At 36.1% G+C, this 115343-nt stretch carries 102 protein-coding genes and 1 tRNA gene (2 of these 103 only partly in view); 77 read left to right on the top strand and 26 right to left on the bottom strand.

Annotation, left to right across the window (positions count from 1 at the left end):
• A protein-coding gene (locus H3Z82_RS04500; RefSeq protein ID WP_182202943.1) for a TolB family protein crosses the window boundary here: on the top strand, positions 1–572 show its 3' portion. Its footprint begins 535 nt before the window's first position; only the last 572 of its 1107 coding nucleotides appear in the window; its start codon lies off the left edge, out of view; the stop codon is at positions 570–572.
• 81 nt (positions 573–653) lie between these two features.
• On the opposite strand, the gene H3Z82_RS04495 is transcribed toward H3Z82_RS04500, so the two are convergent.
• From H3Z82_RS04495 to H3Z82_RS04485, 3 genes are all read right to left on the bottom strand, one after another.
• Positions 654–941, bottom strand: a complete 288-nt coding sequence (locus tag H3Z82_RS04495) for a type II toxin-antitoxin system RelE/ParE family toxin (protein WP_182202941.1) — start codon at positions 939–941, stop codon at positions 654–656.
• Positions 934–1155 carry a hypothetical protein gene (locus tag H3Z82_RS04490; RefSeq protein WP_182202938.1) on the bottom strand — a complete coding sequence of 74 codons (222 nt, stop codon included), beginning with the start codon at positions 1153–1155 and terminating at the stop codon, positions 934–936. Before H3Z82_RS04490 ends, H3Z82_RS04495 begins: the two co-directional genes overlap by 8 nt.
• Before the next feature lie 69 nt (positions 1156–1224).
• A complete protein-coding gene (locus tag H3Z82_RS04485) occupies positions 1225–3651 on the bottom strand; it encodes an outer membrane beta-barrel family protein (RefSeq protein WP_182202935.1) in 2427 nt (808 codons plus the stop codon).
• Between the two features lie 149 nt (positions 3652–3800).
• Between H3Z82_RS04485 and lepA the strand changes: the two genes are divergently transcribed.
• The 3 genes from lepA (at position 3801) to H3Z82_RS04470 (ending at position 8708) form a co-directional block, all read left to right on the top strand.
• Positions 3801–5597, top strand: coding sequence for a translation elongation factor 4 (gene lepA / locus H3Z82_RS04480; RefSeq protein WP_182202933.1), 1797 nt, complete (start codon positions 3801–3803; stop codon positions 5595–5597).
• A gap of 436 nt (positions 5598–6033) precedes the next feature.
• The gene (locus H3Z82_RS04475) at positions 6034–7437 is read left to right on the top strand and encodes a glycogen synthase (RefSeq protein ID WP_182202930.1); all 1404 of its coding nucleotides are present in this window, start codon (positions 6034–6036) and stop codon (positions 7435–7437) included.
• 2 nt (positions 7438–7439) lie between these two features.
• A complete protein-coding gene (locus H3Z82_RS04470) occupies positions 7440–8708 on the top strand; it encodes a glucose-1-phosphate adenylyltransferase (protein WP_182202927.1) in 1269 nt (422 codons plus the stop codon).
• A gap of 23 nt (positions 8709–8731) precedes the next feature.
• On the opposite strand, the gene H3Z82_RS04465 is transcribed toward H3Z82_RS04470, so the two are convergent.
• Both H3Z82_RS04465 and H3Z82_RS04460 read right to left on the bottom strand, forming a co-directional pair.
• Positions 8732–10621: a cation:proton antiporter gene (locus tag H3Z82_RS04465; RefSeq protein WP_182202925.1), complete on the bottom strand. Its 1890-nt coding sequence runs from the start codon at positions 10619–10621 to the stop codon at positions 8732–8734.
• A 135-nt stretch (positions 10622–10756) separates the two neighbouring features.
• Positions 10757–11110, bottom strand: coding sequence for a DUF202 domain-containing protein (locus H3Z82_RS04460; protein WP_220459123.1), 354 nt, complete (start codon positions 11108–11110; stop codon positions 10757–10759).
• Between the two features lie 162 nt (positions 11111–11272).
• On the opposite strand from H3Z82_RS04460, the gene H3Z82_RS04455 reads away from it, so the two are divergent.
• The 6 genes from H3Z82_RS04455 (at position 11273) to H3Z82_RS04430 (ending at position 18692) form a co-directional block, all read left to right on the top strand.
• Positions 11273–12136, top strand: coding sequence for an MBL fold metallo-hydrolase (locus H3Z82_RS04455; RefSeq protein ID WP_182202923.1), 864 nt, complete (start codon positions 11273–11275; stop codon positions 12134–12136).
• A gap of 12 nt (positions 12137–12148) precedes the next feature.
• Positions 12149–13765: a S8 family peptidase gene (locus H3Z82_RS04450; RefSeq protein ID WP_182202920.1), complete on the top strand. Its 1617-nt coding sequence runs from the start codon at positions 12149–12151 to the stop codon at positions 13763–13765.
• A 16-nt stretch (positions 13766–13781) separates the two neighbouring features.
• Positions 13782–15674, top strand: a complete 1893-nt coding sequence (locus H3Z82_RS04445) for a M1 family metallopeptidase (RefSeq protein WP_182202917.1) — start codon at positions 13782–13784, stop codon at positions 15672–15674.
• A gap of 76 nt (positions 15675–15750) precedes the next feature.
• Positions 15751–16134 (top strand): ribonuclease P protein component, encoded by a 384-nt coding sequence (rnpA, locus tag H3Z82_RS04440; RefSeq protein ID WP_182202915.1) that lies wholly within the window; start codon positions 15751–15753, stop codon positions 16132–16134.
• Between the two features lie 18 nt (positions 16135–16152).
• On the top strand, positions 16153–17787 hold the full coding sequence (locus H3Z82_RS04435; RefSeq protein WP_182202912.1) for a S41 family peptidase: 1635 nt from the start codon (positions 16153–16155) through the stop codon (positions 17785–17787).
• A gap of 71 nt (positions 17788–17858) precedes the next feature.
• The gene (locus tag H3Z82_RS04430) at positions 17859–18692 is read left to right on the top strand and encodes an OmpA family protein (protein WP_182202910.1); all 834 of its coding nucleotides are present in this window, start codon (positions 17859–17861) and stop codon (positions 18690–18692) included.
• On the opposite strand, the gene H3Z82_RS04425 is transcribed toward H3Z82_RS04430, so the two are convergent.
• Entirely contained in the window at positions 18689–19132 is a 444-nt protein-coding gene (locus H3Z82_RS04425) for a GNAT family N-acetyltransferase (RefSeq protein WP_182202908.1), read from the bottom strand. The genes H3Z82_RS04430 and H3Z82_RS04425 overlap by 4 nt on opposite strands.
• A gap of 115 nt (positions 19133–19247) precedes the next feature.
• Positions 19248–19682, bottom strand: coding sequence for a ribose 5-phosphate isomerase B (gene rpiB, locus H3Z82_RS04420; protein ID WP_182202905.1), 435 nt, complete (start codon positions 19680–19682; stop codon positions 19248–19250).
• Positions 19683–20742: 1060 nt separating this feature from the next.
• Here rpiB and rnr point away from each other — a divergent pair.
• From rnr to H3Z82_RS04400, 4 genes are all read left to right on the top strand, one after another.
• Entirely contained in the window at positions 20743–22977 is a 2235-nt protein-coding gene (gene rnr / locus H3Z82_RS04415) for a ribonuclease R (protein ID WP_182202903.1), read from the top strand.
• A 39-nt stretch (positions 22978–23016) separates the two neighbouring features.
• Positions 23017–23313 carry a YbjQ family protein gene (locus H3Z82_RS04410; RefSeq protein ID WP_182202901.1) on the top strand — a complete coding sequence of 99 codons (297 nt, stop codon included), beginning with the start codon at positions 23017–23019 and terminating at the stop codon, positions 23311–23313.
• Between the two features lie 53 nt (positions 23314–23366).
• Complete coding sequence (locus H3Z82_RS04405; protein WP_235982360.1) at positions 23367–24041, top strand: head GIN domain-containing protein; 675 nt, start codon at positions 23367–23369, stop codon at positions 24039–24041.
• A gap of 125 nt (positions 24042–24166) precedes the next feature.
• The gene (locus H3Z82_RS04400) at positions 24167–24844 is read left to right on the top strand and encodes a LysE family translocator (RefSeq protein ID WP_182202898.1); all 678 of its coding nucleotides are present in this window, start codon (positions 24167–24169) and stop codon (positions 24842–24844) included.
• A gap of 572 nt (positions 24845–25416) precedes the next feature.
• Here the strand turns inward: H3Z82_RS04400 and H3Z82_RS04395 are convergent.
• Together H3Z82_RS04395 and folB are read right to left on the bottom strand one after the other, a co-directional pair.
• Positions 25417–25487: transfer RNA gene (locus H3Z82_RS04395), tRNA-Cys, on the bottom strand.
• A gap of 53 nt (positions 25488–25540) precedes the next feature.
• Positions 25541–25903 (bottom strand): dihydroneopterin aldolase, encoded by a 363-nt coding sequence (folB, locus tag H3Z82_RS04390; protein ID WP_182202895.1) that lies wholly within the window; start codon positions 25901–25903, stop codon positions 25541–25543.
• Between the two features lie 121 nt (positions 25904–26024).
• Here folB and H3Z82_RS04385 point away from each other — a divergent pair, with 121 nt between their 5' ends.
• From H3Z82_RS04385 to H3Z82_RS04375, 3 genes are all read left to right on the top strand, one after another.
• Positions 26025–28034, top strand: a complete 2010-nt coding sequence (locus H3Z82_RS04385) for a glutamine--tRNA ligase/YqeY domain fusion protein (protein WP_182202892.1) — start codon at positions 26025–26027, stop codon at positions 28032–28034.
• Positions 28035–28045: 11 nt separating this feature from the next.
• Complete coding sequence (locus tag H3Z82_RS04380; protein ID WP_182202890.1) at positions 28046–29197, top strand: TPM domain-containing protein; 1152 nt, start codon at positions 28046–28048, stop codon at positions 29195–29197.
• Between the two features lie 413 nt (positions 29198–29610).
• On the top strand, positions 29611–29823 hold the full coding sequence (locus H3Z82_RS04375) for a hypothetical protein (RefSeq protein WP_182202888.1): 213 nt from the start codon (positions 29611–29613) through the stop codon (positions 29821–29823).
• Positions 29824–29971: 148 nt separating this feature from the next.
• Here the strand turns inward: H3Z82_RS04375 and H3Z82_RS04370 are convergent, their stop codons facing one another.
• Both H3Z82_RS04370 and gltX read right to left on the bottom strand, forming a co-directional pair.
• Positions 29972–30904, bottom strand: coding sequence for an SPFH domain-containing protein (locus tag H3Z82_RS04370; RefSeq protein WP_182202885.1), 933 nt, complete (start codon positions 30902–30904; stop codon positions 29972–29974).
• A 91-nt stretch (positions 30905–30995) separates the two neighbouring features.
• The gene (gene gltX / locus H3Z82_RS04365) at positions 30996–32507 is read right to left on the bottom strand and encodes a glutamate--tRNA ligase (RefSeq protein ID WP_182202883.1); all 1512 of its coding nucleotides are present in this window, start codon (positions 32505–32507) and stop codon (positions 30996–30998) included.
• Between the two features lie 582 nt (positions 32508–33089).
• Between gltX and H3Z82_RS04360 the strand changes: the two genes are divergently transcribed.
• The 5 genes from H3Z82_RS04360 to H3Z82_RS04340 all read left to right on the top strand — a co-directional run bounded on the left by H3Z82_RS04360 (position 33090) and on the right by H3Z82_RS04340 (position 40866).
• Positions 33090–36521, top strand: coding sequence for a DUF4175 family protein (locus H3Z82_RS04360; RefSeq protein ID WP_182202880.1), 3432 nt, complete (start codon positions 33090–33092; stop codon positions 36519–36521).
• Positions 36508–36918 (top strand): rRNA maturation RNase YbeY, encoded by a 411-nt coding sequence (gene ybeY, locus H3Z82_RS04355; RefSeq protein WP_182202877.1) that lies wholly within the window; start codon positions 36508–36510, stop codon positions 36916–36918. Before H3Z82_RS04360 ends, ybeY begins: the two co-directional genes overlap by 14 nt.
• A 136-nt stretch (positions 36919–37054) precedes the next feature.
• Positions 37055–38926, top strand: coding sequence for a tRNA uridine-5-carboxymethylaminomethyl(34) synthesis enzyme MnmG (gene mnmG, locus H3Z82_RS04350; protein WP_182202875.1), 1872 nt, complete (start codon positions 37055–37057; stop codon positions 38924–38926).
• A gap of 342 nt (positions 38927–39268) precedes the next feature.
• Positions 39269–40144 carry a class I SAM-dependent methyltransferase gene (locus H3Z82_RS04345; RefSeq protein ID WP_235982359.1) on the top strand — a complete coding sequence of 292 codons (876 nt, stop codon included), beginning with the start codon at positions 39269–39271 and terminating at the stop codon, positions 40142–40144.
• Between the two features lie 209 nt (positions 40145–40353).
• Positions 40354–40866 (top strand): OmpH family outer membrane protein, encoded by a 513-nt coding sequence (locus tag H3Z82_RS04340; protein WP_182202872.1) that lies wholly within the window; start codon positions 40354–40356, stop codon positions 40864–40866.
• A 40-nt stretch (positions 40867–40906) separates the two neighbouring features.
• On the opposite strand, the gene H3Z82_RS04335 is transcribed toward H3Z82_RS04340, so the two are convergent.
• Entirely contained in the window at positions 40907–42061 is a 1155-nt protein-coding gene (locus H3Z82_RS04335; RefSeq protein WP_182202869.1) for a DNA polymerase III subunit, read from the bottom strand.
• Between the two features lie 123 nt (positions 42062–42184).
• Here H3Z82_RS04335 and H3Z82_RS04330 point away from each other — a divergent pair, with 123 nt between their 5' ends.
• From H3Z82_RS04330 to H3Z82_RS04320, 3 genes are all read left to right on the top strand, one after another.
• The gene (locus tag H3Z82_RS04330) at positions 42185–43372 is read left to right on the top strand and encodes a phosphoglycerate kinase (protein ID WP_182202866.1); all 1188 of its coding nucleotides are present in this window, start codon (positions 42185–42187) and stop codon (positions 43370–43372) included.
• A 163-nt stretch (positions 43373–43535) separates the two neighbouring features.
• Positions 43536–45119 carry a lytic transglycosylase domain-containing protein gene (locus H3Z82_RS04325; RefSeq protein WP_182202864.1) on the top strand — a complete coding sequence of 528 codons (1584 nt, stop codon included), beginning with the start codon at positions 43536–43538 and terminating at the stop codon, positions 45117–45119.
• Between the two features lie 25 nt (positions 45120–45144).
• A complete protein-coding gene (locus H3Z82_RS04320; protein ID WP_182202861.1) occupies positions 45145–46116 on the top strand; it encodes a DUF4837 family protein in 972 nt (323 codons plus the stop codon).
• A 77-nt stretch (positions 46117–46193) separates the two neighbouring features.
• Here the strand turns inward: H3Z82_RS04320 and H3Z82_RS04315 are convergent, their stop codons facing one another.
• Complete coding sequence (locus tag H3Z82_RS04315) at positions 46194–46388, bottom strand: twin-arginine translocase TatA/TatE family subunit (protein ID WP_182202859.1); 195 nt, start codon at positions 46386–46388, stop codon at positions 46194–46196.
• A 113-nt stretch (positions 46389–46501) separates the two neighbouring features.
• On the opposite strand from H3Z82_RS04315, the gene H3Z82_RS04310 reads away from it, so the two are divergent.
• From H3Z82_RS04310 to H3Z82_RS04185, 26 genes are all read left to right on the top strand, one after another.
• Positions 46502–47368, top strand: coding sequence for a M23 family metallopeptidase (locus tag H3Z82_RS04310; protein WP_182202856.1), 867 nt, complete (start codon positions 46502–46504; stop codon positions 47366–47368).
• Positions 47368–48870 (top strand): GH3 auxin-responsive promoter family protein, encoded by a 1503-nt coding sequence (locus tag H3Z82_RS04305; protein ID WP_182202854.1) that lies wholly within the window; start codon positions 47368–47370, stop codon positions 48868–48870. Before H3Z82_RS04310 ends, H3Z82_RS04305 begins: the two co-directional genes overlap by 1 nt.
• 29 nt (positions 48871–48899) lie before the next feature.
• The gene (locus H3Z82_RS04300; RefSeq protein WP_182202851.1) at positions 48900–50585 is read left to right on the top strand and encodes a DUF6909 family protein; all 1686 of its coding nucleotides are present in this window, start codon (positions 48900–48902) and stop codon (positions 50583–50585) included.
• A gap of 9 nt (positions 50586–50594) precedes the next feature.
• Positions 50595–51656 (top strand): hypothetical protein, encoded by a 1062-nt coding sequence (locus H3Z82_RS04295; RefSeq protein WP_182202849.1) that lies wholly within the window; start codon positions 50595–50597, stop codon positions 51654–51656.
• Positions 51646–52701 carry a dTDP-glucose 4,6-dehydratase gene (gene rfbB, locus H3Z82_RS04290; RefSeq protein ID WP_182202846.1) on the top strand — a complete coding sequence of 352 codons (1056 nt, stop codon included), beginning with the start codon at positions 51646–51648 and terminating at the stop codon, positions 52699–52701. Before H3Z82_RS04295 ends, rfbB begins: the two co-directional genes overlap by 11 nt.
• Position 52702: 1 nt before the next feature.
• Entirely contained in the window at positions 52703–53560 is an 858-nt protein-coding gene (gene rfbA, locus H3Z82_RS04285) for a glucose-1-phosphate thymidylyltransferase RfbA (RefSeq protein ID WP_182202844.1), read from the top strand.
• Positions 53561–53567: 7 nt separating this feature from the next.
• Positions 53568–54113, top strand: coding sequence for a dTDP-4-dehydrorhamnose 3,5-epimerase (rfbC, locus tag H3Z82_RS04280; RefSeq protein ID WP_182202842.1), 546 nt, complete (start codon positions 53568–53570; stop codon positions 54111–54113).
• On the top strand, positions 54110–54973 hold the full coding sequence (rfbD, locus tag H3Z82_RS04275; RefSeq protein WP_182202840.1) for a dTDP-4-dehydrorhamnose reductase: 864 nt from the start codon (positions 54110–54112) through the stop codon (positions 54971–54973). The genes rfbC and rfbD overlap by 4 nt, the downstream gene beginning before the upstream one ends.
• 223 nt (positions 54974–55196) lie before the next feature.
• Positions 55197–56210: a UDP-N-acetylglucosamine 4,6-dehydratase (inverting) gene (pseB, locus tag H3Z82_RS04270; RefSeq protein WP_182202837.1), complete on the top strand. Its 1014-nt coding sequence runs from the start codon at positions 55197–55199 to the stop codon at positions 56208–56210.
• Positions 56211–56215: 5 nt separating this feature from the next.
• Positions 56216–57364, top strand: a complete 1149-nt coding sequence (pseC, locus tag H3Z82_RS04265; RefSeq protein WP_182202834.1) for a UDP-4-amino-4,6-dideoxy-N-acetyl-beta-L-altrosamine transaminase — start codon at positions 56216–56218, stop codon at positions 57362–57364.
• Positions 57357–58046, top strand: a complete 690-nt coding sequence (gene pseF, locus H3Z82_RS04260) for a pseudaminic acid cytidylyltransferase (RefSeq protein WP_182202832.1) — start codon at positions 57357–57359, stop codon at positions 58044–58046. Before pseC ends, pseF begins: the two co-directional genes overlap by 8 nt.
• Positions 58046–59056, top strand: a complete 1011-nt coding sequence (pseG, locus tag H3Z82_RS04255) for a UDP-2,4-diacetamido-2,4,6-trideoxy-beta-L-altropyranose hydrolase (protein ID WP_182202830.1) — start codon at positions 58046–58048, stop codon at positions 59054–59056. Before pseF ends, pseG begins: the two co-directional genes overlap by 1 nt.
• The gene (locus H3Z82_RS04250; RefSeq protein ID WP_182202828.1) at positions 59053–59922 is read left to right on the top strand and encodes a methionyl-tRNA formyltransferase; all 870 of its coding nucleotides are present in this window, start codon (positions 59053–59055) and stop codon (positions 59920–59922) included. Before pseG ends, H3Z82_RS04250 begins: the two co-directional genes overlap by 4 nt.
• Entirely contained in the window at positions 59919–60965 is a 1047-nt protein-coding gene (gene pseI, locus H3Z82_RS04245; protein ID WP_182202825.1) for a pseudaminic acid synthase, read from the top strand. The genes H3Z82_RS04250 and pseI overlap by 4 nt, the downstream gene beginning before the upstream one ends.
• Position 60966: 1 nt before the next feature.
• On the top strand, positions 60967–62298 hold the full coding sequence (locus H3Z82_RS04240) for a capsular polysaccharide export protein, LipB/KpsS family (protein WP_182202823.1): 1332 nt from the start codon (positions 60967–60969) through the stop codon (positions 62296–62298).
• Complete coding sequence (locus H3Z82_RS04235) at positions 62279–63772, top strand: tRNA lysidine(34) synthetase (RefSeq protein ID WP_182202821.1); 1494 nt, start codon at positions 62279–62281, stop codon at positions 63770–63772. The genes H3Z82_RS04240 and H3Z82_RS04235 overlap by 20 nt, the downstream gene beginning before the upstream one ends.
• 81 nt (positions 63773–63853) lie before the next feature.
• Entirely contained in the window at positions 63854–64591 is a 738-nt protein-coding gene (locus H3Z82_RS04230; RefSeq protein WP_182202819.1) for an acyltransferase, read from the top strand.
• Positions 64592–65923 (top strand): oligosaccharide repeat unit polymerase, encoded by a 1332-nt coding sequence (locus tag H3Z82_RS04225; protein ID WP_182202817.1) that lies wholly within the window; start codon positions 64592–64594, stop codon positions 65921–65923.
• Entirely contained in the window at positions 65920–66933 is a 1014-nt protein-coding gene (locus H3Z82_RS04220) for a hypothetical protein (protein ID WP_182202815.1), read from the top strand. Before H3Z82_RS04225 ends, H3Z82_RS04220 begins: the two co-directional genes overlap by 4 nt.
• A gap of 1 nt (position 66934) precedes the next feature.
• The gene (locus H3Z82_RS04215) at positions 66935–68152 is read left to right on the top strand and encodes an O-antigen ligase family protein (RefSeq protein WP_182202812.1); all 1218 of its coding nucleotides are present in this window, start codon (positions 66935–66937) and stop codon (positions 68150–68152) included.
• A 4-nt stretch (positions 68153–68156) separates the two neighbouring features.
• Positions 68157–69206 carry a hypothetical protein gene (locus tag H3Z82_RS04210; protein ID WP_182202810.1) on the top strand — a complete coding sequence of 350 codons (1050 nt, stop codon included), beginning with the start codon at positions 68157–68159 and terminating at the stop codon, positions 69204–69206.
• A gap of 107 nt (positions 69207–69313) precedes the next feature.
• On the top strand, positions 69314–70588 hold the full coding sequence (locus tag H3Z82_RS04205) for an MATE family efflux transporter (RefSeq protein WP_182202808.1): 1275 nt from the start codon (positions 69314–69316) through the stop codon (positions 70586–70588).
• Positions 70585–71850: an O-antigen polysaccharide polymerase Wzy gene (locus tag H3Z82_RS04200; RefSeq protein ID WP_182202806.1), complete on the top strand. Its 1266-nt coding sequence runs from the start codon at positions 70585–70587 to the stop codon at positions 71848–71850. Before H3Z82_RS04205 ends, H3Z82_RS04200 begins: the two co-directional genes overlap by 4 nt.
• Positions 71828–72946 carry a glycosyltransferase family 4 protein gene (locus H3Z82_RS04195; protein WP_182202804.1) on the top strand — a complete coding sequence of 373 codons (1119 nt, stop codon included), beginning with the start codon at positions 71828–71830 and terminating at the stop codon, positions 72944–72946. Before H3Z82_RS04200 ends, H3Z82_RS04195 begins: the two co-directional genes overlap by 23 nt.
• A gap of 130 nt (positions 72947–73076) precedes the next feature.
• Positions 73077–74066, top strand: a complete 990-nt coding sequence (locus H3Z82_RS04190; RefSeq protein WP_182202802.1) for a UDP-glucuronic acid decarboxylase family protein — start codon at positions 73077–73079, stop codon at positions 74064–74066.
• Position 74067: 1 nt separating this feature from the next.
• Complete coding sequence (locus H3Z82_RS04185) at positions 74068–75426, top strand: undecaprenyl-phosphate glucose phosphotransferase (protein WP_182202799.1); 1359 nt, start codon at positions 74068–74070, stop codon at positions 75424–75426.
• Here H3Z82_RS04185 and H3Z82_RS04180 read toward each other — a convergent pair.
• Genes H3Z82_RS04180 through H3Z82_RS04170 form a run of 3 tightly spaced genes read right to left on the bottom strand, consistent with a single transcriptional unit; the run spans position 75423 to position 78996 of the window.
• Positions 75423–76589, bottom strand: a complete 1167-nt coding sequence (locus tag H3Z82_RS04180; protein WP_182202797.1) for a glycosyltransferase family 4 protein — start codon at positions 76587–76589, stop codon at positions 75423–75425. The two genes, H3Z82_RS04185 and H3Z82_RS04180, sit on opposite strands and share 4 nt — an antisense overlap.
• Positions 76589–77683 carry a non-hydrolyzing UDP-N-acetylglucosamine 2-epimerase gene (wecB, locus tag H3Z82_RS04175; protein ID WP_182202794.1) on the bottom strand — a complete coding sequence of 365 codons (1095 nt, stop codon included), beginning with the start codon at positions 77681–77683 and terminating at the stop codon, positions 76589–76591. Before wecB ends, H3Z82_RS04180 begins: the two co-directional genes overlap by 1 nt.
• Positions 77680–78996, bottom strand: coding sequence for a phenylacetate--CoA ligase family protein (locus H3Z82_RS04170; protein WP_182202792.1), 1317 nt, complete (start codon positions 78994–78996; stop codon positions 77680–77682). Before H3Z82_RS04170 ends, wecB begins: the two co-directional genes overlap by 4 nt.
• A 377-nt stretch (positions 78997–79373) precedes the next feature.
• Here H3Z82_RS04170 and purD point away from each other — a divergent pair, with 377 nt between their 5' ends.
• Entirely contained in the window at positions 79374–80645 is a 1272-nt protein-coding gene (purD, locus tag H3Z82_RS04165; RefSeq protein WP_182202790.1) for a phosphoribosylamine--glycine ligase, read from the top strand.
• Here the strand turns inward: purD and H3Z82_RS04160 are convergent.
• Entirely contained in the window at positions 80640–80864 is a 225-nt protein-coding gene (locus H3Z82_RS04160) for a DUF6341 family protein (RefSeq protein WP_182202788.1), read from the bottom strand. The two genes, purD and H3Z82_RS04160, sit on opposite strands and share 6 nt — an antisense overlap.
• Positions 80865–80990: 126 nt before the next feature.
• Here H3Z82_RS04160 and H3Z82_RS04155 point away from each other — a divergent pair, with 126 nt between their 5' ends.
• Positions 80991–81914 carry a DUF6427 family protein gene (locus H3Z82_RS04155; RefSeq protein ID WP_182202786.1) on the top strand — a complete coding sequence of 308 codons (924 nt, stop codon included), beginning with the start codon at positions 80991–80993 and terminating at the stop codon, positions 81912–81914.
• Here the strand turns inward: H3Z82_RS04155 and upp are convergent.
• Positions 81903–82562 carry a uracil phosphoribosyltransferase gene (gene upp, locus H3Z82_RS04150; RefSeq protein WP_182202784.1) on the bottom strand — a complete coding sequence of 220 codons (660 nt, stop codon included), beginning with the start codon at positions 82560–82562 and terminating at the stop codon, positions 81903–81905. The genes H3Z82_RS04155 and upp overlap by 12 nt on opposite strands.
• A 73-nt stretch (positions 82563–82635) precedes the next feature.
• Between upp and H3Z82_RS04145 the strand changes: the two genes are divergently transcribed.
• Complete coding sequence (locus H3Z82_RS04145) at positions 82636–83244, top strand: DUF4254 domain-containing protein (RefSeq protein ID WP_182202781.1); 609 nt, start codon at positions 82636–82638, stop codon at positions 83242–83244.
• Positions 83245–83297: 53 nt separating this feature from the next.
• Positions 83298–84329: a glycosyltransferase family 9 protein gene (locus tag H3Z82_RS04140; protein WP_235982356.1), complete on the top strand. Its 1032-nt coding sequence runs from the start codon at positions 83298–83300 to the stop codon at positions 84327–84329.
• Between the two features lie 182 nt (positions 84330–84511).
• Here H3Z82_RS04140 and H3Z82_RS04135 read toward each other — a convergent pair whose 3' ends face one another.
• Positions 84512–85567, bottom strand: coding sequence for a ferredoxin--NADP reductase (locus tag H3Z82_RS04135; RefSeq protein ID WP_182202779.1), 1056 nt, complete (start codon positions 85565–85567; stop codon positions 84512–84514).
• A gap of 180 nt (positions 85568–85747) precedes the next feature.
• On the opposite strand from H3Z82_RS04135, the gene H3Z82_RS04130 reads away from it, so the two are divergent.
• The 12 genes from H3Z82_RS04130 (at position 85748) to atpG (ending at position 97244) form a co-directional block, all read left to right on the top strand.
• Positions 85748–87220 (top strand): DUF5687 family protein, encoded by a 1473-nt coding sequence (locus H3Z82_RS04130; protein ID WP_182202777.1) that lies wholly within the window; start codon positions 85748–85750, stop codon positions 87218–87220.
• A 2-nt stretch (positions 87221–87222) separates the two neighbouring features.
• Complete coding sequence (locus tag H3Z82_RS04125; protein ID WP_182202774.1) at positions 87223–87921, top strand: ABC transporter ATP-binding protein; 699 nt, start codon at positions 87223–87225, stop codon at positions 87919–87921.
• Between the two features lie 330 nt (positions 87922–88251).
• Positions 88252–90834, top strand: a complete 2583-nt coding sequence (porW, locus tag H3Z82_RS04120; protein ID WP_449528466.1) for a type IX secretion system periplasmic lipoprotein PorW/SprE — start codon at positions 88252–88254, stop codon at positions 90832–90834.
• A 13-nt stretch (positions 90835–90847) separates the two neighbouring features.
• On the top strand, positions 90848–91291 hold the full coding sequence (locus H3Z82_RS04115) for a bactofilin family protein (RefSeq protein WP_182202771.1): 444 nt from the start codon (positions 90848–90850) through the stop codon (positions 91289–91291).
• A complete protein-coding gene (locus tag H3Z82_RS04110; protein WP_182202769.1) occupies positions 91257–91490 on the top strand; it encodes an AtpZ/AtpI family protein in 234 nt (77 codons plus the stop codon). Before H3Z82_RS04115 ends, H3Z82_RS04110 begins: the two co-directional genes overlap by 35 nt.
• A 68-nt stretch (positions 91491–91558) precedes the next feature.
• A complete protein-coding gene (locus H3Z82_RS04105; RefSeq protein WP_182202766.1) occupies positions 91559–91960 on the top strand; it encodes a hypothetical protein in 402 nt (133 codons plus the stop codon).
• A gap of 100 nt (positions 91961–92060) precedes the next feature.
• Entirely contained in the window at positions 92061–93146 is a 1086-nt protein-coding gene (gene atpB, locus H3Z82_RS04100; protein ID WP_182202764.1) for a F0F1 ATP synthase subunit A, read from the top strand.
• A 19-nt stretch (positions 93147–93165) separates the two neighbouring features.
• On the top strand, positions 93166–93375 hold the full coding sequence (gene atpE, locus H3Z82_RS04095; RefSeq protein ID WP_182202761.1) for an ATP synthase F0 subunit C: 210 nt from the start codon (positions 93166–93168) through the stop codon (positions 93373–93375).
• Between the two features lie 120 nt (positions 93376–93495).
• The gene (locus H3Z82_RS04090) at positions 93496–93990 is read left to right on the top strand and encodes a F0F1 ATP synthase subunit B (protein WP_182202759.1); all 495 of its coding nucleotides are present in this window, start codon (positions 93496–93498) and stop codon (positions 93988–93990) included.
• Between the two features lie 32 nt (positions 93991–94022).
• The gene (atpH, locus tag H3Z82_RS04085; RefSeq protein WP_317172421.1) at positions 94023–94574 is read left to right on the top strand and encodes an ATP synthase F1 subunit delta; all 552 of its coding nucleotides are present in this window, start codon (positions 94023–94025) and stop codon (positions 94572–94574) included.
• A gap of 75 nt (positions 94575–94649) precedes the next feature.
• Positions 94650–96230: a F0F1 ATP synthase subunit alpha gene (gene atpA / locus H3Z82_RS04080; RefSeq protein ID WP_182202757.1), complete on the top strand. Its 1581-nt coding sequence runs from the start codon at positions 94650–94652 to the stop codon at positions 96228–96230.
• A gap of 153 nt (positions 96231–96383) precedes the next feature.
• Complete coding sequence (gene atpG, locus H3Z82_RS04075; protein WP_182202755.1) at positions 96384–97244, top strand: ATP synthase F1 subunit gamma; 861 nt, start codon at positions 96384–96386, stop codon at positions 97242–97244.
• A gap of 268 nt (positions 97245–97512) precedes the next feature.
• On the opposite strand, the gene H3Z82_RS19760 is transcribed toward atpG, so the two are convergent.
• The 4 genes from H3Z82_RS19760 to H3Z82_RS04055 form a co-directional block, all read right to left on the bottom strand.
• Positions 97513–97764: a hypothetical protein gene (locus H3Z82_RS19760; protein ID WP_317172420.1), complete on the bottom strand. Its 252-nt coding sequence runs from the start codon at positions 97762–97764 to the stop codon at positions 97513–97515.
• Positions 97765–98164: 400 nt separating this feature from the next.
• Entirely contained in the window at positions 98165–98827 is a 663-nt protein-coding gene (locus tag H3Z82_RS04065) for a CPBP family intramembrane glutamic endopeptidase (protein WP_182202753.1), read from the bottom strand.
• A 124-nt stretch (positions 98828–98951) separates the two neighbouring features.
• Positions 98952–99788 (bottom strand): LytR/AlgR family response regulator transcription factor, encoded by an 837-nt coding sequence (locus tag H3Z82_RS04060; RefSeq protein ID WP_182202750.1) that lies wholly within the window; start codon positions 99786–99788, stop codon positions 98952–98954.
• Positions 99789–100004: 216 nt separating this feature from the next.
• Positions 100005–101783 (bottom strand): ABC transporter ATP-binding protein, encoded by a 1779-nt coding sequence (locus tag H3Z82_RS04055; RefSeq protein WP_182202748.1) that lies wholly within the window; start codon positions 101781–101783, stop codon positions 100005–100007.
• Positions 101784–102007: 224 nt separating this feature from the next.
• Here H3Z82_RS04055 and H3Z82_RS04050 point away from each other — a divergent pair, with 224 nt between their 5' ends.
• The 8 genes from H3Z82_RS04050 (at position 102008) to H3Z82_RS04015 (ending at position 110463) form a co-directional block, all read left to right on the top strand.
• On the top strand, positions 102008–102970 hold the full coding sequence (locus H3Z82_RS04050) for a tRNA dihydrouridine synthase (protein WP_182202745.1): 963 nt from the start codon (positions 102008–102010) through the stop codon (positions 102968–102970).
• A 147-nt stretch (positions 102971–103117) separates the two neighbouring features.
• Entirely contained in the window at positions 103118–103609 is a 492-nt protein-coding gene (locus tag H3Z82_RS04045) for a hypothetical protein (RefSeq protein ID WP_182202742.1), read from the top strand.
• Between the two features lie 113 nt (positions 103610–103722).
• Positions 103723–105186 carry an oligosaccharide flippase family protein gene (locus H3Z82_RS04040; RefSeq protein ID WP_182202740.1) on the top strand — a complete coding sequence of 488 codons (1464 nt, stop codon included), beginning with the start codon at positions 103723–103725 and terminating at the stop codon, positions 105184–105186.
• A gap of 111 nt (positions 105187–105297) precedes the next feature.
• Positions 105298–105732, top strand: coding sequence for a dUTP diphosphatase (gene dut, locus H3Z82_RS04035; RefSeq protein WP_182202737.1), 435 nt, complete (start codon positions 105298–105300; stop codon positions 105730–105732).
• Between the two features lie 215 nt (positions 105733–105947).
• Positions 105948–106967, top strand: coding sequence for a sugar nucleotidyltransferase (locus H3Z82_RS04030; protein WP_182202734.1), 1020 nt, complete (start codon positions 105948–105950; stop codon positions 106965–106967).
• A 141-nt stretch (positions 106968–107108) separates the two neighbouring features.
• Complete coding sequence (locus H3Z82_RS04025; RefSeq protein ID WP_182202732.1) at positions 107109–108467, top strand: tetratricopeptide repeat protein; 1359 nt, start codon at positions 107109–107111, stop codon at positions 108465–108467.
• Positions 108467–109240: a DUF4292 domain-containing protein gene (locus H3Z82_RS04020; RefSeq protein ID WP_182202730.1), complete on the top strand. Its 774-nt coding sequence runs from the start codon at positions 108467–108469 to the stop codon at positions 109238–109240. The genes H3Z82_RS04025 and H3Z82_RS04020 overlap by 1 nt, the downstream gene beginning before the upstream one ends.
• A 59-nt stretch (positions 109241–109299) precedes the next feature.
• Entirely contained in the window at positions 109300–110463 is a 1164-nt protein-coding gene (locus tag H3Z82_RS04015; protein ID WP_235982352.1) for a murein hydrolase activator EnvC family protein, read from the top strand.
• A 111-nt stretch (positions 110464–110574) separates the two neighbouring features.
• Here H3Z82_RS04015 and H3Z82_RS04010 read toward each other — a convergent pair whose 3' ends face one another.
• Both H3Z82_RS04010 and H3Z82_RS04005 read right to left on the bottom strand, forming a co-directional pair.
• Positions 110575–111084: an acyl-CoA thioesterase gene (locus tag H3Z82_RS04010; protein WP_182202726.1), complete on the bottom strand. Its 510-nt coding sequence runs from the start codon at positions 111082–111084 to the stop codon at positions 110575–110577.
• Positions 111085–111378: 294 nt separating this feature from the next.
• Positions 111379–112326: an HU domain-containing protein gene (locus tag H3Z82_RS04005; protein ID WP_182202723.1), complete on the bottom strand. Its 948-nt coding sequence runs from the start codon at positions 112324–112326 to the stop codon at positions 111379–111381.
• 103 nt (positions 112327–112429) lie between these two features.
• Between H3Z82_RS04005 and dprA the strand changes: the two genes are divergently transcribed.
• Entirely contained in the window at positions 112430–113530 is a 1101-nt protein-coding gene (gene dprA, locus H3Z82_RS04000) for a DNA-processing protein DprA (protein ID WP_182202721.1), read from the top strand.
• Positions 113531–113691: 161 nt separating this feature from the next.
• Here dprA and trpS read toward each other — a convergent pair whose 3' ends face one another.
• Positions 113692–114660 carry a tryptophan--tRNA ligase gene (trpS, locus tag H3Z82_RS03995; protein WP_182202718.1) on the bottom strand — a complete coding sequence of 323 codons (969 nt, stop codon included), beginning with the start codon at positions 114658–114660 and terminating at the stop codon, positions 113692–113694.
• A gap of 346 nt (positions 114661–115006) precedes the next feature.
• Between trpS and H3Z82_RS03990 the strand changes: the two genes are divergently transcribed.
• On the top strand, positions 115007–115343 hold the beginning of the coding sequence (locus tag H3Z82_RS03990; protein ID WP_182202715.1) for a lysophospholipid acyltransferase family protein. Its footprint extends 407 nt past the window's final position; the window shows 337 of its 744 coding nt (coding positions 1–337); the start codon lies at positions 115007–115009; its stop codon lies beyond the right edge, outside the window.

Here is a 115343-nt window from a genome sequence, read left to right as displayed (position 1 = left end):
AAGCTACGGTCTCCCCACAAGGCGATAAAATTGTATTTACGTCCACCAGAAATGGCGATCTCGATCTCTACACGATGAATATTGATGGTTCAGATGTCAAACAAATCACTTTCGAATTGGGTTATGACGGTGGCGCCTTCTTCTCGCCTGACGGCACAAAACTCATCTTCCGTTCTTCACGTCCAAAAACTGATGAGGAAATTGCGGAATATAAAAGCTTGCTCAAAGAAGGTTTGGTACAGCCAACTGAGATGGAGCTGTATATCTGTAATGCCGATGGCAGCGATTTAAGACAGTTGACCAATTTAGGAAATGCCAATTGGAGTCCGTTTTTTCTACCAGATGGCGAACGTGTTCTCTTCTCTTCAAATTTTGAAGCAGAACGTGGATTTCCGTTCAATCTATATATTATCGGGATTGATGGCAAAGGTTTGGAGCGTGTGACCCATAGCGATACCTTTGATGCCTTCCCAGTGTTTTCAAACGACGGCAAAAAACTCATGTTCTCTTCCAATAGAAACAATGGTGGCGGACATGACACCAATTTATTTGTTGCAGAATGGCAAGACTGAAAGGATTGACATTCTGAAACAGAATTCTTCTGGATACGAACTTATTTGTTGCAAAATGGCAGGACTAAACCGATTGAGAAATCAGCGCTTTTTCCAAATCATGGGATCTCTGCTTGTATGAAGGATGGCTATAACTACTATTTTCTCTTCATACATTTTATAAAACACGCCGAATTTAAATTTTAGGAAAACCAATCTAATCTCTCCAAAACGTTTTTGAAAAGCTTCTGGTCTACTTTTAATGTGAAGTATTGAATCCTCTAGTTCGAGCAGAAAAGCATCTGCAAGTTTTGGGTTGATGAGATCATAGTAATCGATAATATTTTGAATATCGTCTTTGGCAAGTGGTCTAAATGAAAGCCTATGCATTTTTTCTTTGCAACTCAGCTTTTACCTCCTCCCAAGAATAACCATTATCAACTGCACTATCGGCTTCATTTTCTCTCTCTTTTAAGATTCTCGCATGGTCTTTACCAAGTTCAAAATCTTCTTGCATCAATATGAGTTCAGCTTGCACTTCTTCCCAAGAGTCAAAATTTGTCTTGGATAGTTTTCTGCCATTTTTAACAGTTATCGTTGTCATATTTAGCGATTTAAGTTTTAATAAAGATATAGAAAACAGGTTTGAAATTACGTAAAATTTGCAAAAGACTTAATTCTCCTTTTTCTCCAAACGCTCCGTTTCGGCTTCAATTACCTGACGTTGGTTGGTCTCTAAGTTTGTGTTTCCAAAATTGTATCGAAACCCTAACTTAATGGTCCGTGTATCTTGGTCAAAGAAGGTGGAATTATTCTGGTTCAAATAATGTGATCTGATATCAAAATCTTGCGTATTAAATAGATCTGTAGCTACTAATGAAATAGTGGCCTTATTCTTTAAAATCTTTTTCGAAATTGATAGATTGGACATTAATATATCCTTGACCTCTCTAAAGCCACTAATGCTTTTACTCAAATAAACTAAAGTGAAATTGGCATTCAAACTGCGGTCTTTTAAAAACGTAATATCGTTGCTCAAGACACTGTAATTTGACCATTGGTCCTTTTTAAACTCAGAACCATCAATTATACCTTGATCTTCAGCGTTATAGAACGACGTCACAAAATAGACCGACCAGCGATCAACAACGTTGAAAAAGGTGATAAAATCAAGGCCATACTCTACTGTTTTATCAAGATTTAAAGGTGTGTAGGTCACAATATTGTTGACATTATCCTGAAGTGGCAACTCAAAGATGTTATTATCATAGGTTTTATAATAAGCCTCAATCGTGTAAACACCTTGACCTAAGGAAGTCCCCAATACCACATTATTGACCACAACGGGCTGCAAGTTTGGATTTCCGGTAACAATAGTCACATCATTCAAATAAAATTGAAACGGATTCAAACTTTGATAATCGGGTCTTCCAATGCTTCTTTTATAGTTGGTATAAAGCGAAAAACTATCTGAAAACGCATAATTTAAACTCGCCGTTGGAAACCACTCTAAATAATCTTGTGTATTGGTAACATTATCAAAAGCCGAATGACCCTCAACCAATGTTTTTTCTGCTCGCAATCCCGCTGTCAGACTTAACTTTTCCCAATCTTTAGCATAATTGACATAACCGGCATAAATGGTTTCATCATAGTCAAAAGCGTTAGTATTATTGGGATCAATGGTTTCAGTTCCGTTGACAATATCAAATTGTGTGATGTCACTTGCACTTTGAATGTTGGATCCTTTGGCGCCAATCTCCAAAGAAGATGCTTCACCTATAGGCAGGTTATAATCAACTTTTGCAGTATAGATTTTAGTATCTTGATGGTTATCGGTTCTGTAAGCGGTACTTGTTAAAAAGCTATTATCGCTATCAAAATAGTTACTCTTTACGTTCTGATTCCGGTTGTAATTATAGGTTGTAAAATGAACATTTGCCGAAAGCTTCTCTCCTGCTTTTTCAAATTGATGCACAAAATCAAGATCAAAGCCTAAATTGTATTTATCATCATCTGATAGATTATTGGCATCAAAATAATAATCCAAATTTTGGCTGGCATCATAAACATCGGTGTTGTTTTTAATCTTGTATTCAAAATAAGGCAATACCAACATGTTCGAAGACAAACTCAAAGTATTTTTTTCGTTAATGCTATAATCAAAATTGAAGTTGAAATTATGCGTTCTTGACCAGGTGTTTCGGTTGGTTTCGGACTTAAATGTTTGGTCGATATTACCGGCACCGTCCAAATAATTAATCACATCCTCTTGACCTCTATTGATTTTATCATGAGAATAGGTGTAATTGGCAAAAAAGTCAATCTTTTCATTCTTGAAAAAGTGGCTCATGCCTCCATCGTATCTGGGAAAAACACCTTGAGTAAAATTCGCAAAAACATTGCCCCGGTATCCTGTGACCAAATTTTTACTCATCACAATATTGATCACGGCACCACTTTCAGCATCATATTTGGCCGATGGATTGGTAATGACTTCAACTGATTTAATAGAATTTGCCGATGAGCTCTCAAGCAACTGAACCAGCTCCTCATTACTCAAATGCACTTTTTTATCGTTAATATAGACCGTAGGCGAGGCATTTTTTACCTGAATGCTATTGTCCAGCACCAAGATACCTGGGGTGCTTTTTAGGACATCAAACATATTGCCCTCAATCAACGCTGTGTTTTCAACATTGAATATCAAACGGTCGACTTCTTTCTTAAGCGTTGGTTTTTTAACAATGATATTCACCTCATCAAGTTCTTCTGATGATTCATGGAGTACAATGACTCCCAAATCAAGCTCTTGATCCACCATAACTGATTTATAAACATCGTTAAATCCGATAAAACTAAATCTCATAAGGTAGGTGTCTGAAGCCAATTTATTAAGACGAAAATAACCCTTCTCATTAGTTGAAACGCCTTTAACAACGGTGGAGTCTACTGCTTTCATTAAAATGACATTCGCAAATGCAACAGGCCGTCCGTCTATATCACCTGTAATTCCAGAAATAGCATAATCCTGAGCAAAACCAATTGAGGATATAAGAATAAGGCATAATAGTAAGTAGGTATCAAAAAAGTCTTTCAAATTAAATTGGGTTTAGATACGCAATATATAAATTGTTTTAGAATTAAAATTACGGTATTCCCGTAGTTATGAATGTTTTTAGATAAATAAAAATCATCCAAAAGCATAATAAATCAGTTATATTTGCAGATTAGTTAGCTCATTTTTTTATGAAGAACATTAGAAATTTCTGTATTATAGCACATATTGACCATGGTAAGAGTACGCTTGCAGACCGCTTATTGGATTTTACGGGCTCCGTAACCGAACGTGAGAAGCAAAATCAATTACTTGATAGCATGGATTTGGAACGTGAGCGAGGGATAACCATAAAATCTCACGCCATACAAATGGATTATATCTATAAAGGTGAAAAATATATACTTAATCTGATTGATACCCCTGGACACGTTGATTTCTCCTATGAAGTCTCTCGATCTATTGCAGCCTGTGAAGGTGCTTTATTGATTGTTGATGCAGCACAGAGTATTCAGGCGCAAACTATTTCTAACTTGTATTTGGCTTTAGAGAATGATTTGGAAATTATTCCAATATTGAACAAAGTCGATTTACCAAGTGCCAATCCAGAAGAGGTCACAGATGACATTGTCGAGTTATTGGGTTGTAAACCAGAAGACGTCATTCATGCCAGCGGGAAAACAGGATTTGGTGTTGACAACATTTTGGCAGCAGTAATTGAACGCATTCCTGCCCCAAAAGGTGATGTTGATGCTCCGTTGCAAGCCCTGATCTTTGATTCTGTTTATAATACGTTTAGAGGTATCGAAACCTATTTTAGAGTATTTAATGGTGAAATCAAAAAAGGACAAAAAATTAAATTTATCGCTACAGATAAAGAATATTATGCGGATGAAGTGGGCACATTAAAACTCACACAAATCCCGAAACAAAGTGTTAAAGCTGGCGATGTTGGTTATTTAATTACAGGAATCAAAACCGCAAAAGAAGTAAAAGTAGGGGATACCATTACCGATTTTGCAAATCCAACTACTAATATTGTGGAGGGTTTTGAAGACGTAAAACCAATGGTATTTGCGGGAATTTATCCAGTAGATACGGATGATTTTGAAGAGCTCCGAAATTCGATGGAAAAACTACAGCTCAATGATGCTTCCTTGGTTTTTCTTCCAGAAAGTTCAGCGGCATTAGGTTTTGGATTCCGTTGTGGATTCTTGGGAATGCTTCACATGGAAATCATCCAGGAACGTTTGGAACGCGAATTTGATATGACGGTCATTACTACAGTACCCAACGTGTCTTACAAAGCTTATACCAATAAAAACCCCGAAGTTCCATTAATCGTCAACAACCCATCTGACTTACCGGATCCATCAACTATTAACAGAGTTGAAGAACCTTATATTAAAGCAACTATCATTACAAAATCTGATTTTGTGGGCAACGTCATGTCGCTTTGTATTGAAAAGAGAGGGCTTGTAGTTAACCAAACGTATTTGACTCCAGAGCGGGTGGAACTCACTTTCGAAATGCCTTTGGCGGAAATCGTTTTTGATTTCTACGACCGTTTGAAAACTGTTTCAAAAGGCTATGCTTCATTTGATTACCATCCAATCGGAATGAAAATTTCCAAATTGGTACGTTTGGACATTTTACTAAATGGTCAACCTGTAGATGCACTTTCAGCATTGATCCATTTTGATAATGCCCAAACTATTGGAAAGAAAATGTGCGAGAAACTGAGAGAATTGATCCCACGTCAACAGTTTGATATTCCTATTCAGGCTGCGGTTGGTGCCAAAATTATTTCGAGGGAAACCATCAAGGCACTTCGTAAGGATGTGACCGCAAAATGTTATGGTGGAGATATTTCTCGTAAACGTAAACTACTTGAAAAACAGAAAAAAGGTAAAAAACGGATGCGATTGGTAGGAAACGTTGAAATTCCACAGCAGGCGTTTATGGCTGTTTTGAAATTGAACGATTAACCTACCAGTTCCTGCGAAGGCAGGAACCTCATGATGAAAAGACAACACTTGTTTTGTTTGGCTCAAACCAATTTCTTTTCTTAAATAAAAGTATAAGATTCCTGCTTTCCGTTAATTATGGAGAAGGCAGGAATTTTGTATTTAAGACGCAATCTTTGTCTTCTAAAACACTAACTAACTTCAGGTTTTAAGTAAAAGGATTAGATTCCTGCCTACGCAGGAATATGGAGAAGAGAGGAAATTGGTTTGTCTACTTCAATTTATCCCTATAATCATCAATATTAGTGAATTAATTCACCAAATAACCTGATAATTGATGAATACATTCACCAATATTGATATTTGTGACAACAATCGTCTTAAAAATTTATTTTTTTTATAAGTATGTTAAATGCTCAAATATTTTGTAGATTTAAAGAACTTATAAAACTAACCAATGAATATATATCATATCAGTGCGGAATGCTATCCTATTGCCAAGGTCGGTGGTTTGGGCGATGTGGTTGGTGCGCTGCCAAAATATCAAAATAAATTGGGTGAGACCAGCAGTGTCATCATGCCTTTTTATAATAATAAATTTACCCAAACCCATACGTTCAAAAGAGTTTTTAACGGCCGTTTCAATTTAGGGAGGCCTTTTAATTTTGACATTCTTACATTGGAGGATAACACTTTGGGTTATGATCTTTATCTTGTTCATATTCCAGATTTGCTATACACGGAATATGTCTATTCCTCAAATGATACAGAGCGTTTTTTAGGCTTTCAAATTGCCGCATTGGATTGGTTGGTACAATTAAAGCAACAACCTGATATAGTCCATTGCCATGACCATCACACAGGCTTGATTCCATTTATGATGTCACAATCTTATGCCTATCATAAATTAAGAATGACGCCAACGGTTGTCACCATTCACAACGGGCAATACCAAGGCTGGTTCAGTCATAACAAAATTCACCTCATCCCACCCTTTGATTTTTCTAAAGCTGGATTATTAGATTGGAAGCATCTTATAAATCCGCTAGCATCAGCCATAAAATGCGCATGGAAAGTAACCACAGTATCTCCAAATTACATGGAAGAACTCAAATATGCTGCCAATGGTTTGGAAGATTTGTTACGCTACGAAAGCGGTAAATGTGTGGGCATTTTAAATGGTATTGACGATAAGGTTTGGGATCCGGCTACGGATGATAATCTTATTCAAAACTATTCGATTAAAACGGTTCTCTCTGGTAAAAAAGCCAATAAACAATGGTTGTGCAAAGAGTTCAATCTCAATCCGGAGCTTCCATTATTTGCGTTTATTGGGCGTTTGGTTGGAGAAAAAGGGGCCGACTTGTTACCAGAAATTTTCCATAACTCGCTTGTTCATAAAAATTTATCTATTATCATGTTGGGTTCTGGTGATTCTACCGTAGAACATCAATTGGACCAATTAAAATATCAACATCCAGGATATTACAATAACTATATTGGCTATAACGAACGCTTGGCACATATTGTTTACGCTGCGGCCGATTTTTTAGTTATGCCATCACGTGTAGAGCCCTGTGGTCTTAACCAAATGTATGCTTTACGCTACGGTACGGTTCCTATTGTCAATAAAGTGGGTGGTTTGAAAGATACTGTTCAAGATTTTGATGATAATGGTTTTGGTGTTTTACACGATGGGGCCACTGTTCATGAAGGTAGTTTTGCCATCTATCGGGCTATTAATTTTTATCAGGATAGTGAAAGATTCAAAAAAAATCGTAACTTAATCATGAAAATCGACCATTCTTGGGATTCTTCAGCTCAAGCTTACTTAAACCTTTATAATTCATTAATTCAATAACTATGTACCACGACTCAGTAATTTCTATCATTTTAGGTGGTGGACAAGGCTCTCGACTTTATCCACTTACTGCAACACGATCAAAACCGGCTGTTCCCATAGCGGGAAAATATAGGTTGGTGGATATCCCTATTTCCAACTGTATCAATTCGGAAATCAAACGCATGTTTGTATTGACGCAATTTAATTCGGCCTCCTTAAACAAACACATCAAAAATACATACCATTTCAGTTTCTTTAGTCAAGCATTTGTTGATGTTTTGGCAGCGGAACAAACTATGACCAGTACAAGTTGGTTTCAAGGTACCGCAGATGCTGTAAGACAGAATATGCATCATTTTCTAAAGCATGATTTTGAATATGCCTTGATATTATCTGGCGATCAATTATACCAAATGGATTTCAATAAGATGTTGGATGCGCATAAAGAAAGCAATGCCGAAATAACCATTGCCACTTTACCCGTGGTAGAAAAAGATGCCACTTCTTTTGGGATTTTAAAAACTGATGAGAATAGTATTATCACATCATTTATAGAAAAACCAGACGCCAGTTTGTTACCTGATTGGACCTCTGAAGTAAGCGACGGAATGAAAGCTCAAGGTCGAAATCATCTGGCTTCAATGGGTATCTATATCTTTAACAGACAGCTGCTTATTGATCTTATGAACAATCCTGATACTAATGATTTTGGCAAAGAAATCATCCCGCAATCTATTGACAAACATAAAACATTAAGCTATCCATTTGAAGGCTATTGGACGGATATTGGAAATGTTGATTCGTTCTTTGAGGCCAACTTGGGCCTTACGGATGAAATTCCCGAATTTGATCTGTTCAACAATAAAAAACGAATTTATACCAGAGCGCGAATGCTGCCAACCACAAAAATAAGTGGCACGACCTTAAATAAAGCAGTTATTGCAGAAGGCTGTATCATTAACGCGGCTAAAATAGAACATTCCGTTATTGGAATTCGGGCAAGAATAGGTAATGATTCCACTATTATCAATACCTATATGATGGGTAGTGATGTTTATCAAACCCTATCTGAAGTCACATCAACAACAGAAATTCCTATGGGTATTGGCAAACGATGCTTCATAAAAAATGCCATTATTGACAAAAATTGTTGTATCGGAAATGATGTAAGAATCAATGTGGACAAGAACTCCAAAGATGCAGAAACTGATACCTATGCCATTAAGGAGGGTATTATTGTCATCAAGAAAGGTGCAATTATTCCCCATGGAACGGTCATTAACACCTAAAATATTTTATCTTAGTATAGGGCTCAACTGGTTTCGGTTGGGCCTTTTTCTTTTTCTTTGGTTGCTACCTTTTCTTTTTGAATTTTTTCAACATCATACGGTTTTCCTAAATAAACCAATTGCCATCCCTCAGTAAATTTTTCGTCATCTTTATTTATCTCTGCAATAATGTGCAACACACCCTCTTCATCCTTCAAAAATAACGGAATAATATTATCATCTTGACCGCTTAACTCAATTAAACTTTCGTAATGTTCTTTATCTATTATATCAATTTCATGAATGGCAGGATGTTTTCTCGTGGTCTCGGTAAGAGAAATAAAATCATCCGTTTGCATAAATATATGCTCTTTAGGCACAAAATTTGGATCACTTAATTCATCAGAAGTAATCAGTCTAAAGACACCATTCTGACCAAATTCCTTACCAAATCTGGAGATTGCAAACTGATTAATATCAGAGTTCCCTGTTAAGGCTATGATATAGCCAATATCATTCAATTCAATATTATCCTCCAAAGAGGCCTCATAGATATTAGATATAATTCCTTCCAAACCTAATTCCTTTGCCTTTGCAATATTGTTTTGATTGTTATCAAGCATCACCACGCGTCTTCCATTCTTTTGTAAATAATTACCAATAAGTCGTGATGGTTTGGAGGCACCCACAATTAAAATAGCATTTGCCTTCTTAAGAAATACGCCTAATATTCTTGCCAGATATCTAGCTGTTGTAGCATTAAGGATCACTGTACCCAATACTACCATGAATACCAATGGCGTGATAAATTCAGCATCTTGAACCCCGTTTTTCGCCAATTTCAAACCAAATAATGATGCAATTCCTGCTGCTACAATACCTCGTGGGCCTACCCAACTTATAAAAATCTTTTCATTGAATTTAAGAGAAGAATTATAGGTGCTCCACAAAACCCCAATAGGGCGTAATACGAAAACGACTACCGCAAAAAGTGCAACCATGTTCCAATTGAGAACCAATCTTAAATCTTCCATATTAATATTGGCAGCAAGCAAGATAAATAAAATGGATACCAATAAGATGCTAAGAGATTCTTTAAAATACAGTAATTCTTTTAAATAAGGCGAATTGGAATTTCCCAAAACCATGCCCATGACTACTACCGCCAATAAGCCGGACTCATGTGCAAATTCATCTGCCAAAACAAACACACCCAGCACACTCGCCAAAGCAAATACATTGAGTAAATAATGAGGAATTAAACGCTTGTTCATTATAAAATTCAGTCCGTGGGCAAATGCAAATCCAAACGTACTTCCAAATAATACAATTTTTCCAAACTCAATAAATGCTGTTTTGGTAAAGGCACCGCCTACATCCACACTAATAAACTCAAATACCAATACGGCAACCAAAGCGCCAATAGGATCAATGAGTATACCTTCCCATCTCAAAACCGCCGAAACATCCTGTTTTAACGGGATATGTCGTAGAATTGGTGTAATAACGGTTGGACCTGTAACAACAATCAATGCCGAAAAGAGAAAAGACATTTCCCAGCTGAGATAAAAAATGTAATGTGCGGCTACTGCGCCTCCAAAAAACGTGACGGCGGAACCTATCGTAATCAATTTTGTAATGACCGGTCCAATGTTTTTGATCTCTTTCATGCGTAAGGTCAGTCCGCCTTCAAAAAGAATAATGCTTATGGCAAGAGAGACAAAGTAAAAAAGACTTTCACCGGGGAAAAGTCCTTTTTCGCCGTTATAAATGGGTTGAATCCATTTTGTTCCATCGCTTGAAAGGTATTCTGCGGCAAATGGTCCTACCAAAAGACCTATTAAAATTAAGGGAAGAATAGCCGGAATTTTTAACTTCCATGCTACCCATTGCGCCAATATGCCTAATATGACAATTCCTGATAGTTCAACCATATAATTAGTTATCTTATTTTCTGTGGAAAGATTGTAAAGTTATTTTTTTTGAATCAAACAACCCTAATAATATCATAAAATTCAAAATGAAGGGGTAAATCCACTTAAAAATCAGCTTTTGAAGAAACTATTTTTCTATTTTTTTTGTTTTTTAGACTCTGAATTATAATATAATCGTTTTAAGCTTTTTTTGAGCAGGGTAAAACGATAAATGCCAATAATAAAGAAAATGGCACTAAAAACTAAAGATAATACCGCCAAATATTTAAAATCAGGGAAGTTTTTCAATTGAAAAAATGCTATGCCACCCAACATTAAGTATAACGACGATCTGATATAAGACAATAATGTGCGCTCATTTGCCAATCGGGTGCGTTCAATGGCCAAATAATCTCTTAAAATTACCTCTTGATCGGGTTTAAAATCCCGTCCAAACCTCAAGAGTTTAATTTTGCTTAGCTTTAGAGATGCGGGAACAATGCGTTTCATAAATCTTTTTTATAAAATTAGAATAATTTTCAGTGCTTTCAAATTATCAGCGTCGTAAGTTAGCTTCAAAATGTTAAAAAACAGCCAATATCATTGCCCAAAACGGTCAAATTTTAAGTGTTTTAGTAATTTGCGGTTTTAACTTCGCCTAAAGAAACAATTATGCAATTATATCCTATTGAATCTGGAAACTTCAAACTTGATGGAGGAGCTATGTTTGGTGTGGTCCCAAAATCACTTTGGCAGCGTACCAACCCAGCAGATGCCAATAATATGATTGATATTGCAGCCCGTTGTCTGTTGATAGAAGATGGCAACCGCCTTATTTTAATTGACACAGGAATGGGCAATAAACAAAGCGATAAGTTTTTTGGCTATTACTTTTTATGGGGCGATGACTCTATTGACGCTTCTTTAAAACAGCATGGTTTTCATCGTGATGATATTACGGACGTGTTTATGACGCATCTCCATTTTGATCATTGTGGTGGCAGTATCCAATGGAATAAAGACAAAACCGGGTACGAACCTGCTTTTAAAAATGCGCATTATTGGAGTAATTCCGAACATTGGCAATGGGCAACACAACCCAATAGACGTGAAAAAGCATCCTTTTTGAAAGAAAATATTCTTCCGATGGAAGAAAGTGGTCAACTTAAGTTTACCTCACTTCCTGAGAATCGACTTCTAAAAAATTCGGCGTTGGGCTTTGATATCTTTTTTGCCGATGGACATACAGATAAACAAATGATTCCACTCATCAACTATAAAGATAAAACCATTGCTTTTATGGCCGATTTACTTCCAACCGCTGGTCATTTGCCTTTGCCTTTTGTCATGGGCTATGATACCAGGCCTTTATTGACCTTGGATGAGAAGGAAATATTTCTAAACTTAGCGGCCGATAACAATTATTATCTATTTTTAGAACACGACGCCCATAATCAAATTATCACCGTAAAGCATACGGACAAAGGAGTACGTTTAGATAAGACATTTACTACACACGATATTTTTACAAATTAATAGATAGATCACATGAAATCATTTAAATCATTCGCTATTGCTGCTTTTGCAGCAAGTATTCTTTTTAGTTGTGGATCAACTTCTAGTGTCATATCCACGCCGTTGGAAAACATTGACACCTTGCCCTTAAAAACTTCTGAATTGACCGAAGCTGAAAAGCAACATTGGGGTCATTTAGATTTAAAAAACGATACCATTCCTGGGATGAGCGTAGATCGGGCTTACGATGAAATTATCAAAAACAGAAAAGGCAGTGCTGTTATCGTGGCGGTGATTGATTCAGGAATTGATATTGACCACGAAGATTTACAAGGCTCTATTTGGACCAATACTAAAGAAATCCCTGGTAATGGGATAGATGATGACAACAACGGATATGTTGATGATGTGCATGGTTGGAATTTTCTCGGCGATGGTTATAATGAGCAATTGGAATTTGTACGACTTTTGGCCAGTGGTGATACCTCACATCCTCGATATGCGGAGGCCAAAGCAGAACGTCAATCGGAATATGACAAATACCTTGGTATCAAAACAAACTACGAACAGTTTTTACAACAAATTACCAATGCCGATGATGCTTTAGAAAAGGAAACCAAAAAGAAAAATTATACCAAGGAAGATGTCAATGCCATCAGTACCAGCAATCAAACCTTAAAACAATACGTCGCTATTGCAAATTACGTGTATTCTATGGATTTTGATAGCCTTAAAGATGCTATAGCTGATATCAGTGAAGGTTTGGTAGACATAAATGACCGTCTTAATTATAACCTTAATATCGATTTTAGAGGTCGTAAAACAGGTGATAATCCTGATGATATGGTAGAGAAATACTACGGCAATAACAACGTTAAACCTATTAAACCATCAGAGAGCCACGGTACACACGTTGCAGGTATTATTGCTGCCGGAAGACATAACGGTATAGGTGCCAATGGTGTTGCAAATAATGTTAAAATCATGAGTATTAGAGCGGTTCCAAATGGTGATGAATATGATAAGGACATTGCTTTGGCCATTAGATATGCTGCTGATAACGGTGCCCAAATAATCAATACCAGTTTTGGTAAATATTACTCTCCACATAGTGATTGGGTTAGAGATGCCATTGTGTACGCCGCCTCTAAAGATGTCTTGATTGTTAATGCCGCAGGAAATGAAGGTGCTGATCTTGATACCAAAGATGTCTATCCTAATGATGCTATTGGTACCGGACCTGAAGTATCGGATAATTTTATCAGTGTGGGATCATTAGATCCAAAGTACGGATCAGGAATGGTTTCAAGCTTTTCAAATTATGGTAAAGTAAACGTTGATATTTTTGCTCCAGGAGGAAATATTTATTCAACCTTCCCAGAAAACACCTATAAGAGCATTGGAGGCACCTCAATGGCTTCTCCGGCGGTTGCGGGTATTGCAGCATTAATTCGTTCTTATTATCCAAAATTGACCGCCCCACAGGTTAAAAAAATTATTTTGGATTCTGGTTTGGCTCTCACTACTAAAGTAATTGTTGGTGGTGATGAATCTAACGTCAAACCATTTAACGAATTATCAAAATCACAAAAAATTGCCAATGCATACAACGCGATGATCTTAGCGGAAAAAACGGCAAGAAACCTTTAACTAAACCATGTATAATATGAAAATTATTTTTTCTTTAAGTCTCAGCTTCTTTTTGCTTATGCCACTTACCAAAGGGCATTCTCAAAACGAGACACCACCATCGTCTAATCCGCACTATTGGCAACAACATGTAGATTACACCATGGAAATTGATATGGATGTTGAAACCTACAAGTATACCGGCACCCAAAAATTGGTCTATACCAATAATTCACCTGACGTTTTAAACCGGGTTTATTACCATTTATATCCAAATGCCTTTCAACCAGATAGTGAAATGGATGCGCGGTTAAAAAGTATTCCAGATCCTGACGGCCGAATGGTCAATAATTTAGGAACTAGGGCTGAACCCAATTATGAGAGTAGAATCAGTAAATTAGGCCCGGATGAAATAGGCTATATCAAAGTGAATTCATTGACTCAAGATGGCAAAAATGTCAATCATGAAACAGAAGGTACCATTTTGATTGTTACTTTAAATAAACCGATCCAACCTGGCGAAAAAACAACGTTTGATATGGTTTTTGATGCCCAAGTACCGGTGCAAATCCGCCGCTCTGGACGTAACAATAAAGAAGGCGTGGCATTATCCATGGCACAATGGTATCCGAAACTGGCAGAATACGATGATGAAGGCTGGCACGCCCATCCGTATATTGCTAGAGAATTTTATGGTGTTTGGGGCGACTTTGATGTCAAAATTACCATCGATAAAAATTATACTATTGGAGGTACTGGCTATCTTCAAAATCCGAACGAAATTGGCCACGGCTATGAAACTGGAACGGTAAAAAAACAAAAAGGGAAAACTTTGACTTGGCACTTTAAAGCACCAAACGTCCATGATTTTACCTGGGCGGCAGATCCAGAATATATCCATGATAAAGTTCAGATTGAAAATGGTCCGATGTTGCATTTTCTCTATAAAAAAACCATGCCAGCGGAGAAGTTGGAAAATTGGAAAATTTTACAGCCGGTTACCGAACAGTTAATGGATTATTTTAATACCCATATAGGCGACTATCCTTACGATCAATATTCGGTGATACAAGGTGGTGACGGCGGTATGGAATACGGAATGTGTACACTCATTGTTGGCGAAGGCACCATAAGTGGATTGATCAGTGTAACGGCTCATGAATTGGCACACAGTTGGTTCCAGTTTGTATTGGCCAGTAATGAAAATAAGCACTCCTGGGTAGATGAAGGCTTTACCAGCTACATTCAAGATAGAGCATTGGATGCCATTTCTGAAACTAATAGCGACAATCCTTTTGCGGGGTCGTATCGTTCCTATATTGCAATGGCCAATTCCGATAGAGAACAGCCACTAACCACCCACGCTGACCGTTTTGCCTACAATCGAGCATTTTCCGTTGCTTCCTACGTTAAGGGTGCATTATTTCTGTCGCAATTGGGCTATATTATGGGCGAAGATAATCTCAACAAAACCCTTAAACAGTACTATAAGGAATGGGCTTTTAAACACCCAAAACCTATGGATTTTATTCGTGTTGCCGAAAAAGTTTCAGGACTTGAATTGGATTGGTATCTGACCGATTGGGCACAAACCACAAACACGATTGATTATGCCATTAAAAACGTGGAATCTGAAGATCATAAAACGACGGTAACCTTAGAACGTATCGGATTGATGCCAATGCCTTTAGATCTTGAAATTACTTATACCGATGGTTCAAAATCAGCCTATCATATTCCATTACGCATGACGCGCGGTGCAAAACCAACACCTGATAGCACAACCGTATTATCAAATTGGGCCTGGGCCTATCCAACCTATACTTTTGACATTGATAAAAAGAAAAGTGCTATTGCAACCATAACCATTGACCCGAGAGGTTATATGGCGGATGTCAATAGAGAGAATAACGAATTTAAAGTGAATTAAATTCCGATTTACTTTTATAAAAACCGCTTCCAACAGGCGGTTTTTTTATGCCTCAAAGTATTATCTTTGCTGCCCTATGGATCAATCATATAAAAAAACAGAAAAACTTAAAAGCCAAAAGCTTATTGAAAAGCTCTTTTCTGAAGGCAAATCTGTAGTTGCTTATCCATTGCGATTAGTTTATTTAAAAACCAACTTTGACGATCCAGTAAAAATAAAGGCAGGTGTTTCCGTCAGCAAACGGAATTTCAAAAAAGCTGTGGATAGAAACAGAATAAAACGCTTAATGAGAGAAGCTTATCGTCTTAATAAATCGACATATTTTAACAACATTCCTGATCAATATGCGTTTATGATTTTGTACATTGGTAAGACCCAACCAGATTTTGAAACTGTTTCAAAAAAGATGAATGCCTTAATGGCTGCTTTTTTGAAACGACAGTCCCTCACTAAACCCTAATTTTTTGAGACTAAGATTATGAAAAAGTTATTGACCAAAAAGATAGTCATTCCTGTATTTTTAAGTGTTTTATTTATAACAGGATCTGCATTTAAAAACGACTTCTTTGAAATTGCCAAACAAATAGAAATTTTTACGACGCTTTTTAAAGAAGTCAATATGAATTATGTTGACGAAACAAATCCCGCAGATTTGATGGATACGGCCATAAAAAGCATGCTCCAAGATTTAGATCCCTATACCAATTTTTATAACGAACAGGATGTAGAGGCATCACGAATTAATAATACTGGCGATTATACAGGCATTGGAGCGAGTGTATTAACCTTAAAGGATAAATTGGTCATCATAGAACCTTACAAGGATTTTCCGGCAGATAAGGCAGGATTAAAGGCGGGAGACGAGATTATCAAGGTAGATAATACCGTTGTTGCTGACTTTAGTGATGATGCCGGGAATTTACTACAAGGAACCGCTGGTACAACTGTAGAGGTAACTTACGTACGTCAAGGAAAAACACATACAGCCATCATTAAACGTGAAGCCGTAGAAATTCATGCCGTTCCTCATTTTTCAATGATTGATGACAAAACTGGATACGTGGTGCTGCGTAAATTCAATCAAAAAGCATCTACCGAAACCATTAATGCCATTAGAACCTTAAAAAATGAAGGAGCCAAACAGCTTGTTTTAGACCTTCGTGGCAATTTAGGAGGTTTATTGAATGAAGCGGTAAACGTGACCAATATTTTTGTGCCTCAAAATCAATTGGTGGTCACCACAAAATCAAAGGTTGATAAATACAATAAAACCTATTACACGCAGAAGGAACCTATAGACACTGAAATTCCAGTAGTTGTACTCATTGATGGCCGAAGTGCATCAGCAAGTGAAATTGTAGCAGGTGCCTTACAAGATTTGGATAGGGCAGTGGTTGTGGGTGCCAGAAGTTTTGGAAAAGGCCTTGTGCAGCGTCCAAAACCATTGGTTTATGGCACACAGTTGAAAATTACAATTTCACGGTACTACACGCCTTCAGGTCGCTGTATCCAATCTTTAGATTATTGGAATAGGGATGAAATGGGCAAGGCCACACGCGTTACTAAAGATAATTATACCGCCTTTAAAACAAAACGTGGCAGAACAGTCTATGATGGTGGTGGTATCCAACCTGATGTAGAACTGGGTATTACAAAATTAAGTCCTATAACCAATGCAATTGTTAACGAAAATCTGATTTTTGACTTTGCTACGGAGTATTATTATTCACATCAAGTTACCGATTTAAAAACCTTTGAATTAACGGATGCCGATTTTAAAGCATTTAAGAATTTCTTAAAATCCAATAATTTCACCTTTGAAACCAAAACCGAAAAAGCCTTTGACGATGCCCTCACAGTGGCTAGGGAAGAAGCATTAAACAGTGTTATTGATGCAGAATATGATAGTCTATTGAAGGCATTGAATACCTATAAAACAGAAGCTATTGATGCCAATAAAACGCAACTTATGGGCTTACTGGCAGAAGAGATAGTAAAACGTTACTTTTACAGAGAAGGTATGTATGCTTATTATATAGAACACAACACCGAAATTAAAAAAGGCACCGAAATTCTTAAAAATCCTTCAACTTATCTCGGTTATCTTCAATAAATTCCATACATCGATAACACAATGTGATTCCTGAAAAATTAGTTATATTTAATCTTTCAAGTTATCTACTTATGAAAAAAATCTTATTCTTAGGGTTTCTCATATCCCAACTAATCTGGGCACAGGAGGAATTGAAGCACGAGGTATTTTTTAAAACAGACGCTTACGATGTAACGGATACCGAACACAGCCGACTTTTACTTTTTTTATCTGAAATTGAGTCTTTAGACATTGAAAAAATCTCTATTTATGGATTTACGGACGATCGTGGGAGTGCCGAATACAACCTGATACTCTCACAAAATAGAGCCAACAGCATCAAAACCATCTTTTCAAATAACGAATTTGATGAATCCATTATCACCAATGTAGATGGCAAGGGCAAAATTCTACTAAAACTCATCAAAGAAGAGGATGTCAGTAAAATAAGAGGGTTGAACAGAAAAGTTGAAATCATTGTAACGCCCTATTTTCCTCCAAGACCAGAGGTCATAACTAAAACGAAGACCGCTAGCGAAACTTTAGCAGGAGATATAAAAATAGGCGATTATATTCTATTGGAAAATATCCTATTTAAAACCGGTTACAGTTATTTACTTCCAGAATCCAAAAAAACCTTGGAAGAAATTTCAAAAGTTCTACTACAACGCGAAGATATTTATTTTACCATCCAAGGTCATGTATGTTGCACCCAAAACAGTAGGGATGCTATTGATAGAAAAACAAAAAAACGTAATTTATCCTTGGCAAGAGCTAAATACATTTATGATTATCTGGCAAAAAAAGGTGTCGATCCAAAACGTATGAAATTTGTGGGTATGCGACGAAAATTTCCACTTGGCGGAGAAGCTAAATATGACCGACGTGTAGAAATATTAGTCACCTACGTCAATGAGGTCAATTAGGATTTTAGCATGCCAATATGCGGAATCCCATCTTCTAAATATTCATCGCCAACCGCTTCAAATCCTAAATTATTATAAAACCGTTTCAAATAGGTCTGCGCAGATATTTTAATTTTAGTTTCATTATAAACCTCTTCTATCACCTTGATGGAAGCTGTCATAATATCATAGCCATATTTTAAATGACGCTCTCCTTCTTTAACTAACACTCTTCCGATGCTGGCGTGCTCAAAATAATCATCCGGTTTAAAAACTCGGGTATAAGCAATTAACTTATCATTTTTAAACCCCATAATATGTAAGGCATTTTGATCTTTATAATCAATATCTTGATATACACAATCCTGTTCCACCACAAATACCTCACTTCGCAACTGTAAAATTGCATAAAGCTCCTCTAATGAAAGCTCTTTAAAAGTTTTGATACTGATGTTTAGCATAAGCTATAGTATAAGGTGAATAGTTCCTCCCTCTAAAAAACAGAAAACGTCCTAATTGTTTCTTAAAAAATGGAGGAAAAAAATTAGTAGATTTACATTAAATAAGCTTGGAGAATTAATGTTGAACTGGAATTTTCTTGATTCGGTTTTCATGACGCCCGCCTTCAAAAGCAGTATTTAAAAAGGTATCAACCATTTCAATAACTTGTGGCAACGCTGTAAAGCGAGATGGAATACTCAAAATATTGGCATTGTTATGTTGTCTGGCCAGCGCGACAATCTCTTTAGTCCAACATAAGGCAGAACGCACCCCTTGATGCTTATTTGCCGTCATATTGGCTCCATTACCGCTGCCGCAGATAATAATCCCGTAGTCTACCGCTTTATTCTCGACATCTTTGGCGACGGGATGCACAAAATCTGGATAGTCAACACTGTCATTACTATTAGTTCCATAATTGTTAACTACATATCCTTTCTTTTCCAAGTGCTTTATAACCGCTTGTTTATACTCAGTTCCTGCGTGATCATTACCAATTGAAATCGTCATAATATTTATTTTTTAGATCTTATTTTCAAGTGATAAAGTTACAAAATTATATAGCCTATCTGTTTTAAATTTAACTTGGAATAGAGATGTTACCAACAGCTTATTAATTCTTATAAGAATATGTCCTAAAAAGAATTAAGACCACTTCGCTATTAGAATAAAGAAAAAAACTTAATACGTAATACATTGATACTACGGCCTATAAAACTCAAATTTTAAAATGAATTATGAGGTTTGAGCACTATATTATAAAAACAGCGAATTAAGATTATTTGTGATTTTAGAGGTATCATCTGTTAATAACCAATTACAGGGTTATTGACAATCTAATAATCTGTAGTTTAACTTTACAAAAAACTATAAGAAGGATTTCAACTTAATCAAAATAATTGGCATTCTGAAATTAAGTATAAATAAACTGATAACAATCGGCCATCAACAATTGCTCATTACTTGTTCATAACTTGTGGCTAAGAAATAAAAGATAAATTTTAAATATCCGATTTTTTTTCTCAACCAAATCTTAAATGATAAAACCAAAAAAGTTAGCCAATTTGTTTGGATTGTTTATCATCATCCAAATGATAGTCTATGAACATGAAAATGACAAAATGTTATGAGCAAACTGCTGTGAATTATGGTTATCAACAGCTGTTAACAACTATGAAGATAGCATTCAGAATCAACCAATTTGATAAATATAGCCTGTTAACATCGACTTGAGGAACTGTAATAAGTGACTATTCAAAGCGAAACTACATAAAGTTATAACGGTTATTAACAAGCTATCATAAACATCATTATTTTTTTAAATTTTAAATAAAAACAGATTATAATATATATAAATGTGGATAACTGTTTTAAATCGTAATTTTTGATTTTTATATTTCTCAAGTAATCAATTATCTAAAATAGATGTTAAGAAAACAGTCATTTAAAATTTAAACCGTAGTTTTGTAAAACTTAATTACCAATCTTCTCCTTTAATTAAGTTTGAAATAACTGAATTTCGCTCCCGACGCTTCGGGATTAGAAATTCAATAAGATCATATTATAATACATGACAAAAAAAAGAAGAAAGGGATCATCAAAAAAGATCTCTAACCTAACAAATACAATTCTAAGTATTTTAAAAAAAGATAGAAACCAATCTTTCAATTACAAACAAATTGCTGCTAAACTTGGAGTGGATGATGCTTCGAGCAGGAATCAAATTATAAAAAAACTTCAAGAACTCTTAGCTAAAAAAGAAATTGAAGAAACCGAACGTGGCAAATTCAAAGCCATTGTTACTACAGAATATCACACAGGAATTTTGGATATGGCTTCAAGAGGCTCAGGCTATATTATCAGTCCTGATTTTGATGAAGATATCTATATCGCTTCAAATAATATTAACAAGGCCTTAGATGGCGATGAAGTTGAGTTTTACGCCTATAAACGCCGTAAAAAAGGAAAATTTGAGGGTGAGATTACAAACATTATCAACCGTGCCAAAAGTGAATATGTGGGCACTATTCAAATTCATAATAATTATGCTTTTGTAGTGGTCAATAGCAACAAAATGTACACGGATATTTTTGTACCCATTAATAAAATAAATAATGCTGAAGATGGTGATGTTGTCCTGGTATCTCTTGAAAATTGGGAAAAGGGCGAGGATTCACCAAAGGGAAAAGTATTAAAAGTACTCGGGAAACCTGGAGAACATAATACGGAAATCCATGCCATTCTTGCGGAATACGGCTTGCCTTATGAATTTCCTCAAGAAGTTGAAGACTATGCCAATACATTAGATACCTCCATTAATGAGAAAGAAATAGCCAAACGTCGTGATATGCGAAAAGCATTGACTTTTACTATTGATCCAAAAGATGCCAAAGATTTTGATGATGCTTTATCGTTTGAAATCTTGGATAATGGATTGTATGAAATTGGCATCCATATTGCTGATGTATCGCATTATGTACAGGAAGGCACTGTTTTGGATGATGAGGCTTATGAGCGTGCCACCTCGGTGTATTTGGTGGATAGGGTAGTACCAATGCTTCCAGAGGTACTCTCAAATAACGCCTGTTCTTTACGTCCGAATGAAGAAAAATATACCTTTTCGGCCGTATTTAAGATGAACGACAAAGCTGAAATTAAGGACCAATGGTTTGGTAGAACGGTGACTTACAGTGATGCACGTTTTTCTTATGAAGAAGCGCAAGTTATTATTGAAAATAATACAAAAACGCCTTCCCATAAAGATATCTCCTCAATTGATACATTAATTCCTGAAGATATTGCTATTGAAGGTAAGGCATATCATGCGGATAAAAATGTTGGATTTGCAGTTTTAAAAATGGATGAAATGGCCAAAATCATGCGTGGTAAACGGATGAAGGAAGGCGCGATTTCTTTTGATAAAGTAGAGGTGAAATTTGATCTGGATGAACAGGCCAATCCGATAGGTGTATTTTTTAAAACCAGTAAAGATGCCAACAAGTTAATTGAAGAATTCATGTTGCTGGCCAATAAGAAAGTTGCCGAATTTATAGGTAAACAATCACCAAAAAAGACTTTTGTCTATCGTGTACATGATGAACCGGATGCTGATAAATTAGCCACCTTACAAGGTGTTGTCTCTAAATTTGGTTATAAACTTAATTTTAAGGATCGTAATAGTATTGCATCTTCCTTAAACGGTTTATTACGTGATGTTCAGGGTAAAAAAGAACAAAATTTAGTGGATACCCTGACTATCAGAACAATGAGTAAAGCAGAATATACCACAGACAATATTGGACATTATGGTTTGGCCTTTGATTATTACACGCATTTTACCTCACCAATCCGACGTTATCCAGATGTCATGGTGCATCGGTTATTGCAACACTATCTTGATGGTGGAAAATCGGCCAATGAAGCTATCTATGAAGAAAAATGTAACCATTCCAGTAATATGGAAAATCTGTCCACAAAAGCAGAACGTGATTCTATAAAATACATGCAAATTAAATTTATGGAAAACCATAAAAATGAAGAATTTGTTGGGGTTATTTCTGGTGTGACCGATTGGGGTATCTATGTTGAAATTATTTCCAATAAATGTGAAGGTATGGTTTCGGTTAGAGATATGACAGATGATCATTACGAGTTTGACGAAACAGAATATGCTTTGGTTGGTAGAAAAACTGGAATCAGTTATCAACTTGGAGAAGAAGTAGTGGTCAAGGTTAAAAATACCGATTTAGTAAAGAAACACCTCGATTTTACGCTGATTGGAAAACCACAAATTATCGAATTATAATTGGTTCCTTTAAGGCTTATATTTTTTAAATAAAAACTTATGATTCTGACCACCACCAACACAATAGAAGGCTTTAAAATCATGGAATATAAGGGCATTGTTTCCGGTATTTCAGTGAATGTCCAAAAATTGAAAATGACTTTTAATATGGAAAAATATTATAAAGCCATTGCGGAAAGTATGGGTTTGGTTAAAGAACAAGCGTTTCAACAACTTCAAGACAACGCCAGAAATTTAAAAGCCAATGCCATTGTAGGAATTAAAGTGGATATAGAATTGACAACCAGTAATTATGTCACGGTTTCAGTAACTGGGACTGCGGTATTGGTGGCTTAATTTTTTAGATTTTTCTCTAAAGAAGTTTAAAATAAAAGCATAAAACATTAAAAATGAAAATAGTATTAACCTTAGCATCAATTTTTATAAGTGTGATGGCTATTGGGCAACAGGATCTTGAAATACAATTAGACGACTTTAATGAAATAAAAGTCTATGATATGATCAATGTTGAATTGATTCAATCTAATAAAACTATGGCCATCATCTCTGGAGATAATACAAAAGATGTTGAAATGGTCAATAAAAGAGGTCAATTGAAAATTAAGATGCGTCTTGGAGAAAAGTTTGAGGGCAATAAAACCCTGGTCACTTTGTATTATAAAAATATAGACATTATTGATGTTAATGAAGGCGCTTATGTGTCTTCTGATGCGCCATTGGAACAGGAAAATATTGAATTGAGAGCTCAAGAAGGTGCAGTTGTTCAGTTAAACCTAAAGGTTGATAATATGACCGTAAAAGCCGTTACTGGAGGTGAGATAGCCATTTCTGGAAAAGCGACAAAACAAGATATTACCATCAATACCGGTGGCATTTTTCAAGGCGAATCCTTTGAAACTGAAACTACTCATATCACGATAAGAGCTGCTGGAGAAGGATATATCAATGCTTCCAAATTTGCAGACATAAAAATTAGAGCCGGGGGTGATGTTTATATTTATGGTAATCCTGAAACGATAAGGGAGAATAAATTATTTGGAGGTCGGATTAAACGTATGGATTAGAAGACTATTAAATTCCTTAAACTCTGAATATAAATAAACCTATCGATAGCTACGCATAAGGTTTTGGACATTTCAAAGCTTTAAAAGGATAAAAAAATATGTAGCTTTGTTGAAACGCAAGTTATATGATTGACGAGATTCTATCAGCAATTCCATTTGGGATCATATTGGCATTCACCATTGGCCCTGTGTTTTTCGTGCTTTTGGAGACCAGTGCCACCAAGGGATTTAAAAGCGCTCTTATTTTCGATTTAGGGGTGATGTTGGCAGATGTTTTATTTATTGCCGTGGCCTTTCTGAGTACCAATAAACTCCTCGACAAAATAAAAGATGATCCTAATTTTCTGGTATTTGGCGGCGTAATTTTAGTGGTTTATGGGATAATCACGTTTACAAAAACCTCAAAATCATTTCGAACTATCGTCAGGGAATACCATAAAGTAGAATTTCAAAAGAATTACGGAAAACTATTTCTGAAAGGATTTTTGTTGAATTTCATCAATATCGGTGTATTGGTCGGATGGTTGGGCTTCATAATTATTGCAAATTCATTTACGGAATCTAAAAGTGGGGTCATTGTTTTTCTGAGTACGATTTTGGTCACCTATTTTATCATTGATCTTTTTAAAATATTGATTGCCAAAAAATTAAAGAATAAATTAACCCCGCGACGCATTTTTAAAACAAAAAAGATTATTGCCTTAGTGATTTTAGGATTTGGTATCTTATTACTTTCCCAGGCCTTTTTCCCTAAAGAAAAAGAATTACTTAAAGATCGGTTGGAGCATATTAATCCGTTCTAGATTTCTTTGGTGTTCCTTAGATAGAGCACAGATGACGCCGATTTCTCATGATAGTCACTGATTTTAAAGCATTTTTTAAAAAATGCTCAAAAGTGCGTTTGACAGCGTCTAAACCTCTCAGGTTTTCAAAACCTGAGAGGTTTTTTTCAAGCGTCCCGATAGTTCGGGAGAACCGCTGTATAAGGTTTGCAGTGTTTTTTATTAATTCTTCATAAAAATTCAGGAATAAAAAAACCCATACCTTTCGTTAGGCATTCTTCCCAAAAGAAAAAGAATTATTAAAAGACCGATTGGAGCATATAAATCCGTTTTAAATTTCTTATGTGTTCCCTAGATAGAACACAGATAACGCCGATTTCTCATGATAGTCACTGATTTTAAAGCATTTTTCAAAAAATCTGAAAAGTGCGTTTGACAGCGTCTAAACCTCTCAGGTTTTCAAAACCTGAGAGGTTTTTTTCCAGCGTCCCGATAGTTCGGGAGAACTGCTTTGTAAGTTTTGCAGTGTTTTATTAATTCTTCATAAAAAATCAGGAATAAAAAAACCCATAACTTTCGTTATAGGTTTTTTGAGGCATCAAGCGGATTCGAACCGCTGTAGAAGGTTTTGCAGACCTCTGCCTAGCCACTCGGCCATGATGCCCAGTTTTAGGAAGTGCAAAGGTAAAAAAAATATACTTGGTAAGCTATTTTGTTTTATTTATTTCGCTTAGCGGTCATTTTGATGGTCACTTTTTCCACATCACCACCAATTGGTGGGTTTAATTTACTCACATGAACCGTCGCTTTTTTAACCAATGGAACTTCGTTAAAAATCCTGTTCAAGATACGATTTGCAACCGTTTCAAGCAAATAGGACGGTACTTGCATTTCTTCTTTAATAATCCGGTTAAGCAAGACGTAATCTACAGTATCACTTAGTTTATCGGAAATTGCAGAAGTTTTTAAATCTGCTTTCACTTTTAAATCTACACGATAATCACTCCCAATCGTCGTTTCTTCCTTCAGACATCCATGGTGTGCAAACACGCGGATATTTTCAACTTTTATAGTCCCCATAATTCCAAATATACACGCAAAAATAAGGCATTTAAAGAACTAAAAAAATCCTTAATTTTGCACAAGAATTCTTATGGTGTAATCCATCGAAACAACTAATAGGAAATTAACGAATAGTCGTATGTCAGAAGAAACAAAATCGCTCAACTTTATTGAGCATATTATAGAAGAAGATTTAGCCAAAGGGATGTCTAGAGATGACCTGCGATTTAGATTTCCGCCAGAACCCAATGGGTATTTGCATATTGGCCATACCAAGGCCATCGGCATCAGCTTTGGTTTGGGCGAAAAATATAATGCGCCGGTCAATTTGCGTTTTGATGACACCAATCCTATAAAAGAAGAACAGGAATATGTAGATGCCATTAAGGAAGATGTGGCGTGGTTAGGCTATACTTGGGAAAATGAAGTGTATTCGTCTGACTATTTTCAACAATTATATGATTGGGCCGTGCAACTTATTAAAGAAGGTAAGGCTTATGTAGATTCGCAGTCGTCTGAAGCCATGGCTGAGCAAAAAGGAACACCAACCCAACCAGGTGTTGACGGACCCTACAGAAATAGGAGTGTGGAAGAAAATCTCGATCTATTTGAAAGAATGAAAAACGGGGAGTTTGATGAGGGCTCTCACGTGTTGCGTGCAAAAATAGACATGGCACACACCAATATGCTGATGCGGGATCCGATTATGTACCGTATTTTAAAAAAATACCATCATAGAACCGGTTACGATTGGTGCATTTATCCAATGTACGATTGGACGCATGGAGAGAGTGATTATATAGAAAGCATTTCGCATAGTTTATGTTCGCTCGAATTTAAGCCTCATAGAGAGCTTTACGATTGGTTCTTGGACCAAGTTGTTGACGACGGTAAAATTCGTCCAAAACAACGCGAATTTGCACGTTTAAACCTTAGTTATACCATTATGAGCAAACGTAAGTTGCTCAAATTGGTCGAAGAAAATATTGTTTCGGGATGGGATGATCCACGGATGCCTACCATTTCGGGGTTACGCCGACGCGGCTATACGCCAAATGCCATTAAAAAGTTTATTGAAACGGTAGGGGTGGCGCGACGGGATAACATTATTGATGTGGCGCTTTTGGAATTTTGCATCCGTGAGGATTTGAATAAAACTGCACCACGAGTTATGGCCGTTTTGGATCCTGTGAAATTGGTCATAACTAATTATCCAGAAGGGAAAGAGGAGTGGCTTGAAGCAGAAAACAATCAGGAAGATGACAGTGCGGGGTTCAGAAAAGTTCCGTTTTCAAGAGAGTTATATATTGAAAGAGATGATTTTAAAGAACAAGCAGGTAAAAAATTTTTCCGATTGACTTTAGATCAGGAAGTGAGATTAAAGAATGCTTATATCGTAAAAGCTGAAAGTGTTGTGAAGGATGATGCTGGAAATATCTTGGAAATCCATGCCACCTATTCTGAAGATCCAAATATAAAAGTAAGAAGTACAATTCACTGGGTCTCCATAAAACACGCGGTAAAAGCTGAAGTTAGGGAGTATGACCGCTTGTTTATGCATGAATCACCAGACACACATCCTGAAAAGGATTTTATGGAATTCTTAAACCCAGAATCGTTAAAAGTAGTTACTGCTTATGTAGAGCCAAGTTTACGGGATGCCGAGGTAAACGATAGATTCCAGTTTCAACGCTTAGGCTATTTTAGTGTGGATAAGGATACCACTTCTGATAAGCTGGTTTTTAACAAAACGGTGGGCTTGCGTGATTCCTGGGCAAAGGAGTCTAAAGCGGCCGGTAAGACCGCTAACCAAACTCAAAATCAGTCAAAACCAAAAAACAACCGTCCACAACGTAAGCCCATAGATATTATTCAGCAATTAGGTAAAAAATACACCAATTTACCTGAAGAAAAACAATTGACTACCAAGGCAGAAATTCAAGAATTAGCAAAAAAAGTCACTTATGACGAGTTAGAGCCATGGTTTAAAACTGCAGCCAAAAAAGTGGGAACACGCATTGCCACGATGATTACTCTAAAGACCTTATTGGAAATGGGATTAGAGCGTAATGAAGAAATCGATGCCTTTATCACTGCTGGGAAAGAGGACAAAAATCAGATTTTAGCGGCTGAAGCTACGGCAATCTAAGTTTGATGCCCTTGAAAGCTTACATTCTGTTTTTGTGGATGTCTGTGTTCATCCAGTCTACTGGGTTTTCACAACAAATTTATCCGCAACTACATGAATTTAGCACTGATCAAGCAAATGTCATGTCTAATGAGCAATTGCGCTCTTTAAGGCAAAAATTGATCGATTTTGAAACCGAAACCAGCCATCAAATTGTGGTATTAACGATAGAAAGCCTGGGTAATGAGAGCATTGAAAATTATGCGCTTCAGGTTTTTGAACAAAATAAAATTGGACAGCTGGATAGAGACAACGGTTTGCTGATTTTATTTGCTGCAGAGGAACGTGCTGTACGGATAGAAGTTGGGTATGGGTTAGAACCTATCATTACGGATGCTATAAGTTCTCGATTGATTAGAACTATCATGATTCCTGAATTTAAGAAGGAACGGTATTTTAAAGGTATTGACTTAGCGACAGATGAAATTATTAGCATCATCAGTGATCCAAAATATTTTATCGATTCAGAAAATATTGAAGAATTTGGTTACGAAGATGATAATTTTCGGATGATACCATGGTGGGGAAAATTCTTGATTATTCTCTTTTTTGGAATATTTCTGACTGTCTTCTTATTTATAGGATTTCCTCTCCTTAAAAATGGTTTTAAAGATATGGTCAACCTATTCAGAGGGTTATTTTCTGGAGAAATAGGTATTTTTTTATTTCCTTTTATGTTTGTCGGCATCTGTTTTTCATTAATTTTTGGGCTCGTATTTACGTTTGCACCATTAATTGCCTTTTCGGTGATGCTCTCACAAGTCGTTTTTTATATCAATTTTGACACCCTGATAAGTAGTGTCAATGATATGAGATACTTCAGTTTGAATTATGTTCTTATCACGATTGGGGTTTTGTTAGTGGGCTTACCTATTCTTATTGCGGTTTTAATGGTGCTGAGATACAATAATGGTTTTAAACTTTCGCTCCTAAAAAGTAATAATGGATTTATAAATAAAAATCTTTCATTTCGTCAATCAACCGCTTCAAAATCATCAGGTCTTTCAAGTTATTCGCGTTCATCGCGGTCATCGGGATTTTCGAGATCAAGCTCTTCATCACGTAGCAGCTTTTCTGGAGGTGGAGGCAGGTCCGGTGGGGGCGGAGCTAGTGGACATTGGTAACCGATGATATATAATGCTGTTTTATAACCTATCTTGATCAGCACTATTGCTATATCAATTTAAATTTATGCTATTGCATAGAGCGCGTTGTTACTTTTTTGTATGGTGATGCTCTATTTGATTTCCATAGACTGAGCTATGAAAATTTTGACAAAGCTTGAATGTGGTAATATATCGCTAACTTGGTATGAATTGAAAAGCTGCGGATTAGCGTTCAAAAACTACGATCATCTTATCAATGAAGAACATGCAGTATTTTGTACTTGGATTGAACGATTATAAATGATGTCAATAAAACAGAAGAGTTGTCTAATCTTTAGTTTTAGACGTATAGCCATTTTAAAATCAGTATAATTATTTTGTTAACCCAAACGGATTATGTAGTTTAAATGATTCGAAAAACCCATTAAAAAATGAAAATATCACAAAATATATTGTCGGAAATCATGGAAATTACCAAAGATATTGAAGATAATTATCCAGAGCTTGAAAAATATTTAGATGAACGGCCTTTGACGCTTCCTAATGATAATGATCCGAAGGCTAAGGTTGATAATGAAGCGTTAAACAAATATTTGAGCAGCTTAAAGGCTTTGGTCAAGAAGTATAAGAAGAGTAGTATGTAATAAAAAAGACCAATTCATAAGTTATGAATTGGCCTCATATTCAGTTTATCTGTAATTATCCATAGTCTAAAGAAAGCAGAAATGTAAGTGCAATTCTCAAAATTCCAACCTTTGGAATTTTTGATTCAAAGCCCTTTGCTCTTCAGATTTAACTGTTTTTATCCTCATTTTTCTTCTTTAATTTTGCTTCTTTCATAGCTTCGCCAATCTGATTACTCGCTGTAAAACTGGCTACCATGTTGTTCAGCATATCACTGCCAGCTTGAGGAGAGTTAGGTAACAATATCAAGTTGCTATTAACATGCTCTCCAATAGATTGAAGCGTGTCATAATGTTGTGTCACTACAATCAGTGCTGAAGCTTCCTGAGAGTTGATTCCAACCCGGTTCAATACGTCAACTGATTCTTCCAATCCACGTGCAATTTCACGTCGTTGGTCGGCAATTCCCTGACCTTGCAATCGCTTACTTTCAGCTTCTGCCTTGGCGCGTTCTACTATTAAGATACGGGCGGCATCACCCTCAAACTGTGCGGCAATTTTTTCACGTTCAGAAGCGTTAATTCTATTCATTGCGGCTTTTACTTGAGCGTCTGGATCAATATCCGTGACCAGTGTTTTAATGATGTCATAGCCATAATCTGACATGGCATCATTCAGTTCGGTTTTTACGGCAATGGCGATATCGTCTTTTTTAACGAAGACGTCATCCAATTTCATTTTAGGCACTTCGGCACGTACCACATCAAATACATAGCTTGTAATCTGATCGTGGGCATAATCCAATTTATAAAAAGCATCATAAACTTTCTTGGAAATAACCATAAACTGAACCGATATTTTTAAACGTACAAAAACATCGTCCAAGGTTTTTGTTTCAACAATCACGTCTAATTGTTGGATTTTAAGGCTCATTCTACCTGCAATTCGGTCAATTATCGGAATTTTCATCTGAAGACCGGAATGCCGAATACTCTGAAATTTTCCAAAACGTTCTACTATGGCGGCTGATTGTTGCTTTACAGTAAAAAATGAAGAAATTAGTATGATTAATCCAATGATAATAAAGGGAATGGCAAACATAACATAGGTTTTTAATGGTGAGATAATGTAAAACACTAAATTAAGCTATATTTCCACTGTAACTTCCGTTTTATACTAGAAATCAACCCACTTATAAGGTTTGCACCAATTTATCAATACGTTGGACAGTTTCTGCTTTACCTATTAAAAACATAATTTCAAATACGTCAGGTCCTTGCATTGCACCAACCAAAGCTAGTCGTAAAGGTTGCATCACCTTACCAAATCCGACACCTTTTTTACCAATCCAGGCTTTCACATCGGTTTGAATGTTCTTAACCGTAAAATCTGATACATGGGTAATTACTTGCTCCAATTCGCTCATCAATTCACGGGTATCCTTGTTCATAACTTTAGCGAAAGCCTTCTCATCGTAAACTTGTGGTGCCTCAAAAAAGTAAGAAGATAGGTCCCAGAAATCGCTGATAAAAGTGGCACGTTCTTTAATGAGTCCAATGACCAATGCAATATAACCAGGGTCTATAGCTTTTAATTGTGGCTGATTTTCCTGAAAGATTTCGGCTAATTCATCGTCATTTTGATGTTGCATATATTGATGATTGAACCATTTGATCTTATCGGGATCAAAACGGGCACCAGATTTATGGACACGCTCCAATTCAAAAGCATCAACCAATTCTTCTAAACTAAATTGTTCTTGTTCTGTTCCAGGATTCCAGCCTAACAGTGCTAAAAAGTTGATCAGGCCATCGGCAAAATACCCGTCTTCTCTATAACCACGGGAGACATCGCCGGTTTGAGGATCTTTCCATTCTAAAGGAAATACAGGAAAACCTAATTTGTCGCCATCACGCTTGCTTAGCTTCCCTTTTCCGGTAGGTTTAAGCAACAAAGGTAAATGAGCAAATTGTGGTTTTTCCCATCCAAAAGCATCGTATAATTGATAGTGTAGGGCCAAAGAAGGCAACCATTCCTCACCGCGTATTACATGAGTGATTTCCATTAGATGATCATCTACAATATTGGCTAAGTGGTAGGTAGGCATGCCATCACTCTTAAACAAAACTTTATCATCTAAAATATTGGTATCAATAGTAATTTCACCTCTTATAATATCCTTTAAATGTAGAGTTTGGTCCTGAGGCGATTTGAATCGGATGACATAATCTTCTCCAGCATCCAACTTAGCTTGCGTTTCTTCTTTAGAAAGCGCTAATGAATTGAGCAAAAGCTTTCTATTGTGCCAATTATAAATAAAGGTTTTTCCTTTGGATTCATGATTTTTCCGCTGATGCTCTAAACTTTCGGCAGTGTCAAAGGCATAATAAGCATGGCCTGAAGCTATAAGTTTTTCAGCATATTCCTGATACAGATGTTTACGTTCACTTTGACGGTAAGGTCCAAATTTCTCATTGTGTTCAGGACCTTCATCAAAAGGAATTTGACACCAATTTAAAGCGTCAATAATATACTGTTCAGAACCTTCTACATAGCGGTTTTGGTCGGTATCTTCAATTCTGAGGATAAAAGAACCATTATGCTTTTTGGCAAATAAATAATTGTAAAGGGCAGTGCGGACACCACCAATATGTAAAGGTCCGGTTGGACTAGGTGCAAAGCGCACACGAACTTGATCGGTCATTTTGTAATGGATTTAGTATTACAAAGATAGATTTTTAAGAAGCAAGGTTCAAGGTTTTCGAGAGCAAAGTTTAGAGTTCAAAGTTCAGACCTTTGCTAATCTTTCACCCCAATACAAAAGATTCGGACAAACAAATGCGTAGACCCATTCTAAGTTTAGTTAATTATTCCATCATTGGTTTTGATACCACTAAGCTAGCATCAAATTTAAAAGGGTAATTCTTTGACCTACTTAGTTAGCCTTTCTGCTCTTGCCGATAGGAAACCCCTAGAAATTCTTGATCTTTAACTTGGACTTCCAAGAGTTTTCACACTGCGCATTAGAAGGCTTGGCACGCAAAAATACAGTTACTGATATACACGAGTATTTGACTGCCCTTACCCTAACCTAGCCTTACCACAATGAGACCATTTGAAATAGCATCATCAACTTCAATTTCAAGCTCATTAATTACACTTCTTAATTAACACAAGCTTATCATATTTAGAGGGTTACAGATTAAAATAAAATTGTAGTTTAGTAAGTTATATATTTATACTTAATTTACCCTAAACCTAAATCTTTAAAATAATCACCAAATCAGTGTTAAACAATTTCAAAAGCATACAATCCAAGCTCGAACAGTTTATCAGGCGCTATTATATAAACGATTTGCTCAAGGGCACGATTTTATTTTTTGCCATTGGCTTGCTGTATCTTTTATTCACCTTATTTATTGAATATGTGTTGTGGTTAGGACCAACGGCAAGAACCATTCTTTTCTGGGTCTTTATAGCGGTAGAATTGGCCTTATTTGTCCGATTTATTCTTTGGCCATTGTCAAAACTATTTAAACTTCAAAAAGGAATTGATTATGAACAGGCCTCCCATATTATCGGCAAGCACTTTCCGGAAGTCAATGATAAATTGTTGAATGTGCTTCAGCTCCAAAAAAATTCTGAACATTCCGAACTTTTATTGGCAAGCATAGAACAAAAATCGGCCGAATTGAAACCCGTTCCCTTCAAATTAGCTATAAATTTTAATAAGAACGTAAAGTATCTTAAATATGCTGCAATTCCCGTTCTTATTTTAGTCTTGACATTTATTACCGGCCATTTTAATTGGTTTAGTGATAGCTATGAACGTGTTGTAAATTATAAAACAGCTTATGAGCCGCCAGCCCCTTTTCAGTTTTTTGTGGTTAATGAAAACCTTCAAGCTATAGAGAATAAAGACTTTAAATTGGTCATTAAGACGGCTGGTCAATTAATCCCAGAAAACGCACAAATTCACTATTCAGGAGAAACTTATTTTCTAAGGCAAACCGAACCGGGAGCCTTTGAATATGTTTTCCCAAGTTTAAAAAATCCGATTTCTTTTACACTTTCAGCAAATAAAGTGGTCTCTAAAACATACCAATTGCAGGTTGTTAATGTACCCACCTTAGTAAATTTTGAAATGGTATTGGATTACCCTTCATATACCAATAGAGTAGATGAGACTTTAAAAAGCACGGGAAATACGACAATTCCAGAAGGCACTAAAGTGACCTGGAAAATTAATACCCAAGCTACGGATGAAGTTATAATGTATAGTAAGGATACCTTACATTTTGATCTGAAATCTAACAATACTTTTGAAGCCACTAAACGGTTGTTTTCAAGATTGGATTATAATATAGCCACGAGTAATCGAGATCTTAAAGATTATGAAAATTTATCCTATAGTATTCAGGTGATAAAAGATGCGTATCCTGAACTCAATATTAAGGTTGAAAGGGATACGATCGATAATCAGTCGCTTTATTTTTACGGTCAAGCCAGTGATGATTATGGGCTGAGTAGATTACAGTTAGTGTATTATGTTGCTGAAAATGAGGATAATATACAAATTCAGACTCTTCCCATTTCAACTTCTAATTTTGAAGAATTTGTCACCGCATTTCCTAATAATATCCTATTAGAGGAGGGGAATACTTACGAATTGTATTTTGAAGTCTTTGATAATGATGCTATCCATAATTTTAAGAGCGTAAAAAGTCCGGTGTTTACTTATAGAAAACTCACTAAAGATGAAGAGGAGATAAAACGGCTGAAAGAGCAAAGTGAAACCATCAAGAACTTGGATAATTCGTTTGAGAAAATGAAATTGCAAGAAAAGCAATTGGAAGAGTTATCAAGAACGCAAAAGGAAAAGGAACAGCTTAATTTTAATGATAAGAAAAAACTCGAAAATTTCATAAAGCGTCAAAAGCAACAGGAGGAAATGATGCAGAATTTCAACCAACGTCTTAAGGATAATCTTGAGGATTTTCAACCTGAAAATACCGAGAATGATCCCTTTAAGGAAGATTTAAAAGAACGCTTAAAAGACAATGAGGCACAACTCCAAAAGGACGAGCAATTGTTAAAGGAACTTGAACAGCTTCAAAATAAAATCCAAAGAGAAGAGTTAACGGAGAAATTAAATCAATTAGCTAAACAAAATAAGAATAAACAAAGGGGTCTTCAGCAATTATTAGAGTTGACCAAACGTTATTATGTTGCAAAAAAGGCTGAGAAATTGCAGCATGTACTTGAAAAATTGGCCGGTAAGCAAGATCAATTATCTAAAGAAGAAAAGGAAACCAATACCAAGGAGAAGCAAGATGAATTAAATAGAGAGTTTGAAGAATTTCAAAAGGAATTGGAAGATCTCAAGAAAGAAAATCAGGCATTAAAAAAGCCGTTGGATGTTCCTCAGGATAAAGCGTTGGAAAAAGAAATAGAAAAGGATCAACAGGATGCTTCTGATGAGCTTCAAAAGAAAAGGGAAGCTGAGGATAATAATGACACCAACAATGCCAATCAAAAACAAAAGGACGCACAAAAAAAACAGAAGGATGCCTCAAAAAAAATGAAGGAAATGAGTTCTAAAATGGCTCAGTCCATGATGTCAGGAGGTCAAGAACAAATGCAGGAAGATGCGACCATGTTACGTCAGATATTAAAGAACCTATTATTATTTTCTTTTGAACAAGAGGAATTGATGGATCAGTTCAAAAACATCCAAATTAATCATAATCAGTATGGAAAATTTCTGCGCAGGCAAAGTAGTTTACGTGAGCATTTTGAGCATATTGATGATAGTCTTTTTGCATTGTCACTTCGGCAACCAAAACTATCAGAACATGTAAATTCCAAGATTACTGATGTCTTTTTCAATATTGATAAATCTATGGAAGAGCTCTCTGAGAATATGCTTTATAAAGGTGTGGCCACTCAGCAGTATACCATGACAGCAACCAACGATTTAGCTAATTTTTTGAGTGATGTGTTAGACAATATGGAAGCGGATATGAATCCTTCTCAAGGTGATGGTTCTGGGCAAGGACAGGGACAAGGTGGAGGTTCTGGTGGTATGCAATTACCTGATATTATTATGAGCCAGGAAGAATTGAATAAACAGATGGAAGAAGGTTTGAAAAAGAATAAATCTGGCAAGGATAAGAATGGTAATGGTAATGAAGACGGTAGAGGTATGGATGGTGAACAAGGTGGGGGGGACTCAGGAAATAACGGTAAGGAAGGTAGTGAAGGGAATCAACAAGGTGAGGGTGAAAGTTCTTCGGAGCACATGAATGGCGAGTTATATCGAATCTACCAACAACAGCAACAATTAAGAATGGCTTTGGAAGAGAAATTGAAAGATTTAGGCAATGGCTTAGAAGGACAGCAGTTATTGAAGCAAATGGAAAGCGTTGAGTCTGATTTGATCAATAAAGGGTTTACCAATCAAACACTGCAGCGGATGATGAATTTGCAGCATCAACTTTTAAAACTTGAAAATGCTACGTTCTTACAGGGCGAAGAAAATAGAAGAGAATCCAATACCAATACTAAACAGTTTGAGAACTCTATAAACGATCAAATTCCTACCGCTAAAGAATATTTTAATACTACTGAAATATTAAATCGACAAGCTTTACCTTTGCAACAAATTTACAAACAAAAGGTACAGGACTATTTTAAAAAGGAGAATGATCAGCTTTAATTACGAAACCGAATTTGAATTGCATAATGAAGACCAGCTATCGGTTTGGATTACTAATGCCATTTTGAACGAAGGTTTTAGGCAAGGGGAAATCAACTATATTTTTTGCGATGATGCCTATCTTTTAGATCTTAATATTGAATTTTTGGATCACGATACCTTAACTGATATTATTAGTTTTGATTACACACTTGGCAAACTTATTAGTGGTGACATCTATATCTCAATTGAAAGAGTTAAGGAGAACGCCAATGATTTTGATGTTACTTTTGATAATGAATTGAAACGAGTTATGATTCATGGTATCCTTCATTATTGTGGTTATAAAGACAAATCTGGGTCGGACCAAGCCGAAATGCGTTCGAAAGAAAACTACTACATTTCGAAATTATCATAAGTATCAGGAAATCAACGTATATTTGCAAACTTTTATTTTAGGATAACTTTTTTCCGATGTACTGATGGACCTAATTCTGGTCTCAAATAAACTTATTGTTCCACGTGGAACAATCGAATTAAAAAATTAACAAACAATGTTTGATAAAGTATATGATGTAATTGTTGTTGGCGGTGGCCATGCTGGAAGTGAAGCTGCGGCAGCGGCGGCCAATATGAGGAGTTCAACATTATTGATTACTATGAACCTTCAAAATATCGCACAGATGTCCTGTAATCCGGCTATGGGTGGCATTGCAAAGGGGCAAATTCTGCGAGAAATTGATGCCTTAGGTGGATATAGTGGGATTGTAAGTGATACGTCCGCAATACAGTTTAAAATGCTTAACAAATCCAAGGGTCCCGCTATGTGGAGTCCTAGGGTGCAAAGTGATCGGATGCGTTTTGCTGAAGATTGGCGATTGATGCTCGAAAATACCCCAAATCTTGATTTTTACCAAGATATGGTTTCGACATTAATTGTGGACAATGATGAAGTTGTTGGAGTAAGAACCTCGCTTGGTTTAGAAGTAAGTGCGAAAACGGTTGTGCTCACCAACGGTACCTTTTTGAATGGATTGATCCATATAGGTGATAAAAATTTTGGTGGTGGTAGAGCAGGTGAGAGGGCAGCTACCGGAATTACTGAGCAATTAGTTGAGTTGGGTTTTGAGTCTGGTAGAATGAAAACAGGAACGCCCCCAAGAGTCGATGGTCGTTCTTTGGATTATTCCAAAATGGTTGTTCAGCCCGGAGATGAGGTTCCTGAAAAGTTCTCTTATTCAGATGTGACCAAACCATTGACAGAACAACGTGATTGCCATATGAGCTTTACCAGTCCGTTGGTTCACGATTTATTACGGGAAGGATTTGAACGTTCGCCAATGTTTAATGGGCGAATTAAAAGTACCGGACCAAGATATTGTCCTTCCATAGAAGATAAGATCAATCGGTTTGCCACTAAAGATAGGCATCAAATATTTGTTGAACCGGAGGGTTGGAATACCGTAGAGGTTTATGTCAATGGGTTCTCAACTTCACTTCCGGAAGATATTCAATTTAAAGCGTTACGATCGGTTGTTGGTTTTGAAAAAGTGAAATTTTTCAGGCCTGGATATGCTATCGAATATGATTATTTTCCACCAACTCAGTTAAAGCATACCTTAGAAACCAAATTGATTAAGGGTTTGTTTTTTGCCGGGCAGATAAATGGAACCACAGGATATGAGGAAGCTGCTTCACAAGGTTTGATTGCGGGAATAAATGCCGCCCTTCAGGTTCAGGAACGTGAGGAATTTACCCTAAAACGCAATGAAGCCTATATAGGTGTTTTAATTGATGATCTGATTACAAAAGGTACAGAAGAGCCGTATCGTATGTTTACATCCAGAGCCGAATACCGAACCTTATTGAGACAGGATAACGCCGATTTAAGATTGACCCCTAAAGGGTATGAACTTGGTTTGGCTAGTGAAAAACGTCTGAGAAGAATGGAAGAGAAACATTCCAAGTCGGAAGCTTTTGTTGAATTTTTTAAGCAAACAAGTGTTCAGGCAGAGGATATCAATCCTATTTTGGAAGCGAATGATTCTGCTTTGGTAAATCAATCTGGAAAATTGTTTAAGATTTTTGCTCGGCCTAATATTTCGATGGACGACGTTAGACAAATTGAAAGTGTTGAAGCATATGTTCAAGAGCATAACCTCGATAAAGAAACCATTGAACAAGCAGAGATTCAGGTAAAATATTCAGGATATATTGATAAAGAGAAGAACAATGCGGATAAGCTGAATCGACTGGAGGATTTGAAGATTCCTGAAGGATTTGATTATTCTAAATTGAAATCCATGAGTATCGAAGCACGTCAAAAATTGGAGAAAATCCAACCACGAACCATTTCGCAGGCTTCCCGAATCAGTGGTGTAACACCTAGTGATGTATCCGTCCTTTTGGTCTACATGGGTAGATAAGTGGTAATATTGACTGAAATGTTCCACGTGGAACGTATAGTTTTTTATATGAGCATTGTCTCTAATCTAAAGAGATACCAGTCTAATTAAATAAACCTTTGTTCAATATTTTTTAACTATAATGTTTTAAGCGTCGTATATCTGTCGGAAAAAGGTCAGAATAAATTGATGGCAATCGCCTGAACGGTCGGGCAGGTTAGTGTTGTATAATTAATTCGAAATCGAACGAAGAGCTCACGACTTTTTATAGATTTAAATTTTCAAAAAGTATTAATCAATTGTTGCAAAAGATTCAAGCTATTGATTAATTTCGCTTCCGTAAAATCATTCTAAAATCATCTATTGAGCGTGTCAGATCCGTTGCAAAAAAACTGCTATATCAAAGTAAAGGATTACTCAGTTTCCCAAGAAAGTTTTGAGTTATTGTACAATGACGAATTGGAAATGCTCGAAACTTTTCCGCAACCGTCCGAAAGTAAATTACCGGAATATTATAAAAGTGAGGATTATATTTCGCACACGGACGCAAAGAGGAATGTCTTTGAAAAGCTCTACCATCTTGTAAAAGGGATTGCATTAAAACGAAAACTAAAACTTATCAATTCAGTAAGTCAAGAATCAAAATCGGTGTTGGATGTTGGATGCGGTACTGGTGATTTTTTGCAGGTAGCGCTAAAAGCAGGTTGGGCCATAACCGGAATTGAACCTAATGAGCAAGCTAGAGCAATTGCCAACAAAAAAACAAATCATTCTGTATTTGAAACAGAGCAACTTTTTAAATTTGAAGCAAATCGTTTTGACGTGATAACGTTATGGCACGTTTTGGAACATTTACCAGAACTTGAAGCGCATTTTGATCTGTTTAATAAGTTACTAAAACCAGATGGTGTGCTTATTATTGCCGTGCCTAATTATAAAAGTTTCGATGCAAACCTATACAAGCAGTTTTGGGCTGCCTATGATGTTCCAAGACATTTATGGCATTTTAGTCAAACTTCCATAAAAAAGTTGGCACATAAAGTCAACATGACTTTGCTCAGTACGAAGCCAATGCTCTTTGATGCTTTTTATGTGAGCCTCCTTTCGGAAAAATATAAATCCGGAAGCATGAATTATATTAAAGGGTTCTGGAATGGTTTTCGTTCAAATTTGAAGGCGCGGTCTTCCGGAGAGTATTCTTCCCTGATTTATGTTATAAAGCATCAAAAAACTAAATAGGAGGGATTTTACGGGTTTTATCGCCCTTTAGCGACGGTTTACCTATCCTTGCAATCAAAACCTTCTTAAAACGTTTTCTGTGACGTCATTTTACATTGATTTTATTTATGGCCACGATTTTTACTATTAATTAAAACTATATTGTATATTTTCTTAAATATCACCTCGACTTTATTACATTTGCATCGAAATTTTAATAAACACAAAAAATGAGAAAAGGATTTATCGCTCTATTAACTTTAGTGATGTTATCATCATGTCAAGAGCAAGCAAAAATTGGATTTGTTGATAATAGCAAATTGATTAACGATTACCAGAAGAAAAAAGACATTGAAGCTAAATTTCAGGTTGAAATTGATGCCTTCAACAAAAAGGTAGATAGTATTGGTCAATCCTTTCAAGCTTTAGCTGCCGAAATGCAGGAGAAGGATCCTCAGATGGTGAAAAAAAGTTCGCAAGAGCAATATCAAGCCTTAGCGCAACAGTACCAACGTTTCCAACAACAATTTCAGATGGAAGAACAAGAAATTCAAAAAAAGAGCCAATCTCAAATAGATACACTTATTAAAGACATCAGATCTTTTGTGAAAGATTATGGTGAGAAGAATGGATATGCTTTCATACTAGGAAGTAATGAAGCTGGAAGTGTGATGTACGGTGAGGAAAGTCAGGATTTAACTAAAGATATTTTGGACGCGCTTAACGCCGAAAAAAAAGATTAATGCCTTAAATTAATCGTAGATATCTAACAAGAGCCAGTTTTTAACTGGCTTTTTTGTGTAATAACCGCGTCAATTTAATGGAGAGATCGGTTAAAATTATTTTAGAATTCCCATTGCGTTCAATATGATAAATAGCATCTTGAAGTTCTTGACTGATATCCATAATATTACCTTCATGGACAAAAGGCGCAAAATTTTCCAATTTAAAGTTTTTGGTTTTCGGTTCAATAAACACCAATTGATTGGCATTATAGTTCATCATTAGCGCTTGTCGGAAAAAATCAATGCAAAACTGTAGAAACTGTTTTTGTGTTTCACGTCCGGTTTTGGCAACTTGTTCGCTCCAACTGATCAGGTCGTGAATAGCAGCTTTGTTGCCTTTTGCTTTAAAGGCGCTACGAATCCAAAAAACAAACCATTCTTCAAATTGAATGTCTTCAGAGTCGTGATAGACCAAATCGCAGGCTTTATTGTAATTTCCGTCTGATTGTCGGGCGATCTTTGTTGCGGTAGCTTCATCAATTTGGTAATTTTTCTTGAGCGCTTCCTTTATGACCACTTCGGCCAATGGCGGAAAATGCAAAACTTGACATCGGGATCGAATGGTGTTGATAATTTGCCCTTCATCCTCCGCTATAAGGATAAATACGGTTTTTGAAGGAGGTTCTTCAATGAGTTTCAAGAGTTTGTTGGCTGCTGAAGTATTCATACGCTCAGCCATCCAGATCAACATAATTTTGTAGCCACCTTCATACGATTTTAAAGAGAGTGACTTCACAATGTTCAGAGCTTCATCAACCCCGATTTGTCCCTGTTTATTATCAATGCCTAAAATGCGGTACCAATCAAAAAGATTCCCATACGGTTGCTCTTTTAATAGTTGTCGCCATTCATTTAAAAAATTACTTGAAACAGGATGGCTTTTAACTCTATCTGTCGTTGCAACTGGGAAAGCAAAATGTAGATCAGGATGTGAAAAGTTTTTAAACTTCAAATTGCAAGCGTCGTTTCCGCCTTGGTTTTCAGAATTCGTATTGCCGCAAAGTATATATTGTGCATAGGCAATGGCCATAGGTAAAGTTCCCGATCCTTCAGGCCCGACAAATAATTGTGCATGAGGGATGCGCCCATTGTCCACGCTTTGGGTTAAGTGGTTTTTAAGATGATCTTGGCCTAGTATTTTGTCAAATTGCATGGCACAAAACTATGTATTTTTTTCCATTAAAAATTTATGCAAATCCAATTCCTAAAAGAATGCATTTATTATCATTTCAGAATTGGTTACATTTGTTTCCATTTTATTTAAAAACAGACACCTATGAAAACTTTGAACGATTTCAATTTTAAAGATAAGAAAGCACTCATAAGAGTGGATTTTAACGTGCCTTTGGACGATGAATTTACGGTTACCGACGACAGCAGGATTGTTGCTGCCAAACCGACAATACTAAAAATATTGGAAGATGGCGGTAGTTGTATTTTAATGTCACACCTTGGCCGACCAAAAGGCTTTCAAAGTGAATTCTCTTTAAAACATATCCATGCTAAAGTGGAAGATATCATTGGCGTTAAAACTATGTTTGTCAATAATAGTATCGGTGGGGAAGCGCAGGCCGCTGCTGATAATTTAAAACCGGGTGAAATATTACTTCTTGAGAACTTAAGGTTTCATCCAGAGGAAGAGGCTGGGGATAAGGGATTTGCCGAGGCATTATCCAAATTGGCAGATGTTTTTGTAAATGATGCTTTTGGAACCGCACATAGAGCACATGCCTCAACGGCCATTATTGCCGATTTCTTCCCAGAGAGAAAATATTTCGGCTACCTCATGGAGCAGGAAATTGAAAGCATCAAGAAAGTAATGGAAAATGGAGAAAAACCTGTACTGGCCATCCTTGGTGGTGCGAAAGTATCTTCTAAAATTACCATTATTGAAAACATATTGGATAAAGTGGACCATTTAATTATTGGAGGCGGCATGACATTTACCTTTGTCAAGGCACAAGGTGGAAAAATTGGTGATTCTATCTGTGAAGATGATAAAATGGAATTGGCTTTGGAAATCTTGAAAAAAGCGAAAGAAAAAAACGTAGAAGTTCATCTTCCGGTTGATGTCGTTGCCGCCGACGCGTTTAGTAATGATGCCAAGACTCAAGTTTTAAAAGTGAGTGAAATTCCTGATGGATGGCAAGGTTTGGATGCAGGGCCACAAACGATTGAAAATTTTCATGAGGTGGTTCTTGAATGTAAAACTATTTTATGGAATGGACCTTTAGGCGTTTTTGAAATGGAGAATTTTGCAAAAGGTACCATCGAACTTGGAAAGTCGATTGCGGAAGCTACCAAAAAAGGCGCTTTTTCTCTTGTTGGTGGTGGCGATTCAGTGGCTGCCGTGAAAGAATTTGGCTTTGAAGATAAAGTGAGTTACGTGAGTACTGGCGGTGGGGCAATGCTTGAAAGCTTAGAAGGAAAATCACTCCCAGGAATTGCTGCCATCATGAAATAGGCATCTCGATTAGAGGCTGATATCTAAGTGAATTATTGGACAAAAGGACGATTTATTCGACGAAATGCAGTTTGCTGTGTTAAAATCTTGTTTTGTACGCTCATTTTAGATATTATTGTACGATTTTAACCAACGCAACGTTGATTTATAAAACACCTTACTAATGAACCAAAAACTAGCATATTTAACTTTTGGTGCCTTATGTGTGTATGGCTTAAGTTTTTCGCAAATAAAAACAGTGAAAAATGACAGCACTACTGCCGCACCTCATAAAATTGATTTAGTTCAAATTGATTCCATTAGTGATGGGAAAAATTTAGCTATTAAGGAAATAGAACCTGTAACCGACTCCTTGTCTTCAAAAACTATTGAAGATTTGCAACTGGCCTCAGAATTTGATCAAAAATGGCTTGAAGAATTATATAGCAACGAATTGTTTGATAGTATTTATGCTTCTGTTACAGATTTAAAATATGATGCGGTTGATTATCCAGAGTTGCCTACAGACACTTTAAAAGCAAGATTGCATAAGTTAAGTGCCAAGACGCCATTTAATATTGAATACAATGAGTCTTTAGAAAGTGTCATCAAATCCTACTTAAAACACCGACGCAATTCTCTGGAACGATTGATGTCTCTGAGCGATTATTATTTCCCAATGTTTGAAAGAGAGTTGGACAATTATAATATTCCGTTAGAAGTAAAATATTTGGCCATTGTAGAGTCAGCCTTAAAACCACGAGCAAAGTCGCGCGTAGGCGCCACAGGTTTATGGCAATTTATGTTTGCTACCGGGAAGCAATATAATTTAAATGTCAGCAGTTATGTAGATGAGCGTAGTGATCCGCTTAAATCTACAGAAGCGGCCAGTAAATATCTGGCGCGGCTCTATGAGATATTTGGCGATTGGGATTTAGCTTTGGCTTCATATAACTGCGGTCCGGGCAACGTCAGTAAAGCAATACGCCGTTCAGGTGGTTATGAAAACTATTGGAATATCAGACCTTATTTACCAAGGGAAACGGCAGGTTATTTGCCAGCCTTTTTAGCCACCATGTATATTTTTGAATATGCTGAAGAGCACGGATTTAAAAAACACCGACCAGATTTTAGATATATCGATACTGATACGATACACGTTAAGCAAACCATTAGTTTAGATCAGGTTTCAGAATTATTGGAACTGCCAATGGAAGAATTACAGTTTCTAAATCCTTCGTATAAGTTGGATATCATTCCGTTTGTTGAAGGTAAGAATTATACCTTAAGGTTGCCAAGACATGCCGTTGGAAGGTTTGTGACCAACGAAGCGAGCATTTATGAGTTTGTCAACAATGAAATGAACAAACGCGAAAAACCATTACCTCAATTGTTTAATTCTGAAACCAAAACGACCTATAGAGTAGTTTCAGGTGATAATTTAGGAAAAATAGCACGACAATTTGGGGTGCGTGTTTCCCAATTGAAACAGTGGAATGGTTTGCGGAGTAATAATATAAGAATTGGGCAGCGCCTAACCATCTATAGAACGCAACCAACAACTTCAGCGTCAAAATCTGTGGCCTCAAAATCGAATAACCAAAATGCTGCCTCCGGCGGTTCTCAAACCTATAAAGTAAGGTCAGGAGATTCCTTATGGAGCATTTCAAGAAAATTTCCTGGAGTTTCAATTCAAAATATCAAAGATTGGAACGATATTAGTGGTAGTAATTTAAAAGTAGGAACAACACTTAAACTTTCACGATAAGTGTTATAAAATTAAAAACCACACCATGAAAACAATTTATGCTATTGCCATTTCTTTATTCTTGTTTACATCCTGTAACAATGGCAAAGACCAACGCATCATTCCTTCATCTAGCGGCAACATCAATAATCTGTTGGTAGTTGTTGATAATTTACTTTGGGATGACAGTGTAGGCGAGACCATTAGAGACGTTGTTGCAGCCTCCATTCCGCTTTTAACTCCAGAAGAACCCGTATTTTCACTCAACCAAATGCCACCAATGGTATTTGAGGGCTTTGCGACTAAAAACAGAATTATTTTAAAAATTGAAAAGGGTGGAGAAGCAGGAATGGCCATAAAAAGTAATGTCTATGCAAGACCTCAAACCGTTGTTGTTGTTTCAGGAAAAACTGATCAACAAATTAAAGATCAGTTAGAAAGCAATGCCGACGAGATAATTGCCGCTTTTAAAAAGGAAGAATTAAAAGAAAACCAGCGCCGCATCAAGATCTCGTTGATGGATGATCAACCCCTTGAAGAAACTTTAGGCGTCAATTTGAACTTTCAAACCGCTTATCGCATAGCAAAGCAAGAAAAGGACTTCTTTTGGATCAGAAAAGATATTCCTACGGGCACCATGGACATCATGATTTATGAGGTGCCACTTAGCACCATTAAAAAAGGCGATAGTGCTATTGTGGATATTGTAAGAATGAGAGATTCTATTGGAAAAGTTCATATTCCAGGCCCCGTGGAAGGTTCTTATATGATTACTGAAGAAGCGTATACACCCTATTTAAATGAAACTACGGTTGACGGAAAACCAGCATTTGAATCGAGAGGTATTTGGGATGTGAAGAATGCCTTTATGGCTGGCCCTTTTATAAATTATGCCATTGAGGATAAAGCAAATAATAGATATGTGGTTATTGAAGGTTATGTGTTTTCGCCGTCGGTTGAAAAACGTAACAATATTTTTGAACTTGAAGCCATCCTAAAATCGATTAAGATAAAATAAAACCACACAATTAAATTACATGAAACAAAAAAGAGCCAACGGTTTAAGTTAGCTCTTTTTTCTTTTATAAGATTTAATTACTGCTTTTTATCAGTGGATGTGCTTGTTTCATCACCTTCTTCCTTACTGGCATCCTTAAATTCCTTAATGCCACTGCCTAATCCTCTCATGAGTTCTGGAATTTTCTTGCCTCCAAAAAGCAATAATACCAATACGACTACGACTACAATTTGCCATGGTCCAACCGCTAAAAAAATACTTGATGCTATCATAACATTTTATTTGAACTGCAAATTTAATAATTAAACTTCAAATTATGCGTTAAAAACAAACTTTAGATGAAAGACAATCTAGATTGGCTTAATTTTATTTAATTTTGTTCGGCATGACCACTAGAAAAAAAGAGAAAAAATTTACTAAAAAACTACTTCATAAGTACCGTTTGGTTGTACTCAATGAAGATACTTTTGAGGAGCGCTTTGCTATTAAACTAACGCGCTTAAATGTGTTTGTTATCGTTTCTTTAGGTAGTATTCTGCTGGTGTTAGGAACTATCATTTTAATCGCCTTTACGCCATTAAGAGAATATATTCCGGGGTATTCTTCGGCTAAACTAAAAAAACAAGCAACCCAGCTCAGTTTCACAACAGATTCCTTGAAACAGGTTATTGATGTTAACGAAAAGTATTTTGCTTCCATTAAACGTGTGCTTACAGGCGATGTGAAAACTGTGGAGTTTAATAAAGATTCCATTTTAAACGCTTTTAATGAAGAAGCGGGTCAGTTGACCGTAAAGCCGACCAAACAAGATTCGATATTGCGAGAAAAAGTAGATAAGGAGGATAAATATAACTTTTTTGAATCGGCTATATCCGCCTCCAACTTTGTATTGTTTCCTCCGGTTAACGGAACCATTTCAGAAGGCTATAATGTTGAAGAAAAGCATTATGCCGTCGATATTGTTGTTGCTAAAAACACACCGGTTAAAGCCACTGCAGATGGCACGGTTATCTTTGCGGAGTGGACATCAGAAACCGGTTATGTAGTCATTATCGAGCACAGTTATGAACTTATTTCGGTATATAAACATAATGCCTCGTTGACCAAAGAACAAGGTGATATTGTTAAAGCCGGTGAAGTTGTTGCCATGGCCGGAAGTACTGGTGAACTTTCTACAGGACCACATTTGCATTTTGAATTATGGAGCAAAGGGTATCCCATTAATCCAACTAATTTTATAGATTTTAAATAATGTTCACAATAAAATCTGTTCTTGCCAAAGTCTTTGCTCATTATGTTAGAAAATCGGTTTTAAAATGGGCAAACAACCCTATTGAAACCCAGGAAGCGGTTTTCAAAAACCTAATCCAAGAAGCGAAGGATACTCAGTTTGGAAAGGATCATGATTTTACGACTATTGCATCGCATTCCGATTTTATTTCACGTGTTCCCGTGCGCGATTATGAAGATCTAAAACCTTATGTGGAGCGGGTAGTTGCGGGAGAAACTGATATTTTATGGAAAGGCAAGCCGCTCTATTTTGCAAAAACTTCAGGAACGACTTCGGGATCAAAATACATTCCCATTACCAAAGAAAGCATGCCTACCCATGTTGAAGCCGCCCGAAACGCGATTCTCATGTACATTTCTGAAACTGGCAATTCGGAATTTGTAGATGGAAAAATGATTTTTCTTCAAGGCAGTCCAATTTTAAATGAACAAAATGGGATTCAATTGGGGCGTCTATCTGGTATCGTTGCGCATTATGTACCAAAATACCTTCAAAAAAACAGGATGCCTTCATGGGAAACCAATTGTATTGAAGATTGGGAAACAAAAGTAGAGGCTATTGTCGATGAAACCCTCCCGGAAAACATGACGGTCATTTCAGGAATTCCATCTTGGGTGCAGATGTATTTTGAAAAAATTAACCAAAGAACAGGTCAAAAAGTAGGTGACGTTTTCAAGAACTTTAATCTGTTTATTTTTGGTGGCGTAAACTATGAACCTTATCGCGCAAAATTTGAGAGTCTCATTGGACGAAAGGTTGATAGCATAGAACTCTATCCCGCCAGTGAAGGGTTTTTTGCCTACCAAGATCGGCAGGGGCAAAAAGGCATGCTGCTACAATTAAATTCGGGTATTTTTTATGAATTTATAAAAGCCGATGAGTTTTTTGATGAAGACCCAAGACGTTTGACCATTGCGGATGTGGAATTGAACATCAATTATGTCATGATTATTTCAACAACAGCTGGGCTATGGGCCTATAATATTGGAGACACAATCCAGTTTACCTCACTAAAACCCTATCGGGTTATTGTCTCAGGGCGGATTAAACACTTTATTTCGGCCTTTGGTGAACATGTCATCGGTAAGGAAGTTGAACAGGCACTTCAAGATGCTATTGCGGGTTCCAACATTCAAGTTTCAGAATTTACGGTGGCGCCACAAATCACTCCGCCCAGCGGATTGCCATTTCATGAATGGTTTATTGAATTTGAAAATGAGCCTGATAATTTATCAGATTTGGCAGAAAGGATTGAAATATCGCTTCAAAAGCAAAACAGCTATTATTTAGATTTGATCCGAGGAAAAGTGTTACAGTCTTTAAAAATTACGAGAGTCAAAAAAGGTGGTTTTCAAGAGTATATGAAATCTGTAGGCAAACTAGGAGGACAAAATAAACTGCCCAGGCTTTCAAATGATCGAAAAATAGCAGACGCCATAACCGACCAAAATTTAACTAAATAATCCTATCTTTACCAGCTAAATACGAACTTATGAATAAAAAGCATCATGCCAGGACGAGAGCTCAGGAAAGCTCAAATGCCATTGAGAGAATGTATATTACAATGCGCCATTTGTTTAATCGTGGTTTTTACAAACCTATGGGCGTTTCTGGCGAAACCCTTCGGGAGTCATTATTACTTTTAAGACCTGAAATTTATGGGTCCATTGGAGATGAAAAAGCAGAGTTGGAAGGTCTGCTTTATGTTGTTGATAGACTGCCATACGGGATTGAAGAATGCACTTTTATTAACTTGACGAGTGATGAGGGGTATACCAATTCACATTTTAAAGCCATTATTCCTCCAAAAAGAAGACGAAATTGTTTCCGGATTGATAAAGAGCAGATGAATATAGAGATCACACGTGGTCGTTCAGAAATCTATGATATTTTAACCCATTTGACCTTTATGTTTGTGGAGTCTCACAAAATTAGCAAGCGGGTTCTTATTGATGAAGAGGGGACAACAACGCGTGATTGGTTAAAACTGGAGAAAGCGGTGCTTTCCAACCAGGAATTGACACAAGAAGAGCGTGAGATTGCCATTGCACATACTGCAAATATTTTGGGCAGGACCTTTAATGAACTGACCACAATGTACAGTTCTTTTGCCTTACCTGACCAACCGGAACGTTTTTTACATTTAATCTATTGGCTCGGGAAACTAGCTATTGAGGAAGTGGTCAATAACAAAGGACGAACGGTAACTTTTAGCCCAGTGCTTCGAGAGCGTTTGGGCCATCATATCCATGGCGAAATTTGGTCTGATACGATTAAGGAAGCCTTAATGAAGAATGGACTAATTGATCGACCTATCCACGTCATCAGTGCAAATATGCACAGTGTGATGAATTCTATTTTTGCACCTCAAGCATTAAAGAGCTTGACTGCTAAAAAGAGCATTTTTGAAGTTTATGAAGCGCTAAGTCAAAAGGAAAATCAGGACATGCGAAATAAAGTTACCAAAGAGGCCTTATCAAAGGGTATGATTTACATTCCAGATACCTCGGGTACCAATATAGACGTACAAATTTTTGATACGGCCAAGATCGATTTTAAGAAAACAGATTTGGAAGCTTCTAAGGTGTTTGACGATTCAGAAAAACCTGTTCTTTTTGTCATGGATTACGCTTTTGGAGAACAAGCTTACGAAACTATTGATGAGCTGCTAAAACCGATTAAAACAAAGGATAAACAGATTCATTTAAATATTGATTCTATATCCATTATGGGCAAAGCCGGAATTTTAGAAGGAGGCAAAGGTGATATTATGATTCCGTCGGCGCATATTTTTGAAGGTACTGCAGATAATTACCCGTTGGAGAACCAACTTTCCAAATCCGATCTTGAGGGGCATGGTATTGATGTGTATGAAGGGACCATGATTACCGTATTAGGAACTTCGCTTCAAAATAAAGAGATCTTAAAATTCTTTTTCAATTCCACGTGGAATGTTATTGGATTGGAAATGGAAGGTGCACATTACCAAAAGGCAATCCAGGCAGCTTCAAAAGTTAGAGGCAGTATTAACCCCGATGTTAAGGTAAGATATGCCTATTATGCCAGTGATAATCCTTTAGAAACAGGCAGCACTTTAGCTTCCGGTGGATTGGGAACATCGGGTGTAAAACCAACGTATTTGATTACGAGAAAAATATTACATCAAATATTCAACTAATTAAAAGCTATGAATGAAGATTTAAGAAAAAATCAGCCCCAAAGTGATGAGGTTGATTTGGGCCAATTATTTAATGCAATTGGAAGGCTTTTTGAGCGTTTTTTCCGGTTTATAGGCTCTATACTTACTGCCATATTTAGCTTTATTATATTTGTTTTAAAAGTTGTCATTGACAACTTTAAACTGATCCTGGTAGTGATGATCATTGCTTCTGTATTAGGATTTTTGATGGAGAAACGGAAGGTAGACGTATACACTTCCCAAATGTTGGTCAAACCTTACTTTGATTCTAAATACCAATTGGTCAGTAATATTAACTACTTCAATACACTGATTAGTACCCAAGGTTATACAGAGTTGTCAACTATCTTTGATATTTCTGAAGAATCGGCTAAAGAACTCAGGTCTTTTGACGTACAACCCGGACCAGAAAGTGATAATGAAAAAGTAAAGGCCTATGGTGAATTTCTTGAGTCTATAGATTCATTAAGCGCTACAACTTTTACCTATAATGAGTTTATTGAAAATAGAGATATCTTTACAGGAGATCTTTTTGAGATTAATGTTGAATCGACCAAAAAGGATATTTTTAAAAGTTTGGAAAAGGGCTTAAATAGCACATTTAAAAATGAATATTCCGAGCGCTTGAAACAGAAAAGAGATACGTTGCTTGAAATTCAAAAATCAAACATTCTGGCGACTTTAAATGCGGTCGATTCGCTTAGCAAAGTTTATATCTCAGTTCTACAAGAAGAATCCCGTAAAGGCGCAACCAAAATCAGTTTTGGAGAAGGTCTTTCATTAGAACCTGAAAGCAAATCTAAAACCAAAGAATTTGAGTTACTCGAAAGAGAAATTGAATTAAGAGAAAGATTAACGCGGTTGGAAGAAGTAAAAGTACAACGTGATACGTATTTTGACATGGTTTCCGGTTTTCAAGAGGTTGGCGCAAAAACCGCCAAATTCACGGAAAAATATGTTATTCTATTTCCTTTGATCGGGTTTATTGTATTAACTATAATATTTATTGTTAGCCGAACTATTAAATTTGTTAGAGGTTATGGTAGATAAAACTTCAATTTTAATTACTGGAGGCGCTGGTTTTATTGGGTCTCATGTAGTTAGATTGTTTTTACATAAATACTCAGATTATCAAATTTATAATCTCGATAACCTTACTTATGCAGGAAATCTGGAGAATCTTAAAGATGTTGAAAATGCTCCTAACTATCATTTTATAAAAGGTGATATAGCGCAATCGGCTTTTGTTGACTCTTTATTTGAAAGCTATAAATTTGATAAGGTTATTCATTTGGCTGCAGAGTCTCACGTGGATCGATCTATAACAGATCCGATGGCTTTTGTTAAAACAAATGTTATGGGCACCATTAATTTGCTCAATGCTTTTAAGGGACTTTGGAAAGATAATTTCAATGATAAGCTTTTTTATCACATCAGCACAGATGAAGTCTATGGCAGCTTGGGTCAAGACGGTCTTTTCACGGAAGAGACATCCTATGACCCCAATTCGCCTTATTCCGCATCTAAAGCAAGTTCAGATCATTTTGTAAGGGCCTACGGCGAAACTTATGGATTGCCATATATCATATCCAACTGTTCCAATAATTATGGCCCGAATCAGTTTCCTGAAAAATTAATTCCGCTGTTTATAAATAATATCATTCATAATAAACCATTACCGGTGTATGGCGATGGTAATTATACACGAGATTGGCTCTATGTTTTAGATCATGCACATGCCATTGATGTCGCATTTCATAACGGAAAATATGGTGAGACGTATAATATTGGCGGATTTAATGAGTGGAAAAATATCGAATTGGTTAAATTATTATGTCGTCAAATGGATGTAGAATTGAATCGAGAAAAAGGCACTTCTGAAAAACTGATCACTTATGTAAAAGACCGTCCGGGACATGATTTTAGGTATGCTATTGACGCTACAAAAATCAAGAATGAATTGGGGTGGACACCTTCTCTAACATTTGAAGAAGGATTGAAAAAAACAATTCGCTGGTATTTGGATAATGAAGCGTGGTTAAAAAGTGTGACGAGTGGTGCCTATCAAAATTATTATAAACAGCAATACAGTTGAAATGAAAGGAATAATATTAGCTGGGGGTTCTGGTACACGTTTACATCCGTTGACCTTGTCTGTAAGTAAGCAATTAATGCCTATTTATGACAAACCCATGATTTATTATCCCTTATCAACATTAATGTATTCGGGTATCAATGAGATTCTCATAATTTCGACACCGAAAGATTTGCCGCTTTTTAAAGAACTTTTAGGAGATGGCAAAAAGTATGGTTGTAGATTTGAATACGCGGTGCAAGAGGCGCCGAATGGACTTGCAGAAGCTTTTATTATAGGGGCGGATTTTATTGGTACAGATAAAGTTGCACTGATCTTGGGTGATAATATTTTTTATGGTTCAGGATTGTCTGAATTATTGCAAGCTAATAGTAGTCCGGAAGGCGGTATTATTTATGCCTATCATGTCAATGATCCAGAACGTTATGGTGTGGTTGAGTTTGATGATTGTGGAAATGCTATTTCCATAGAAGAAAAGCCTAAATCCCCGAAGTCCAATTATGCGGTTCCGGGAATTTATTTTTATGACAATTCAGTCGTTGACATTGTGAAGCATATCAAACCGAGTAAAAGGGGTGAACTTGAAATAACCGATATCAATCAGGCCTATTTAAAAGAAGGAAAATTAAGCGTCAGTATTTTAGATCGTGGAACGGCGTGGCTAGACACCGGTACGTTTAAATCGCTTATGCAAGCATCGCAATTTGTTCAGGTTATAGAAGAACGTCAAGGCCTCAAAATAGGTTCAATTGAAGAGGCAGCTTATAAAATGGGGTTTATTGATAAAACCCAATTGCACATTTTGGCAGAGCCTCTTTTAAAAAGTGGATACGGAAAGCATTTGTTAGAATTAAAATAATCAGCTATTGGAAATAGAGCAAACATACTTAAATGACTGTTATTTAATGAAGCCGAAAGTCTTTGCAGATGACCGGGGTGTTTTTTTTGAAACGTTCAACAAGAGACAATTCTTTAAGTTAACCGGAGTATCAATTGATTTTGTTCAAGATAACCAGTCTATATCTCAAAAAGGTGTTTTAAGAGGATTACATTTCCAAACAGGAGATTTTGAGCAAGCCAAATTGGTGAGGGTAGTTACAGGTAGCGTATTGGACGTAGCCGTTGATATTAGACCTCATTCCAGTACTTTTGGTCAGCACTTTTCTGTTGTATTAAGTGCTGAGAATAATCGGCAAGTATATATTCCACGTGGTTTTGCACATGGGTTTCTGGTTTTGGAGGATCATACTATCTTTTCCTATAAATGTGATAATTATTATCATAAACCTTCAGAAAGAGGTATCATTTTTAATGACCAATCAATAAATATCGATTGGCAGTTTCCTGAAAATCAAATGATTATTTCCGATAAAGATAAAGTGCTTCCACTCTTCGAAAATTTGATCAAATGAAAACTCGAGTTCTCGTCACCGGAGGGAGTGGACAATTAGGTCAATCTATTCAATCTATAGCGCTACAGCAGTCATCCTTAGAGTTTCTGTTTTGTGACAAAAACATGCTAGACATAACAAATTCAGAGCACGTCTTATCCTTTTTTAAGACAAATAAAATAGATTGGTGTATAAATTGCGCGGCCTACACAAATGTAGATAAGGCTGAGGTAAATCAGGATCAGGCTTATCAAATCAACGTTTTGGGTGCGAAAAATATTGCTAAGGCTTGTCAGGTATATAATGTGAAATTAATTCACATCTCTACAGATTTCGTCTTTGACGGCCAGAGCAATAAACCTTATACTGAAACGGATATAACCAATCCAATTAATACTTATGGTAGAACCAAGTTGCAAGGTGAAGCCGAGATTGCCTCTATTTTTGACAATTTTTTTATTATAAGAACCTCTTGGTTATATTCTGAATTTGGACATAACTTTATGAAAACGATGTTGAGGTTGTCTTCAGAAAAAGAGCTCATACGGGTTGTTGATGATCAAATTGGAACACCTACTTATGCGGGAGATATAGCAGAAGCCCTTATAAAACTAATACTGGATGATACATCGAATTACGGTATTTTCCATTTCGCCAATCATGGAGAAGTCAGTTGGTTTGAGTTTGCAAAGGCTATTTTTGAGCAGACTCACAGCTCTGTTATTTTAGAACCAATTTTTTCAAGAGATTACATTACTTTGGCTAAAAGACCAGCTTATAGCGTTTTGGACACCTCCAAGGCATCAGAAGAGATGGATATTGCAATTCCATTTTGGAAAGACAGCTTAAGTAAGGCAATTCAGAATTTTGAAGATAGCTAATCTTATATAAGTAACCTAACCGTATTACTTTCGAGATAAAACACTTGGTTTTTTATGATTTAAAATGATTGTCATTACTTCGAAATCAACAACCATTTGATTCTTATATAGCTTTCATTCGGAGGTTATTATCAGGGGTCTAATACATCTATTATCAACTATTTTTGTTGCTAAAATAGAATACTATCGTACTTTTGCCAAGACGTAATTTAAAACCAACTTAATGTTTACACTAAAAGGGAAATCGCTATTAATTACTGGCGGAACAGGTTCTTTAGGAAAGGCTTTAACCCACCATATTCTTTCTCAGTATCCTGATATTAGAAGACTCATTATCTATTCTAGAGATGAACAGAAACAGTTCCATATGGCTCAAGAGTTTCCTGTTGAAAAATATCCTCAAATTCGCTATTTCATAGGGGATGTAAGAGATAAAGATCGGATGTTAAGAGCATTTCAAGGTGTGGAATATGTCATTCATGCTGCGGCCATGAAACATGTTCATATTGCAGAATACAACCCTGATGAATGCATTAAAACCAATATTGGAGGGGCCGAGAACGTTGTTGACGCTTGTCTTAAAACTAAAGTGGAGCGTGTGGTGGCACTCTCAACAGACAAGGCTTGCGCACCAATCAACCTTTATGGAGCTACCAAACTTACGTCAGATAAACTATTTATTGCAGCCAATAATATAAGAGGTGAAAATCCTATTCGGTTTTCCGTTGTGAGGTATGGTAATGTTATGGGGTCTAACGGATCGGTCATTCCTTTTTTCATCAATAAGAAGAAAGAAACAAATGTTTTGCCAATAACAGACCCAAATATGACCCGCTTTAACATCTCACTTCAAGGTGGCGTTGACATGGTCATGCATGCTTTAGAGCACGCTTGGGGCGGCGAATTATTTGTTCCTAAAATACCATCTTATAAAATTATGGATGTCGCAAATGCAATTGGTCAGGATTGTGAGAAACCAATAATTGGAATCCGACCAGGAGAAAAGGTTCATGAAGAAATGATTACATCTTCCGATTCTTTTTATACCTATGATCTTGGTAAATATTATACTATTCTACCGCCAACGCACAAATGGAGCTTGGATGAGTTTGTGGCAGTATTTAACGCTAAAAAAGTACCCAATGGCTTCAGTTATAATTCTGGTGAGAATAAAGAGTGGGAAACTGTAGAAAGCTTGCGTCAACTTATAAAAGAGCATGTTGATCCTAACATATAAAAGGAATGAAGAACGCGATACCTTACGGAAGACAGCTCATTCAACAAGATGACATTGATGCTGTTGTAGAAACATTAACTGCCGATTTTTTGACCCAAGGACCAAAGGTGAAGGAGTTTGAAGATAAGTTTGCAGATTATATTGGTGCCAAATATGCCGTAGCGGTCAATAATGCCACATCGGGATTGCATCTCTCAGTATTGGCTCTAGATTTAAAACCTGGTGAACGTGTTATTACAACACCCATCACTTTTGCTGCCTCTGCCAACTGTATAAGATATGCGGGAGGTGAGGTTTGGTTTGCTGATATAGACCCTGATACTTATTTGCTTTCTCTTGATAGTACCAAGAAGCTTATTGAAAGTAAACCCAAAGGCTTTTTTAAAGGAATCATTCCAGTGGATTTTGCTGGCTTACCAATTAATTTAGAGGCTTTCAGAAGATTAGCGGATGATCATGGCCTCTGGATTATAGAAGATGCTTGTCATGCACCTGGAGGCTACTTTATGGACTCAACTGGAAAGAAGCAAAGGTGTGGCAATGGAGCTTATGCTGATATTGGTGTTTTTTCATTTCACCCAGTAAAGCATATTGCTTGTGGTGAAGGAGGCATGGTGACGACCAATTCAGAAGAACTTTACAAAAAAATTTCTCTATTGAGGACTCACGGAATTACCAAAGAAGATATGACTGAAGATCATGGCGGTTGGTTTTATGAGATGCAAGCACTTGGTTATAATTATAGGTTGACTGACATACAATCAGCTTTGGGAATTACACAACTCGCCAAAAATAAAGACGGGGTAGCCAGAAGAAACCAAATAGCAAATACGTATAAAAATGCTTTTAAAGGTAAAATAAAGTTTCAAAGTTTGCCCGAAAATACGCTCAATGCGCATCATTTATTTGTTATTGAAGTCGATGACAGGAAAGGATTATATGACTTTTTAAGAAGTCAAAATGTTTTTGCTCAAATACATTATATTCCAGTTCATACGCTACCTTATTATAAAGAAATTGGTTATCAAGCGGCTGATCTAACATCTGCTGAAAACTATTATTCTAAATGTATTAGTTTGCCAATGTACCCTAGTTTAACAGATGATGAGCAAAACTTTGTAATAGAAAAAGTGTTATCTTATACCAATGGGTAATTTAGCAATTATACCTGCAAGAGGAGGAAGTAAACGTATACCAAGAAAAAATATTAAGCATTTTCTAGGAAAGCCTATTATAGCATATTCTATTGAGGCGGCATTAAACAGTAAATTGTTTGATGAAGTTATGGTATCTACAGACGATAATGAAATTGCTAAAGTTGCTAAAACTTATGGTGCGAACGTGCCTTTTTTGAGAAGTGCTGAAAATTCCAATGATTACGCAGTTTTGGCTGACGTTGTTGAAGAAGTACGCCAGGAGTACTTAAAAAAGACTAAAGTTTTTGAAAACATCTGTTGTATTTTACCGACAGCCCCTTTTTTAACACCATCTAAACTTGCAGCAGCGTATTCTAAACTAGTTGAAAATGATCTTGATAGTGTGTTTCCCGTTTTAGAGTTTTCATTTCCCATTCAGCGAGCCCTTCAAATGGACAATCATAGAGTAACTATGATTTATGACCAACATTTGAATACGCGATCTCAAGACTTAGTTCCAAGGTACCATGATTCCGGTCAGTTTTATTGGTTAAAGGAATCTGCATTTAGCACAAAACAAAGACTGCTTACCAATAACTCAGGGGCCATTATCATCTCGCAACTGGAAGCTCAAGATATAGACACTGAAACAGATTGGAAGTTGGCCGAGATGAAGTATAAACTCATTCAAGGTTTATAATGGCTAAGAAAATACTTTTTAGAGCAGACGGCAATACAGAAACTGGTTTAGGACATCTATATCGTTTGTTTGCTTTGGTTGAAATATACAAAGAACAGTATCAGTTTGTTTTTCTGACAAAGCAAAATTCTATTTTAGACATTATCCCGAAAGATTATTTGTTAGCAACCATACCTGATGAGATTAAAATGTCTGATGAGCCTCAATGGATACATTCTCATTTTCCGCCTCAAAAATATATTCTTATTGCAGATGGCTATCAATTTACCGCCACATATCAGCAACAGATAAAAAACAGAGGGTACAGTTTAATTTACATTGATGATTTAGCAACTGATCATATGTATGCAGATGTTGTTATCAACCATTCGCCCTATATTCAAGAAGGACATTATAAAAAAGAAGCCTATACAAGATTGGCCTTAGGAACTCAATATGCCCTATTGCGTCCGCTTTTTTTAGAGTCAGCTAAGCTGAATAGGGAAGTCAACTCAATTCATAGTGCTTTTGTTTGTTTTGGTGGTGCGGACCCATTTAATTTAACCATAAAGGCAGTTAAAGCACTATTGGAGATTCAAAATTTTAAAAATATATATGTCGTTTTGGGTGGCGCCTATAAACACGATGATATTTTTAAATTAGAAGAAGAACATTCCGATAGGATAAAAATATACAACAATCTTTCAGAGGATAATCTCGTTAAAACCATGGAACAATGCAATTTTGCTATCGCACCTGCAAGTACCATATTGTACGAGCTTTGCTGTGTTAAAATGCCAGTCCTCAGTGGCTTTTATGTAGATAATCAGGAATTGATTTATAAAGGGTTTTTAAATCATAATGCCATTATTGATGGTGGAAATTTTCAAAACTATCAAGTTTCTAATTTTATCGATCATCTAAAGTTAATTGTTTACAATCAACAATTGAATCATTATATTATGGCTCAGAAAGCATTATTTGATGATAAAATATCAGAGAGGCACTTAAATATTATTAAAAAACTATGATAACTATTGGTGTACTTTGCAGTGGAAACTTGGGATTGTCTACGCTTACCAAAATGGTTGAGGATTACCCTGTCCAATTTGTATTAACGGACCGTAATTCTACTGGAATTATAAATTTTGCAATTAAAAATAACATTCCTTTTTATGCTGGAAACCCGAGAAATGGTAAGGGCCATAGTTTTATAAAAGCCTATAATGTGGAGGTTATAATCTCTATTAATTATTTGTTTCTAATTGAAGAAGATATAATTAATCATTCAAACAGACTAACCTTTAATATACACGGCTCTTTATTGCCAAAGTATAGAGGTAGAACACCGCATGTATGGGCAATAATCAACGGTGAAACGCTAACGGGTGTAACAGCGCACTTAATAGATTCAGGCTGTGATACAGGTAAGATCATTCATCAGATTGAAATTCCTATAAATGCCGACGATACTGGCGCTACAATGCTTGAAAAGTATGCTCAGGTCTATTATCCGCTTATCACTAAAGTATTATATGATGTGTCGGTAGGTCAATTAATCCTCAAGGATCAAATTGAGGAAGATGCTTCCTATTTTGGAAAACGTACTCCGGACGACGGCGAAATTAATTGGGGTTGGAACAAAGAGGCTATTAGAAACTGGGTAAGAGCCCAAGCAGACCCCTATCCTGGTGCTTTCACATATTATGACAATCAAAAAGTAATTATCGATAAAGTCTCAATTTCAGACTTAGCTAATTATGACAATTATACTAATGGACAAATTATACAGATAAAACCCAAGGTTCTGGTTAAGGCCAAAAACGGTATTCTACAGTTGGATGCCATAAGGACGGAAAACTGTACTTTTGTACTTGGAAAAATACTCGGAAAATGAAAATAGGAAATAGGACTATAGGTGAAAATAACCCTTGTTTTATCATAGCAGAATTATCAGCCAATCATAATGGACAATTGGAAGTAGCAATTGAAACTATTAGAGCGGCCAAAAGAACTGGCGCAGATGCGATAAAACTGCAAACTTATACACCAGATACCTTAACCATAAACTGTAACAATGAACACTTTAAAATAGGTGGTGGTACACTTTGGGATGGGAAAACCCTATACGAGCTTTATGGAGAAGCTTATACGCCTTGGGAATGGCATAAGAAACTATTTGAAGTGGCAGCAGAGGAAGGTTTGATTTGTTTTTCGTCACCTTTTGATAATTCTGCTGTTGACTTTCTTGAAGAGTTAAATGTACCAGCGTACAAAATAGCATCATTTGAAATTCAAGATATACCATTAATTGAGTATGTCGCTTCCAAAGGAAAACCTATTATTATATCAACTGGAATTGCAGAGGAGGCCGACATAAAGTTAGCGGTAGATACATGTAGAAAGGTTGGGAATAACGATATCATACTTTTAAAATGTACCTCAGCCTATCCAGCACCTTTGGAGTTGGCAAATTTAAATACCATACCGGATTTAAGGATGCGTTTTGATGTTGAAGTTGGTTTTAGTGATCATACCTATGGATCTCTAGCACCTATAGTGGCTACTACATTGGGAGCCAAGGTTATTGAGAAACATTTTATTTTGGATAAATCAATTGGTGGTCCTGATGCAGACTTCTCATTAGATGTTGCAGAGTTTACAGAAATGGTAAATAAAGTAAGAGATACTGAGAAATTGTTAGGAAACGTATCGTATGAAATCTCTGAAAAAGTTAAGAACAACAAAAAATTTGCGAGGTCACTTTTTGTCGTACAGAACGTCAAATCTGGAGACATTATTTCGAAAAATAATGTGCGATCCATTCGTCCAGGCTATGGCGTGCACCCCAAATATTTTAATGACATATTGGGAAAAAAGTTTAATGTTAACGTTAATAGAGGAGAACCATTATCTTTAACAATGGTAGAAAACTTTTAGAATGAAATTACTGTTTATAGAAAATAGGCATAAAACGTTCCTTTTTGAATTAATTACTAATCAATTAGGCAAAAACGGTCATGAAATCCATTGGCTTATTCAGAATAAACAATTTATACCTTCAGGAAATGCTAAGAAGTATATTATTGATTATCCATCCACCGAGATAAATGGGTATAAAAAAGATCAAGCTATTGAAGATATTATTAAAAGCGACCGGCAGTTCAATCATTTTAATAAACAAGACACCTCTTACTTTTATTATTACAATGATAAAATAGAACGCTATTTAAAGGAACTTAAACCAGATTTTGTTTTTGGGGAGTCTACAGCTTTTCATGAATTATTAACCATAAATAACTGCAAAAAGCAACAAATACTTTATTTAAATCCATCAACGTGTAGATATCCAACTGGGCGCTTTTCGTTTTATAAATATAACACTCTAGAACCTTATCTGGGTAGTATGGAGGTGCTTTCAGATAAAGATGCAAATGCTATTATAGATCAAATCGTTAATAGAAAAACAACTCCTGACTATATGAAGCCCTCACCTGCTTCTAAACGAACAATTATAAAAGATAAAGCTATAAAAATATATAGCTATGCTAAAGGTGAAAAATATAATACCCCAAGTCCATTAACTAAATATAGATTAGAAAAAGAAAAAGAAAACAATATTAAACTTTGGGATGCTTTTGCGAAAGATAAAATAGATGTTGAAAATAAAACCATTTTGCTTTACCCCCTACAAATGCAACCTGAAGCTAATATTGATGTATGGGGACATGAACACAGAAACCAGTTACAACTAATAAAATCGATCAGTAATTTAATTCCGAAGAACGTCGTATTAGTAGTAAAACCCAATCCAAAATCTAAATATGAGTTATCGAGAGATTTGGTTGACTATGTTCAAAATTCGTCAAACATTATTGCCTTACAGCACAAAGTAAAAATGGATGAGGTTTTTCCTCATGTGGATCTTGTTGTCACAGTTACAGGAACCATTGCCATTGAATGTATCTTGAGCAATAAACCAGTGGTCACAATGACTAAAACAATTAACAATTGTGCAAAAAGCTGTATTTATATTAAAAATATAACTACTGAATTACAAAAAATTATAGATACCGTAAATAACAACACGTTTCACAGAAACACAAACCAAGAAAAAATTAATTTCATTAATGCACTTAATGCCACCAGTTATAAGGGTGTTATTTCAGATCCATTCAGTGATAAAAACTGCATCTCTGCAAATAATATCGAACTCGTTACTTCAGCATTTATTAATGTTATAGAAAAACAGCATGGTCAGAAAAACATTTAAACTAACCAACAGAATTGTTGATATAAATATTTTTGATACCGCTTTCCATGAAGAAGATAATTGTTTCTTTTTTGGACATCCTCTAGATTATATAAAAAATTCAGATTACAATACAATTAAAGGGCCGTGGCTAAAAATAACTATAAAGAAAGATGAGGTTGTAGTTGTAACAGATATCATTGGAACTTATAGACTTTATTATTTAAGCGCAGAAAACTTTATATATATATCCGACAATTATAGTTTTTTATTAGGTAAAATTTCCGAGATTAAAATCAACAAAATAGAGTATGAATATTGGAAAAAGCATGATTACACTACTGGAGGAAAAACCTTGTTTGTTGGGGTAAACAAATTTAAGCCTGCAACCGAAAATATTATTAAAGACAATAGCTTTGAAGAAAATCTATATTTTAAAAACTTGCCTCGAGAATATAATAGCATAAGACATACCGAAATGGTTTTTACAGATTTAGATCACACCTTCGACTTAATAAAAAAAACGAACACGAAAGTTGTTTTGATGTTTTCTGGAGGTAAGGATTCATGTCTTTTAGCCTTATTTTTAAAAAAACAAGATATAGATTTCGTTTCAGTCTTTTTAAAGTTAGAGCCAACCTTTACCCAGGCATATCTTGATTATCAAAAAGTATTACAAGTATCGGAAGCCTTAGGTATAAAGACTGATATTATTACCGTTAAAGTCAACTCTTTTTCAAAAGATGAAAGTAATAAAATTCATCAAGTTCAATTACTTGATAAACATTTTACGGCCATTCATTACAGAGGAGCCGAGGAGATAAAAAAGGCCTACGGATCAGATATTCTGATTCTGAATGGGTCAACCTCTGATAGTATTTTTACATTTGGACCATCCGAGAATAGTAAGATAAGTTACTTACGGCGTAACATTATGTTTAACTCTAAATCCTTAATTTCCAAAATAGCAGTTCAGTTTTTAAATCTAAAAGCGAGACGTCATTTCAGATTAGGTAAAAACGAAGACGAGTTACTTCTTGCTTTAATGGACGAGTATAAGTATTGTCGCGTTTTGGATAAAGAAAAAGATGAAGATTATTATGATTATTTATTAAAACAACTATCCTTTGCCAAGAAGGTATTGACCACATTCAATAGTATGGAGATGTATACTAAAACCTATACGTTTTTACAAGGATCAACTCAACAGGTAATACATAATAGTTGTAGGTTTCATAAACTAAAATATATTATGCCATTTGCTTCACCCGGAGTAATTTACGCGACAATGAAGTATAGAAATGATAAATTAGAAATAACACAACCAAAATACTGTGTTGAGAGAATCCTAAAAGAAAAATTTAATTTTGATTATAATAATATCAAGTTAGATTATAATAATCAAACATTCAGTTATAATTTAGATGAATTAAGAAAAAACGTCAATGAAGAATTCGAAAAATGTTTATCTGCAAGCATTTCAAAAACCAATTAACTAAACTCGAGATAACATAGAACGATCAACATGTTGTATTAGGGTTGTCATAAATAAAATTAGTAGATTTAAATTTAAGCTATGAAAAAAGCCTTAACGATGTTGTGTGGGTTACTTCCTCTTAATCCTGTCAAAATTTTTTTACTTAGAGCTTTAGGTCATTCAATATCCTACAAATCACATATTGGCATATCTGTTTTATACGTTGATAAGCTAGAGTTGAGAAAACATTCGAGAATAAAGCATCTTAATTTTTTAAAGATGAAAAAACTTGTACTTGGAGAAGAGAGTTTTATAGGTAATTATAATATTATCAAAGGACCAATGGAAGTTAGCTTAGCCGATAAAGCAGGAATTTCAAAGCAAAATAAAATTAGGCGCTCTTATGCCCCAATTTCTTATGGAAGGGCCGTGTTGCAATTAGGACAAAATACTATTATTGTTTCTAAACATTTTTTAGACTTAACAAAGTCAATTTATGTTGGAGATAACTCAATAATAGCGGGAATAGGCTCTCAATTTTGGACACACGGGTATTATCATGCTGCCCAAGGTAAAGATAGGATAAGGATAGATGGCGACATACATATAGGTAATAATGTTTATATCGGATCAGGATGTATTTTTAACCCAGGTGTAAAAGTTTCAGATGCGATTCACATTGGAGCGGGCAGCGTCATTTCAAAAAATTTAGTGGACAAAGGAATGTATGTTAGCCAAGGTTTACGGTATATTGAGAACAGTATTGAAGCGATAAAATCGAAACTAACAAAAGTTGAAGGCTTTGACTTAATTGAACAGGTTTATACAAAAAAATAAATGGGCGTTATAAATCCTATAAAATTACTATTAATATCCTTTTTGATATGGTTTTTAATTTATATTCAAATCCCTGTAAAATACCTCTACACGGGAAATTTGTTCTTTCCCTTACTTACTCTATTTTTGTTTATTACGTCTTTTATTTGCGGTATAATTTCTTTAAAAACAAGCTCTGTAAAATCACTGTTGAAACCTAGAAATAGTAAGATAAAACAGATAGTTTATGTATTATTCCTGATGGGGTTGTTAGGCGTAATGTTAAAAATATATGCAGGCTTTTTCAACTCTAAAATTTTTGTTAGTGATAATATTTTTGAGCAAAGAATTGAGAATATGGATAAAGAGTTGACGGGTGGCTACATAGGGGTAATTGGAGCAATATTATTCCCCTTTTCATTTGTTAGCCTTTTAATGGTGCTTTACAACTATCGTATTTTTAGTAATGTTTTTATTTTGTTTTCAATTTTAGTTGGTTCCTACCCTTTTGTAGAGACTATTTTTATGGGAGGTAGAACCATCATAGCTTTATTAGGGACGACCTTAGTATTTGTGTTGATTGCTAGTTATAGTAAAAATGCAAGAATTCCTATGAAAAGGGTCACTTGGTTTGGAACTCTACTTTTTAAAATGCCAACAGTTTTGTTTAAAAAAAGAGTGTCAATTCCATTAGTACTTATAGGAATAGTCTTTATTTCATATTCTTTTAATGTTGTTAATACGAGGCTTAAAAGGTTCGGTTATGGTAATAAAACACTAAAAGTATGGGAAAGAAAGGATTATCAATGGGTTGAATTTAATAAGGATTTCCTAGCTGAATATTACAAAGCTGGAAATGAAGAGCAAGCCAAAATGATTGGGTTATATAGTCTTAAACATTATTTTGCACATGGAGTTGTTGAATATATACGAATGGTAAATCATCTAGATTACTCAACGGGATATTATTATGGACAGTACGAATTTGATGTTTTTTTTAAATTTTTCAGGTCATTTGGGGTTCCATTAAAGTCAGGGGTACAGATGCAGTCCATATTAAAACGAAAGGCTGTTTATTCTACATTCTTCGGTCCTTTTTATATAGATTTTGGTTTTTTTGGAGTTGTTATTTTGTTTTTTTGGGGCAGATTCACTAAGAGAGTATATATTCATGCACAAGATAGAAACACGGAATACGTAGTCTTTTATGGGTATTTAGCAACCATTATTATAACATCAGCCTTTATAAACTTTCTTCTTGGATCTTCCAGCTATTACTTATTTGCTTTTTTTATAAGCCTACTTCTTTTTAAGTTTTGGCCAAACAGACTTGTACTAAAACGCGAACCATGAAACAATTTATAATATATGTTTTTTGCATATGCTTTCTGTTTTCATGTGAAAAGATTGAAAGACCTCGTATACAAGCTCCTGTTAATACGAATGAGAAAGATGATACGAAGTTAATTGTAAATGATACATTTTCTATAGGAGATGTAAGACGTTACGGAATTTTTCCCAACCAGACCATCTCCAATAAAAAATTAGCTGCAATTATAGAGTTCTCAAGTGGAGGTCCACAATTGTACTTTCCAAAAGGATTCTATCCTATTAATTTAAACATTGTTGGTCTCTCACATATATCCATTTATTTTGACGATGCTACGTTAGGAGGTGGATTAACAATTACGGACAAAGAGAACCATCAAAGCTCCAAAATTGCAATAAATGGTAATTTAAAGATTTTAGATAAAATTTTCATTAGAGAATCTAACAATTTGTTTTTTGAAAATGTGACGGTTAAAACGGACACTTTAGGAAGTATTTACAATAGTAGAAATAGGGGAGTGAGTATCTATGTTGGTTCAAAAAACATAAAATTTGAGAAATTAAAAATTTTAAATACAGGAGGAGATGGTTCAGAATTTTACACCTATGTTGCGGCGGCGTTACAAGTTCATGGCTGGAAAAACAATCCAGAATATATTACTATTAATGAATTAGAAATTCAAAATGCAGCTCGGACTGCTTTATATCTGACCGGACAACATCATCTGTTAAAAAAAGTTCAAATAAAAAACTTTGGATTTGGGAGTGATGCTAATATGTTTGGATTGGAAGACACCAAAAAAGGAGATGAAAAAATGTTCTCAGGAGCCTGGATCAATAAATGTAATGACTGTGTGATTGATAGCTTAGCTATTGCAAATAAATCTCTTAAAGGCGCATATAGCATTAATTTTGGCGTAGGAACCTATTCACAACCAACATTTATAAACAACGTACAATTTTCGGAAAATGCAAAAAATATGCCTTTAAAAGATGATCCACTTACCAATATATTAGTTAAAAAAACTTATTAAAATGCTTAGGAAATTTTTGCAAAAGCGTAGAATTATAGGTATTTGGTTAGTAGTATTACTGATTAGCTCATTTAGCATATCTTATGCTTTAACTAGTATTTCTATGTTTGCTTTTTTGCCGTTTTTCTTTTTTGATACGAAGGTTAATATTATAGAAAAATTTAAAGTTATCCGCTACAAAAGAATCCCCATCTTCTTTATCTTTTTTTTTATCACACAACTTATAGGTCTCATGCATTCAGAAAATCTTGATTTTGCTCAAACGCGTGTCAGTGTTATGTTGCCTATCCTTTTTCTCCCAGCCATACTAAGTGTTGAAAAATTTTCAAAAAAGGAATTTGAATTCATCATTTCAATAGCTAAAATTACTGTCATCTTACCCTTTATATATTACATTTTTGTGCATTTGTATATTGATAATAGAGATATAAGTACTTTTGTGCATTTCACTATTATTGAAAAATTGGATATCAGTCAGTTTTATCTTATTTTCATATTGTTCCTCCCTATTCTAGCGTGTATCGACGCCATCATCGACAAAAGAAAAATAATGTTTCACATAATCCTATTATGTGTTTCTTTTGGTATTATCTTTTTAATGGGTAATAAAACCAGTTTAATTTTTGGACTTCTTCTTTGGTTAATTATAATATTTCAAACATATAAGAGAAAAAAATCAAAAGTATTTGTTCCATTAATAATGGGAGCAGTTATATTTTTGAGTGCATTTCAATTGCCAATTATACAGCAGCGGGTGGATGTGTTTACTAAAACATTAGATATTGATTTAGAAACTATTATTACCAAGAACGCTTTCACTATCACAAAAAACACATTTGAACACCGAATTCTAATTAATCATTTGGCTCTTCAAGAAATTTCTGATGCACTACCCTTTGGTGTCGGAACAGGCGACTATAGGGAGGCTCTAAATGATCAATATAAACGCGTAAATTTTAAGGCAGGATTATCGGCCAAATATAATAATCACAACCAATATCTAACGGAGTTTTTAAAAACAGGAATTTTAGGAGGGTTTGTGTTTTTATTCCTGATGTTTATTCTAATAAGAAAAATTAACCTTCGTCAAAAATATTATTCATATTATATAATTTTCTTTAGCATGGGTTGCATGGTCGAGTCGTATCTAGATAGACAACATGGAATTGTTATATTTGCATTTCTGATCCCCTTTTTTTTATACAACGATAATAATTAATATAATGACTCAACCAAAGATTACTCTTATCATATGTCTTTTGACCTTTTTCTTTTTTTCCTGCAAGGAGGAAAAAAAGGCTACTTTTAATAATGAGAAAGAAGAGATTCAAAAGCAATTTGATGAAACTGAATATGTTTTAGATGATTCTTTTCCTGTTGGTGATGCCAGACGCTATGGATTGACAGCTGAAAATTCTAAAACTTCCCATCCTACATCTGGCAAAAATAGAATGACTACAGTTTTAGATCTTGCAGAAAAATCCGGAATGGAAATTATTTTTCCTGCAGGTTATTATGGTATGGATCTAACCTTAGATTCACGAAACAATATGACACTAAGGTTTAATAATTCTGAATTTAATTTAATTCATATTACCCAGAATAAAGATACTTTACCAAAGCCTGAAAATATTACGTTAAAGGGAACGTTGATTTCGTATGCCAGATTAGGACTTACGGAAGCTCGAAATATTTCTATTGATTCTGTAATTCTAAAAAGTGATACGTCTAAGAATTTGTGGGGATTAAGGAATACAGGCTGTCATATATACCACGGTTGTAAAGACATTAAAATTAATTATCTCGAAGTTCAAGATCTTGGTTCTGGAAGTGAAAGATATAAATACTCCCATGCTGCTTTGGCAATTGATGGATATAATAATAATCCAGAAAATGTACAAATAAAAAAGGTCCATATTAAATCAACCGACCGACATGGTATTTATATGACAGGTAAAGACCATTTAATAGGTGAAGTCATTATAGATAAATTTGGTATTGGAGATGCAACGCATATGGATGGTATGCAAGACGCTGCACCTGGTGAAGAAAAGGAATTTAAGGCCTTATGGATTAATAAATGTTATGATAGTTTTATTGAAAATATTATCATAAATGAGAAAGACTCTAAAGGTACATACACGGCGCATTTTGATAGCGGTGATATGCGGCGACCGGTTATAATAGGTAACTTTAAAGTTCTAAATGACCAAACAGATATGACCATTCTTGAAGATGATAATCATGGTGTCATAATAGAAATAAAAGAATAAAACATCAAAATATAAAGATTAAAAAAGAGTTTAAAACATTTTAAACTCTTTTTTTTTAAAAGATAATTTGTAATAGCTTTAAAACTGAAAGTTATCAACAGTAAGATATGCGTAATGGGTTTCTTAAATTTATAAAACACTACTCACTATTTGGAATCGTATTTACGGTTGCTAAGGCAACGGTCTATTTTATTCCATTGTTATTGGCTGACCAATTATCAAAATCAGATTTCGGAATCTTGGAATATGCCTTGGCTGGCTTGGGAATGATAGTCAATACCATTATTAACCTTGGAGTTCCTGGTGCATTCCCCTATTTTGTGCTTAAAGAAAAGAATAATGACATAAAACCCGCCTTTAAGTTTCATGCCCTAATTCTTTTGCTTCCATTTGCCATAAATCAAATCTTATACCTGGCATTTGATTTAGATATTGTTTTCTACTTGGCTTTTAATATTTCATATATTATTGCTAACCAGATGTTTTATTCAACACAATTAAAATCACAGGAAAAGTCCGCACCGGCGGTCATTATTGATTCCGGGATATATATTGTGCTACTAATTAGTTACTTACTGGCTAAAATTGAATTAATTACCTTAAACATCAATGTCATAAACATTTTTGTTCTTCTTTACAGCTTCATTTATGTGTTTTATGGAATCCTCAATTACTTTAAGCAAAGGAGTCAAGCCTTCTTTAAGGATTACAAAAAAATATTAAAATTTAGCATACACCTGCTTATTTCTACTTTCTTAATTTTTTTGATAACCACTTCAGGTCGTATTTTAGTTGAGCTGTTTTTTGATTTTGAAACGGTGGGAGTTTATGCCTTTTACTTTAGACTCTCAGCCATTGTGGTCATCATACATCAAGTTATCAATATTGCATTCTTTAAGAAAATTTATACGCTAAATCCGTTTGTGTTGGATAAGTACTATTTCCTATTCTTTGCTTTTATCTTTTGTTTGTCTGTTTTGATTTTCTTCATTTCGCCATATATTATGCCCCGTTTTTCTGAGTATTTTGCTGAGACGTACACTGAAAATAGAATGGTTTACTTTTTACTCTCGGCGCAAATGGTTATGTGGATTGCCAGTGCTTTAAACTCAAATATTATTGATAGAGAAAATTTAGCGTCAAAGAATAATGTCAAGTTTGTGGTGCTGGTTATAGGATCAATGATATCACTATATGTATTTCAGAATGTTTTAACACTATCCACTTTGACATTCATCCATATGACGGTAATTTTTATTGCCTGTTTGATACAGTATCACAGTTTGTTTAGAATAAAAATAATATTTAAGAAATCAACAGTGACATTAATTGCCATTTACATATTAACGACTAGCTATTTTCTTTTCAAAACATTTTTATGAAGATTATAAAATCATATAGCTTGTTTTTTGGGAGTATCGGTTTTGGACTTCTAATTTGGATGCTATCCTATATTATTCTTCCGTTAACTCCGGTGGAGCCCCTTAAGGCAGAAACAGTATTTTTTATAGGCGCCTGTTATTTGGCTCTCGTTGTAGGTTTTTTAGCCTTTAACTTTCATCGTGACACTTCAAAAAAATATGTGTTGAGCCACAAAAAGACTGTGAAACTGTTGTTGATCATTATTATAGCAAGCTATTTATTGAGATGGTATGATCTGTTTTTTGTAAGAGATTTATCATTCATTAACGACTTAAAATTCAATAGAATTTTAAATGAAAAAAACTTTAAAGAAAATCAAGTTTTGCTCATTATTGCCTCAGTACTTAAAAGCTTATACTTCTTTCCTTTTGTAATTTGTATCAGATCAAATATGAGTCACAAGAAGCTTTATGTGTTGGCGTCTTATCTCGTTCTTTTCTTCCCTATTGTGGAGGCTGTTTTGAAAGGTAACAGAAAACCATTTTTTGAAATTTTTCTAATTGTGGCAATCACTGTTATTGCTTATCAAAGAAAACAAATCAATTTTAAAAGAATTGGGTTGGCAGTACTTGCTGTGCTTCTTATGATGACGATTTCCATGCTGATTTTATTTAAAAGAGAAAAACTCTCAGAAAACCTAGACGCCAAGTTTTACGAATCAATGTTTGAAAGTCGTTATAACGAGATTTTAAGACCTACCGAAAAGGCTATAAACTATTTTCAAAATGATGAAAATTCCGTTGTTTCAAAACTTTTTGCTCTTTCAATAATGCATACAGGACAGTACATAGCCCATGGCGTTTTTGAGCTCAACCATATAATTAATATGGATAATTTACCAATCACCTATGGCAAGTATAATTTTTCTACCATTCCAAAGTTTTTAAACAAAACCAATTTAGCTAATATAGAAATTACCAATCCATCTCCACGTGATTATGTTTATCTCACCCTATTTGGTTCTTTTTACATCGATTTTAGATGGTTTACACCGGTATTTCTGTTCTTGTTTGGTGTATTACAGAAATATATTTATCAGAGAGCTCTTCAATCATTCATTTACACACCCGTATTAATATATGTTTTAATAATTAACGTATTTTTGATGATTCTTAGTTACACAAGAGGAGCGGGGATTTATACTTTTTTTAGTTTTGTATTTCTACTTTTTTTATTAAGAATTTTTGAAAAAAACCTATATGAAAAAAGCGTTGGTCCATGATTGGTATTATGTTAGTGGGGGAGCCGAAAAAGTTATCCATTCCTTCAACAATGTATGGGGAGATTTTGATCATTTTGCACTAGTCGATTTCTTAGATAATAATGATAGGCAATTCATTTTAAATGGTGAAAAAGCTAATGTGAGCTTTATTCAAAAACTACCAACTGCGCGTTCAAATCATCGCAAATTTCTTCAGTTTTTCCCTTTTGCAATAGAGCAATTTGATTTAAGAAATTATGATTTAATTCTGTCATCGTCCGCATCAGTAGCTAAAGGTGTACTTTCCAATCAAGATCAACTTCACATTTGTTATTGTCATTCTCCAATGCGCTATGCATGGGATTTGTATCATCAATATTTAATGGATACTAAACTGAATAAAGGCCTTAAAGGGGTTTATGCCAAGTGGGTGCTGCACAAAATTAGGCAGTGGGATTTATCCAACACTAACCGGGTTGATTTTTTTATAGCAAACTCTAATTATATTGCGCAAAGAATTAAAAAGATTTATAATAGAGATAGTGTTGTGATTTACCCTCCTGTCAACGTGGATGAATTTCAATTGCAGGTAAATAAGCAAGACTATTATTTGACAGCATCTCGAATGGTTCCGTATAAAAAAATTAAACTTATTGTAGAAGCATTTAATAAAATGCCGGAGAAAAAGTTGATTGTAGTGGGGGATGGTCCAGATTTTAAAAGCATTAAAAAAGTGGCCAAGAGCAATATAGAATTAAAGGGGTTTTTGAATTCAGATGCATTGAAACAATATATGCAAAACGCCAAAGCCTTTGTTTTTGCCTCAAAAGAAGATTTTGGAATTGTCCCAGTGGAAGCTCAAGCCTGTGGAACACCTGTTATTGCTTATAATGCTGGTGGTGTGCGAGAAACCGTAGTGCCTAATAAAACAGGTATTTTGTTTGACCAACAAACGGAAGACTCAATTATAAATGCAATAAAAGATTTTGAAAAAACTAATTTCAATCCAGTTGAAATAAGGGAAAATGCCTTAAAATTTTCCAAAGAAAGATTTGAAAGGGAAATTAAGGAATATGTGGAATTCAAATACAACGAATTTAAATTAACTCGGAATTAAATTCACAGGAATTATAAATCAAAACTTTAGAATACTGTAATAACACATTATATTTGGAACTCAAATCGCCTTAGGAAGGCGGTAATAAGAACTTTTAAAATAAGATGTTATCTATAATAACTCAAAATCAATGTCTAAAAACATCCTCATCACAGGAGCCGCTGGCTTCCTTGGTTCTCATCTCTGCGATCGATTTATAAAAGAAGGTTTTAACGTTATCGGTATGGATAATTTCATAACTGGTGATGCAAAAAACATAGAACATTTAAAAAATCACCCGCAATTTAGATTTATAAAGCATGATGTGACTGAACATATTACAATTGAAGAAGACCTCCATTATATTCTCCACTTTGCTTCTCCAGCAAGCCCAATAGATTATTTAAAAATCCCTATTCAAACCTTAAAAGTAGGGTCTTTAGGAACGCATAATTTATTGGGTCTGGCTAAAAATAAGAAAGCCAGATTGCTTATTGCTTCTACTTCTGAGGTTTATGGAGACCCTTTGGTACATCCGCAAACTGAAGATTATTATGGCAACGTCAATGCTATCGGACCTCGGGGTGTTTATGATGAAGCCAAACGCTTTCAAGAATCAATTACCATGGCCTACCATAGATTCCATGGTCTTGAAACCCGTATTGTTCGGATTTTTAATACCTACGGACCGCGAATGCGCCTCAATGACGGCCGTGTTATTCCGGCATTTATGGGGCAAGCGCTAAGAGGAGAAGATTTGACCATTTTTGGTGATGGTTCACAAACACGTTCGTTTTGTTATGTAGATGATCAAATTGAAGGTATTTATAGACTCTTAATGAGCGATTATGCCTATCCTGTAAATATTGGCAATCCTCATGAAATATCAATTAAGGAATTTGCTGAAGAAATTATAAAACTTACCAAGACACATCAAAAAGTGGTCTATAAGGAGCTGCCGGTTGATGACCCTATGCAACGGCAACCTGATATTAGCTTGGCAAAGAAGTTGTTGGATTGGGAGCCAAAGGTTGGAAGAGCGGAAGGCATGGCTATTACCTATAATTATTTCAAAGGTCTGACGGAAGAGGAATTATACAAAAGTGCACATAAAGATTTTACGAACCATATAAAACGATAATGTGAATTCTTTTAAGCAAGGTAGATATTCCGGATACTTAAGGCCCATTTCATATATAATTGATTTGTGTGTGATTAATGGCTTGGCGGTTCTTTATTTTTTCAAAGATATAGATCCGATCCTTTTTGTATCAGTGATTTCTAGTGCTTGGATAATTCTCTCCATCTCTTCAAAATTTTATGAAGTATATCGATTCACCAGAGAAGTCACCATCATTTCTTTGGTTCTGCGGCAAATGATTCTTTTTACCTTAATTATTTTTGCTTTTTCAGGGTATCATCAGCAATTTAATATCGCTCCAAAAACAGTTATCAAATATGTGGGATCGGTATTTTTATTGATTGCCATTTTTAAGTTTACAGTCTATTATTTGCTTCAAAAATATCGTACTTCATTTGGAGGAAATTATAGAAATACCGTCATTTTAGGGGTCAACAAAAAAACTTTAGCCTTAGAAAACTTCTTTAATAAGAATCCCGAATATGGTTATGTCCATAAAAAAACTTTTAGTTTTCGAGATAAGAAAAGTGTCGATCTTGAAGCATGCTTTGATTATATAAAGAGAAATGCTGTTGATGAAATATATTGCTCCATTTCGGAACTTTCAAATAATCAGATCATTAAAATAACCGATTTTGCCGATAACAATCTTAAAATCTTAAAATTTTTACCAGATAATAAGGAGATTTATTCCAAGAAATTAAAATATGAGTATTATGATTATATTCCAATACTCTCACTTAGGAATATTCCACTAGAAGATTCTATTAATCAGGTCATTAAAAGAAGTTTTGATATCCTATTTTCTAGTTTGGTCATCATTTTCATCTTATCCTGGCTCACCCCAATAATTGCCATTTTGATCAAATTAGAATCAAGAGGTCCTGTGTTTTTTAAGCAATCCAGAAATGGGTTTAACTATAAGGAGTTTGACTGCTACAAATTCAGATCGATGATGCCCAATAACGACGCCCATCTTTATCAAGCCACAAGAGATGATCAACGGGTGACGAAAGTAGGCAAGTTTTTAAGAAAAACCAGTATTGACGAATTGCCACAATTTTTCAATGTTCTTTTTGGCGACATGTCCGTGGTGGGTCCAAGGCCGCACATGGTGAGTCATACGAGCATGTACGCAAAACGAATTGATAAATTCATGGTAAGACATTTTGTAAAACCTGGGATTACAGGTTTAGCTCAAATAAGTGGTTTTAGGGGCGAAATTGAAACCGATAAGGATATTATTGGTCGCGTTAAATATGATATTTTCTATATTGAAAATTGGTCGTTATTACTCGACATCAGAATTATTGTACGAACATTTTTGAACGCTGTAAAAGGTGAAGAAAAGGCCTATTAGAACTCTTTTACCAACTCGTCCAACTGTTTGTCGAAGTCAAAGTGCAACATAGCAGATGTTTTGATGTTATTTTTGAAGTTGTTATTAAAATCAGTTTTTTTAAGAATGGAAAGGGTGCTATTCAAGTCTTCATAATCTCCAGCTTTAGCCACCCAACCGAGTCGGTGTTCTTTTATAATCGTCTCGCCTTCACCACCTCCAAAATACAACATAGGAAGCCCCAGTTTAGCGTATTCGAATATTTTTGAGGGTACAGAGCCATAAATTCGGTTCAGTAGCGGAATGATGCCTATATCGTATTTTATAAGTGATTTGTGCAACATATCCCGCGACACTTCGCCGTGATACCTAATGGGTAATTCCGGATGGGCATTGATATAGTTTTCTATTTTTAATTGTTCTGAGCCAGAGCCGTAAATATGAAATTCAATAGCTTGATAATTCAGTTCTTGACACAACTTTAAAATGCCTTGGGCAACTCCCAATAAGCCAGCATAGACCATACTAATTTTACCCAGGTTATTTTTGGTTTGAGCATTGATTTCCGGCGATTCAAAATCAGGGTAGTTTCTATATAAGAAGGTCTTTTTATTTGGGAATAGGGTTTTAATATGCGTCAGTATTTCTTCGCTTTGACCTAAAATTAAATTGGCCTTCCTGTAATTTGAACGTTCAATTCTCTCTAAAATACGATAGCTGAAATTCTTTTTTAAAGCGCCTAATTCCAGACCTGCAATGGGCCACAAGTCACTGACATTAAGAATCAACTTCCGTTTTTTGGAACGTAAAAATGTACAGCAGGTAAAAGCGACCAAAAGTGGTGGTGATTGAACGATAACTGTTTTAGGAATTTCGTTGAACAAGAAATACCAAATGAGACTTAAACTGTAGGATAGCATCGCAAACAATCGAACAACCTTATTTTTTGAAACCGTAGCGTAAATCCATAAACGATGGACCAATATCCCATTTTCATTAGAGGAATGACTGAATTTTCTGCGATAGGATTTAAAAATTTTACCGGTTGGATAATTGGGCAATGGCGTAATGACTGAAACTCTAAAATTTCGATTTTTTAAGCCTTCAGCCAAATGGAAGATCCTATTGGATGCCGCACCAATTTCAGGAGGAAAATAACTGGTAATGATCAGTATCTCCTTCATTACAATTTGTAGATATCTACGATATTATTTACGATACGTTTGGCAGCATGGCCATCCCATAACTCTGGGATTTCACCCTTTTTCCAATTCCCAGAAAATAATTTTTCGAAAGCCTGAACGATTTTATCAGGATCATTTCCCACCAAAACATTGGTACCGATTGTGCACGTCTCTGGACGTTCTGTGCTATCTCTTAACGTGATGCAGGGAACATTCATGACCGTGGTCTCTTCTGTGATTCCTCCAGAATCTGTCAGTACTGCAAAGGCATTTTTAACCAGATAATTGAATTCTAAATATCCCAACGGCGCGACATAATGTAAGTTGTCAAAATTTAAATTCAATCCTTCCAACAGCTTTTTGGTTCTTGGATGCACCGGGAAAATAATAGGATAGTCCTTTCCTAATTGGGCAAGCTGTGTAATTAAAGCTTTGAGTTGTCCTTCTTCATCCACATTACTTGGCCTGTGCAAAGTCATGACCATATACTTTTTTTCCTGCAGTTGCAACCCTTTCCAAAGTGCAGGTTGTTTGAGTCTGCTCTCATTTTTGCGTAGGGTATCAATCATCACATTGCCCACCAAATAAATTTGGCTTTTATTTACGCCAAGATCTTCGAGGGTTTTTGAAGCTAAAGATGTGGTGGAGAAAAAATAGTCGGTTAGGCTATCGGTGACAATTCTATTGATTTCTTCAGGCATATTCATATCACCTGAACGGATTCCAGCCTCTACATGCGCCACTTTTATACCTGCTTTTTTGGCGACTATCGTACAGGCCATAGTTGAAGTGACATCACCAACCACCATCACCAAATCGGTTGGGTTTTCTGCCAAAACCTTCTCAAACCCAATCATAATCGCTCCAGTTTGTTCTGCTTGTGTGCCACTTTGCACATTCAAATTGATATCTGGAAACGGAATATTCAATTCTTCAAAAAAAGTATCACTTAAGTTCCTATCGTAATGCTGACCCGTATGGATCAACTGATAATTAATTGCAACACCTTCTGATTGTTTTTGCTTGATAGCATCGATAATAGGTGCTATTTTCATGAAGTTTGGGCGTGCGCCGGCTATAATGGTTATGGTCATATTTTGTTTAATAATGATGAAAACTGTTTCAGCTTTCCTGATTGAGAACGTTTTAAGCGTGGTTGACGCTCAAAGATAATGTATAGTCCTTTTTCAAGGTAGTTTTCTATTTCTTTAAGTATCGTTTTAGTTTGTTGATTTGATAGTTCCTGATTGCTGACATAGATGATTTTAAAGGTTTGAAAATCTAATTGCTCAATCATAAATTCTTTCACGTTACCATCATCTTCAACAATACTTTTGGTAATATAGTAAAAGGTAAGTCCAGCCGCCTTTTTTCCACTTGGTAAGTGGACGATATCATTGCTGCGTCCAATTAATTTTTGAAGCAACGGTTTTTGAAATGTACTTTCTTTAGAAAGAATTCCAATATCGCCAATATCATAGCGAATAAAGGGGTGTGCTTTATTGTATAATGAAGTAATGACTACCCGCCCTTCTTCACCGTAAGGTAATACTTGACCATCTGCATCAATGATTTCCACAAAAAGGGTTTCACTGTTCACAACCCATTCATCTTGCGGATTTTGGAAAGCGATTAAATCCAATTCCGATGCCCCATATTCATTGACCACAGGTATACCAAATTGTTTTTCCATTAGCTGTTTATCGTCTTCAAATAACATCTCTGAGGTCACAACACAGGCTTTAAGGGTAGGACATATTGTTTTTAAAACCAAATTTCGCTGCTCCAAGAACTTTGCAAATTGAACAATGGCACTTGTATAACCGTTGATATAATCAAAACGAGTGGTTTTGAACTTTTTTAAATAATTTTCAAGCGTAGCATCACTTAAATCGTAGACCGAAAAACGGAAGCGTCCGCTCAAGACATCCTTAAAACGTTCTTTATAATACCCTTTTTTATCTAAAGGAATACCATAAAATCGGGCTTGTTTTGAGCTGTTGAAGTTGAGGTTGAACCAACCAAAACGATCTTGAATAACCGCCCAGGTTAAGGCATGACAAAACTTGTCCTTGGCAAAAACAAAAGGGTCTCCAGAAGACCCCGACGTTTTATTGATATAAACGTTTTTCTCCGAAAAACCTTCCGATAGTCGATTGACCAAAGGGTGCTGCAAATCTCTTTTGGTCATAATGGGCACAGCATTCCAAGTTGAGAATTGAGCGTCTTTAAAAAGAGACTGGTAAAAAGGATTGTGTTTGAGGTGATAGTTGACAATTGTTGTTCTCTGGTTCTCTATGTAATTCTTGAACTTCTCGTCGTTAAGAATTTGAATTTCTTTCAATACCGGTCGCGCTTCCTTAATTGGAAACCCGTTCAGTTTTAAAGATAGATCAAATAAATTCAATGTTAACCTGATTTTGAGATTGTAAAGTAAAGAAATTAATTAAACTCTTGACTAAATTCAATCTTGAACATTTAAGGTTCAACTCCCTTCTTGTTCGATTGGAACTCTTGAGTTAACTAACTAAGATATTGTCTATGGGCAATGCCTCGTCACAATATACAACGCAATAGGTTGGCACCATTCTTCACTTTTAAATTTTTGTAAGCATCGCAAGTCATGATGATACGGCTGATATTAAGCCTCAAAATCAATATTTTTCATACTTTTCTGGTTAAGACTCTACTCTTGATTCTTTTATCTTACATTATCGATTTAATCGTCAAAAATATTATTGTTTTCATAGCATAAACTATATTTTTGCATCAAACATTACTAACATGACCATTTTAATTCTTGGTTCCGGTGGGAGGGAACATACTTTTGCTTGGAAAATTGTACAAAGTCCACTATGTCAAAAATTATATGTGGCTCCAGGAAATTCTGGAACCGCTGAAATAGCTGAAAACATCGATCTTAACGTCACCGATTTTCAGGCTATAAAAAAAGTGGTTCTTGAAAAACAAATCGATATGGTTGTTGTCGGACCAGAAGATCCTTTGGTGAAAGGTGTTCACGATTTCTTTTTGGATGATGAGGAGTTGAAGCATGTTGCCGTTATTGGTCCTCAAAAAGCTGCGGCAGAATTAGAAGGTAGTAAGGAATTTGCCAAGGAATTTATGTTCCGTCATGATATTCCTACTGCGGCTTATCAGAGTTTTGATGCCTCAACCTTAGAAGCTGGATATCAATTTTTGGAAACCTTAAAGCCACCCTACGTGTTAAAAGCAGATGGCTTGGCAGCCGGAAAAGGAGTTTTGATTTTAAATGATCTCAATGAAGCCAAAGCAGAACTGAAGCATATGCTTGTAGATGCCAAATTTGGCGCAGCCAGCACTAAAGTGGTCATTGAAGAGTTTTTAGATGGCATTGAGTTGAGTTGCTTTGTGCTTACCGATGGGAAAAACTATAAAATTTTGCCAACGGCAAAGGATTATAAACGCATTGGCGATGGTGATACTGGATTAAATACCGGTGGGATGGGCGCAGTATCTCCCGTACCTTTTGCCACCGAGTCATTTTTAAATAAAATTGAAGAGCGCATTGTTCAACCAACCGTTGCCGGGCTTCAAAAAGATGGCCTGCACTATAAAGGTTTTATTTTTATCGGTTTGATTAAAGTTGGGGACGATCCGAAAGTTATTGAATACAACGTGCGGATGGGCGATCCGGAGACCGAGGTAGTTTTGCCACGAGTAAAAAATGACTTAGTTGAAATATTCCAAGCTATTGCCGATCAAACCTTGGACAGTATTGAGATTGAAATTGATTCACGTGCTGCCACCACAGTCATGCTGGTTTCGGGTGGTTATCCCGAAAGCTATGAGAAAAGTAAAGAAATTACAGGCCTAGCAAATTTAACAGAGGTCATCCCATTTCATGCCGGTGCCTCACTAAGGAACAATCAGGTGGTTACTTCTGGAGGTCGTGTTATGGCTATTACGGCCTTTGGAGAAACGTACCAAGAAGCCATAAAAAAATCTTATCAAAATATAGAGAAACTACATTTTGATAAGATGTATTACCGTAAGGATATTGGTTTTGATTTATAAAAACGAATGGGATGAAATGCTTTTGTCCTCTTCGTCGTTATCGTCATACTTCTTCAATTCTCCCATCCAATAAACAAATGCCACGAAAGTAATGATTATAAGTATCCAAGAGACAAGATTTGCAAGCCACCAACTGTCAAGCTCCAGTTCTCTTAAAGCTTCAAAAGGGATCATTAAAAAATCAAATAAGGCTGCAATACCGTAAAAAAATTCAGTCATGATAATAAATATTATATTTACAATACAAAATTACGTTTTTTTTATTTGAAATGTTCCATAAAGTGAGAGCGAATTTTATTTTCGTTGAAGTATAGACTAAGCAGCAAACCCAGAACACAGCTCTAAATGATTTCAAGTTTTTTCAGTAAAGCAAAACCTATACATTTTCTGGTCATCAGCGCCATGCTTTTTGTTGTTTTCTTGGTCACCAAGCTCACAACCTTGACTAGTAATTTTTCGGTCGAACTTTTTTTTAAGCAAGCTTTTCTTTTTGGGGTATGTTTGGCATCACTATTTGTGCTTGACTTCTTTGCCAGTAAAAATAAGCTGACAAAAAAAAACAGCTATAAAATTTTAATGTTTGGTCTGTTTGTGGCGGTCTTACCAGAAACGCTAAGCAATTCCAAACTGCTTGTGGCCAATTTTTTTATCTTATTGGCGTTACGACGTATCATTAGCTTGAGATCTCGAAAAGAAATCAAGAAAAAACTTTTTGATGCTGCCTTTTGGATCAGTTTAGCAACTCTATTGTTTTTTTGGGCCTCCTTATTTTATATTTTAATATTTCTCGCACTCTTTCTGCATTCCATAATAGATATCAAAAATTGGATCATTCCGTTTATCGGCGTCCTCTGCGTTGTGGTCATTGCTGCTGCTTATATGATTGCAATGGATATAGATTTTGACCCCTATTTAAACGGTTTTTTTGATGTAAGCTTTGATTTTACATCCTTGAACTCAAAGCGGATGATCATAGCAGCTACTTTATTATTTTCTTACGGAATATGGGCCTCTTTTTATTTTATGAGAAGTATTAAACGGCAATTAAAGAGCTACAGACCATCATTTATCATCGTTATAGTGTCGTCATTGATTGCCTTGAGCATTATTTTGGTGTCGCCTTACAAAGATGGCAGCGAATTTATTTTTCTATTCGCACCGTTGGCGATTATCATGTCTAATTATTTAGAAATTATTCCAGAAAAATGGTTTAAGGAGGTTTTGATCCTTATTTTAATAGGTGCCGCCCTGTTGAACTTAATGCTGTAGCTTTTCGCCGTAGGCTAAATCGCCGGCATCACCTAACCCCGGCATGATATAACCTTTCTCATTGAGATCAGGGTCTACGGTAGCAATCCACAAATGGGTATCCGGACTAAAATGCCTGCTGATATAATCAATACCATCTTGTGCACCAATGACGCAAGCTAAATGAATTTCTTTAGGTTTTCCAAAAGGCTTTAAAGCTTCAAAAGTGGCCACAAGAGATTGGCCCGTAGCTAGCATAGGATCAGCTAAAATAAGCGTCTTGCCCTCTAAGCTTGGGCATGCTGAATACTCAACAACAATCTCAAAACTATCGGGGTTTTTATGATGTTGCCTATAGGCCGAAATAAATGCATTTTCTGCGTCATCAAAATAGTTTAATAATCCGTTGTGCAAAGGCACGCCAGCTCGCAAAATAGAACAAAGCACAATTTCATTTCCCATAATATTCATTTCACAACTCCCTAAGGGTGTTTCAATCACCGCCGGATTAAAATTTAATTTTTTGCTTATTTCATAGCCTAAAATCTCGCCAATGCGTTCAATATTTCTTCGGAAGCGCATCCGGTCACTTTGGATATTCACATCTCTCATTTCTGAAATAAATGTGTTTAAAATGGAATTTTTTTCTGTTAGGTTGTGAATGTGCATAAGGCTTAAACTCTATTTTGAATGGTAAAGTTAATTAATTAGAAGTATATTTACGTCTTAAAATCATCAGATTATGTTTACAGCAAAAGCCAATGAAATTTTTCAAAAAGCCATCGATACGTATCATATAAAGAATACAGTGGATCAAGTTTTTAAAAATATATATGACGAAGACAAACAGCTCATTGAACATCTCTTGTATAGAAAATGTTGGATTGATACCGTGCAATGGCATTATGAAGACATCATTAGAGATCCGAATATCGATCCTATAGAAGCCTTAAAATTGAAACGTCAAATTGATGCATCCAACCAAGATAGGACGGATATGGTAGAATATATTGATAGTTATTTCTTGAGTCTTTATGATGATGTTGTACCTAAACCAAATGCCACCATCAATACTGAAAGTCCTGCGTGGGCCATTGACAGACTCTCCATTTTAGCTTTAAAAATCTATCATATGAACGAAGAGGTTGAACGTCCTGACGCCTCGTCATCGCATAAGCTCAATTGTACTACTAAACTAAATGTGCTATTGGAGCAGCGTAAAGATTTAAGCCAAGCCATTGACGATTTGCTTACGGATATTAAAAACGGCGACAAATACATGAAAGTGTACAAGCAAATGAAAATGTACAATGATGATGAATTAAACCCTGTATTGCGCGGACAAAAATAAACTAAACGCAACCTGTCACGTTTCAAAAACCTGACAGGTTTATTTTTTGTAAAATGTCTAATTCCACAGCCAAACCTAAACACATCCTCGTCATCCGTCTATCCGCCATGGGAGACGTGGCCATGACTGTCCCGGTGCTAAGGGCTTTTACAGAGCAATATCCAGAGATCAAGTTAACCGTCTTAACCAGAGAATTTTTTAAACCATTCTTTCGTGATTTAGAAAATGTATCTGTTTTTGCTCCAGATCTAAAAGGAAATCATAAAGGCTTTTTTGGTCTCTTAGAACTTTCAAAAGACTTGAGGATGCTGGGCATTGATGCTGTTGCCGACTTGCATAATGTACTCCGAAGTAATATCCTTAAAATCTTTCTGTTAGATTTGAAACCCATCCAATTGGACAAAGGAAGGGCTGAAAAGAAAGCTTTAGTCAAGGGAAAGATATTTGAGCAATTAAAAAGCACACACCAACGCTATAAAGATGTTTTTGAGAAATTAGGATTTCCGATTAAAGATTCCGACCCAATTTTTCCGGAACGTGCCCAATTAAATTCTAAAACACTCAATTTGATGGGAAGCGATACTAAAAACTGGATAGGAATTGCACCTTTTGCAGCTTATAAGAGTAAAATGTATCCTTTAGACTTAATGGAATCAGTCATTAAAGATCTTTCAAAAAGCTATAAAATTTTGCTTTTTGGCAGTAAAGATGATGCTGCATACTTGAGTTCTATCAAAAACGAAAATGTCACAAATATTGCTGGAAAGTTAAATCTTGATGAAGAATTGGATGTGATTTCAAATTTAGATGTGATGCTTTCTATGGATTCGGGCAACGCCCATTTGGCGGCAATGATGGGGGTAAAAGTTTTGACGCTTTGGGGCGTAACCCATCCTTATGCAGGGTTTTTCCCGTTTCATCAGGATGAAAACAATGCACTTTTAGCGGATCGTAAAAAATTTCCTGAAATTCCAACCTCCATTTATGGCAACAAATTTCCTGAGGGTTATGAAAACTGTATGGCCACTATCGATCCGAGAGATGTGGTTGAAAAGATTGAAAACATCCTAAAAAAACCCTACTGAAAAGTAGGGTTATGAGATTTAATTTTCGTTAATAGATAAACCTTATAGTAACAATTAAATCAATTATAAAAATAGAAAATTCATCTTATTTAACATAATATTAAGAGTGCTACTTCTGTCTATTCGACGAAATCAAGGTTTTTAACGATTAAAACCTTGGTGTCCATTTAATTTAATAAGATTTAAATATCATCATAATCAATTTTGATATGCGGTGTTAGAGGATGTGCTTGACAGGTTAAGATCAAACCCTCAGCAACTTCCCCATCAGTCAAAATATTATTTTGACGCATTTTTGCTTCCCCTTCAATGACACGTGCCAAGCAACTACTGCAAATTCCTCCTTGGCAAGAATAGGGAGCATCTAAATCGTTATCTAGTGCAGCTTCGAGAATGGTCTGTTTTTGTGACATTTCAAATTCGGTCGTGTCATCATCTAAAACAACTGAAATTTTGGTTTGTCCATCAGGAAGGGTCGCAGTGTCGCGTTCTGTAGGTTTTGCAGCTTTAAACAGTTCAAAAAACACCCGATCTTCAGGAATTTCATGCTCAGAAAGAACATCCTTTACAGTATGTATCATTGCCTCCGGTCCACATAAATAGAACGCATCAATACTCAAATCTTTGTGCTTGTTCTTTAATATGAGATTGACTGTGCTTTTTTCAATACGTCCAAAAATAGAATCATCTTCTTGAGCTTGACTAAAAACAAATTGAATGGCCAACCGATCGCTGTAATCCCGTTGCAGTTGCAGCAATTCGGTCATAAACATCGTGTCGTCCGTGGTTTTATTACCATAAACCAAAACAACATTACTCATGACTTCTTCTTCCAAAGCGCATTTAACAATGCTCAAAATTGGGGTGATGCCACTACCTGCTGCAAATGCGGCAATATGCTTGGTCTTGGCGTCATTAGGTTCAAAAATAAAATGACCTCTTGGTGGCGCAATTTCCAACTGGTCTCCAACCTTTAATTGGTTATTGACATACTTGGAAAAAGTACCGTCTTTCACCTCTTTTACGGCCACCCTTAGATCGCCACTCTTTGGAGAAGAACACAAAGAGTAATCGCGTCTTATCTCAGTACCATTAAGCATAGATTTTATAGTTATATACTGGCCTGCCTTGAATTTAAAATCGTCTTTAAGATGTTGAGGGACTTCAAAGGTAATGGTTACCGATTTTGAAGTGACGCGCTCAATGTTTTTTATGGTTAGGGTATGATATTGTGACATAATTTAAATTTTCATCAAAAGTAACGAAAGCTTGTAATAAATGCCACCTATCTAACAAAATTATAAGAGATGAAGCGGGTGTCTTTGGGTAAATTGCTTCTAAAGTTTAGATTATTTGAAATTTGTTTGTAACAAAAATTGATTTAATATTACCAATGATTACATCGCAACCAGAACAGTATGTTGAAATATTTTATAAGTCTCGAATGGAAATCCTTTATTAGGTCAGCCTCTTTTAAAACCAATCTTTTTCTTAAAATAATGATGGTTTTTGGTGCTCTTTGGATGATTGCCTCTTTTTTACTCATGGGTTTTGGGGTTTACTTTATCATTGAGGAGCAATTTAACATGGAGCCTTTTCAAGTGGTCAATCAAGTGCTGATTTATTATATGGCATTTGATTTAGTATTCCGGTATTTCCTTCAGAAGATGCCGGTACTGAACATTAAAACACTCATGTACTTACCAATCAAAAGAAAGACGATTGTCAATTTTGCCATCGGTAAGACCATGATCTCATTCTTTAACGTACTGCACGCGTTTTTCTTTATTCCCTTCTCAATTGTGCTCATTATGGAAGGTTTCCCTGTTTTACAAGTCATGGCATGGAACCTGGGTATAGTAGGTTGGATTTATTGTAATAATTTCATCAATATTTTTGTCAATAATAAAGACGTGGTTTTCTTCGCGGTTATTGGTGTTATTGGCGCTATGATCGGACTTCAATACTTCGGTGTTTTTGATATTACACAGCTTACCTACCCCGTTTTTAACGCATTTTATGCCATACCTTATTTGGCTTTTGTGCCAGTGTTTTTGGCAGTGTTCTTTTATAAAATGGCATTTACCTTTTTCAAAAACAATTTGTATTTAGATTCAGGGCTATCCGTGAAACATGACATCGCTGAAACCCAAGATTACAGCTGGTTAAACCGTTTTGGAAGCATGTCTACCTTTCTTAAAAACGATATTAAATTGTTAAGGCGCAATAAACGCTCAAAAACAACTTTACTTATAAGCGTACTCTTTATATTTTATGGGTTACTATTTTTTACAGGGTCCGTTGAAGCTTATGAGGGTCCTTTCTGGCGGGTCTTTGCTGGGATCTTTATATCTGGCGGGTTCTTATTTACATTTGGCCAATTTGTACCAAGTTGGGATAGTGCTTATTACCCGTTAATGATGAGCCAAAATATTCGGTATAAAGAATATATCGCATCCAAATGGTACTTAATGGTCATTGCCACTATAGTATCAACCATTATTTCTGTTTTTTACCTCTATTGGGGGTGGCAAGCCTATGCAGCAGTTGTTGTTGGCGCCATTTATAATATTGGAGTCAATAGCCATATGGTTCTTTGGGGTGGCGCATATATCAAAACTCCCATAGATCTGACCACAAGTAAAAAAGCCTTTGGAGACAAACAGGCCTTTAATGCGAAAACCTTATTATTGACCATTCCAAAATTGGTATTGCCAATGGCTATTTATGCCGTTGGGCATTTTACACTTGGAGAAGTTTTCGGTTTCGCCTTAGTGGCCATTGCCGGATTTACTGGTTTTTTATTCAAGAATAAAGTGTTCAACATTATAGAAAAAGTCTATAAATCAGAAAAATATAAAACATTAGCCGCTTACAAACAAAATAATTAATTATGATAACAGTATCCCATCTATCAAAAGCATATAATTCAAGTCCGGTTTTAAACATTGAAAATCTTGACATTCCACAGGGGCAGAGCTTTGGATTGGTAGGCAATAATGGCGCAGGAAAAACGACGTTCTTCAGTCTGTTATTAGACTTGATTCAACCAACCACAGGTTTTATTAAAAGCAAGGACATTCAAATTGATGAAAGTGAAGACTGGAAGCCTTTCACTTCAGCATATATTGACGAAACCTTTTTAATAGGCTATTTGACTCCAGAAGAATACTTCTATTTTATTGGCGAATTACGGGGTCAAAATAAAGCGGATGTAGATACATTATTAAAGCAGTTTGAGGATTTTTTCCATGGTGAAATATTAAACCAAAAAAAATATCTGAGAGATTTAAGCAAGGGCAATCAAAAGAAGGTGGGCATTATAGCCGCTCTTATTGGAAATCCGGAAGTCATTATTCTTGATGAACCTTTTGCTAATTTGGATCCTACCACCCAAATCCGACTAAAACAGATCATTAAAAACCTTGCAAGTCAACAAGGCGTTACTGTATTGGTATCAAGTCACGACCTAATGCATGTTACGGAAGTGAGTGAACGCATTGTGGTTTTAGAGAAAGGTGAAGTTATTAAAGATTTGGTAACCAGCGCCGCTACCTTGAAAGAATTGGAAGCACATTTTGCTGGAGAATAATAGGTTATCTTAGGCACTTAGACCTCACAGGTTTTTGAAACCTGTGAGGTCTTTTCCGTTTTTTCTGTACGTGAAATTAACGCTGACTTGCCCGATCGTTCAGGCGTGTGTCATTGATTATAACTGATATTTTATGAGTTTTTTGACACGAGCGTAAGTTGAAATTTGGTGCTTTTGTTTTTGGAATTTATAACTTCGGGCCTCTGCGTCTCTGCGAGAATTATCTAAGAATCCCACATCGAAAACTCCACTAATTTTTCCTCGAATAATTCAAAAAGATGCTTATTTTTACGGCATTGCATAATATTTGCCCCTGTTTTTAGTTATCTTATGAACCAAATACAACCCACCTTGCATAGTATTTTCAAATCCATCTTATTTCTGTTTTTGGCGTCACTTATGGTAACAAGTTGTTCGCGCAAGAAGGATACCTTCATTAACAGAAACTTTCATGCTATGGGGACAAAATATAACATTCTTTACAACGGAAACATAGCGTTGGAAAATGGAAGGGAAACGGTTGATGACGCCTTTACCGATAACTATTGGGAATTACTCCCTATAGAACGTATGGAAACCACAGATGATTTTATGCTGCCCGGCCAGTCCAAAAACTCTGATTTTGAACGCGCAGAGGAAAAAGCAATCAAGGCCGTTCAGACCCATGGGATGAACATTAAAGGCAGAGAATACAATCCGCAAATTGATGAGGCTCATCTGTTGCTCGGGAAAGCACGTTATTTTGATCAACGATTTATTCCTGCACTGGAAGCCTTTAACTATATTTTATTCAGGTACGCCGCCAGCGACAAAATCAATGAAGCAAAAATTTGGCGTGAAAAAACCAATATGCGTCTTGAAAACAATGAGCTTGCCATCAAAAACATAAAGCGCTTGTTGCGATTGGAGGAATTGAGCGATCAGGATATGGCCGATGCCACCGCTGCTTTAGCACAGGCCTACATTAACATTCATGCAAAAGACAGCGCCTTGACCCAATTGGCAATTGCTGCTGCCCATACCAAGAAAAACAAGGAGAAAGCACGTTACAACTATATCAGAGGTCAGATTTATAATGAGTTTGGTTATAAGGATAGTGCGAATATTGCCTTTGATAAGGTAATTGATTTGCACCGGAAAGTCCCACGAGCCTATTATATTAATGCTCACTTGGCAAAAGCCGCAAACTTTGATCCTGATATCGGCGATGTTTTGGCATTTGAAGAATACCTGACCGAATTGGAGGAAGACCGTGAGAACAGGCCTTTTCTGGATAAAATCTACTACCGCATTGCGGAATTCCATAAACAGGCCAATCGGGATTCATTGGCTGTTGCGTATTATAACAAATCTTTAAGGTCAACTTCAGGCGATAAACATCTACGAGCACTTGACTATGTTACGTTGGGTGATATGAATTTTGACAAATCAGAATATAAAACTGCAGGAGCTTATTATGACAGTACGTTGACCAATATGGTGGTGGACTCCAAGCCTTATAGAACCATCAAGCGAAAAAGAGAAAATTTAGAAGATGTCATCTATTACGAAAATGTTGCTCAAGTAAATGACAGCATCTTACATTTGGTAAATTTACCGGATGCCGACAGGGTTGCTGTTTTTGAAACGTATATCGATAAATTAAAAGCAGAGGCCGAACATTTGAAAGAGCAGGAAGAAATCGCCCAGCGAAAGGCCAATTCTGGTATTGTTAGCGCAGATAATATGGGCAATACTAGGAATTCTGGAAATTTGGCGAATAATGGCGCCCAACCTCCGGGAGGAAAATCGACGTTCTATTTTTATAATTCCAATACCGTAGCCTACGGAAAAAATGAATTTTTAAAAAATTGGGGAGACCGTTCGCTCAAGGATAATTGGCGACTCTCAAGTACGCGCAGTAATGAGCTCACGGTTCAATCCAATGATCTGGTAACGGCTGTTTCTGAAGAGGAGCGTTACGACCCTGAGTTTTACATTTCTAAAATTCCGTCCGATCAAAAAGTGATTGACAGCATCATAAAAGACCGAAATTACGCCTATTATCAATTAGGGGTCATCTACAAAGAAAAATTTCAAGAATACCAACTTGCAAAAGATAAGCTCAAAGCTTTAATGGAAAACAATCCTGAAGAGCGACTGGTATTGCCAACCAAGTATAATCTATACAAATTATACGGACGTTTAAATGAGCCCAATGCTGCCGAACAGATGAAGCAGGATATCATCAACAACAATCCAAACTCGCGTTATGCCGCCATTCTTTTAAATCCGAAATCAGAAATGTCCAAGGACGAGAACAGTCCTGAAAGCATCTATGAGCGAACCTATGCGAGTTATGAAGCACAGAACTTTCAAGAAGTCATCGAGCAGAGCGATAAGTATGTTCTTGAATTTGAAGGCGAACCCATTGTGCCGAAGTTTGAAATTTTAAAAGCCTCGGCAAAAGGGCGTTTGTATGGTTTTGAAGCTTATAAAGAGGGGGTTAATTATATCGCTTTGAATTATCCAAATTCAGAAGAAGGCAGACGCGCTCAAGAAATCGTTGAAAATGTGATTCCAGCTTTATCCGATAGGAATTTTAAACAAGACTCCATTGGCTCTAGATTTAATGTATTATATCGGTTTGAGAACAACAGTGATGAGGATATAGACGCATTTTTAAAGACCTTGAGTGATGAGGTCGTCAAAATCAGGTACTTTGATTTGAGCGTCTCCAAAGATGTTTATGATAATAACACTACCTTTGTGGTGGTGCATGGCTTAAAAAGCATCAATGGTGCGCGAGGATTTGCCGACCTGCTTAGAGAGCGCAAAGCTAATATTACACGACCTTATATTGCCATTTCATCACCTAACTATGAAATTGTGCAAAGACATAAAAACCTCAAAGACTACCTAGAAAACCAATAAACCACCAGTAATTATGTTTACAGAAAAACCAAAAAAAGGAAAAACAACCTCAGAAGCAGTTAATCAACAAAACACCATCGCAAAAGGCACCACCATTACGGGAGATATCATTAGTGATGGCGACTTTAGAATTGAGGGCACCATACAAGGCAACGTTAAAACGCCAGGTAAGGTGGTACTCGGAAAAACCGGAGTTATCAACGGCACACTTAAAGGAGCCAATGCTGATATTGAAGGACAATTCTCAGGAAAGTTGATTCTTACGGATACCCTGTCACTAAGATCCTCAGCTTTAGTTGAGGGCGAAGTGGAAGTCGGCAAATTGGCCGTTGAGCCTGGCGCAGCATTCAATGCAACCTGTATCATGAAAGGCAGTCAAAAGGAGCCTGGTCAAAATAGCAATCAAAAAGCATCAAAGCCTAATGCCAAACCAGCCGAAAAAGAACAATCCGCTTAATAGCTACGCCAAATATTCGAGTATAGCTATACAGATGTTCGCTATTATCGGGATTGGTAGTTTTTTAGGAATCAAGATTGATGCTCATTATGCTAATGAGAATAACCTTTGGACCATTATTTTATCTTTAACCTCAACCGTTGTTGCGGTGTTTTTTGTAATAAGACGTATTATTGCAAATTCAAAAGATGATAAATAACTTCAATCTGCTGGTAAGCATGCGGAACGTTGTTAGACATAATAGTCAATAATTTTTTTCTTTATTTAATGAATCCGACCTTTCTAAAAAGACAAGTTAGTTTTTTACTTTTCATTGCTGTTTTAAGCTTAGTGCTTTACGCCATCCATAGTTATGTGCTGACCTATTTTGGAGCGGAGCTGCATTTGTTTTTTCCCATTTGGCAGATTTATCTGTTTCATTTTATAGTCACAACTTTGTTGTACACGGCGGTAAATTATAAATCTTCAACGGGTAAAACTGATATTTTTGTGCTGTTTATGTCCAGCACTTTTATTAAGATGTTTCTTGCCATTTTGTTTCTTTTACCTCTTATTTTAGCCGATTTTGAGAAGAAACAACCCGATATTTTTAACTTTTTTATACCGTATTTTATCTACTTGGCATTTGAAGTTTATTCCATTACAAAATTGCTTCAAAAACCCTCATGATAACCTTGGGTTTAATATTGACAAAAAAGTGTTTGACATTTAACATAATGTACGTACATTTGCACGGAATTTAGAGCAAGGTATTTTTAAGCTATTTATAATGACATTAAACACTTTAAGAGCCGTATTATTTTTAGTTTTTTCTGTAGCAATCACCAATTTTGGTTTTGCATCACAAGAGGACGAAGATCAAGATGAAGGGTTCAATGCCACTGAAATGATTATGCATCACGTTAAAGATGCCCATGAATTTCATATTGTAGACTGGAATAATGAGCCTATCAGCATAGCGCTACCTATCATTCTTTATACGGATAATGGCTTGGTTACGTTTATGTCAAGCGAGTTTCATCATGACGATTCTGGATCGGTAATTGTTGAGAAAAACGGTGAGCGTTTTGTAAAATACCATGAGAAAATCTACCAATTGGATGCTGGAGTGGATGCTTTGGCCTTTGATGAAGAAGAGGAGCCGACAAATGCTAGCAAGCCTCTAAATTTCTCTATTACAAAAAACGTCTTTATGATGTGGGTGTCAGTACTTGTATTGTTCTTGATATTTATTTCTGCAGCCCGTAAATACAAAAAAGCAAATAATTATGTGCCAAGAGGCATAGCGTCCTTTGTTGAACCTTTAGTGATTTTTATTAGAGATGAGGTTGCTATCCCGATGATTGGTGAAAAGAAATACAGAAGATTCATGCCGTTCTTGTTAAGCGTGTTTTTCTTTATTTGGCTAAATAATATCTTTGGATTGATTCCTATCTTAAACGGTGCCAACGTGAGTGGTAATATTGCATTTACCTTGACATTGGCCTTGTTTACCTTCTTTATTACCATGTTCAGTGGTAACAAAAATTATTGGAAACATATTTTCTGGATGCCAGGTGTTCCTGTTCCGATGAAAATATTCTTAGCACCTATTGAGATTATTGGAATGTTTGTAAAACCATTTTCATTAACCATTCGTTTGTTTGCTAACATTACTGCAGGACATATTATTATCCTATCGTTAATGTCACTAATCTTTACCTTTCAGAGCATCGCTATTGCACCGGTATCGGTAGGGTTTTCATTGTTCATTTTAATCATAGAAATTGTAGTTGTTGCAATTCAAGCATATATATTTACCGTGTTATCTGCCCTATATATAGGTATGGCCACCGCGGAAGAAGACAATCATTAATTAATTTAAATTTTTTATTATGACTATTACAGGAATTGCAGCATTAGGAGCTGGTATGGCAGTTATTGGAGCGGCTATTGGAATTGGTAAAATTGGTGAGTCAGCTATGAACGCTATGGCTCGTCAACCAGAAATCCAAGGGAAACTTCAAACTTCAGCGCTTATTTTAGCGGCTTTCGTAGAGGCAGTAGCACTTTTTGGTGTTGTTGCGGCGATCATCGTAAGCTAAGAAGTAACCATTTACAAGAACACAGAAATAACGGTTGGTTATTTCTGTGTTTCTATTACACTTCGAAGATGCATGGTCGAAGAAAAAAATTTAAATTATAAAAACTAAAACCTATTATAGATGGATTTAATTACACCAGGATTAGGACTTGTTTTTTGGTCAATTATTACCTTTTTCATCCTTCTTGTCATTTTGAGAAAGTTTGCATGGAAACCAATTTTAGGAGCGGTAGACGAACGTGAAAACGGCATCAAAAATGCTCTGGAAGCAGCTGATAAAGCGCGAATGGAGATGGAAAATCTTAAAGCAGATAATGAGCGTATCCTTAACGAAGCCCGTGCGGAACGCGAAGGGATGTTGAAAGAGGCGCGTGAGATCAAAACTAAGATGGTTAGTGATGCCAAAGAAGAAGCCCAAGAACAGGCAACTAAAATGATCACTCAAGCTCAAGAAGCAATTGAGAACGAAAAAAGATCAGCCATGGCTGAACTTAAAAATCACGTGGCAAGCTTATCTATTGATATTGCAGAGAAAGTGGTACGTGAAGAGTTATCCAACAAAGACAAACAATTAGAATTGGTTGAGTCTATGTTAGGAGATGCAAAATTGAATTAAGAGATTAAGTATAATTAAATAAGATCCCTGTCTTGGCAGGGAATACTATGGCACAAACAAGAACAGCACTACGTTACGCAAAAGCAGTTTTAGATCTTGCAAAAGAGCAAAAGTCGGCAGAAATTGTCAATGCTGACATGAGTTCCGTTGCAAATGCTGTAGAAGCCAGTACAGAGTTAAAAAATATGCTTATGAGTGCTGTCATACCTGCTGCAACTAAAAAATCGGCTTTATTGGCCGTTTTTAAAGGATTGCATAATTTAAGTTCAGGTTTGATAGATACTTTAATTACCAATAAACGTATTGATATTTTGGGTGAAGTTGCTCAAAAATATAACGAACTTTATAATGAAAGCCAAGGTAAACAAGTGGCAAAAGTAACTACGGCAGTCGCGTTGACTGACGATCTTAAAGTAAAAGTATTGGCCAAGGTTAAAGAGCTTACCAATAAAGAAGCTGATATTGTAAATATTGTAGATGAATCTATTTTAGGAGGCTTCATTTTACGTATTGGAGATATTCAGTACGATGCAAGTATTGCAAACAAATTAAATAAGTTAAAAAGAGAATTTACATTAAACTAAAAGTTTTATTGATTTGGTACACTGAGCGCAGTCGAAGTGGTATAAGAAGATCAATGAAAATAATATCTAATAAAAATGGCAGAAGTAAAACCAGCTGAAATTTCAGCAATCTTAAAGCAACAATTGTCAGGATTTGAAGCAAGTGCTTCATTGGACGAAGTAGGAACAGTATTGACTGTTGGAGATGGTATTGCCCGTGTTTACGGCTTGGCAAACGTTCAATATGGTGAATTGGTTGAATTTGCAGATGGTCTTGAAGGCATCGTACTGAATCTTGAAGAAGATAACGTTGGTGTTGTTTTATTAGGACCAGCTACAGGTATCAGCGAAGGCTCTACCGTAAAACGTACAGATAGAATTGCTTCTCTTAAAGTTGGTGAAGAAATTGTTGGACGTGTTGTGGATACTTTAGGAACTCCAATTGATGGAAAAGGTCCTATCGGTGGATCGCTTTATGAAATGCCATTAGAACGTAAAGCGCCTGGTGTTATTTATCGTGAACCGGTAACTGAGCCATTACAGACAGGTATTAAATCTATAGATGCCATGATTCCTGTAGGTAGGGGTCAGCGTGAGTTGGTTATTGGTGACCGTCAAACTGGTAAAACAGCAGTTTGTATTGACACCATTATCAATCAAAAAGAATTTTATGATGCAGGTGAACCTGTATATTGTATATATGTAGCGGTTGGACAAAAAGCGTCAACGGTTGCTTTGATTGCAAAAACCTTGGAAGAAAAAGGTGCTATGGCATATACAACAATTGTTGCCGCCAATGCATCCGATCCTGCTGCCATGCAAGTGTATGCGCCATTTGCTGGTGCTGCTATTGGTGAGTACTTTAGAGATACTGGCCGTCCTGCGTTGATTGTTTTTGATGACTTATCAAAGCAAGCAGTAGCATACCGTGAGATTTCATTATTGTTACGTCGTCCACCGGGACGTGAGGCGTATCCTGGTGACGTTTTCTACCTTCACTCAAGGTTGTTGGAGCGTTCAGCTAAGATTATCGATAACGATGATATCGCCAAAGAAATGAACGATTTGCCTGATGTATTGAAACCAATGGTAAAAGGTGGTGGTTCATTAACAGCATTACCAATTATTGAAACGCAAGCAGGTGACGTATCGGCTTATATTCCTACCAACGTAATTTCTATTACTGACGGACAGATTTTCTTGGATGGTGATTTATTTAACTCTGGAGTTCGTCCAGCAATTAACGTAGGTATTTCGGTATCTCGTGTTGGTGGTAACGCACAGATTAAATCCATGAAAAAAGTATCTGGAACCTTAAAATTAGACCAAGCGCAATTCCGCGAACTGGAAGCCTTTGCTAAGTTTGGTTCTGATCTTGATGCCGTGACTTTAAACGTTATTGAAAAAGGAAGACGTAACGTTGAGATATTGAAACAAGCTCAAAACGATCCATTTAAAGTTGAAGATCAGATTGCTATCATTTATGCAGGATCTAAAAACTTATTGAGAGATGTACCTGTTGAAAAAGTAAGAGAATTTGAACGTGATTATTTAGAGTTCTTAAGAGCAACACATAGTGATACGCTTGCCGACTTAAAAGCTGGAAAACTTACGGATGAGATTACTGATACTCTTGTTGCTGTGGCTAAGGAGGTATCTGCGAAATATAGAAAATAGTATTAACTACGAAGTACAAAATATTAAGTACTATGTATTAACTACTAAGATTGTGGAGAGGAATCTTCAAAATCTAATTTATAAGGTCAACTATTAGAAAGTATTTTTTTGTTAGTCTTATTGCTAACACCTTAATACTTAATACTAACAAAAATGGCAAACTTAAAAGAAATACGTAACAGAATATCATCGGTGTCTTCAACGATGCAGATTACCAGTGCCATGAAAATGGTATCTGCTGCAAAGCTGAAAAAGGCGCAGGATGCGATTACTGCTATGCGTCCGTATTCTGATAAATTAACGGAATTATTACAAACCTTAAGCGCAACTTTAGATGCCGATTCGGGAAGTGAATTTGCGGAACAGCGTGAAATCAAAAATGTGACTTTGGTATCCATTACCTCCAACAGAGGTTTAGCTGGTGCATTCAACTCTAATATTATCAAAGAAACCAATCGTTTGATAAGAGAAGAGTATGCAGGGAAGGAAGTTTCTGTTTTTGCAATAGGTAAAAAAGCTGCGGATGCTTTTAAGAAAGGCGATCGGGTTATTGCCAATAAAAGCGATATTTATGACGATTTGACTTTTGACAATGTTGCAGAAATAGCCGATTTACTGATGGATCATTTCTTGACTAATAAAACAGATATGATTGTTTTAGTTTACAATAAGTTCAAAAATGCGGCGACTCAAGAAGTCATGAACGAACAATTTTTGCCAATTGTTCCGATGGAAGGCGCTGAAGAAGTTGATACCGAGTATATCTTTGAGCCTTCAAAATCAGAAATTGTTAAGGAATTAATTCCTAAATCATTAAAGACACAGCTTTATAAGGCTCTTAGAGACTCTTTCGCTTCAGAACACGGCGCTCGTATGACTGCGATGCATAAAGCCACAGATAACGCCACAGAATTGAGAGATCAATTAAAGTTAACTTATAACAAAGCACGTCAAGCTGCCATTACAAACGAAATCCTTGAGATTGTTGGTGGAGCTGAAGCGCTTAATAATTAAAACACGGATTCCTGCGCAAGCAGAAACCTCGTAATTTAAAAGCCTTACTTTCCGAAAGTGAGGTTTTTTTTTATGCCTAAAACTCTCCATGTAACATTTTATTGATTTTGAATCTAAAGGTAAAATCAATTAAAATGTATATCATGAAAACAATCAAAATTTATGTATTAGCGCTTATTGGCCTCATCAGTTTCTCCCTCGCTGGTGCGCGATTGCATCGCGTTCCAGTCCTCCTCACTTTCCCCAAAGTTAAATTCAAAAAGTAATTTCAACCATAATAACGAAAAACAACAATATCATCCAATAATCCTTTTTCGTCAGCATAATCTGTGGCACTGCTATAAGCATAATCTTGTGCTTTATAAACCAAACCGGCCACCATTGGATTCTGGTGTATATAATTTATTTTTTCCCAAATAACTGCATTGCTCCATAACTCAATAGGCCTATTGTCGTGTCTCCAAAATTGATACCCTTTCACATTGGATACTTTTGACGCAGCTTTTTTAAATTGCGCCAAAAGAAATTCCTTGGACTCTCTATGGGATTTTGCTGAATGGCTTTCACTATTGCTTTGCTGGTAAAACGTTTAAAATCTCCTAAAAGTAGTGCGGGATGCTGACCTTTTATACTTCTAAAAACCAAGTGCATATGATTGGTCATAATGCACTAAGCAATTATCTCCATCCCTTTCTCCTTCTGGCAAAATGTGAGACTTTGCAATAAAATATCTATATATTCAATGCGGGTAAAAACATCGAGCCATTCCACACCTGCGAAGCTTACAAAATATAAACCTTCAGGATTGTGAAATTTATAGTTACGGCTCATATGTTAAAGATAGGTATTTGGGCAATCGGAGTCAAGTAATTACCGTGCCACGCGATGCAATCGCGCGGGAGCGGGGAGTCGTGCTATTATTACGCCAAACCGAAGTAAATAAAAATTAAAGCAATGGTGTCAAAAAATCCGTGCACAGCAATAACAAACCACAAATCGTAATTACGCAAGTAAAATATTAGGGCTAAGAGCGCTCCCACAATGCCTGTAACAAGCTGCCCAGTAATTCCTTGATAACTGTGCATATAACCAAAAAAGCAAGCCAGTAGAACAATATTAAGCACAATACTGACTTTGCCTTCTCCAAAGACCTTTACAAATTGGCGCATAAAATAACCGCGAAAGATAATTTCTTCTCCAAATCCAGCAGTAGCCCATACTAACAACAATGCAATTAAACAGGCTGGAAGATTACCTATCAATTGATCAAAACTTGAATAATCAATAGGAGCGCCTGTAAGTCGTGTAATTCCAGGAACCAATACAAAGATATATAACACGAAGAGTCCTAATGCAACTAACGGAGCAAATACAATGATGTTTTTGAATGTGAACTTTTCAGGTTGAAATCCAAGTGCTGAAAATGGTTTCTCTTTGTATTCTATATAAGTCGCTATAATGATTAATATAGATATAATGATATTTTCAATATAACCAATCCGGATGGGTCCAAACCATAAAAAGCAGATGATTGCAATGGTAATTAAAGGAATTAATGTTTGTGGTAAGCTGATGCTCTTCATTATATTTTGATTTAAATGTTAATCGAAAAAATGAAGAAAATCGCTCATAATCCTTTGAAAATCTTATGATTTTACTGAATGGTCGTAAATTAATAACTGAATGGTCAGTAGTTATTGGTATCTTTTATTCAAACCAATTCATAAATGCATTTCGCTTGTAACGACTGACAGTGATTTCAGCAATCGCATCGGTGTCAATGGAAGCTTTCAACCGAATGCGCAACTTGCCATTTTCAACCTTTTCAATTTGGTCTACAGCATTTTTGTGAATGATGATTTGCCGATTGGCTCTAAAAAACAATTGATCGTTTATTTTTTCTTCGAGCGCATTCAATGTAAAATCGGTGGTAATTGTTCTGCCGTCGTTTTGAACAGCATACACAATTCTGTTTTCGCTATAAAAGCACGCAATATTTTCATAGCTAAGCTTCGTCATTTTCGCGCCGCTTTCAATTGTAATTTCAGCATCTTTTAGAGATAGCTTATATAAATTGTATAGGTCCCGTGCATACAATAAAGCTATGAGAACAACACTCAATAATAGAGTGATTAACAACCCAATTAATAAACTATAAAAATCTGTTTGTGCACCTGCAACGCTATTTAAAACAATATTTAAAGGAATATACAGGATTGTAATATATCCCAGGGTAGAAATCATAAACCATGTGATAGTGACCACTTCTACCTTCTTAGAAAAATACTTTTTCGAGTAAAATTTAAAATTAAGATCCGCTATAATACTAATGAGAATACTTAAAACAATAGTCGAAAGAAAACCTTCTATGGGGAACCTATAAGATTCACTACCTGGAAAACTATCGCGCGTTGCTAAATGATTGATCACTAAAGAGAAAATAGTCAATATAAGTGCTTTCTGAAACCAATCCCATGCAGAATTACTGACAATTGTAGACCTTATGGTTTTTTCGGTATGATTAGTAGGTGGAGTTATACTCATGAATTAGAGGCTCATTTTTTATCCGATTCAAAAGTAAGAATATTTTTCTCCATCTCGCAGGTGCGCGATTGCATCGCGTACCTTTACCGCAGCCAAGACCATACTTCAATATTCGGTGTTCAGCCTTCTACTTTCGATATTCAAAAGCTTCAGGGGTTATCTTCGGGTTTAGTTCGGGTGCCACATAACTCAAAAAAACTTCCCAGTTGGAATCTCTTAAATCTTCGCCTGATAAGTATACAATTCGTAATACCTGCCTTCTTTGGCAATCAATTGGTCATGGGTGCCGCGTTCAACAATATGTCCTGCTTCAATGACCAGAATTTGATCGGCTTTTCTAATTGTACTTAAACGGTGGGCAATCACAATAGTCGTTCGGTCTTTAATCAATTCAGCCAAACTTTTTTGAATTAAGGCTTCACTTTGGGTGTCTAAGCTTGACGTGGCTTCGTCTAAAATAATGATTTTGGGGTTGGCTAATATAGCCCGAGCAATCGCTAAGCGTTGGCGTTGCCCGCCAGAAAGTTTGACGCCTCGTTCACCAATTAAAGTATCTAAACCTTCATCAAAACGGTCGGTGAATTCGTTGACATAGGCTGCATTTACCGCATTTAGTAATTCTGATTCCGTGGCATTTGGTCTCGGAAACATGATGTTTTCGCGAATCGTGCCTTCAAATAAAAATTCATCTTGCAAGACCACGCCTAAATATTGACGGTAGCTGCTTAATTTGACTTGCGATAAATCATGATGGTCAATAGTGACCTTTCCTATTTTCGGGGTTAAAAATGTAGCCGAAAGTCCAGCAATAGTTGATTTTCCAGAACCTGAACTGCCTACCAAAGCAGTTACCGAACCCGCTGGCGCTTTAAAATTAATATTGTGCAAAATTTGCTTGCCTTCTTCATAAGAAAACGACACATCCGTAAATTCAATAGCGCCTTTTAAAGTATCTAAGGCAATGGTTCTGTCCTGGTTGTCTTCTTCAGCCGTCATATTCATGAGTTCCTCAGTTCTATCCAAACCTGCTAAGGCCTCGGTCAATTGACTCCCGATATTGCTCATTTGAACTATTGGAGCAATCATAAATCCAAGGATGAGGGTGAAGAACAAAAAGTCCCCTGTGGTCATTTCGCCAATCATCATATAATAACCGCCCATCCCCATAATGCCCGTAGTCGCTACGCCAATTAAAAACGTTGAAGAACTCGTCATTAAGGCCGTTGCCGTCAAGCTCTTTTTAACATTTTGGTATAAGCGCTCAACCCCTTTTTCGAAAACACTATTTTCTTGTTCCTCGGCATTAAAGGCTTTAATCACCCGAACTCCTGCAAGAGTTTCTGTTAATCGACCAGTGACTTCAGCATTTATTTTACCACGAGCCCTAAACACTGGACGTATATATTTAAAAGCTTTTAAGGCAACCAGACCAAATATGGACAGTGGCAATAAGACAAAAAGTGTCATCCAGGCATTCAGTTTAATCAAAATTATCAAGGACACAATCGCCGTAAACGAACCGCCTACCAATTGCACCAAGCCAGTACCTATCAGATTTCTAACGCCTTCAACATCTGTCATTATTCGTGAGACCAAGGCACCCGATTTAGTATTGTCAAAAAAGCTGATCGGTAATGACAGAACTTTTTTCTGTACTTGAGATCTCAATTCACTGATTAAATATTGGGCTTGTACGCTTAAAATTCTGGTTAACAAAAATGAGGTGGTCGCCTGAATTGTAATGGCGCTTATGACTATGACGATTAGGGTATAGAGTTGGGACATATCCTTATTTGGGACAACTTCATCAAGCAATACTTTACTCTGCCAAGGCAAAACCAAACCCGACAAACTTCTAAGAACAATCAAGATCAAACCTATAAAAACTAAGTTTCGTCGCGGCCAAATGATTGTTTTGAAGGCCTGAATCATGGTGACCTTAGGCTGTGATTTATCTTTTTTAGTGTTGGTAGTTGTGTCTTTATAATGCTGCATAGCCATCTGTAAATATGATAGGGGCAAAAATACGCATTATAGCAGGGTTAATTGAATACACTTAATTAAAAGTAGAATCAGACCTAACAGGTTTTAGAAACCTGTTAGGTCTTTCATCATTACCTAGACTATAAAACCAATTCAAAAACCTGCATGCCGAAATGAATATTCGTGGTATAATAATCACTTCCAAATGTTCTATCTTTGCCCCCCTAAACAATACGATGGCTCTTACGCTCCTTTCATCCCCTTTACAGGGTTTTACAGATTTCAGATTTCGCAATGCCTTCAATCATTACTTTGGAGGGATTGATACGTTCTATTCCCCCTACATCAGGCTGAATGGAAAATTGAAGATCAAGCAATCTTATCAAAACGATATTTTACCAGAAAACAACCTCAGCTTAGAGGTGATTCCACAAATCATTACCAACGATGCCGACGAATTTATCTATGTTGCCAAATACGTGCAAAGTTTGGGCTATAAAGAATTGAATTGGAATTTGGGCTGCCCATATCCTATGGTCGCTAAATCGGGGATGGGTTCTGGATTGATCTGCAATCCTACAAAAATTGATGAGGTTTTACAGAGAGCCCACAACGAAACTGATATTTTAGTGTCCATGAAAATGCGCATGGGCTATGAGATTGCTGAAGAAATCTTAGAGGTTTTTCCTATTTTGGATAACTATCCGCTAAAAAATATTGCCATTCATGCTAGAATAGGGAAACAACTCTACAAAGGCCCAGTAGATTTGGAAGCTTTTGAAAAATGCATTGGGAGCACCAAACACAAGTTATACTATAACGGCGATATCACCAGTGTTTCTGCATTTAAAGCTGTTAAAGAACGCTTTCCAACCCTTGATCATTTTATGATTGGCCGCGGATTGATTGCCGATCCTTTTTTACCCAGCATGATCAAAAACAACATGACGGAATATCCCAAAAACCGATGGGCTATTTTTTCAGAATTTCACGACACTATTTACCAACAATACGACGCCTATTTGTCTGGACCCACTCCTATAAAATTAAAGATGTTGGGTTTTTGGGAGTACTTTTCCCAATCCACATCAAATCCTCAGAAAACATACAAAGCCATTAAAAAGGCCACTAATCCTATAAAATATAAACAGGCAGTTGCTCAAATTTTAAATAAGGAAATGGAAGCTGCACGCCATTAAATACACAGGTGTTGTGGCGTCTGGGATATACTTTAAAACGGAATGATAATTAAATTATAGTTCAGATCCTTAAAGTTTTTCATAAAATAGCGTCAATTTTATGTTGTGGAATGTTATTTGTTATCTTTAGGTAACAAAAACAACATTATGAAAACCTTATATCTTTTCTCAACCATTATCATGATGTCTTTAAGTGCATCTAAATGTTCTGACGCAAAAAAAATGGATAAAAATCCCCCTTCAATTATTGGAGACGTTTATGTAGAATCTCAGGCTTCGGAGGATGCGTCTGGAGATTCTGGTTACAACCTTTACATTCCAGTACATACCCAAGAAAAGCAGGACATCCTTTTGGACTCGGTGTATTTTAGAGACCAAATTGTAAAATTGGATAGAAAAACGCAGGGATCAAAGATTCTGTATGTTGGCGAGTTTGATGATCTCAAAGCAGCAAATAAAGACATCATCATAAGTAGCAATCCTATGGAAGAAATGGCGAATACGCCACCACGAGTTCCTCAGAAATTACCGTTCAAACTTGAAGATACTGAATGTATTGTGAGTTACAAATTTAAAGGTGATACTCGGTATTTTAAGATAGAAAACATCAAGAGAAGGATATCTGATCACGATTCATAGTCATCAGCTTTACTCTACAGCATTTTAAGTGGTACAATTTCAAAGGACAGTTCTTGTCAGAATTGTTTAACTCTTAGGGAATCGCTACTTTTGACCTCAAATAAAAAACCACGTTGAGCGGATTTAAAAACCTTTTTAAGCAGACCTTTATTTATGGTTTAGCCACAGTTTTACCGAGGATGTTAAGTTTTCTGTTGGTGCCTTTGTACACTACTAAAGGGGTGCTTTCATCTGTTGGTGAATACGGAAAAGTTTCAATTATTTTTTCATGGTTTGTCATATTCAATGTCATTCTTGCCTACGGTATGGAAACGGCATTTTTTCGATATTTCAATAAAGAAGAAGATCAGGACAAAGTTGTCGGGACTTCAGCAATATCACTGATAATTTCTTCATTGGGCTTTTTTCTGTTGGCTTTTTTCTTTAAATCATCTATTGCGGTCATTACAGATATCAAAGAAGAATACATCTCTTTGGTTATTTGGATTTTGATGTTGGATGCTTTAGTGATCATCCCATTTGCCTGGTTACGCGCCAAAGGGAAGTCCATGCGTTTTGCTGTTTTAAGAATTGTGAGTGTGTCCATCAATTTGGGCCTCAATGTTTTCTTCCTACTTTATTTAAAAAAATGGGCAGATCAGAATGCGGTTTTAGAATCGATTTATATTCCAAACTTTGAGATCAACTATATTTTCATTTCCAATTTAGTAGCTAGCGCGGTCACTTTGGTATTGATGTTCAGTTTTTACTTTCGGATTAATTACCGATTTGATTCTGGTCTCTTTAAAAAAATGATGCGATATGCTTTTCCAGTATTAATTGCTGGGATTGCGTTTTCGGTCAATGAAACTTTTGACCGTATCCTCTTGGATTATCTATTGCCCGAAGATATTGCCGAAACCAAAATAGGCATGTATTCGGCATGTTACAAATTGGCGGTATTTATGACCCTATTTGCCACAGCTTATCGTTTGGGGATAGAGCCGTATTTTTTCAGTCACGCCAAAACTGAAAATCCACAAAAGAATTATGCAAAGATTCTGGAGTTTTTTGTTGCCTTTGGATCCGTAATGTTGCTCTCCATAGTGGTTTTCGCTGATGTTTTAAAACCTTATATTGTAAGAAGTGAAGACTATTGGGAAGCCATGTGGATTGTACCTTTAATTTTAATTGCCAATCTCTGTTTGGGTATTTACCACAATCTTTCAGTATGGTATAAAGTGACAGATAGGACCAAGTTTGGAGCCTATATATCTGTTTTTGGAGCAGTAATTACCTTGGCACTTAACTTTTGGCTGATCCCGATTATGGAATATAGAGGTTCGGCAATTGCCACTTTGGTCGCTTATGCCAGTATGATGGCAGCCTCTTATTATTACGGACAAAAATACTATCCAATCCCGTATAATTTAAAAAAAATGGGACTCTATCTCTTGGTATCGTCTGCATTTTCGGTAATTTCGTTTTATGTATATCGAGAGAACTATTTTGTAGGAATCAGCCTTCTGACTGTATTCCTGTTTTTAGTAGCAATACTTGAAAAGAATCAAATTGCACAACTCTTAAAAAGTAAATAGTTTTTTATAAACTTAGCGACATGTTAAGAACTATTTAAAAATATAAAGATACACCAGTCCGTAAGGATGAAGTAAAAGACTTAAGGATTGAAAAAATAATATAAATCAAACATGGAAATAAAAATCATCAATAAATCCAATCACGCTTTGCCCAACTATGAAACCATAGCCTCGGCAGGAATGGATCTGCGTGCTAATTTATCAGAATCCAGAGTTTTAAAACCTTTAGAAAGAAGCATCGTAGGCACGGGTTTATTTATTGAACTTCCCATTGGAGTTGAAGCGCAGATAAGACCGCGCAGCGGACTTGCCGCCAAAAAAGGAATTACCGTTTTGAATGCACCTGGCACCATTGATGCGGATTATAGAGGCGAAATAGGAGTCATCTTAGTCAATCTGTCCAATGAGGACTTTGAAATAGTTAATGGCGAACGGATTGCCCAAATGGTCATTGCCAAACACGAACGTGCGGAATGGGTGGCTGTTGAAACGCTTTCTGAAACAGATAGAGGAGAAGGTGGTTTTGGGAGTACTGGAACCAAATGAAGGAAAGAATGGCCTTCTTAATCCTGTAAGGTTTTTAAAACCTTGTAGATATAAGATCATACTTCCTAAATTTCCTTTTAATAAATAGATTAAAAATGTAGAGATTTCCTCCTTCCTGTCTACGGACAGGCAAGCGCAGGTATTAAGTTTAACCAAAATAGATACCTGCCTGCGCAGGTATAAAATCAGATACCTGTTTTTGCAGGTAGTTACGTATGAAAATAATAGTCCCAATGGCAGGACGTGGTTCACGTTTGCGCCCACACACATTAACAGTTCCGAAACCATTAATACCGGTGGCGGGTCAACCTATTGTCCATCGTTTGGTGAAAGATATTGCCAAAGTTTTAAATCAACCTATCGAAGAGATTGCCTTTGTTCTTGGTGATCCGGCCTTTTTTGGAGATGATGTGGTTGAAAGTTTAACTGAATTGGCCGCAGAATTAGGCGCCAAAGCATCTATCTACCGGCAAGATCAGCCCTTAGGCACAGGTCATGCGATTATGTGCGCCAAAGAGTCACTTTCAGGCCCCGCAGTTATTGCCTATGCCGATACTTTGATTAGAGCCGATTTTAACCTCGATCCGGAAGCTGATGCCGTTATTTGGGTGAAGCAAGTTGATGAACCGGAAGCTTATGGTGTGGTCAAATTGAATGAGAAAGAGGAAATTGTAGAGCTTGTAGAAAAACCTAAGGATTTTGTAAGCGATTTAGCTGTTATTGGGATATACTACTTTAAGGATGTGAACGTTCTTAAACAAGAGCTGCAAGTTGTTTTGGACAACAATATCATCCATGGCGGTGAATATCAAATCAATGATGGGATTAAAGGCATGATGAAGAAAGGCAAAGTCTTTAAAACTGGCGAAGTGGAAGAATGGATGGATTGTGGCAATAAAGCTGTTACCGTGGAAACAAACACCAGAATGTTGGGCTTTTTGCAAGCCGATGGTGAAGAACAGATGGTTGCAGAATCAGTAACCTTAGAAAACTCAAAGATTATTGAACCTTGTTTTATTGGACAGAATGTCATTTTAAAAAATGCAACTATCGGTCCTAACGTATCCATTGGAAATGATTGTACCGTAACGGATGCCACCATAAAAAATAGCTTGATACAGACAAACAGTGTCATAAAAAACGCTAATTTAGAGGAGGCGATGATTGGCAATCATGTGCATTATGATGGTCATTTTAAAACGATTAGTATTGGGGATTATTCTGTTTTGGCCTAATTCCTGCGCAAACAGAAAACCTTTAGGTTCAATGTAATTAATTTGGTAAATAAATCCATAAACTCAGTTACAAACTCGTAATAAATCAACAATCAGAGTCAAACATTCGTGTGCCCGATAATTATCGTGATTTAGAAAAAAATGAATAAAAAATTTCACATATTAATACTTCTTATCGGAATGCTTATCCTTCCAAAGACTACCTATGGCCAAGTTGATTTCAACCAAAAGCCTACTGATGATCTCGGGAATGTTGAAGACCAATTCCAAGAGCATTTTTTTGAAGCCCTAAAACAACAAGGGATTGAAAACTATGAGCGTGCCATTGATGCCCTTTTGAAATGTAAAAAACTGGATGATAAACCTGTGGTCTATTATCAATTAGGCAAAAATTACAACAAACTAAAAAACTTCGGAGCTGCCGAGGATGCCTTAAAAAGGGCTGTCTCTAAAGAACCTGACAATGAGTGGTATTTAGACGAGCTTTATGATGTGTACAATCAACAAGGTGATACTAAAAAAGCCATAAGAACCGTCAAACAATTGGTCAAATATCACCCTGATTACAGACAGGATTTGGCAGAACTATACATCAAAAATAAAGATTATAAAGATGCTTTAAAACTGTTGGATGAATTGGACAAGGAGTTTGGAATTAGTGCTGATAGGGACTATTTGAGAGACCAGATTTATACCCTCACTGGACGGGACGGTGATAGAATTGAAAATTTAAAGGAACGTTTGGATAGTAATCCAGAGAACGAGACCAATTATTTAGCACTTATTTATCGCTTTAGTGAGACGGGAGAAACTGAAAAAGCCTATGAAACGGCCCAGAAATTGTTGGAAGTGCATCCCCAATCGAAACTTGTACATTTGGCTTTGTATAAGTTTTATTTGGATAAGAATGAAACTGAAAAAGCTATTGCATCCATGAAAGTTGTTTTGACAGCTCCTGAAATTAATGCTGATGCCAAAACTAAGGTGCTGAACGATTTTATAAATTTTGTGTCTAAGAACCCAGAATATGAGAAGGACCTTGTTGATGTGACAGCACTAATTGATGAAAACAAGAGTTTTCAGACTTTGGTAGAACTGGCCCAATACTATCTAAAACTCGACGACAAACCAAAGGCATTGATGTATTTTGAAGATGCCTTAAAGTTGGAACCGACTAATTTTTCAGTCATAAAAGATGCATTGTTACTACAAATTGATTTAAACCAAGAAGAAAAGGCCATTGCTAAAAGTGAACAGGCTTTGGAGTTGTTCCCAGGGCAACCTATATTATATTTGATCAATGGCGTGGCTCATAACAAAATGCAACACGCTAAAAAAGCCATTAAAAGTTTAGAAACTGGATTGGATTATATTATTGATGATCCTAAAATGGAAGCCGATTTTTACACGCAACTCAGTCTAGCCTACAAACTCGACAATAATAATTCCAAATCCCAAACGTTTGCAAAAAAGGCAGCCGCTTTAACAAATCAAGATTAATGAGAATTTACAAATTAAGCGTATTACTACTTATATTAGGTTTAAGTGTAGGGTGTAGATCAACCAAAACCTTAACCTCCAATGCGGAAATTGATAAAAGCATGACTGCAAAACAAATTATCAGGGAGAATGCCAAGCAGGATGTTCGGTTTAAAACATTACAGGCTAAGGTCCGTATTGATTATACAGAGGGAAATCAAAGTAATGGAGCTACTGTTAACCTAAGGATAGAAAAAGACAAGACTATTTGGATGAGCGCGCCTTTGGGAATGGCACGTGTGATGATTACCCAAGATAGCGTCAAGTTTTATGAGAAACTCAATAACCAATATTTTGATGGCGATTTTTCTCTCTTGACTCAAATTTTGGGCACTGATATCGACTTTGATAAGGTTCAGAATATTTTCCTTGGAGAACCTATCTTTGATTTGAAATCGGACACCTATGTAACGGTTCCCAACGACGAATCATACGTATTACATCCCAAAGATCAACGCGCTTTGTTTGAATTGTTTTTCCTGATCAACCCTGGTTTTTTTAAATTGGACTCACAACAGTTATATCAACCTTTAGAGAAACGAATGCTGCAGATAGATTATAAGAAATATCAAGAGGTAAGCAAACAGATCTTTCCTGAAAACATTCGTATTATTGCAGTTGAAAAAAATGATGAAATTACCATCGATCTCGATTTTAAATCAATAAATCTAAACGGCGAAGTCCGTTTCCCATTCAACATTCCGTCAGGATTTAAAGAAATTGAACTTGAATAATGCGTAGCTATCCTAATATACTCCGTTTGATCTTACTTTTTAGTTTGTGCACGTTCGCTATGAATGCACAAAGTAAAAAGCAGAAGGAATTGGAAGCAAAGCGCCAGATTATTCTAAAGGAAATTCAACAAATCAATAATTTGATTGCGTCTCAAAAAAAAGAAGAAAGATCTATTATTACAACGGTTGAAGATTTGAACTACAAGGTGAATGTACGCAAGAACCTGATTAAGGTCACTAACGACCAAGCCAATCTACTGACACGTGAGATCAATGCCAATCAAAAGCACATAAGCAGTCTTCGCGATCAATTAAAATATTTGAAGGAAGATTATGCCGCCATGGTAGTAAAATCCTATAAAAGTAAATCCGAACAAAGTCGCGTCATGTTTTTGCTCTCCTCAGAGAATTTTAAGCAGGCTTACAAGCGACTCCAATATATACGGCAATATACAGACTACCAAAAGGAGCAAGGCGATGAGATCAAGCGAAAAACGGAAAAGCTGCAAGAATTAAATACGACCTTACTCCAGCAGAAAAAGGACAAAGACAAATTAGTAGAAGAAAACCGACTGGCCAGACAAAGACTGGAAGCCGATATCAAGGAGCACGAAAAACTCATGACCTCCGTAAGAAAAAACATGAGTACCTACGCTTCGCAAATCAAGGCTAAACAACAGGAAGCTGATAGAATTGACCGTGAAATTGAAAGACTGATTAGAGAGGCCATTGCGGCATCCAATAAAAAAGCAGGAAAATCTGAAACCACATCAAGAGGTTTTGCTTTGACCCCAGAAGCCAAAGCTTTGGAAGCCAAATTTGAATCCAATAAAGGTAAATTACCTTGGCCAGTGCGTACAGGAGTCATCAAGGTACGCTATGGTAAACAACGCTCGTCAATTGATAATACAGTTAGTATCAATAGTAGCGGAATTAGAATTGCAACCGACAAAAATGCGAAGGTAAGAGCCGTATTCAATGGTGATGTCTTAGCGGTTCAGGGAACCAAAACAGGAAATCCTTGGGTTTTGATCCAACATGGTAATTATATCACGGTCTATAAAAACCTATCAAAAGTATATGTGGTTAAAGGCGATAGGGTGACCACCAATCAAGATATTGGCGAGGTGTTTACAGATCCGTCCAGTGGGGAGTGCCTATTGTGGTTCCATATTTATAAAGACTCCAAATTTCAGGATCCGTCGTCTTGGATAGTGCGGTAATCTGACAATAATAAAGCTTTAAACGTTTTGTCGGGAAGTTACCTTTGACATTTAAAAATGTAACAGGGTTGTTGATCTTTTCTACCAAGAATTTTTTTACACTCTTTTTATTTACTGAAACAAAGCCTTAAGTTCTGTAGCTTCATTTGGCTTCATTTTTCCGGCCAATACCAAACTCAGTTGTTTACGCCTTAGCGCCGCTTCAAACCGTTCTTTTTCCAAGTCGGTTTCAGGAACAATTGTATCAATTGGGGTCGGACGCCCAGTTTCATCCACAGCAACAAAGGTGTAAATGGCCTCGTTGGCTAAAGATCTTACGCCAGATTCGCGGTCTTCAATCCACACATCAATATACACTTCCATAGAGGTTTTAAATGCTCTTGAAACCTTAGCTTCAACAGTAACAACACTACCTAACGGAATTACTCTATTGAACGCCACGTGATTTACAGAAGCCGTCACAACAATACGTCGGCTATGACGTCTTGCCGCAATACTTGCAGCGCGATCCATACGTGCCAACAATTCTCCACCAAATAAGTTGTTTAGAGGATTGGTCTCACTTGGAAGGACCAGATCAGTCATTATACACACGGAATCCTTTGGATGTTTAGGTTGCATTGATGGTGTTTTTGAAATGAAAGTGCAAAGATAGGTTGGATTTGTGATTTTTTTACCAAGAATGCACGAATAATAATGTCGTAGTTTGGACAGCTTTATCGTTGAGGTTGGTTACGATATTTGCGTTCCCTACCTATCACGAAACTTAAAATTTGGAGTCGATGATCAAAACTAAGAAAATTTCTTTCCACAGCTCCCAATCAAAAATCGTAACTCATAAATCAACAGTCGTAAATCTTAGATTGGGCTTGTTGAAAATCAACAATCGTAAATCAACAATAAAATATCGTAAATCTATTTTAGATCTCTTACCAACAACCAAGCGTCTTTATTGTAGTTCTGACGAATATCGCGTAAAGCTACTAAAGCCTCGTTGCTATTTTCGTAACTAGAATAGACTACTTCGTGCAGGCCATATTTATTGACGCCAATTTTTCTGGCTTTAAACCCAAGTTCTTGGAGTTGTTCAACCTTTTTGTCAGAGTTTTCCTCAATTCTAAAAGCACCCGCAATAATATGGTATTTGCCTTGTTGCTTCTCAACTTTTAAGGTTGCGGCAGGTAATGGATTTTCAATAACAAATGTAGCTTCTTGAACTTTAACATCCAATTGCTCATTGGCTTCTTCTTGAGCCATTTGATTATGGACTTCTACCTGATTATTATAAAAGTTTGACGCTGCAAAACCTCCAATGGTCAATGCAATAAGTGCTACCGCAGCATATTTAAGATAAGGTTTGGTCTTTGATTCTGTTCGTCTTTCTGGAGTGATGGAGATTGGAATGACATCTTCAAGCGATTCCACCTGTTGTCTATAAACTTCACGCTTGACGCTAGACGATGAAAATTCCGAAAGCCCGAATGCTTCAGTGAGGTAATTGCTACTGTGAGAAGGCTCAAAAACAATTTTACCATCGTTATTTAAAACCAAATCACCAATACTACTAAAGCTAAGCGTTTCACCTTCAGATAAGAACGCTTTTATTGATTTCACCTTTTTGCTTATTTTCTGAACGGCAACTTCATAAGGAATGCCTTCTGAATCAGCTATATAGCTCGCCAATAAACCGTCATTATGCTGTATTTGTTCATTAAATGATATGGCCTTTTTTGGTGGAAAAAAGGTATGGTTACTCTCATCAATCTTTGCCGAGATACGCTTGGTCAAAAAAGCACCAAATTCCGGAATCGTCACGCAGTCGTAACGGTAGAGTAAATCGCTTATGTAAGTTTCTATATGCATTTAAACAAAGTTATGAATTTTTGATTTTGGTGGAAATTAAACCCCTAGTATTTATTAACATTGCTTAAGTTTAGACAGTTTATACTCAAAATCAATCTTATAGATGTCAGATCAGGACTTAATTTATATTCTTGCCCTGCAAAATGTACCTAAAATAGGCGACATTACTGCTAAAAAACTGATTGCGCATTGCGGATCTGCTGAAGCAGTGTTGAAAGAAAAGAGAAATCTTCTCCTCAAAATTGACGGTATTGGGAGTAGCATGTTGCAAGATGTTAATAACAAAAACCATTTGCTTGCCGCAGAAGAAGAATTGAAATTCATTAAAGAGAATGCTATTTCCTGCTTGTATTTTATGGATAATAATTACCCTGAAAAATTAAAGCATTGTATTGACGGGCCAATCTTATTATTTCAATCTGGACATATGGATTTAAAAAGGCAGCGGCTCATCAGTGTGGTTGGTACGCGTAAGATTACCTCTTCAGGAGTGGCGTTCTGTGAACAGTTAATCGAGCAATTGGCGGTTTTTAATCCGGTCATTATTTCTGGTTTTGCTTATGGAACAGATATTACCGCTCAGAAAGCGGCCCTGAAGCATAATTTACAAACCGTAGGTTGCTTGGCGCATGGTTTGAACCAAATTTATCCAAAAGTGCATAAAAAGTATGTGGCTGAAATTGAAAAGAACGGTGGCTTCTTAACGGAGTTTTGGAGTAGCGCCAATCCCGAACGCGAAAATTTTTTAAAACGAAATCGCATCATCGCTGGTATTAGTGAAGCGACTATCGTAATTGAATCTGCTGAAAGAGGAGGGAGTCTGGTCACTGCTGATATAGCCAATTCTTATAACCGGGATGTATTTGCCGTTCCTGGGAGAACCACAGATTCCCAAAGCTCTGGCTGTAATAATTTGATAAAATATAACAAAGCACATTTACTGTCCAATCCAATGGACGTGCCTTATATTTTAAATTGGGAATTGGAGGACAAAAAACCGGCCATACAAAAACAACTGTTTGTGGAATTGAACGAGGATGAAAAAGTCATCTATAATTTTCTTCAGCCTATCGAGCCACAACTATTGGATATTATTGCTTTAGAATGTCAGATGCCTATTTTTAAAGTGGCAAGTGTGCTGTTGAACATGGAACTTAAAGGGGTCATTAGACCGCTTCCTGGGAAATTGTTCGAGGTTATTTGATAAATCCCGCGCAGGCAGGAATCTCAAGTTTCATACTCTATATAATATTGAGCTGCTCCAAATGAAGACAGAAAACCTTTTAGGTTATCGGAGAAATCTTGATGTTTAGAACATAACAGTTAAGACCTGTCAATTTTCAAAAACCTGACAAGGCTCAGCACCTAATACCCCAACTTCTTACGAACTCTCGCCAATACCTCGTCAGCCACAACTTTCGCTTTTTCGGCACCAACCGAAAGCGCTTTATCTATCTCTTCCAGATTGTTCATATAATAATGATAGCGCTCACGTGGCGATTCAAATTTTGTAAGAATCAATTCATATAGAGCCTGTTTGGCATGTCCGTAACCATAGTTGCCTTGCTCATAATTCTGCTTCATGGTTTGAGTTTCTTCATCAGAAGCCAATAGACTATAAAGCGCAAAACAATTACAGGTATTCCAATCTTTTGGATCTTCCAACGGCGTGCTATCCGTTTTAATGGTCATAATTTGCTTGCGCAATTGCTTTTCAGGTAAGAATATATTGATGAAATTGTTGTTGCTTTTGCTCATTTTACTACCATCTGTTCCTGGAACGAGCATAGCATTGTCTTGAATTTTGCCTTTTGGCATCACAAATGTTTCGCCCAATTTAGCATGAAAACGGGAAGCGACATCACGAGTCATTTCAATATGTTGCAATTGATCTTTACCTACCGGAATAATTTCGGCATCATACAATAAGATATCCGCAGCCATCAACATCGGGTAAGTAAACAACCCAGCATTAACATCTTCGAGTCGGTCAGATTTATCCTTAAAACTATGTGCGAGCATTAGCCGTTGGTACGGAAAAAAACAGCTTAAATACCAAGAGAGTTCAGTAGTTTGAGGCACGTCACTTTGACGGTAAAAAACCACCTTATCTATATCTAAACCAAAGGCCAACCAGGTTGCAGCAACACTATGGGTGTTGTGGCGTAGGGTATCAGCGTCCTTTATTTGAGTTAAGGAATGCATATCTGCAATAAATAGAAACGAATTATTTTTGGTGTCATTCGCCATGTCGATTGCCGGCATGATTGCTCCTAAAATATTTCCTAAATGTGGTGTGCCGGTACTTTGTATGCCTGTAAGTATTCTTGCCATAACATTCCCTGCGCAATCAGGGATCTTTTTTAATTGTTCAACGAGTTGCAAAGGTAATTTTTTTCAAACAATAGCTCAATTAAATTAATTAGTTTTGAGCCGCTGAAATTTTTTGAATCCGGTTCCTGCGCAGGCAGGAATCTCTTTTCACCCTGATTTTATTTTAGGGTACGGGTGAAGTTTTTTCAAACAACAGCTCAATTAAATTAATTAGTTTTGAGCCGCTGAAATTTGTGAATCCAGTTCCTGCACAGTCAGGAATCTCTTTTCATCCTGATTTTATTTTAGGGTACGGGTAAAGTTTTTTTCAAACAATAGCTCAATTAAATTAATTAGTTTTGAGCCGATGAAATTTTTGAAATACCCCTTCTGGATCCTGTATCGCATTTGGTTTTACATTTTAGTAACCCTGCCAATCCTACTATTGTTTCCAATTTTAGTACTCTCAATTTTAAAGGAATCCTGGTATCCTTATTTCTTTAAGTTGGCCCAGTTATGGGCGAAAATCATCTTAGTGGGCATGGGTTTTAGATGGATCATTAATAGAGAAGAACCCATTGACCCAGATAAAAGCTATATGTTTATTGCCAATCACACCTCAATGGCAGACATTATGTTGATGCTGATAAGTGCCAAGAATCCCTTTGTATTTGTAGGAAAGGCAGAATTGGCCAAAATTCCAA

Source organism: Gelidibacter maritimus, from assembly GCF_014062315.1.
Taxonomy (GTDB): domain Bacteria; phylum Bacteroidota; class Bacteroidia; order Flavobacteriales; family Flavobacteriaceae; genus Gelidibacter; species Gelidibacter maritimus.
This window is presented reverse-complemented; position numbering and strand designations above follow the sequence as displayed.

Bases quoted from the DNA above. Each gene is read 5' to 3' on its own strand.
- H3Z82_RS04495 (WP_182202941.1), bottom strand. From the start codon at position 941: ATGCATAGGCTTTCATTTAGACCACTTGCCAAAGACGATATTCAAAAT.
- H3Z82_RS04490 (WP_182202938.1), bottom strand. From the start codon at position 1,155: ATGACAACGATAACTGTTAAAAATGGCAGAAAACTATCCAAGACAAAT.
- lepA (WP_182202933.1), top strand. From the start codon at position 3,801: ATGAAGAACATTAGAAATTTCTGTATTATAGCACATATTGACCATGGT.
- H3Z82_RS04475 (WP_182202930.1), top strand. From the start codon at position 6,034: ATGAATATATATCATATCAGTGCGGAATGCTATCCTATTGCCAAGGTC.
- H3Z82_RS04470 (WP_182202927.1), top strand. From the start codon at position 7,440: ATGTACCACGACTCAGTAATTTCTATCATTTTAGGTGGTGGACAAGGC.
- H3Z82_RS04465 (WP_182202925.1), bottom strand. From the start codon at position 10,621: ATGGTTGAACTATCAGGAATTGTCATATTAGGCATATTGGCGCAATGG.
- H3Z82_RS04460 (WP_220459123.1), bottom strand. From the start codon at position 11,110: ATGAAACGCATTGTTCCCGCATCTCTAAAGCTAAGCAAAATTAAACTC.
- H3Z82_RS04455 (WP_182202923.1), top strand. From the start codon at position 11,273: ATGCAATTATATCCTATTGAATCTGGAAACTTCAAACTTGATGGAGGA.
- H3Z82_RS04450 (WP_182202920.1), top strand. From the start codon at position 12,149: ATGAAATCATTTAAATCATTCGCTATTGCTGCTTTTGCAGCAAGTATT.
- H3Z82_RS04445 (WP_182202917.1), top strand. From the start codon at position 13,782: ATGAAAATTATTTTTTCTTTAAGTCTCAGCTTCTTTTTGCTTATGCCA.
- rnpA (WP_182202915.1), top strand. From the start codon at position 15,751: ATGGATCAATCATATAAAAAAACAGAAAAACTTAAAAGCCAAAAGCTT.
- H3Z82_RS04435 (WP_182202912.1), top strand. From the start codon at position 16,153: ATGAAAAAGTTATTGACCAAAAAGATAGTCATTCCTGTATTTTTAAGT.
- H3Z82_RS04430 (WP_182202910.1), top strand. From the start codon at position 17,859: ATGAAAAAAATCTTATTCTTAGGGTTTCTCATATCCCAACTAATCTGG.
- H3Z82_RS04425 (WP_182202908.1), bottom strand. From the start codon at position 19,132: ATGCTAAACATCAGTATCAAAACTTTTAAAGAGCTTTCATTAGAGGAG.
- rpiB (WP_182202905.1), bottom strand. From the start codon at position 19,682: ATGACGATTTCAATTGGTAATGATCACGCAGGAACTGAGTATAAACAA.
- rnr (WP_182202903.1), top strand. From the start codon at position 20,743: ATGACAAAAAAAAGAAGAAAGGGATCATCAAAAAAGATCTCTAACCTA.
- H3Z82_RS04410 (WP_182202901.1), top strand. From the start codon at position 23,017: ATGATTCTGACCACCACCAACACAATAGAAGGCTTTAAAATCATGGAA.
- H3Z82_RS04405 (WP_235982360.1), top strand. From the start codon at position 23,367: ATGAAAATAGTATTAACCTTAGCATCAATTTTTATAAGTGTGATGGCT.
- H3Z82_RS04400 (WP_182202898.1), top strand. From the start codon at position 24,167: ATGATTGACGAGATTCTATCAGCAATTCCATTTGGGATCATATTGGCA.
- folB (WP_182202895.1), bottom strand. From the start codon at position 25,903: ATGGGGACTATAAAAGTTGAAAATATCCGCGTGTTTGCACACCATGGA.
- H3Z82_RS04385 (WP_182202892.1), top strand. From the start codon at position 26,025: ATGTCAGAAGAAACAAAATCGCTCAACTTTATTGAGCATATTATAGAA.
- H3Z82_RS04375 (WP_182202888.1), top strand. From the start codon at position 29,611: ATGAAAATATCACAAAATATATTGTCGGAAATCATGGAAATTACCAAA.
- H3Z82_RS04370 (WP_182202885.1), bottom strand. From the start codon at position 30,904: ATGTTTGCCATTCCCTTTATTATCATTGGATTAATCATACTAATTTCT.
- gltX (WP_182202883.1), bottom strand. From the start codon at position 32,507: ATGACCGATCAAGTTCGTGTGCGCTTTGCACCTAGTCCAACCGGACCT.
- ybeY (WP_182202877.1), top strand. From the start codon at position 36,508: ATGATCAGCTTTAATTACGAAACCGAATTTGAATTGCATAATGAAGAC.
- mnmG (WP_182202875.1), top strand. From the start codon at position 37,055: ATGTTTGATAAAGTATATGATGTAATTGTTGTTGGCGGTGGCCATGCT.
- H3Z82_RS04340 (WP_182202872.1), top strand. From the start codon at position 40,354: ATGAGAAAAGGATTTATCGCTCTATTAACTTTAGTGATGTTATCATCA.
- H3Z82_RS04335 (WP_182202869.1), bottom strand. From the start codon at position 42,061: ATGCAATTTGACAAAATACTAGGCCAAGATCATCTTAAAAACCACTTA.
- H3Z82_RS04330 (WP_182202866.1), top strand. From the start codon at position 42,185: ATGAAAACTTTGAACGATTTCAATTTTAAAGATAAGAAAGCACTCATA.
- H3Z82_RS04325 (WP_182202864.1), top strand. From the start codon at position 43,536: ATGAACCAAAAACTAGCATATTTAACTTTTGGTGCCTTATGTGTGTAT.
- H3Z82_RS04320 (WP_182202861.1), top strand. From the start codon at position 45,145: ATGAAAACAATTTATGCTATTGCCATTTCTTTATTCTTGTTTACATCC.
- H3Z82_RS04315 (WP_182202859.1), bottom strand. From the start codon at position 46,388: ATGATAGCATCAAGTATTTTTTTAGCGGTTGGACCATGGCAAATTGTA.
- H3Z82_RS04310 (WP_182202856.1), top strand. From the start codon at position 46,502: ATGACCACTAGAAAAAAAGAGAAAAAATTTACTAAAAAACTACTTCAT.
- H3Z82_RS04305 (WP_182202854.1), top strand. From the start codon at position 47,368: ATGTTCACAATAAAATCTGTTCTTGCCAAAGTCTTTGCTCATTATGTT.
- H3Z82_RS04300 (WP_182202851.1), top strand. From the start codon at position 48,900: ATGAATAAAAAGCATCATGCCAGGACGAGAGCTCAGGAAAGCTCAAAT.
- H3Z82_RS04295 (WP_182202849.1), top strand. From the start codon at position 50,595: ATGAATGAAGATTTAAGAAAAAATCAGCCCCAAAGTGATGAGGTTGAT.
- rfbB (WP_182202846.1), top strand. From the start codon at position 51,646: ATGGTAGATAAAACTTCAATTTTAATTACTGGAGGCGCTGGTTTTATT.
- rfbA (WP_182202844.1), top strand. From the start codon at position 52,703: ATGAAAGGAATAATATTAGCTGGGGGTTCTGGTACACGTTTACATCCG.
- rfbD (WP_182202840.1), top strand. From the start codon at position 54,110: ATGAAAACTCGAGTTCTCGTCACCGGAGGGAGTGGACAATTAGGTCAA.
- pseB (WP_182202837.1), top strand. From the start codon at position 55,197: ATGTTTACACTAAAAGGGAAATCGCTATTAATTACTGGCGGAACAGGT.
- pseC (WP_182202834.1), top strand. From the start codon at position 56,216: ATGAAGAACGCGATACCTTACGGAAGACAGCTCATTCAACAAGATGAC.
- pseF (WP_182202832.1), top strand. From the start codon at position 57,357: ATGGGTAATTTAGCAATTATACCTGCAAGAGGAGGAAGTAAACGTATA.
- pseG (WP_182202830.1), top strand. From the start codon at position 58,046: ATGGCTAAGAAAATACTTTTTAGAGCAGACGGCAATACAGAAACTGGT.
- H3Z82_RS04250 (WP_182202828.1), top strand. From the start codon at position 59,053: ATGATAACTATTGGTGTACTTTGCAGTGGAAACTTGGGATTGTCTACG.
- pseI (WP_182202825.1), top strand. From the start codon at position 59,919: ATGAAAATAGGAAATAGGACTATAGGTGAAAATAACCCTTGTTTTATC.
- H3Z82_RS04240 (WP_182202823.1), top strand. From the start codon at position 60,967: ATGAAATTACTGTTTATAGAAAATAGGCATAAAACGTTCCTTTTTGAA.
- H3Z82_RS04235 (WP_182202821.1), top strand. From the start codon at position 62,279: ATGGTCAGAAAAACATTTAAACTAACCAACAGAATTGTTGATATAAAT.
- H3Z82_RS04230 (WP_182202819.1), top strand. From the start codon at position 63,854: ATGAAAAAAGCCTTAACGATGTTGTGTGGGTTACTTCCTCTTAATCCT.
- H3Z82_RS04225 (WP_182202817.1), top strand. From the start codon at position 64,592: ATGGGCGTTATAAATCCTATAAAATTACTATTAATATCCTTTTTGATA.
- H3Z82_RS04220 (WP_182202815.1), top strand. From the start codon at position 65,920: ATGAAACAATTTATAATATATGTTTTTTGCATATGCTTTCTGTTTTCA.
- H3Z82_RS04215 (WP_182202812.1), top strand. From the start codon at position 66,935: ATGCTTAGGAAATTTTTGCAAAAGCGTAGAATTATAGGTATTTGGTTA.
- H3Z82_RS04210 (WP_182202810.1), top strand. From the start codon at position 68,157: ATGACTCAACCAAAGATTACTCTTATCATATGTCTTTTGACCTTTTTC.
- H3Z82_RS04205 (WP_182202808.1), top strand. From the start codon at position 69,314: ATGCGTAATGGGTTTCTTAAATTTATAAAACACTACTCACTATTTGGA.
- H3Z82_RS04200 (WP_182202806.1), top strand. From the start codon at position 70,585: ATGAAGATTATAAAATCATATAGCTTGTTTTTTGGGAGTATCGGTTTT.
- H3Z82_RS04195 (WP_182202804.1), top strand. From the start codon at position 71,828: ATGAAAAAAGCGTTGGTCCATGATTGGTATTATGTTAGTGGGGGAGCC.
- H3Z82_RS04190 (WP_182202802.1), top strand. From the start codon at position 73,077: ATGTCTAAAAACATCCTCATCACAGGAGCCGCTGGCTTCCTTGGTTCT.
- H3Z82_RS04180 (WP_182202797.1), bottom strand. From the start codon at position 76,589: ATGAAGGAGATACTGATCATTACCAGTTATTTTCCTCCTGAAATTGGT.
- wecB (WP_182202794.1), bottom strand. From the start codon at position 77,683: ATGACCATAACCATTATAGCCGGCGCACGCCCAAACTTCATGAAAATA.
- purD (WP_182202790.1), top strand. From the start codon at position 79,374: ATGACCATTTTAATTCTTGGTTCCGGTGGGAGGGAACATACTTTTGCT.
- H3Z82_RS04160 (WP_182202788.1), bottom strand. From the start codon at position 80,864: ATGACTGAATTTTTTTACGGTATTGCAGCCTTATTTGATTTTTTAATG.
- H3Z82_RS04155 (WP_182202786.1), top strand. From the start codon at position 80,991: ATGATTTCAAGTTTTTTCAGTAAAGCAAAACCTATACATTTTCTGGTC.
- upp (WP_182202784.1), bottom strand. From the start codon at position 82,562: ATGCACATTCACAACCTAACAGAAAAAAATTCCATTTTAAACACATTT.
- H3Z82_RS04145 (WP_182202781.1), top strand. From the start codon at position 82,636: ATGTTTACAGCAAAAGCCAATGAAATTTTTCAAAAAGCCATCGATACG.
- H3Z82_RS04140 (WP_235982356.1), top strand. From the start codon at position 83,298: ATGTCTAATTCCACAGCCAAACCTAAACACATCCTCGTCATCCGTCTA.
- H3Z82_RS04135 (WP_182202779.1), bottom strand. From the start codon at position 85,567: ATGTCACAATATCATACCCTAACCATAAAAAACATTGAGCGCGTCACT.
- H3Z82_RS04130 (WP_182202777.1), top strand. From the start codon at position 85,748: ATGTTGAAATATTTTATAAGTCTCGAATGGAAATCCTTTATTAGGTCA.
- H3Z82_RS04125 (WP_182202774.1), top strand. From the start codon at position 87,223: ATGATAACAGTATCCCATCTATCAAAAGCATATAATTCAAGTCCGGTT.
- porW (WP_449528466.1), top strand. From the start codon at position 88,252: ATGAACCAAATACAACCCACCTTGCATAGTATTTTCAAATCCATCTTA.
- H3Z82_RS04115 (WP_182202771.1), top strand. From the start codon at position 90,848: ATGTTTACAGAAAAACCAAAAAAAGGAAAAACAACCTCAGAAGCAGTT.
- H3Z82_RS04110 (WP_182202769.1), top strand. From the start codon at position 91,257: ATGCCAAACCAGCCGAAAAAGAACAATCCGCTTAATAGCTACGCCAAA.
- H3Z82_RS04105 (WP_182202766.1), top strand. From the start codon at position 91,559: ATGAATCCGACCTTTCTAAAAAGACAAGTTAGTTTTTTACTTTTCATT.
- atpB (WP_182202764.1), top strand. From the start codon at position 92,061: ATGACATTAAACACTTTAAGAGCCGTATTATTTTTAGTTTTTTCTGTA.
- atpE (WP_182202761.1), top strand. From the start codon at position 93,166: ATGACTATTACAGGAATTGCAGCATTAGGAGCTGGTATGGCAGTTATT.
- H3Z82_RS04090 (WP_182202759.1), top strand. From the start codon at position 93,496: ATGGATTTAATTACACCAGGATTAGGACTTGTTTTTTGGTCAATTATT.
- atpA (WP_182202757.1), top strand. From the start codon at position 94,650: ATGGCAGAAGTAAAACCAGCTGAAATTTCAGCAATCTTAAAGCAACAA.
- atpG (WP_182202755.1), top strand. From the start codon at position 96,384: ATGGCAAACTTAAAAGAAATACGTAACAGAATATCATCGGTGTCTTCA.
- H3Z82_RS04065 (WP_182202753.1), bottom strand. From the start codon at position 98,827: ATGAAGAGCATCAGCTTACCACAAACATTAATTCCTTTAATTACCATT.
- H3Z82_RS04060 (WP_182202750.1), bottom strand. From the start codon at position 99,788: ATGAGTATAACTCCACCTACTAATCATACCGAAAAAACCATAAGGTCT.
- H3Z82_RS04055 (WP_182202748.1), bottom strand. From the start codon at position 101,783: ATGCAGCATTATAAAGACACAACTACCAACACTAAAAAAGATAAATCA.
- H3Z82_RS04050 (WP_182202745.1), top strand. From the start codon at position 102,008: ATGGCTCTTACGCTCCTTTCATCCCCTTTACAGGGTTTTACAGATTTC.
- H3Z82_RS04045 (WP_182202742.1), top strand. From the start codon at position 103,118: ATGAAAACCTTATATCTTTTCTCAACCATTATCATGATGTCTTTAAGT.
- dut (WP_182202737.1), top strand. From the start codon at position 105,298: ATGGAAATAAAAATCATCAATAAATCCAATCACGCTTTGCCCAACTAT.
- H3Z82_RS04030 (WP_182202734.1), top strand. From the start codon at position 105,948: ATGAAAATAATAGTCCCAATGGCAGGACGTGGTTCACGTTTGCGCCCA.
- H3Z82_RS04025 (WP_182202732.1), top strand. From the start codon at position 107,109: ATGAATAAAAAATTTCACATATTAATACTTCTTATCGGAATGCTTATC.
- H3Z82_RS04020 (WP_182202730.1), top strand. From the start codon at position 108,467: ATGAGAATTTACAAATTAAGCGTATTACTACTTATATTAGGTTTAAGT.
- H3Z82_RS04015 (WP_235982352.1), top strand. From the start codon at position 109,300: ATGAATGCACAAAGTAAAAAGCAGAAGGAATTGGAAGCAAAGCGCCAG.
- H3Z82_RS04010 (WP_182202726.1), bottom strand. From the start codon at position 111,084: ATGCAACCTAAACATCCAAAGGATTCCGTGTGTATAATGACTGATCTG.
- H3Z82_RS04005 (WP_182202723.1), bottom strand. From the start codon at position 112,326: ATGCATATAGAAACTTACATAAGCGATTTACTCTACCGTTACGACTGC.
- dprA (WP_182202721.1), top strand. From the start codon at position 112,430: ATGTCAGATCAGGACTTAATTTATATTCTTGCCCTGCAAAATGTACCT.
- trpS (WP_182202718.1), bottom strand. From the start codon at position 114,660: ATGGCAAGAATACTTACAGGCATACAAAGTACCGGCACACCACATTTA.